The 97,360-nt window shown below is 68.6% G+C and carries 78 protein-coding genes, 2 tRNA genes and 1 other RNA gene (1 of these 81 running past the window's edge); 24 read left to right on the top strand and 57 right to left on the bottom strand.

Annotated features, from left to right (window positions below; all coding sequences use genetic code 11):
* From JI739_RS08785 to JI739_RS08765, 5 genes are all read right to left on the bottom strand, one after another.
* Positions 1-2,129 (bottom strand): N,N-dimethylformamidase beta subunit family domain-containing protein (locus tag JI739_RS08785; RefSeq protein ID WP_354003696.1); only part of this gene is annotated, 2,129 nt, incomplete at its 3' end.
* Between the two features lie 136 nt (positions 2,130-2,265).
* A complete protein-coding gene (locus JI739_RS08780; RefSeq protein ID WP_201683513.1) occupies positions 2,266-3,282 on the bottom strand; it encodes an SDR family oxidoreductase in 1,017 nt (338 codons plus the stop codon).
* Positions 3,283-3,511: 229 nt separating this feature from the next.
* On the bottom strand, positions 3,512-3,958 hold the full coding sequence (locus tag JI739_RS08775) for a tellurite resistance TerB family protein (RefSeq protein ID WP_201683512.1): 447 nt from the start codon (positions 3,956-3,958) through the stop codon (positions 3,512-3,514).
* Positions 3,959-4,018: 60 nt separating this feature from the next.
* The gene (locus JI739_RS08770; protein WP_201683511.1) at positions 4,019-6,088 is read right to left on the bottom strand and encodes a hybrid sensor histidine kinase/response regulator; all 2,070 of its coding nucleotides are present in this window, start codon (positions 6,086-6,088) and stop codon (positions 4,019-4,021) included.
* 189 nt (positions 6,089-6,277) lie between these two features.
* A complete protein-coding gene (locus JI739_RS08765) occupies positions 6,278-8,680 on the bottom strand; it encodes a DNA internalization-related competence protein ComEC/Rec2 (RefSeq protein ID WP_435531596.1) in 2,403 nt (800 codons plus the stop codon).
* 157 nt (positions 8,681-8,837) lie between these two features.
* Here JI739_RS08765 and JI739_RS08760 point away from each other — a divergent pair, with 157 nt between their 5' ends.
* From JI739_RS08760 to JI739_RS08740, 5 genes are all read left to right on the top strand, one after another.
* Positions 8,838-11,192, top strand: coding sequence for a PAS domain-containing protein (locus JI739_RS08760; protein WP_201683509.1), 2,355 nt, complete (start codon positions 8,838-8,840; stop codon positions 11,190-11,192).
* 80 nt (positions 11,193-11,272) lie between these two features.
* On the top strand, positions 11,273-12,481 hold the full coding sequence (cls, locus tag JI739_RS08755) for a cardiolipin synthase (RefSeq protein ID WP_201683739.1): 1,209 nt from the start codon (positions 11,273-11,275) through the stop codon (positions 12,479-12,481).
* A 7-nt stretch (positions 12,482-12,488) separates the two neighbouring features.
* Positions 12,489-14,315: an autotransporter assembly complex protein TamA gene (locus tag JI739_RS08750; protein WP_201683508.1), complete on the top strand. Its 1,827-nt coding sequence runs from the start codon at positions 12,489-12,491 to the stop codon at positions 14,313-14,315.
* Positions 14,312-18,868, top strand: coding sequence for a translocation/assembly module TamB domain-containing protein (locus JI739_RS08745; protein WP_201683507.1), 4,557 nt, complete (start codon positions 14,312-14,314; stop codon positions 18,866-18,868). The genes JI739_RS08750 and JI739_RS08745 overlap by 4 nt, the downstream gene beginning before the upstream one ends.
* Before the next feature lie 99 nt (positions 18,869-18,967).
* On the top strand, positions 18,968-19,561 hold the full coding sequence (locus JI739_RS08740; protein WP_201683506.1) for a thioredoxin domain-containing protein: 594 nt from the start codon (positions 18,968-18,970) through the stop codon (positions 19,559-19,561).
* Between the two features lie 80 nt (positions 19,562-19,641).
* Here JI739_RS08740 and JI739_RS08735 read toward each other — a convergent pair whose 3' ends face one another.
* Together JI739_RS08735 and JI739_RS08730 are read right to left on the bottom strand one after the other, a co-directional pair.
* Positions 19,642-20,568: a pirin family protein gene (locus JI739_RS08735; protein ID WP_201683505.1), complete on the bottom strand. Its 927-nt coding sequence runs from the start codon at positions 20,566-20,568 to the stop codon at positions 19,642-19,644.
* Between the two features lie 10 nt (positions 20,569-20,578).
* Positions 20,579-21,133 (bottom strand): flavodoxin family protein, encoded by a 555-nt coding sequence (locus JI739_RS08730; RefSeq protein ID WP_201683504.1) that lies wholly within the window; start codon positions 21,131-21,133, stop codon positions 20,579-20,581.
* A gap of 133 nt (positions 21,134-21,266) precedes the next feature.
* On the opposite strand from JI739_RS08730, the gene JI739_RS08725 reads away from it, so the two are divergent.
* Both JI739_RS08725 and gluQRS read left to right on the top strand, forming a co-directional pair.
* Entirely contained in the window at positions 21,267-22,421 is a 1,155-nt protein-coding gene (locus JI739_RS08725) for an NAD(P)/FAD-dependent oxidoreductase (RefSeq protein ID WP_354003695.1), read from the top strand.
* 5 nt (positions 22,422-22,426) lie between these two features.
* Positions 22,427-23,317: a tRNA glutamyl-Q(34) synthetase GluQRS gene (gene gluQRS, locus JI739_RS08720; RefSeq protein WP_201683502.1), complete on the top strand. Its 891-nt coding sequence runs from the start codon at positions 22,427-22,429 to the stop codon at positions 23,315-23,317.
* On the opposite strand, the gene JI739_RS08715 is transcribed toward gluQRS, so the two are convergent.
* Together JI739_RS08715 and JI739_RS08710 are read right to left on the bottom strand one after the other, a co-directional pair.
* Positions 23,271-25,349 (bottom strand): hypothetical protein, encoded by a 2,079-nt coding sequence (locus tag JI739_RS08715; protein WP_201683501.1) that lies wholly within the window; start codon positions 25,347-25,349, stop codon positions 23,271-23,273. The two genes, gluQRS and JI739_RS08715, sit on opposite strands and share 47 nt — an antisense overlap.
* Positions 25,350-25,362: 13 nt before the next feature.
* Positions 25,363-25,842, bottom strand: coding sequence for a CesT family type III secretion system chaperone (locus JI739_RS08710; protein WP_201683500.1), 480 nt, complete (start codon positions 25,840-25,842; stop codon positions 25,363-25,365).
* A 109-nt stretch (positions 25,843-25,951) separates the two neighbouring features.
* Here JI739_RS08710 and trmB point away from each other — a divergent pair, with 109 nt between their 5' ends.
* Positions 25,952-26,671: a tRNA (guanosine(46)-N7)-methyltransferase TrmB gene (gene trmB / locus JI739_RS08705; protein WP_201683499.1), complete on the top strand. Its 720-nt coding sequence runs from the start codon at positions 25,952-25,954 to the stop codon at positions 26,669-26,671.
* A 21-nt stretch (positions 26,672-26,692) separates the two neighbouring features.
* Here the strand turns inward: trmB and JI739_RS08700 are convergent, their stop codons facing one another.
* The 4 genes from JI739_RS08700 to dnaX all read right to left on the bottom strand — a co-directional run bounded on the left by JI739_RS08700 (position 26,693) and on the right by dnaX (position 30,828).
* Positions 26,693-27,742 (bottom strand): ABC transporter substrate-binding protein, encoded by a 1,050-nt coding sequence (locus JI739_RS08700; protein WP_201683498.1) that lies wholly within the window; start codon positions 27,740-27,742, stop codon positions 26,693-26,695.
* A gap of 122 nt (positions 27,743-27,864) precedes the next feature.
* Positions 27,865-28,452, bottom strand: a complete 588-nt coding sequence (gene recR, locus JI739_RS08695) for a recombination mediator RecR (RefSeq protein WP_201683497.1) — start codon at positions 28,450-28,452, stop codon at positions 27,865-27,867.
* A 16-nt stretch (positions 28,453-28,468) separates the two neighbouring features.
* Positions 28,469-28,801, bottom strand: a complete 333-nt coding sequence (locus JI739_RS08690) for a YbaB/EbfC family nucleoid-associated protein (protein WP_201683496.1) — start codon at positions 28,799-28,801, stop codon at positions 28,469-28,471.
* A gap of 170 nt (positions 28,802-28,971) precedes the next feature.
* A complete protein-coding gene (gene dnaX / locus JI739_RS08685) occupies positions 28,972-30,828 on the bottom strand; it encodes a DNA polymerase III subunit gamma/tau (RefSeq protein WP_201683495.1) in 1,857 nt (618 codons plus the stop codon).
* Positions 30,829-30,903: 75 nt separating this feature from the next.
* Between dnaX and ffs the strand changes: the two genes are divergently transcribed.
* Positions 30,904-31,000, top strand: an RNA gene (gene ffs, locus JI739_RS08680) — signal recognition particle sRNA small type.
* Between the two features lie 27 nt (positions 31,001-31,027).
* On the opposite strand, the gene JI739_RS08675 is transcribed toward ffs, so the two are convergent.
* The 5 genes from JI739_RS08675 to JI739_RS08655 all read right to left on the bottom strand — a co-directional run bounded on the left by JI739_RS08675 (position 31,028) and on the right by JI739_RS08655 (position 36,449).
* Entirely contained in the window at positions 31,028-31,495 is a 468-nt protein-coding gene (locus tag JI739_RS08675) for a cupin domain-containing protein (protein ID WP_201683494.1), read from the bottom strand.
* A 161-nt stretch (positions 31,496-31,656) separates the two neighbouring features.
* Positions 31,657-32,646 carry a Bug family tripartite tricarboxylate transporter substrate binding protein gene (locus tag JI739_RS08670; protein WP_201683493.1) on the bottom strand — a complete coding sequence of 330 codons (990 nt, stop codon included), beginning with the start codon at positions 32,644-32,646 and terminating at the stop codon, positions 31,657-31,659.
* 64 nt (positions 32,647-32,710) lie between these two features.
* Positions 32,711-33,544: an alpha/beta hydrolase gene (locus JI739_RS08665; protein WP_201683492.1), complete on the bottom strand. Its 834-nt coding sequence runs from the start codon at positions 33,542-33,544 to the stop codon at positions 32,711-32,713.
* 190 nt (positions 33,545-33,734) lie between these two features.
* Positions 33,735-35,783: an elongation factor G gene (gene fusA / locus JI739_RS08660; RefSeq protein ID WP_201683491.1), complete on the bottom strand. Its 2,049-nt coding sequence runs from the start codon at positions 35,781-35,783 to the stop codon at positions 33,735-33,737.
* A gap of 135 nt (positions 35,784-35,918) precedes the next feature.
* On the bottom strand, positions 35,919-36,449 hold the full coding sequence (locus JI739_RS08655) for a superoxide dismutase family protein (protein WP_201683490.1): 531 nt from the start codon (positions 36,447-36,449) through the stop codon (positions 35,919-35,921).
* A 255-nt stretch (positions 36,450-36,704) separates the two neighbouring features.
* On the opposite strand from JI739_RS08655, the gene JI739_RS08650 reads away from it, so the two are divergent.
* Complete coding sequence (locus tag JI739_RS08650) at positions 36,705-37,136, top strand: hypothetical protein (RefSeq protein ID WP_201683489.1); 432 nt, start codon at positions 36,705-36,707, stop codon at positions 37,134-37,136.
* On the opposite strand, the gene JI739_RS08645 is transcribed toward JI739_RS08650, so the two are convergent.
* Positions 37,133-38,347 (bottom strand): TIGR03862 family flavoprotein, encoded by a 1,215-nt coding sequence (locus JI739_RS08645; protein WP_201683488.1) that lies wholly within the window; start codon positions 38,345-38,347, stop codon positions 37,133-37,135. The genes JI739_RS08650 and JI739_RS08645 overlap by 4 nt on opposite strands.
* Before the next feature lie 151 nt (positions 38,348-38,498).
* Here JI739_RS08645 and trxA point away from each other — a divergent pair, with 151 nt between their 5' ends.
* The 5 genes from trxA to JI739_RS08620 all read left to right on the top strand — a co-directional run bounded on the left by trxA (position 38,499) and on the right by JI739_RS08620 (position 43,924).
* Positions 38,499-38,831, top strand: a complete 333-nt coding sequence (gene trxA / locus JI739_RS08640) for a thioredoxin TrxA (RefSeq protein WP_201683487.1) — start codon at positions 38,499-38,501, stop codon at positions 38,829-38,831.
* A 196-nt stretch (positions 38,832-39,027) separates the two neighbouring features.
* A complete protein-coding gene (rho, locus tag JI739_RS08635; protein WP_201683486.1) occupies positions 39,028-40,293 on the top strand; it encodes a transcription termination factor Rho in 1,266 nt (421 codons plus the stop codon).
* 260 nt (positions 40,294-40,553) lie between these two features.
* Positions 40,554-40,811, top strand: coding sequence for a type B 50S ribosomal protein L31 (locus JI739_RS08630; protein ID WP_201683485.1), 258 nt, complete (start codon positions 40,554-40,556; stop codon positions 40,809-40,811).
* 96 nt (positions 40,812-40,907) lie between these two features.
* Positions 40,908-42,575 (top strand): hypothetical protein, encoded by a 1,668-nt coding sequence (locus tag JI739_RS08625; RefSeq protein WP_236589428.1) that lies wholly within the window; start codon positions 40,908-40,910, stop codon positions 42,573-42,575.
* Positions 42,572-43,924 (top strand): MATE family efflux transporter, encoded by a 1,353-nt coding sequence (locus JI739_RS08620; RefSeq protein WP_201683483.1) that lies wholly within the window; start codon positions 42,572-42,574, stop codon positions 43,922-43,924. Before JI739_RS08625 ends, JI739_RS08620 begins: the two co-directional genes overlap by 4 nt.
* Here JI739_RS08620 and phoR read toward each other — a convergent pair.
* From phoR to JI739_RS08560, 12 genes are all read right to left on the bottom strand, one after another.
* Entirely contained in the window at positions 43,887-45,227 is a 1,341-nt protein-coding gene (phoR, locus tag JI739_RS08615; RefSeq protein WP_201683482.1) for a phosphate regulon sensor histidine kinase PhoR, read from the bottom strand. The genes JI739_RS08620 and phoR overlap by 38 nt on opposite strands.
* Positions 45,228-45,275: 48 nt before the next feature.
* Positions 45,276-45,992 carry a phosphate regulon transcriptional regulator PhoB gene (gene phoB / locus JI739_RS08610; protein WP_201683481.1) on the bottom strand — a complete coding sequence of 239 codons (717 nt, stop codon included), beginning with the start codon at positions 45,990-45,992 and terminating at the stop codon, positions 45,276-45,278.
* Between the two features lie 16 nt (positions 45,993-46,008).
* A complete protein-coding gene (gene phoU / locus JI739_RS08605) occupies positions 46,009-46,710 on the bottom strand; it encodes a phosphate signaling complex protein PhoU (RefSeq protein ID WP_201683480.1) in 702 nt (233 codons plus the stop codon).
* Between the two features lie 26 nt (positions 46,711-46,736).
* Positions 46,737-47,516, bottom strand: coding sequence for a phosphate ABC transporter ATP-binding protein PstB (pstB, locus tag JI739_RS08600; RefSeq protein ID WP_201683479.1), 780 nt, complete (start codon positions 47,514-47,516; stop codon positions 46,737-46,739).
* A gap of 166 nt (positions 47,517-47,682) precedes the next feature.
* Positions 47,683-48,558 (bottom strand): phosphate ABC transporter permease PstA, encoded by an 876-nt coding sequence (gene pstA, locus JI739_RS08595; RefSeq protein WP_201683478.1) that lies wholly within the window; start codon positions 48,556-48,558, stop codon positions 47,683-47,685.
* On the bottom strand, positions 48,555-49,547 hold the full coding sequence (gene pstC, locus JI739_RS08590) for a phosphate ABC transporter permease PstC (RefSeq protein ID WP_201683477.1): 993 nt from the start codon (positions 49,545-49,547) through the stop codon (positions 48,555-48,557). Before pstC ends, pstA begins: the two co-directional genes overlap by 4 nt.
* Positions 49,548-49,647: 100 nt before the next feature.
* Entirely contained in the window at positions 49,648-50,679 is a 1,032-nt protein-coding gene (gene pstS, locus JI739_RS08585) for a phosphate ABC transporter substrate-binding protein PstS (protein WP_201683476.1), read from the bottom strand.
* Between the two features lie 179 nt (positions 50,680-50,858).
* Positions 50,859-52,193: a phosphoglucosamine mutase gene (glmM, locus tag JI739_RS08580; RefSeq protein ID WP_201683475.1), complete on the bottom strand. Its 1,335-nt coding sequence runs from the start codon at positions 52,191-52,193 to the stop codon at positions 50,859-50,861.
* A gap of 11 nt (positions 52,194-52,204) precedes the next feature.
* On the bottom strand, positions 52,205-53,047 hold the full coding sequence (folP, locus tag JI739_RS08575; protein WP_201683474.1) for a dihydropteroate synthase: 843 nt from the start codon (positions 53,045-53,047) through the stop codon (positions 52,205-52,207).
* 36 nt (positions 53,048-53,083) lie between these two features.
* The gene (locus tag JI739_RS08570) at positions 53,084-54,004 is read right to left on the bottom strand and encodes an aldose 1-epimerase (RefSeq protein ID WP_201683473.1); all 921 of its coding nucleotides are present in this window, start codon (positions 54,002-54,004) and stop codon (positions 53,084-53,086) included.
* A 77-nt stretch (positions 54,005-54,081) separates the two neighbouring features.
* Positions 54,082-55,989 (bottom strand): ATP-dependent zinc metalloprotease FtsH, encoded by a 1,908-nt coding sequence (ftsH, locus tag JI739_RS08565; protein ID WP_201683472.1) that lies wholly within the window; start codon positions 55,987-55,989, stop codon positions 54,082-54,084.
* Positions 55,990-56,110: 121 nt separating this feature from the next.
* On the bottom strand, positions 56,111-56,773 hold the full coding sequence (locus JI739_RS08560; RefSeq protein ID WP_201683471.1) for an RlmE family RNA methyltransferase: 663 nt from the start codon (positions 56,771-56,773) through the stop codon (positions 56,111-56,113).
* Between the two features lie 35 nt (positions 56,774-56,808).
* Here JI739_RS08560 and JI739_RS08555 point away from each other — a divergent pair, with 35 nt between their 5' ends.
* Positions 56,809-57,282: a YhbY family RNA-binding protein gene (locus JI739_RS08555; RefSeq protein ID WP_201683470.1), complete on the top strand. Its 474-nt coding sequence runs from the start codon at positions 56,809-56,811 to the stop codon at positions 57,280-57,282.
* On the opposite strand, the gene JI739_RS08550 is transcribed toward JI739_RS08555, so the two are convergent.
* Together JI739_RS08550 and greA are read right to left on the bottom strand one after the other, a co-directional pair.
* A complete protein-coding gene (locus tag JI739_RS08550) occupies positions 57,283-57,681 on the bottom strand; it encodes a DUF4149 domain-containing protein (RefSeq protein WP_236589427.1) in 399 nt (132 codons plus the stop codon). It abuts the gene before it with no gap.
* A 24-nt stretch (positions 57,682-57,705) separates the two neighbouring features.
* Positions 57,706-58,182, bottom strand: a complete 477-nt coding sequence (greA, locus tag JI739_RS08545; protein ID WP_201683468.1) for a transcription elongation factor GreA — start codon at positions 58,180-58,182, stop codon at positions 57,706-57,708.
* Positions 58,183-58,688: 506 nt separating this feature from the next.
* Between greA and JI739_RS08540 the strand changes: the two genes are divergently transcribed.
* The 3 genes from JI739_RS08540 to JI739_RS08530 all read left to right on the top strand — a co-directional run bounded on the left by JI739_RS08540 (position 58,689) and on the right by JI739_RS08530 (position 65,221).
* Entirely contained in the window at positions 58,689-60,773 is a 2,085-nt protein-coding gene (locus tag JI739_RS08540; RefSeq protein WP_201683467.1) for a hypothetical protein, read from the top strand.
* A gap of 87 nt (positions 60,774-60,860) precedes the next feature.
* Positions 60,861-62,954, top strand: a complete 2,094-nt coding sequence (locus JI739_RS08535) for a hypothetical protein (protein ID WP_201683466.1) — start codon at positions 60,861-60,863, stop codon at positions 62,952-62,954.
* Positions 62,955-63,019: 65 nt separating this feature from the next.
* Positions 63,020-65,221, top strand: coding sequence for a hypothetical protein (locus tag JI739_RS08530; protein WP_201683465.1), 2,202 nt, complete (start codon positions 63,020-63,022; stop codon positions 65,219-65,221).
* Between the two features lie 229 nt (positions 65,222-65,450).
* On the opposite strand, the gene carB is transcribed toward JI739_RS08530, so the two are convergent.
* From carB to rpsB, 18 genes are all read right to left on the bottom strand, one after another.
* Positions 65,451-68,717 (bottom strand): carbamoyl-phosphate synthase large subunit, encoded by a 3,267-nt coding sequence (gene carB, locus JI739_RS08525; protein WP_201683464.1) that lies wholly within the window; start codon positions 68,715-68,717, stop codon positions 65,451-65,453.
* 97 nt (positions 68,718-68,814) lie between these two features.
* Positions 68,815-69,987 (bottom strand): glutamine-hydrolyzing carbamoyl-phosphate synthase small subunit, encoded by a 1,173-nt coding sequence (carA, locus tag JI739_RS08520; protein ID WP_201683463.1) that lies wholly within the window; start codon positions 69,985-69,987, stop codon positions 68,815-68,817.
* A gap of 168 nt (positions 69,988-70,155) precedes the next feature.
* Positions 70,156-70,935, bottom strand: a complete 780-nt coding sequence (locus tag JI739_RS08515) for a TrmH family RNA methyltransferase (RefSeq protein WP_201683462.1) — start codon at positions 70,933-70,935, stop codon at positions 70,156-70,158.
* The gene (gene rnhB, locus JI739_RS08510) at positions 70,932-71,618 is read right to left on the bottom strand and encodes a ribonuclease HII (protein WP_201683461.1); all 687 of its coding nucleotides are present in this window, start codon (positions 71,616-71,618) and stop codon (positions 70,932-70,934) included. The genes JI739_RS08515 and rnhB overlap by 4 nt, the downstream gene beginning before the upstream one ends.
* Positions 71,587-72,732: a lipid-A-disaccharide synthase gene (gene lpxB, locus JI739_RS08505; RefSeq protein ID WP_201683460.1), complete on the bottom strand. Its 1,146-nt coding sequence runs from the start codon at positions 72,730-72,732 to the stop codon at positions 71,587-71,589. Before lpxB ends, rnhB begins: the two co-directional genes overlap by 32 nt.
* On the bottom strand, positions 72,729-73,517 hold the full coding sequence (gene lpxA, locus JI739_RS08500; protein ID WP_201683459.1) for an acyl-ACP--UDP-N-acetylglucosamine O-acyltransferase: 789 nt from the start codon (positions 73,515-73,517) through the stop codon (positions 72,729-72,731). The genes lpxB and lpxA overlap by 4 nt, the downstream gene beginning before the upstream one ends.
* Entirely contained in the window at positions 73,514-73,963 is a 450-nt protein-coding gene (gene fabZ / locus JI739_RS08495) for a 3-hydroxyacyl-ACP dehydratase FabZ (RefSeq protein ID WP_201683458.1), read from the bottom strand. The genes lpxA and fabZ overlap by 4 nt, the downstream gene beginning before the upstream one ends.
* Positions 73,960-74,934: a UDP-3-O-(3-hydroxymyristoyl)glucosamine N-acyltransferase gene (gene lpxD / locus JI739_RS08490; RefSeq protein ID WP_201683457.1), complete on the bottom strand. Its 975-nt coding sequence runs from the start codon at positions 74,932-74,934 to the stop codon at positions 73,960-73,962. Before lpxD ends, fabZ begins: the two co-directional genes overlap by 4 nt.
* Position 74,935: 1 nt before the next feature.
* On the bottom strand, positions 74,936-75,445 hold the full coding sequence (locus tag JI739_RS08485; protein WP_201683456.1) for an OmpH/Skp family outer membrane protein: 510 nt from the start codon (positions 75,443-75,445) through the stop codon (positions 74,936-74,938).
* Entirely contained in the window at positions 75,445-77,739 is a 2,295-nt protein-coding gene (bamA, locus tag JI739_RS08480; protein WP_201683455.1) for an outer membrane protein assembly factor BamA, read from the bottom strand. Before bamA ends, JI739_RS08485 begins: the two co-directional genes overlap by 1 nt.
* A gap of 60 nt (positions 77,740-77,799) precedes the next feature.
* On the bottom strand, positions 77,800-79,173 hold the full coding sequence (gene rseP / locus JI739_RS08475) for an RIP metalloprotease RseP (RefSeq protein ID WP_201683454.1): 1,374 nt from the start codon (positions 79,171-79,173) through the stop codon (positions 77,800-77,802).
* Positions 79,174-79,181: 8 nt separating this feature from the next.
* Positions 79,182-80,372 (bottom strand): 1-deoxy-D-xylulose-5-phosphate reductoisomerase, encoded by a 1,191-nt coding sequence (gene ispC / locus JI739_RS08470; protein ID WP_201683453.1) that lies wholly within the window; start codon positions 80,370-80,372, stop codon positions 79,182-79,184.
* A gap of 151 nt (positions 80,373-80,523) precedes the next feature.
* On the bottom strand, positions 80,524-81,369 hold the full coding sequence (locus JI739_RS08465; RefSeq protein ID WP_201683452.1) for a phosphatidate cytidylyltransferase: 846 nt from the start codon (positions 81,367-81,369) through the stop codon (positions 80,524-80,526).
* 22 nt (positions 81,370-81,391) lie between these two features.
* A complete protein-coding gene (uppS, locus tag JI739_RS08460; protein WP_255520202.1) occupies positions 81,392-82,117 on the bottom strand; it encodes a polyprenyl diphosphate synthase in 726 nt (241 codons plus the stop codon).
* Positions 82,118-82,142: 25 nt separating this feature from the next.
* Positions 82,143-82,709 (bottom strand): ribosome recycling factor, encoded by a 567-nt coding sequence (gene frr / locus JI739_RS08455; RefSeq protein ID WP_201683450.1) that lies wholly within the window; start codon positions 82,707-82,709, stop codon positions 82,143-82,145.
* Between the two features lie 26 nt (positions 82,710-82,735).
* Positions 82,736-83,458, bottom strand: coding sequence for a UMP kinase (gene pyrH, locus JI739_RS08450; protein ID WP_201683449.1), 723 nt, complete (start codon positions 83,456-83,458; stop codon positions 82,736-82,738).
* 177 nt (positions 83,459-83,635) lie between these two features.
* Positions 83,636-84,529, bottom strand: coding sequence for a translation elongation factor Ts (tsf, locus tag JI739_RS08445; protein WP_201683448.1), 894 nt, complete (start codon positions 84,527-84,529; stop codon positions 83,636-83,638).
* 89 nt (positions 84,530-84,618) lie between these two features.
* Complete coding sequence (gene rpsB / locus JI739_RS08440) at positions 84,619-85,374, bottom strand: 30S ribosomal protein S2 (protein ID WP_201683447.1); 756 nt, start codon at positions 85,372-85,374, stop codon at positions 84,619-84,621.
* Positions 85,375-85,549: 175 nt separating this feature from the next.
* Between rpsB and JI739_RS08435 the strand changes: the two genes are divergently transcribed.
* Genes JI739_RS08435 through JI739_RS08425 form a run of 3 tightly spaced genes read left to right on the top strand, consistent with a single transcriptional unit; the run spans position 85,550 to position 89,703 of the window.
* Positions 85,550-86,911 (top strand): amidase, encoded by a 1,362-nt coding sequence (locus tag JI739_RS08435; protein WP_201683446.1) that lies wholly within the window; start codon positions 85,550-85,552, stop codon positions 86,909-86,911.
* Positions 86,908-88,167, top strand: a complete 1,260-nt coding sequence (locus JI739_RS08430) for an FAD-dependent oxidoreductase (RefSeq protein ID WP_201683445.1) — start codon at positions 86,908-86,910, stop codon at positions 88,165-88,167. The genes JI739_RS08435 and JI739_RS08430 overlap by 4 nt, the downstream gene beginning before the upstream one ends.
* Positions 88,168-88,224: 57 nt before the next feature.
* Entirely contained in the window at positions 88,225-89,703 is a 1,479-nt protein-coding gene (locus JI739_RS08425) for an NAD(P)H-hydrate dehydratase (RefSeq protein WP_201683444.1), read from the top strand.
* Here the strand turns inward: JI739_RS08425 and JI739_RS08420 are convergent.
* Complete coding sequence (locus tag JI739_RS08420) at positions 89,700-90,461, bottom strand: SDR family oxidoreductase (RefSeq protein ID WP_201683443.1); 762 nt, start codon at positions 90,459-90,461, stop codon at positions 89,700-89,702. The two genes, JI739_RS08425 and JI739_RS08420, sit on opposite strands and share 4 nt — an antisense overlap.
* Positions 90,462-90,519: 58 nt before the next feature.
* Positions 90,520-92,781 carry a ribonuclease R gene (gene rnr, locus JI739_RS08415; RefSeq protein WP_201683442.1) on the bottom strand — a complete coding sequence of 754 codons (2,262 nt, stop codon included), beginning with the start codon at positions 92,779-92,781 and terminating at the stop codon, positions 90,520-90,522.
* A gap of 18 nt (positions 92,782-92,799) precedes the next feature.
* Here rnr and JI739_RS08410 point away from each other — a divergent pair.
* A tRNA-Leu gene (locus JI739_RS08410) sits at positions 92,800-92,884 on the top strand.
* Between the two features lie 118 nt (positions 92,885-93,002).
* Here the strand turns inward: JI739_RS08410 and rimO are convergent.
* Complete coding sequence (gene rimO, locus JI739_RS08405; RefSeq protein ID WP_201683441.1) at positions 93,003-94,397, bottom strand: 30S ribosomal protein S12 methylthiotransferase RimO; 1,395 nt, start codon at positions 94,395-94,397, stop codon at positions 93,003-93,005.
* 55 nt (positions 94,398-94,452) lie between these two features.
* Positions 94,453-94,986 carry a polyhydroxyalkanoate synthesis repressor PhaR gene (gene phaR / locus JI739_RS08400; protein ID WP_201683440.1) on the bottom strand — a complete coding sequence of 178 codons (534 nt, stop codon included), beginning with the start codon at positions 94,984-94,986 and terminating at the stop codon, positions 94,453-94,455.
* Positions 94,987-95,192: 206 nt separating this feature from the next.
* Between phaR and JI739_RS08395 the strand changes: the two genes are divergently transcribed.
* Positions 95,193-95,480, top strand: coding sequence for a hypothetical protein (locus JI739_RS08395; protein WP_201683439.1), 288 nt, complete (start codon positions 95,193-95,195; stop codon positions 95,478-95,480).
* A gap of 86 nt (positions 95,481-95,566) precedes the next feature.
* Here JI739_RS08395 and JI739_RS08390 read toward each other — a convergent pair.
* Positions 95,567-95,643: transfer RNA gene (locus JI739_RS08390), tRNA-Val, on the bottom strand.
* Positions 95,644-95,690: 47 nt separating this feature from the next.
* Positions 95,691-97,360, bottom strand: partial view of a RelA/SpoT family protein gene (locus tag JI739_RS08385; RefSeq protein WP_201683438.1) — the 3' portion only. It continues 514 nt past the right edge of the window; 1,670 of the gene's 2,184 nt are visible here — the last part of the coding sequence; its start codon lies off the right edge, out of view; its stop codon occupies positions 95,691-95,693.

Here is a 97,360-nt window from a genome sequence, read left to right as displayed (position 1 = left end):
ACGATGCTGCCGGCGGGATAGGACTGGCCGTTCACCCAGTTCGGATAGCTGCAGGCTGCCGGTGCAGGCGCCGGTGCAGGTGCAGGTGCAGGTGCAGGTGCAGGCGCCGGTGCGGGTGCGGGTGCGGGTGCGGGTGCGGGTGCGGGTGCGGGTGCGGGTGCGGGTGCGGGTGCGGCCACGCAGGTGTAGGGCTCCCAGTAGTAGGTGCTGATCGTCGGGTTGTAGCCGGGGTTCGCGTACTTGGCCCTGTAGAACGCGCCTTGGTAGGTCACGATGCTGCCCGCCGCGTAGTTCTGTCCGTTGACCCAGTTCGGATAGGTACAGGTCACCGGCGCCGGAGCCGGAGCCGGAGCCGGAGCCGGAGCCGGAGCCGGAGCCGGCGCCGGCGCCGGCGCCGGCGCCGAGCCGGCGACCGTCACCGAGACGACCGCCGTGCGTGCGCTTTCGGTGCTGCCATTCACGGCACTCACCTGGTAGTAGTAGGTGCCGGCTGCCAGCCCGGTGTCGGCGAAGCTGCTCGCGCTGATGCCGCTGCGCCAGGGTAGGCTGCCGATCTCGTCGGGCGAGGTGCCCCGGTACACGTTGTAGGCGGTGGCGCCGGTCGGACCCGTCCAGGAAAGGTCCACGCGGCCGGTGCCGGCCACGGCGCGCAGGTTGGTGGGCACCAGCAGCGCCGCGCTGGCGAAGCGCGCCAGCACGTTGCGCGTGGTCTGCTTCACCACTTCGTTTTCCAGGTTGCGCCAGGCGTAGTTGTCCAGTCCCCAGTTCCACTGCATCGAGCCGGTGGCAAAGACGATGGAACCACTGGGTGTGGTGTAGGTCACCGCCTGCGAGCCGCCCCACGGATCGGGCGATTCGGTCAGGCGCCGCAAGCCGCTCGGAGAGTAGCCGTTGTTGAAGATCGCGTCGGTCTCATAGCCCAGCAGCCCAGGCAGGCGGGTGCCGGCCACCGCGCCGGTGTTGGCGAAGCTCCAGTGCGTGGGATCGTGGACCACCATGTCGCCGTTGAAGGGATCACCGTGGTACATCACGCCCACGAGCTCGTTCTCGGGACGCGCCACCGGATCGTCGACGCCGAAGATCGGGCGCAGGTCGCGAAACCGTGCGGTGATGTACCGGTCGTTGCTGCGGTCGCCGTCCAGTGCCAGCGGGTCCTGCGTCTGCGCGGCTTCCTTGTAGCCGACGATGGTGCGGTTCGCGCCACCACGCGCGTCGCCCTCCAGCCGGATCTGCCAGTAGGTCTGGTTGGCCGAGAAGAAGCCCAGGTGCACGCCCTGTGCCTGGGCCTGCTGCACGCCGGCCTTCATCTGGTAAGTCCAGTACTCGTCGTGTCCCGCGATCAACAGGGCTCGGTGCCGCGAGAGCCGCCCCGCGTTGGCGTGCACGTCGATGTTGGTGATGTAGCTGACGTCGTGGCCTTCGCGCTCCAGGAAGCGCAGGAAGTAGATCTCCCAATTGAGGAACTTGCCCGTGCCCGCGTCGGCGTAGCCCTGGCGCTTGTACGGCCGGTTGAACGACACCATGCGCGCCGGTGCCCCGCCACTGTTGTACGGGTAGAGCGACTTGCCGCCCCAGTTGTTGTAGGCCTGGTGGGTGGTGACCGCGCTCTGGAAGGTGAAAGGCGCGGTGGACGAATCGTCGCGCACCACGAACATGATGTAGCTCTGCGAGCCGCTGCTCGGCGTGAGCTTGGCCAGGTACACGCCGGTGGCCCAGTCGGTCTTGTCAGCGCTGTCGGGGATCGTGAGCCGATACGACTCGGACCAGTTGGCATCGATGAGCCCGGTGACCGGATCGGGCGCGGGCACCGGTTGGCGCGTGCCGGCGAGCGTCACCGAATGCATGCGGCGCGCGCCGGCGCCGCCGTACCAGCCCATGCGGTAGATGGTGAGCGTGTAGCTGGGCGCGGCGCTGCTGATGAAGAAGCGGATGGTCTCGCCCCGGTTGACGCTGGTGTGCGAGGCATAGCCCTCGACCGTGGGATTGTCGGCAAGCGCGGTGAGCGGCCAGCTCGAATCGCCGGGCTTGGCGTTTTCCGACTGGATGACATTCAGCTGCGCCCAGGCGCTCCCCGCCAGCAACAGGACCAGGGTCCCGATGCTGACCTGCGCCGCCCTACGAGCCGCCATGCTGAATCTCCCTGCTGCGACAGAAGCACGGCAGGGCACAGCGCCCAGGCCTCAAAAGCCGACTGTCGCCACTGAGCATCTCCTGGCTCGGCTTCGCCGGCAAGCACAGCAGCGGTTGATGTTCCAATTTTCAGACTCAAGAGGCCGCGACGGAGCCGGTCACCGGCAGGATGATCCCCGTGATGTAGCTCGCGCACACCGGCGCCGCCAGGAAGACGTACGCGGGCGACAGCTCCTCCGGCTGGGCCGGTCGCTTCATGTCGCTGCCCTTGCCGAACTGCGCCACCTTCTCGGCCGGCTGGTCGGCCGGGTTGAGGGGCGTCCACACCGGCCCCGGCGCCACGCAGTTCACGCGGATGCCCTTGTCCAGCAGGTTGCTGGCCAGCGACATGGTGAACGCATGGATGGCCCCCTTGGTCGCCGAGTAGTCCAGCAACTGGCCGCTGCCACGCAGGCCCACGACGGAGCCGGTGTTGATGATCGACGAACCCGGCTTGAGGTGCCCGATGGCGGCGCGGGCCATGTGGAAGTAGCCGAAGATGTTGGTCTTGAAGGTCTCTTCCAGCCGCTCGTCGGTGATGTCCTCCAGGCCGTCCGCGTGCTCCTGGAATGCCGCGTTGTTCACCAGGATGTCGAGCTGGCCCAGTTCCTTGACCGTGCGTTGCACCGCTTGCTTGCAGAACGCGGCGTCCTTCACGTCCCCGGCGATGAGGATGCAGCGCCGGCCTTCCTTCTCGACGCAGCGCCGGGTCTCCTGCGCGTCCTCGTGCGACGAGAGGTACACGATGGCCACGTCGGCGCCTTCGCGGGCGTACAGCACGGCCACGGAGCGGCCGATGCCGGAATCGCCCCCGGTGATCAGCGCCACCATGTCCTGCAGCTTGCCGCTGCCGCGATAGTCGGGCGCGTCGAAGCGCGGCTTCAGGTCCATGTGCGCTTCCAGGCCCGGCTTGGGCAGGTGCTGCTTGGGAAGATCCTCCGGCTGCGGCCGCGCGCCGGCCTGCATCGCCTGGTCCTTCTTCTGTTCGCCGCCCTCCTTGGCCTTCGCCTGGTCCTTGCGATCCTGCTCGCGCTGGATCTCACGCTGGTGTTCGGCGGCCTGCTGGATGTCGGCTTCGCGCGCACCCTGGCGCGCGGCGGGTTTGTCGCTCATGTGTTCGGCTCCTTGCAAAGCAAGCCGCCACTATTGCGGATGCGTCGCGCCGCCTGTGTAGCGAGACACTCCCGAGCGAGGTGGGATGGAACCTACAGCGCCGGCCCACGCATCCTGATGAGGCCGCCGCGCAGCGGCAGGCCGTTCCAGGGCCACCGCGGGACCGGCCTCGCCGGGCCGCTGGTGGCGCCCCCTCGAGGGGGAAGCGGCGCAGCCGCTTCGGAGGCGTTCAATCCCTTGCCCGCATCTTGGCAGCGATGTACTGCCCGTGCGTGACGTTCAACAGGCCCGCGATGCGCGACATCAGGTGGTTCTCGTGGTCGCCCAGGTGGTCGTCGGCATAGGCCACCCGCCACATGTACTCGACGATGCGGATCTTCTCGTCCGTCGAGAGCCGGTCGTTCAGCACCGAGGTGAACTGATGGAAGTCGGAAGCCGAGCGCGCATGCTCGTGCGCCAGGTCCAGCAGCCGGTCGAGCTCGTCGGGGGCCATGGGGTAGGTCCGGTTCATGGCATCGACCACCGCATCGCGCTCGCCCGCGCTGAAGCCGTCGTCGGCGCGCATGACCTCGACCAGCAGCACGGCCGTGGCCAGCTGAAGGGAGTGCTCGCGCTCAGGCGCGTTGCGGGCCGGAGCGAGGACGGAGTCGAACAAGTCCTTGATGGTGCGCAGCATGGCGTCATGCTAGCCCACCGAAGCCCCGGAAGACGGGTGAACCGGAGCCCTTGGCAGGCGCTACCGCGAAGCCAGCGCCATCAGCCGGGCCGGATCGACCGGCTTGGTCCAGTGCTGGTCGAAGCCGGCCTGTGCGGCGAGGTCCTTGTCCTGCTGCTGGCCCCAGCCGGTCAGCGCGATCAGCATGGGCTGGCGCACGCCTTCGAGCTTGCGGATGCGCCGGGCGGCTTCGTAGCCGCTGATGTCGGGCAGGCCGATGTCGAGCAGCACGACGTCGGGCCGGAATCTGCTGGTGGCCTCGACCGCGCCGATGCCGTCATGCACCACCTCCACTTCGTTGCCCGACATCACCAGCAGGTCCGCCACCGTGTGCGCCGCATCGATGTGGTCGTCCACCACCAGGATGCGGCGGCCCGGCCCGGCCGAGAGCTGATCGGGTGCCATGCCGCTGGCCGCCGGCGCGTCCGGCAGCTCGGCACGGTTCAGGCGGGGCAGCGACACGATGAACTCACTGCCCTTCTCCAGCCCTTCGCTGCGCGCTTCGACCCGACCTCCGTGCAGCCGCACCAGGCCTTCGACCAGCGACAACCCGATACCCAGCCCGCCCTGGCTGCGCTCGCCGGCCTGCTCCGCCTGGGTGAACAGGCCGAACACCCGGTCGAGCATCTCCGGGGCGATGCCGACGCCGTTGTCTCGCACCCGCACCACCAGCCAATCGGCTTCGGTCTCGACGGCGACCGAGATGCGCCCGCCGCGGCGGGTGTACTTGGCCGAATTGATCAGAAGGTTGGAAAAGATCTGCGACAGCCGCGCGGCATCGCCCAGCACTTCGGCCGGCTCGTCCGGAAACGTGAGCGTGAGCGTGTGGTGCGCGCCCTCGATCTGCGGGCGGCTGATCTCGACCGCCGAGTTGAGCACCCGAACCAGGCTGATCGGCTCCTTCTTCAACTCGAGCTTGCCGTTGCTGATGCGCGAGACGTCCAGCAGGTCATCGACCAGGCGCGAAAGCTGGCCCACCTGGCGCTCGATCATGCCGGTGACCTGCTCGACGCGGGCGCGGTCGTGCGGCACGCGCTTGATGATGGACAAGCCGTTCCAGATCGGCGCCAGCGGATTGCGCAGCTCGTGCGCCAGCGTGGCCATGAAGACATCCTTGGCCCGGTCCGATTCCCGCAGGGCGAGCATCAGGCGCGCGTTTTCGACGGCCACCGCGGCCCGGCGCGCCAGGTCCATCGCCAGCGCCAGGTCGTTCCGGTTGTAGCGACGGCCGGACTCCGAGGTGGCGAAGGTGAGCACGCCGAAAGGCTGCTCGCGTGCGCTGAGCGGAACGATGATGTAGGAGCACAGCTGCAGCCAGCGCAAGGCTTCACGGCGGCCGATGTCGGGAACGGACTTGTCGATGTTCTCCGGTGTGACCTCGGGCACCAGCAGCGGCCGGCCGGTGCGCAGCACATCCCACACGCCCCCGCTGCTGCGCGGGTCGGGCGGAAAGCGGCGGATGAGTTCCTGGGCCTGCTCGAGTCGCTCTTTCTGGGGATGGGCCATCGCCACCCGGTTCAGCGTCTGCCCCGGCTCCAGCAGGTCGACCGTGCACCAGTCGGCGAAGCTGGGAACCGCCAGCCGGGCGATGGTGTCCAGCGTGGCCTGCAGGTCCGAGACGTCGGCGAGTTCCTCGCTGGCGCGCGCCAGGAACTGCATGTCACGCGCCAGCTGTTGCCGCGCGACGTCTTCGCGGTGCTCCCGGCTCTGGTCGCGGACCACCTTGACGAAGCCGCTCGGCTGCTCGGCCGCCTCGGCCAGCCGCATCAATTCACCGGAGGCCCAGAAGCGTGCACCGTCCTTGCGCACGTGCCACCGCTCGTCGTTCGCACTGCCCCGGGCGCGCGCCACCTCGCGCTCCTGCTCGTCCACCCTCGCCTCGATGTCTTCCGGGGTGAACAGGCGGCTGAGCGGCTGGCCGAGCATCTCGTCCTCCGACCAGCCGAACACGCGTTCGGCCCCGGCGCTCCAGCTGGTGATGAGCCCTGTCTCGTCGCAGCTGACGATGGCGTAGTCGAGCGCGCTATCGACCATGCGCCGGTACAGATCGGCGCCGGCGGCGTCTACCGGTGAAGGGGGCTGCTGCTGCATAGACCTCGAAGGCGAGTGAAGAGAGGGTAGCGACAAATTCCAGAGCGAGGTGCGCTGCCGCCGCAATTCTCATACGGATGTCATCGGCAATCGACCACTTTCCAATCAGCTTCGAGCACCAAAGAATGCATGGGTTCGGCGCCGCTTGCGGAAAGTGGCAACGGATGCGACATCGCGCGGCGGCCTCACTCATTCGCCAGGCGCGACGTGGTGCCAGTAACGCCGCCGCTGCACGCGCTCGCAGTCCACGCGCAGCGGTTCGCGCGACCGCCAGTGCGCGGCGCCGCAATGCACCGTGGAAACGACCGTGATGCCTCGCTCCCGGTAGCGCGCCACCACGTCCGCGGCCGGGTGTCCGAAGCGGTTGGCCCAGCCCGCCTGCACCAGCGCCACCCGAGGTCGCACCAGGTCCAGGAACAGCGGGCTCGACGAGGTGCGGCTGCCGTGGTGCGGCACCAGCAGCAGGTCGGCGCGCAGCGGCGAAGCGTCGCCACTGGCCGCCCAGGTGGTGGCCAGCCGATGCTCCTGGGGGCGTTCGATGTCGCCGGCCAGCAGGGCGCTCCGGCCGCCGGCCGCGATTCGCAGCACGCAGCTCAAGGCGTTCGGCTTGGCCGATGGCGACTCGTGGTCCGCCGGCTGCGGGTGCAGGAACTCGAAGTCCACCCCATCCCAGCGCCACCGCCGGCCGGCCTCGCAGCGCCGCAAGGACCGCAGGGTCGAGAGTTCGTGGGCATCGTCGATCGAGCTCCACAGCTGCGCATCCGGGTGCGCGCCGAGCACGGCGGCCGCGCCCCCGCTGTGGTCGCTGTCGCGGTGGCTCACCACCACCACGTCCAGGCGCTCGCCCAAGGCCCGCAGCATCGGCACCAGCAGGCGCGAACCCGCCTCGGAGTCGGGGCTCCAGCGCGGGCCGGTGTCGTAGAGCAGGCTGTGGCCGGCCGTTCGCACCAGCACCGCGCTGCCCTGCCCCACATCGGCCGCCAGCAGCTCGAAGCCGCCTGGTGCAGGACGTGGCGCTTGCCAAAGCAGGACCGGCAGCAGCAGGGGCAAGCCCATCAGCCGCAGTGGCAAGGGAAGCCGCAGCACCAGCACCAGCCCGCCGGCGATCGCGGCCCATGCCAGCATGGTCGGCGGCGCGGCGATCGACCAGACGGCAAGCGGCCAGGCCGCGAGCACCTGCAACCCGGCCACGAGAAGCCCGACCGACCAACCCGCCAGGTCCCACAGCGGCGGCACCAGCACGCCGGCAAGCGCCAGCGGCGTCACGACCAGCGTCACCCAGGGAATGGCCACCAGGTTGGCCGGCAGGCTCACCAGCGACATCTGCCCGAAGAAGAGCAGCGTGACCGGCGCCAGGGCCACCGTCACGACGCACTGCTCGCGCAGCAGGTCCGTGAGCCGCCCGGCCGCGGGCCGCTGCGCCGCGAACAGCACGCCCACGGCGATGAAGCTCAGCCAGAACCCGGCCTGCAGCAGGGCCCACGGGTCCAGCGTCACCACCACCGCCCCGGCGAGCAGCCACACCAGGGGCCAGGGCCAGTGCAGGCCCGACAGGCGCAAGGCCGAGATCGCCGCCAGCATCCAGATCGTGCGCTGCGAGGGCACGCCCCAGCCGCTGAAAACCGCATAGGCGGTCGCCAGCAGCACACCAACGACCAGGCCTGCCTGTTGTGCGGCAAGCCGCAGGCACAGCCGCTCGCTGCGGCGCCAGCACCGCCCCACCCCCGCGGCGGCGAGCCAGGCGAACAAGGTGACGTGCAGCCCCGAGATGCTGACCAGGTGGGCCACGCCGGTGGCACGGAACACATCCCAGTCGGCCCGGCTGATGGCACGCTGGTCACCCACCGCCAGGGCCGCCACCACCCCCGCGTGGGCCGGGTCGGCAATGCGCGCACGGATCGCATCGCGCACCCATTGGCGCGAACGCTCGACCAGATAACGTGGGCTGGACCCGAGCTGGCGCGGGGGTGGTGCGGCCGCCGTGGCGCGCACGTGACCGACGGCGTGCAGGCCCTGCTCCCAGGACCACAGCTCGGCGTCGAACCCATGCGGGTTGAAGGCCCCGTGCGGTGCCTTCAACCGGACCACGAACTGCCAGCGGTCGCCTGCCCGCAGGCGCGGCAGGGCATCGGCCGAATCCTCGTTCCTGTCGGCGTACCAGCCGAGCAGCACGCGGGCGGGCACCGACACGGCCACACCGCCCGGCGTTCGCGCGGACTCGATATCGAAGTTGAACCCTTGCCCCCGCTCGAAGGGCTGCGGCAGGCCCGCGACCCAGCCGGTGACCCAGAGGTCACGCCCCTGCAGATCGGGCGAGAGCGCCTGCTGCGACCGCATCGAGGCCCGCCATTCGGCGGCGCCGAAGCCGATCCACACGGCCGCCGCCAGCAGCAGCAGTGGCCGCAGACGCAGGCCTCGCCACCGCCATGCCGCCCACGACAGCAGCAGGCCCGCGACCATGCAGGCCCAGCCGGTGGCAGGGGGCCCCAGCGACACCTGCTGCAGTTGCAAGGCCGCGCCGGCCACGACACCCCCCAGCACCCAGGCGAGACCCGTCCCGGCGCGGCCGGCCCCAACTGTGGCCATCGGCATTCCCCCTGATGGATTGGCAATACGAACAAACTCGTCGATCGGCATCGAATGACTACCTTTTTATACTCTGCGCTCGCAGCCCATCCTCAACAGCCATGCCCCTCCTCCTGCCGTCGCCCTCCGTGAACCAAGGCTTTCAACCGTGACGGCGACACCGTTGCGACTCATCGTCGCCGCCCACCAGGCCCGCGACCGCGAATGGATCGTCGAACTGCTGCGACTCGCGCTGGCCGACGCCCCCGAGTTCATCGCCGCCCCCACCGGCGAGTCGGCCCTCGCGCACTGGCGCCAGGATCCGCAGCGGCCGCAGGTCCTGATCGCCGCTCCGGTGGAAGACCTGGAGCCCGACGCCCTGATCCGGCACATGCTCGACCCCACCGGCATCACCGGCTGCCCCGTGGTCATGATCACGCCGGGGCACGGACGGGAAAGCGGGCCCGCCCTGCTGCGCGCGGGTGCGCAGGACTACATCGGCGAGTCCTGGCTCAGCCCCTACGTGCTGGCCCGCGCGGTGGAGAACGCGGGTGTGCGCTGGGCGGCCGAGCGCGAGTTGCGCGAGGCCCGGCACCTGCTGCAGGCCATCGTCGATGGCGCCGGCGCGCTCGTCTTCGCCAAGGACCTGCAGGGCCGCTACTTCCTGACCAACCAGGCCTGGCGCGAGCGCCTCGGCTTCGACGACGAACAGGCCGTGGGCGTGACCGACGATGCGGTGTTCGGGCCGTCGGTCGCTCCCGCGGTGCGCGAGAGCGACCGGCAGGTGCTGGCCACCGGGGAGCGGCAGGTCGCCGAGGAAACCTTCTGGCGCAACGGCCAGCGCGTGACCTACCTCGCCAGCAAGTTTCCGCTGGCCGACGCCGGCGGACGGCGCTGGGCGGTCTGCGGCGTCGCCACCGACGTCACATCGCTGAAGGAGGCGCAGGCCGCGCTGGAGGCGCGCGAGAGGGCCCTGCAGACGCTGGCCGACAACACGCCCGACATCCTGCTGCGCTTCGACGCCGCCCTGCGGCACGTCTTCGTCAGCGCCGCGGTGCAGGGCCTCACCGGCCGCGCGCCGCGCGAATTCCTCGGCCGCGGCATCCGCGAAGCCGGGTTGCCGGTGAGCCTGTGCGAACTGTGGGAAGCCGCGCTTCGCATGGCCTTTCACGAGGGGCGGCCGCAGACGGTCGAATTTCGCTTCGACTCCCCGGCCGGACCGCGCCACCTGACCGGGCGCTTCGTGCCCGAGTTCGACCCGGCCGGCCGCGTCGAGCAGGTCCTGGCGGTACTGCACGACGACACCGAACGCCAACGCGCCGCGGAAGACCTGCGCCGGCGCGCTCGCGTGATGGCACGGCTGGCCGACGCCTCCCGCCTGATCCATGCCAGCCTCTCGGCCGAGGAGATCGCCCGGGTGCTGGTGGAGCAGGCGCGCGACATCCTCGGCACCAGACAGGCGGTGGTGGACCTCGCCTGGGGCGACGAGCCCCTGCAGGTGGTCTCGTGCGATCACGAGACGCCGCCGTGGGGCGACGGCCGCAGCGCCGACGGCTGGCCCGGCGGCTCGCCGGCGCGGGGCCAGCTGACCGTTGCACTCACCAATCCACGCGGCAAGCCGGTGGGGCAGGTGCGACTGGCCGACCGGCTCGACGGCGAGTTCGACGCCGACGCCGAGGCCGTGCTGGTGCAACTGGCGGCCATCGCCTCCACCAGCCTCGAAAACGCGCGGCTGTATGCGGCACTGCGCCTGGCGGACCAGCGCAAGACCGAGTTCATCGCCATCCTGGCCCACGAGCTGCGCAACCCCCTCGCACCGATCCGCAACGGGCTGGAGATCCTGCGGCGCAAGGCCGAGCTGCGAGACTCCGCCGCGCGTGCCCGCGACATGATGGAGCGGCAGCTCGGGCACCTGGTGCGGCTGGTGGACGACCTGCTGGACGTCTCGCGCATCAGCCGCGGCAAGATCCAGCTGCAGCGCAGCCGGGTCAACCTGCAGGCCGTCATCGACAGCGCGCTCGAAGCCACCCAGGCCACGCTGGACGCGCACCGACACGAGCTGGCCCTGGAGCAACCCCACACGGCGCTGTGGACCGTCGGGGACTACACCCGCCTGGTTCAGGTGATGAGCAACCTTTTCAACAACGCCGCCAAGTACACGCCCACGGGCGGGCGCATCACGGTGCAGCTGCGCCAGAAGGGCCGGGAGGCGCGGATCCGGGTCAGTGACAACGGGGCCGGCATTCCGGGCAGCATGCTGCCGCACATCTTCGAGCTGTTCACGCAGGTGCGCGAGACCTTGCCGCAGGCGCAGGGAGGGCTGGGCATCGGCTTGTCGCTGGTGCGGCAGCTGGTGCAGCTGCACGGCGGTCGGATCGAGGCGCACAGCGACGGCCTGGGGCTGGGCAGCCGCTTCACCCTGTACCTGCCCCTCGACGACGGTGGCGCGACGGCCCCTGCCGACGAGCTCGCCGAAGCGGTCCTGCCAGGCGCGGACACGAGCAGCGCGGGCCCAGCTGTCGCAAGCGTCCTACGCTGAGCCAGCATGCCTGCTGCGATGCTTGCGCCGTGCTCATCGCCGCCTCGCTGATCGCCGCGCTCATCGTCGCCGTGGTTCTCATGAACTTCGGCATTGCCGAGCGCCGCATCGAGCAGGAGATGCCGCACCTGTATCCCGTCGACGACCCGCAGTTCTTCCGCTCCATGGGCATCCTGATGGGGCCGGCCATCGTGCAGGGCAACCGCGTCCAGGAGCTGGTCAACGGCGAGCAGATCTTCCCGGCCATGCTGCAGGCCATCCGCGAGGCGCGGCGCACGGTCCTTTTCGAGACCTTCATTTACTGGGCCGGCGACATCGGCGAGCAGATGGCGGACGCCTTGTCCGAACGCGCGCGCAACGGCGTCAAGGTGCATGTGCTGCTGGACTGGGTGGGCAGCATCCGGTGCGACGCCAAGCTGTTGGAGACCATGAGCGAAGCCGGCGTGGAGGTGCGCCGGTACCACCCGCTGCACTGGTACCACCTGATGCGCATGAACAACCGCACGCACCGCAAGCTGCTCATCGTCGATGGAAGCATCGGGTTCACGGGCGGGGTCGGCATCGCGCCGCAATGGACGGGCCACGCGCAGGACCCGGACCACTGGCGAGATACGCACTTCCGGGTGGATGGGCCGGTGGTGGCGCAGATGCAGAGCGTGATGCTGGCCAACTGGAGCAAGACCACCGGCGTGGTGCTGCACGGGGACGCCTACTTCCCGCCGCTGGAGCCGGTCGGCCACCTGCCCGCCCAGATGTTCGCCAGCTCGCCCACCGGGGGCAGCGAGAGCATGACGCTGATGTACATGCTGGCCATCACCGCAGCCGTGCGCAGCATCGATATCGGCAGCGCCTACTTCGTGCCCGATGACGTCAACTGCAAGGCGCTACGCTCGGCCGCGCAACGCGGCGTGCGGGTGCGCATCATCACGCCGGGGCGCCACACCGACGAAGCCACCGTGCGACGGGCCTCGCGCGGCATCTGGGGCGCGCTGCTCCAGGCGGGGGTGGAAATGTACGAATACCAGCCGACCATGTTTCACGTCAAGATCATGATCGTGGACCAACTGCTCACCTCGGTCGGCTCCACCAATTTCGATCCCCGCTCGCTCCACCTGAACGACGAGGCCAACCTCAACGTCTACGACACGGATTTCGCCCGCCGCATGACCGACATCTTCGAAGCCGACCTGAAAGCCAGCCGCCGCATCACCTTCGAAGAATGGCGGCACCGGCCCCTGCACGAGAAGGTCAAGGAGAAGCTGGCAGCCGTGGTCACTCCCATCCTCTAGATTGCCGATGCGCGACTGGCTCCGCCCTGCCCGCTCGTTGACGCTGGTCGCAACGCTCGCGCTGGCCGCACTCGCGCCGGCGTTGGCGCAGGAGGCGCCAGCGCCCCCGGCAGAGAACACGGGGCGCCCCGCCTTCGACATCGACGTGCGCGCGCCGGACGCCCAGCGCGAACTGCTCGAGCAGCACCTGTCGCTGGGCCGCTACCGGGAGGTGTCCGATCTCGAGGACGTCGAACTCGAGCGCCTGGTGGCGCAGGCCGAGCAGGAGGCGCGGCGGCTGCTGGCCACGCAGGGCTACTTCAACCCGGACCTGCGGATCCGCGTCGAGCGCGACCGCACCCCGCCACGGGTGGTGATCGAGGTCGGGCTGAACGAGCAGGCCCGCATCGAGCAGGTCGACATCCAGTTCGAAGGCGACGTGGCCCGCAGCACGGAACCCGAAGTGGCCGAACAGCGCGAGACCATCCGCCGCGATTGGCCGCTGCCGGTGGGCGAGCCGTTCACCCAGGAGAGCTGGTCGTCCGCCAAGGACGAGGCGCTGGACGTGCTGCTGGCGCGCCGCTATCCGCGGGCGCGGGTGAGCTACAGCCTGGCTGCGGTCGACGCGCTGGCGTCGCGCGCCAGCCTGGGCCTGCGGCTCGATTCGGGGCCGGCGTTCACCCTCGGTCCGCTGGTGGTGACCGGCGCCGACCGCTACCCGGAGCTGGTGGCGCAGCGCCTGGCGCGGCTGCCGGAGGGATCGGTCTACGACCGCGCCGAGATCGTCGAGGCACAGCTGCGCCTGACCGGCAGCGGCTATTACGACAGCGCCTTCATCGTGGTCGATCCGCAGGGGCCGCCGAGCGCCGCGCCGGTGCAGCTGACCGTGCGCGAAGCCGCGATCCACCGCTGGGTGCTGGGCGTGGGCCTGACCACCGACCTCGGTCCCCAGGCTTCCGTGGAATACCGCAACAACCGCTTTCCCAACCCGTACTGGCGCACCGAGGTGCGCACCCGCATCGAGCGCACGGCGCCCTTCGCGGAAGTCGAGCTGCTGTCCATTCCCAATCCCGACGGATGGCGCTGGAGCGGCCTTGTGCGCGGCTCGCGCACCCTGGACGAGAACGAGCAGGACACCCGGGCGCTGCGCCTGCGGGCCGGTCGCATCCGGGTGGGCAACCGCATCAGCCGCGAGGCCTACCTGGAGCTCGACCGCGCCACGGTCCGGGACAGCACGGGTGCGACCGCCTCCGAATCGGGTGCCGGCAGCGCGCTCATGGCCAACTACATCGTGAGCTGGCGCTATTTCGACAGCCTCACCCTTCCCACCCGAGGCTGGGGCGTGGCGGCCGAGCTGGGCGCCGGCTTCACGCTCACCGGCAACCGGCGGCCTTTCCAGCGCACGGTGTTGAGGGGGCAGACCTTCTTCCCGTTCACCAGCTCGCGACTGCTGCTGCGCAGCGAGGTCGGCGCCGTCTTCGCCGCCGACGACGCCGAGCTGCCGGGCACCCAGCTGTTTCGCACCGGCGGTGATACCAGCGTGCGTGGCTACGGCTTCCGCGACATCGGCGTGCGCCGCGCGAGCGGCGCCGACTCGCCGGGGCGCTACCTCCTGGTCGGCAGCGTCGAATGGCTACGCCCGATCCGGCGCAACAACCTGCCGACCAACCTGGAGCACACGCTGTTCATCGATGCCGGCGCCGTCGCCGACAGGCCCGGCGACCTCGACCCCGTGCTGGGGGTGGGCACCGGCGTCCGCTACAACAGCCCGATCGGTCCGCTGCAGGCCAGCGTCGCCTACGGCGTGGAGACCCAGCGCTTCCGGCTGCACCTGAGCGTGGGAGTGACGTTTTGACCGGAACCGTCCGACGGGCGCTGCGCTGGACCGGCTGGGTCACGACGGCCTTGGTCGCCCTGCTCCTGATCGCGCTGGCCTGGGCCTGGTGGTGGAGCGGTACGCCGGCCTCGCTCGACTGGGCGCTGCGGCGCATGCCGCCCGGCTTGCAGGTGGAGCAGGCCACCGGCAACCTGCGCGAAGGCGTGCAGGCCCGCCAGCTGCGCTGGGAACAGGACGGCCTGACCGTCACGGTGCGCGGCCTGGACGTGGGCTGGGACGTGCTGGCCCTCCTGGGTCGACGGCTGCAGATCGACCGGCTGCGCGCCGAGTCGGTCGAGGTGGTCGACGAGCGCCCGCCGCAGCCGACGTCCGGCGAGCCCCCGCAGGACCTGAGGCTGCCTTGGGGGCTGGGGCTGAGCATCGACGAGCTGGTGGTGGGCCGGCTGCGCTGGCAAGGTGCCACGCCCATCGAGGTGCGCCAGATCGCCGGCAGCTACCGCTACGCCGGCGACGAGCACCAGCTGCGCCTGCGGAACGCCGAGCATGACAACGCCCGCGTACGCGGCGTCCTGCAACTCGGGGCGCAGGGCGAGATGCCCCTGGAGGCACGGCTGCAGGGGGAGGTGCAGCCGCCGCTGCCGGGGCAGGCACCCTCTTTCCCGCTGCGTTTCGAGGCATCGGCCGAAGGTCCGCTGGCAAGCTTCGTGGCGAAAGCGCAGTTGCGCGGACCGCCACCGGCGGGCGGCGACCCGGCCCAGGGCACGCCGGCCGCCGACCTCAGCGCCCGCGTGACCCCCTGGGCCGATGCGCCGGTCGGGGAGGCGCAGGCGCAGGTGCAGAACATCGACCTGTCGCAGCTGGTGCCCGGGGCCCCGGCCACCCAATTGCAGGGCAACGTGCAACTGCGGCCCGCCGGCAGCGGCTGGACCGCGCAGGCCCGCCTGGACAATGCCCGCGCCGGTCCCTGGGACCGCCAGCTGCTGCCGCTGTCGCGGCTGTCGGCACAAGGCGAATGGCAGGCCGACGCCGGGCTGCGGGTGCCGCGCTTCGAGGCCCAGGTCGGCGACGGCACGGCCACCGGCGAGGGAAGCTGGAGCCCGACCCAGGGTTGGCGGGTCGACACCCGCTTGAAGAACCTGGATCCGGCTGCCCTCCACGGCGACCTGGCGTCCGATCCGCTCAGCGGCCAGCTGAAGGCCGCCCAGAGCGCCGACGCCCTGGATTTCGACGTGGACCTGCGTACCCGCGAGGCGCCGGGCCGCGGCGCGCCCGCCACCCTGGCCGACGCCGGCTCTCCACCGGCCCGGCCGGCGGCCGCAAGCGCCGCCGCACCGGCCGACTGGACGGGCCTGCTGCGGGCGCTGCGCCTTCGCCAGGTGATCGGCTCGGGGCGCTTCTCGAACGGCGTGCTCGAACTGGCCGACCTGGACGTGCTGACGCAGGATGCCCGCCTGCAGGGCACCCTCACGGCCAGGCTGGAAGAACGCAGCGGCCAAGGCCGCTTGTCGCTGCGCATCCCGGGGCTGAGCGCAAGCCTGGACGGCACCGTGGCCGCGCGGCGCGGAGGCGGCCAGCTGCAGGCCCAGGCCACCGACCTGGAGCAGGCGAGCCGCTGGCTGCGCGCGCTGCCGCTGGTGCCGCCTGACACCATTCCCCGGCTGACGGGCCAGTCCAGCCTGGATCTGACCTGGCGCGGCGGCTGGGAAGACCCGCAGCTGCGGGGACGGCTCGAGCTGGCCCGGGTCAGCCTGTCAACCGATGGAGAAGCCCCACCCTTGCAGGTGCCTTCCGCGCGGCTGCTGGTGGACGGGCCGCTGCGCGATGCGCGGGTGCAGCTTCAGGCACAGGTGCTGCAGGAGCCGGTGCGCGCCCGCCTGGACGCCGCCGGCCGCCTGCAGGGGAATCCACCCGGCGTGGCTCTCGAGCTGCAGCGGCTGCAGGCGGCCGTCAGCGGCATCGGTGCCGCCCCCGGGGAATGGCAGCTCGCCATGCCGCCGCAATCGGTGACGATCCGCTGGCAGCCGGAGGGTCCCGTGCAGGTCGGTGCCGGTAGCGCCACCGTGTCCGCCCCCAGCACTCCGCGCCGGACCCAGGCACGCCTCGCCTGGGGCCCCACCCGCTGGGAGCCGGGCCAGCTGAGCACCAGCGGGCAGGTGCAGGACCTGCCGCTGTCGTGGGTCCGCCTGTTCACCGGGCAGGACCCGCTCGCCCCCCGCATCGCCGGCGACCTGGTGTTCGCTGGGGAGTGGGAGCTGCGCCTGGACGGCCAGCCCCGGCTGCAGGCCTCGCTGCGTCGCACCGCAGGCGACCTGAGCCTGCAGAACCCCAGCACCCGCAGCGGCCCGGCACGCACGCAGGCGGGCATCCGCGAGCTGCAGTTGAACCTGCGAACCGACGACCGGCAGCTGCGCGCGCAGCTGCAGTTCGACAGCGAGCGCGCCGGCCAGGTCGAGGCCACCGCGTCGACCCGACTGGTGCCCGGGGGGGCCTTGGGCTGGCAGCTGCCGCCGGACCCACCCGTGACCACCACGGGCCGCGCCACCGGGCTGTCCCTGTCGCTGGTGCAGATGCTGACCGGCACCGACCTGCTGGGTCCCCGCGCCAGCGGTGACCTGCAGTTCGCCGCCCAATGGGATGCCAACCTGGCCGACCCGCTGCGGCTGCAGGCCACCATCGAACACACGGGCGGCGACCTGACGTTCCAAGGCCCGACCGCCGGCGCACCCCGGCTGGCGCTGGGCATCCGGCGGGCCCGGGTGACCCTGGAAAACGACGGCCCCCAGGTGCGCCTGGGGCTGGAATTCGACAGCAGCCGCGCGGGCCGGGTGCAGGCGCGCGCGTCGACACGGCTGGTGCGCGGCGGCCCCGTCGGCTGGGAGCTGCCGGACCGGCCGGTCATCGAGACCTCCGGCCAGGCCGAGGAGCTGTCGCTGGCGCTGGTGGACCTGTTCTCGGGCAGCGACGTGCTGGGTTCGCTGGTGACCGGCGACCTGCAGCTGCGCGCGCAATGGCAGGCCCGCCTCGCGGACACCCTGGCCCTGCAGGCGACGGTGGAGCGCAGCGGCGGCGACCTCACCGTGCTCGCCGAAACGGCGGGCGGCACCACCCAGCGCGTGCCCGCGGGCATCCGGCAGGCCCGGCTGCAGGTGTCCAGCCAGGGCAACCAGCTGCGAGGGTCGCTGCAGTTCGACAGCGAACGGGCGGGCAACCTCAGCGGCGAGGTGCGCACCACCTTGTCCGAAGGCGGCGCGCTGGGCTGGCAGCTGCCACCCCAGGCGCCGCTGGACGGGCGCGTGCAGGCGCAGTTGCCGACGCTGCGCGCCTGGTCGGTGCTGGCGCCGCCCGGCTGGCGCGTGCGCGGGTCCCTGGAGGCCGACGTGCGGCTGGCGGGTACGGTCGGCGATCCGCGCCTGGAGGGCGTCATCACCGCGCAGGACCTGGGGGTGCGGTCGGTGGTGGACGGGATCGCCTTGCAGGACGGCCGGCTGCGCGCGCTGCTGCAAGGCCAGCGCGTGGTCTTCGAGGAGCTGAGCTTTCGCGGCGCCGGCACCGATGCCGGCACGCTGCGGGCGACCGGGTCGGCCGAGCGCGGGCCGCAGGGGCTGCAGCTGGACTTGCGGGCCCGCCTGGACCGGCTGCGGGCCAGCGTCCGCAGCGACCGGCAGGTGACCGTCTCCGGCGACGCCCGGGCCCAGCTCGGTCCCGACGGCGTGGAGATCACCGGCGACCTGCGCGTGGACCGCGCCCGCATCGTCGCACCCGACGAAACGGCGCCGGAGCTCGGCGACGACGTGGTGGTGTTCAACCTGCCTCCCGGCGTCCAGCTGGTGGGGGACGCCGGCGCGGCCAACGGCAACGGGCGGCCCTTCCGGATGGCGGTCAACATCGACCTGGGCAACGACACCCGGGTCAGCGGCCGCGGCATCGACGCCGGCCTGCGCGGCCAACTGCGGGTCAGCGGCACCGACGTGTCGGACCCGCAGGTCAACGGCGAGATCCGCGTCGTCGACGGCGAGTTCGCCGCCTACGGCCAGCGGCTGGAGATCGAGCGCGGCGTGCTGCGCTTCACCGGGCCGGCCACCAACCCGGCGCTGGACGTGCTGGCGGTGCGCCCGCGCCTGGAACCCAAGGTCGGCGTCCTGGTCAGCGGCACCGCGCAGGCGCCCGACATCCGGCTGTACTCGAGCACCGCGATGACCGAAGCCGAGAAGCTGTCGATGCTGGTGCTGGGGCGGTCCTCGGCCAGCGGCGGCGCCGAGGCCGCGCTGCTGCAGCGGGCGGCCCTCGCCCTGCTGAGCCAGAAGGGGCCGGGTGGCGGTGGGGGCGGCGGCGGTCTGGCCGGCATGTTCGGCCTCGACGAGCTCTCGGTGCGGCGCGACGAGACGGCCGGCGCCGCCTTCGTGGTCGGCCGGCGCATCGCGAACAACCTGTATGCCAGCTATGAGCGCAGCCTCACCAGCGCCTTGGGCACCTTGTTCGTGTTCTACGACGTCACCGAGCGCCTGACCCTGCGTGCGCAGGCGGGCGAGCGCACCTCGGTGGACCTGATCTACCGGTTCAGCTACGACTGAGGGCCGATCCTCGACCGGGGTCGGCGCTGGGCATGCGCCACGGGGGCCGGCGCCGGGCCGTCTGGTATGTTTGCGCCCACCTGATTTCGTGAAGTCCCGATGAACACTCTCACCCGCCTCCTTTCCGCTGTCCTGGTGTGTGCCGGCCTCGCCGCCTGCAGCGACCGTCCCTCTCCCACCGCCGCTGGCGACAAGCCCGCCGCGGCGGCGGCCCAGCCGGTCTCGATCCAGGCCATCGCCGCCGAAGCCAAGGGCTTCACCGTGGGCTCCGAAATGAATGTGCGGCGGGTGTTCGTCTTCTTCGACCCGCAATGCCCCCACTGCGCGGCGCTGTGGCAGTCCGCCAAGCCGCTGCGCTCGCAGGCGCGCTTCATCTGGATTCCGGTGGGGCTGATGAACCCCAACAGCACGCTGCAGGGCGCGACCTTGCTGGCCTCGCCGAACCCGGTGGAGGCGATGGACCGCCATGAGGCCTCGCTGTCGGCCAAGCAGGGCGGCATTCCCGCGGGGGACAACATCGATGCGCAGAAGGCGGCCGTGGCCGCCAACACCGCCCTCATGAACCGCTACGGTTTCGGCAGCGTGCCCACCATCGTGGCCAACCATGCCGTGAGTGGCGAACTCGTGGTGCGCGAAGGATCCCTGCCGACCGCCGCCCTGGCGAACGCGCTGGGCCTGCAGGTGCCGCAGTGAAACAGGGGTTAGGGGGTAGGAGTCGGGGAGTTCCCCGGTGCGCTGCCTTCCCCGAGCCCCCAGCCCCTGGTCCGTAGCCCCTAGAGATACTGCGGCTCGGCGCCGCCGCCCTCCGGCGCCGGAGGCGCCACGAAGCGCTTCTCGGGCAGCGGGATGAACTCGGTTTCGCCCGGCACCGGCGCGAAGCGGCCGGCCTCCCAGTCCGCGGCTGCCTGCTGGATGCGGGCTGGGCTGCTGTGCACGAAGTTCCACCAGATGTGGCGCGGCCCGTCCAGCGGCTCGCCGCCGATGACCACGGCCCGCGTGCGGCCGCCATGGCCCTGCAGGCGAGCGGCCTGGCCCTCGGCCAGCAGCGCCATGCGACCGGCCGGCACCGGCTGGCCGTCCACCACCAGGCCGCCCTGAACCGCGTAGACCGCGCGCTCGCGCACCAGCGGCGGCAGCTCCAGCCCCTGGCCTTCCGCGAGGTCGAGATCGAGGTAGAGCGTGGTCGAGGCGGGTCGCACCGGCGAGCGATCGCCGAAGGCCTCGCCCACCAGCAGCCGCACCGGCACGCCCTGCACGCTCAGCCGAGGAATGTCGCGCGCGGGCGTGTGCGTGAACGACGGATCGCCCTCCTCCTGGGCGCGGGGCAGCGCCACCCACAGCTGCAGGCCATGGTTGACGAAGCTGCTGTCATGGAGCGAAGCGGGGCGGCGCTCGGAATGCGCGATGCCGCGACCGGCGCTCATCCAGTTGATGGCGCCGGGCTCGATCAACTGTTCGCTGCCCAGGCTGTCGCGATGCATCATCGCGCCCTCGAACAGGTAGGTGACGGTGGCCAACCCGATGTGGGGATGCGGGCGCACGTCGTGCAACTGGCCCGGCTGCTCGGTCACCGGCCCGAAGTGGTCGAAGAAGATGAACGGCCCCACCGTGCGCCGCCGCGCCGCTGGCAGGTAGCGCCGGACGATGAAGCCGCCGCCGAGGTCTTTCTCGGCGCCGGGCAAGGTTTGCAAGGGGTCCACGTGAAGCCTTTCAGCGCGCCAGGCGCGCGGTGAGTTGGGCGAGGCGCTCGCCGTACTGGCGCGCCATCTCCAGGTCGGCCGACGACATCTCGCCGGAGGAGGCGTCGATCGCCGTCGTGGCCACGGCGCCGCGCCACAGCCCGTGCCAGTTGGGATCTTCGCGCTGCGCGGTCTTGCTGTTGGAGGGCATCATGCCGTTGCCGACCCAGAGGCCGCCGTGCTGCATGGCCAGGGTGAAGAAGTAGTCGAGCGTGCCGGCCTTGTCGCCCGCCGGGCTGGAGCTGCTGGTGAAGCCGCCGAAGACCTTGTCCTTCCAGGCCTGCGCGTACCACGCCTTGGACGACGCGTCGGCGAAGCGTTTGAACTGCCAGCTGGGCCCGCCCATGTAGGTGGGCGCGCCAAAGACGATCCCATCGGCCGCGGCCAGCTCGTCCCAGCCGGCCGCGGGCAGGTTGCCGTCCGCGTCGATGGCGACCAGGCGGGCCGCCGCCCCGTCGGCCAGCGCCTGGGCCTGCCGCTGGGTGTGGCCGTAGCCCGAGTGGTAGACGACCGCGATGGACACCATGGATGCGACTTTCCTGTTCTGGCTGATCGATGGCGGCACGCGCCGGAACCCCCGAATGTAGGGCCCCGGCGCGCGGCCGGGGGGCCCCGCGATCGCCAGGCCTCACTGGCTGCCTCATCCACGCCCTGGCCTGGTGCCACAATCCCCCGCCATGCAGCGCTCCACCCGCAATCGTTCAGATTCCTCCACCGGCGAAGCCCTCGAAGCCGCAGCCGCCGTCTTGCAGACCGCCTCCGAGGAGGTGCCGCAGCCCGAGGCTTCGCGAACGCGACGGGTCGCGGTCGTCGGCGCCGGCATTGCCGGGCTGGCCTGCGCACGCACGCTGGTCCAGGCCGGCCACGAGGTGACGGTGTTCGAGCGCGAAGAACACGTCGGAGGCCGCATGGGCAGCCTCGACTCCCCCTTCGGCAGCTTCGACCACGGGGTGCAGTACTTCACCGTCCGCGACGAGCGGTTCGCCCGCGTGCTCAAGCTGCACCCGGGGCTGTGCAAGCCCTGGAGCGCACGCGCCGTGCGGGTGCTCGACCCCCATGGCCGGGTGGCCGAGGTGTCGCAGCGGCCCGAGTCGCGCTGGGTGGGCCAGCCCCGCATGGATGCCCTGCCCCGGGCCTGGGCCGAACCGCTGCAGGCCGCCGGCCGGCTGCGGCTGGGGACCCGGGTGCTGCGGATCGAGCCCGCGCGTTCGGGCGGCCGCTGGCGGCTGGCCTGCGAGGGCGCAGGCGGCGAAACGGATGGCAACGAGGTGTTCGACCAGGTGCTGCTGGCGGTGCCCGCGCCGCAGGCGGCACAGCTGCTGCGGGGCTCGGAGCTCGCGCCCGAGCTGGTGACCCAGCTCGAACAGGTTCACATCACGCCCTGCTGGACGCTGATGCTCGCCTTCCCCAACGCGCAACCGGCCGGCCGCATCGGGCCGCAGTGGAACGCCGCCTCCAGCAGCCATCACCGCATCGCCTGGCTTTCGCGTGAGTCGTCCAAGCCGGGACGCGCGCCGATCGAGCGGTGGACGGTGCAGGCCAGCTCCAACTGGTCGGCCGAGCACCTGGAAGACGATGGCCCGCGCGTGGCCGCCAAGCTCCTGCGCGGGTTCGCCGAGGTGACCGGCATCCGCGCCGAACCCAGTGACGTGCAGGTGGTCCGCTGGCGCCATGCCCAGACCCATGTGCCGCTGGGCCGCAGCCACCTGCGTGACGCCGCGCTCGGCCTGGGCGCCTGCGGCGACTGGTGCCTGGGCCATCGGGTCGAGGACGCCTTCGTCTCCGGCCTGGAGCTGGCGCTGGCCACCCTCTGACCCCCATGGCGGCGGCCTATCGCGGGCGCTTCGCGCCATCGCCCACTGGGCCGCTGCACGCCGGCTCACTGGTCGCCGCGCTCGCCAGCTGGCTGGACGCGCGGGCCCACGGCGGCCAGTGGCTGGTGCGGATCGAGGACGTGGACACGCCGCGCTGCGTACCCGGCGCCGACCAGGTCATCCTCTCGCAGCTGGCGACCTGCGGCCTCGTGCCCGACGAGCCGCCGGTCTGGCAATCGACCCGCGGAGCGCTGTACCAGCAGGCGCTGGACCGGCTGGTGGCCGCGGGACAGGCCTACCCGTGCGCCTGCTCGCGCAAGGACATCGAAGAGGCGCTGCGGGCGGCGGGCCGGCCGCGCACCCGTCACGGCGAGCTGGTCTATCCGGGCACCTGCCGCCACGGCACGGGCGGGCGGCCCGCCAGGGCCTGGCGGCTGCACACCGAAGGTACGCCGCCGGTGCACTGGAACGATCGGCGGCTGGGGCCGCAGCAGCAGGACGTGGCCACCGAGGTGGGCGACTTCGTGCTGCGGCGCGCCGACGGGCTGTGGGCGTATCAGCTGGCCGTGGTGGTGGACGATGCCCATCAGGCCATCACGCACGTGGTGCGCGGGGAGGACCTGGCGGACAACACGCCAAGGCAGATCCTGCTGCAGCGTGCGCTGGGGCTGCCGACGCCGGTCTACCTGCACACGCCGTTGGTGCTGGGGGCTGATGGAGAGAAGCTGTCCAAGCAAAACGGCGCCGCACCGCTGGACCTGTCGGACCCTGCCCAGGCGCTGCAGGACGCGGCAAAGGTCCTGGGCATTCGCCTCGAGGCGACGCAGCCCGGCTGGCTGCCCGGGGCGGTCAGTGCCTTCGAGCGGTTTCTGGACGATGCATCCGGACCGGCGTAGCCGAATCGCGCCCCGAGTCCGGGTCGGCAGGGTCCGTGCCTGAGGTGGCGAAGTCGCGCGCGGTCAACAGTTCGCCGTCTTCCATGAGCTCTTCCGACGACGGACTGGAAGGCCGCGGCTGCGCCTGAGCAGCGAGGCTGCCGCTGGGCTCGGCCGGGCCGCCCGCGGCGAACGTGATGAGCGAGGGCCCATCGGCCCCGTCGCCGTACTCCGGGATCGCAACGGGTGAGCCGTCATCGACCGCGCCTTGGCGCGCTCGCGTGGCATCAATCGCCGACAGGCCTTGGGGGGCGGACTGGATACGCAACATGCCAGGCCCATGCTTGGACTCGGACACGCGAGATGCCTGTGCTCGCCCACGTGAAGACTCCTCATCCGATGCGCTGGGGCTGCGCTGGCGCTTGTCATCACCCGAGCGCAGCGTCTGGAAGTTGGGCGCGGACTGAAAAGGTCGTCGTTCGGCGTCGTCGAAGACGCCGATGCCCTGGCCGCTCGATGCCGCCGACGAAAAATTCGATGGAAGCAAGGATGTGGGCGACGCCGCCACGGCCGCCCGCGGGCGGTCGGCTCCTTGCGGCGGACTGGCGGCAAAGAGCGCGCGCCAGTGAGGCCGCAGCAGCTCGTCGACGGCCTCATCCACCCGATCCTGCAAGCGCTGCCATCGAGCCTCGTCGGCCAGGGTGCGTTGCGTGGCCGCCCATCTCTTTTCATGGTGCTGACCGGCCTCGATCACCGCTCCCCTGAAGTCGGTGGGCGCGAGCCCTCCCGCGAGCATGTAAGGGTTGCTCGTGACGCCACGCAGGCGGCTGACCGCCCGCTCGATGTCCACGCTGAACAGTGCATTGAACAATCGGACCGCCCAGGCGTCGTAGGCGTCGACGGGAAGCCGCTGGAGGAGCTCGCCAAAGGACTTTGGCCGTTCGGGCCACGCCATTCGGGTTTCGGCCCCGCGACTCCACGCCGTCACCACCTGGCAGTAGGTCCGCGTCACCTGGTCCAGCGCTTCAATGGCGGATGACATGGCGGCGTGGGCCGCGTACTTCCGGGCAATGCCCGCGACGTCGTCCGATTGCCCGAACCCACTGCGCTCGACATCCAGCGCGTCTTCCATCTGCCTGGCGAAATGCTTGTTGAGCAGGTAAATGCCTACGGCATACGTGGACAGCGTCAGGCCAGTGCGCAACCACATGGTCGAGGGCTGGAGCAAGACCTCGCCATAGGCGGCATCGCCACGTTTCAACTTGATGTCCGGCTGTCCGTCCTCCCCGGGAATCAAGAACTCCGCCCCACCGCCAAGAGCGTACTTGGTGGTGTGGGTGGTGTAGTCCCTGACGATGTTCTGTACCGTACGACCCATTTGGAACACGAGGAGCATGGTGCCCAGCGCGAGCCCTTGCTGCGGGTCACGCAGCCAGGCGATCACTGGCGGAGCCCCCATCGAAGTGAGCGCGAGGCTTTTCACGCCCAAGGCCACTCGGTCGACCGTCTTGCTGGAAAACGGCACGCCGCGCCGGCAACAGACAGCGACGGTGTTGGTGATCAACTCGCTGGCCCGATCGACTGCAGGAAATGTCAAGCGGCTCATCAACAGCAGGCTGCCGATCGCCGCACCCGCAGCGCCGACGAAGCCCTGGCTGGCGACCCACTCGAGCCCGGTCTGCACCGCCACCCTGGCGGCGCCACCCACGCCTTGCGAGATGCCCTGCTGCACGCCACCGGCCAAGGCGACCGCTGTTCCCCAGCACAGCGACCGCCCGAGCGAGGCGAGGGACAGGCAGCGGCGAGCCCGGGGGGCTTCAGGCGGCTCGACGTCGACCGGGGCAGCCGCCTGTGCGTTCTGCAGGCCCGGTGGGCCGGCCCGCACCTGGATCGGCGCGTCGTGCGGCCCGGCCGGCTCCGCCGGCTCTGCCGGTTCTGCCCGCTCGGAGGGCTGCGTGGATTCGGAGACCGAGTCTCGCCGTGAGTTGTCCCAGTATCGGGGCCAGCTGAATTCGAACGATGAGGTTGACGACGAACGCGGCAGGCCGTTCATTGCGTCTCCCCCGTCAGGCCCGTGTGCCGACGGCGGCCATCAGCACGGATGGCGCCTGCTCGTCGCCCAAGCCACCGGCCAGCACGAACTCGCCGCTGCGCCAGCGCTGCACCGCCGCCACCATCTCGTGCGCCTGGGCCTGGACCTGCGCCGGATCGGCGTCGGTCAGCCGGAAACCGTGGTGGAAATAAACGGAGCCCGTCTCCGGGTGCATCGAAAACACCGGCGGCTGCGTGCCCATCATGAGGAAGTTGGCCCCGAGCAGCACCTCGCAGGCTTCGCGTTCCCGACCTGTCGGCAAGGGCCCGAACTCGACCAGCAAGATGGCGTGCTCGTCGTCCGTGAACGAGGCCTGGATCAGCCCGATCTCGACCCCCTCGAAGGTGAGCGTGATCGCAGGAGGCAGGGGATCCTGTGCCAGCGATCCCGGAAGTTCCACTCCCATGGCGTCGCAGACGCGCTGGCAAAAGGCTTCGAAGCGGATGGTGGTCATGGCGTGGCGAATGAATGAGCCGTTTTGCTACGCCGATGAGTCTGTACACCTCTTCAGTGGTTCCAAGCTGAAGGGCCGGGTATTCCCTGCGCGCGTGACAATCACGTCCATGTCAGAGCTACCCTCACCCGCGCCCTTTCCGGGCGTCGAGCACCCCAGGGCGGTGCGCAGCTTCGTGCGTCGCGCCGGCCGCACCACGACCGGGCAGGCCCGAGCCTTCGAAACCTTGGGGCCGCGATTCATCATCCCGTTCCAGGAGCAAGTTCTGGACCTCCCGGCCACCTTCGGCCGCGAGGCGCCCACGATCCTTGAAATCGGATTCGGCATGGGCGAAGCCACGGCCCACATCGCCGGCCTCATGGGCGAGAAGAACTTCCTGTGCTGCGAAGTGCACGAGCCCGGCATTGGTGCCCTACTCAAGCGCGTTGGCGAGCAGGGGCTGGGGAACATCCGGATCGTGCCGCATGACGCGGTGCAGGTCGTGGACCAGATGCTCGCGCCGGGTTCGCTGGCGGGCGTCCACGTGTTCTTCCCCGACCCCTGGCACAAGCTGCGGCACCACAAGCGACGATTGATCCAGCCGCCGCTGGTGCGCCGCCTGGCCGAGCGCCTGCGCCCCGGCGGCACCATCCATTGCGCCACCGACTGGGAGCACTACGCGCAACAGATGCTGGAGGTGCTGAGTGCCGAACCCCTGCTGCGCAACACGACGGAGGGCTACGCGCCCCGCCCCGATTACCGGCCGCTCACCAAGTTCGAGAACCGCGGCCTGCGGCTGGGTCACGGGGTGTGGGACCTGGTGTTCGAGCGGACGAAAGAGCCGGCTTGAAGGAGCGCCGGCGCGCGGGCTTCAGGCGTTGAACCGGTCCTTGGCGCGGCGCGCGAAGTCGTTGGTGAAGCTGCGGGCAGGGTCGATGCGGTCGGGCCGGACGGCGGGGTCGAACACCGCCAGGATGCGAACCGCCGTGCGAACGCCGTCGGGGGGAATCAGCCCGTCGGGCGAGATGGCTTCACGCACGCGGTTGAAGGCCGAGAGGTAAACCGCCCGATCGCCCTGGAAGTACGACTCGGGCACCGTGCGGATGATGTCGCTGGGGCCTGCCGTCTGCAGCCACTTGAGCGCATGCACGAGCGCATTGCTCACCGCCTGGCAGGTGGCCGGGTGCTTCTGCACGAAATCGTGCGAGGCATAGAGGCAACTGGCGGGCATGGGCCCGCCGAAGACCTCGTGCGTGCCCTTGAGCGTGCGGGTGTCGCTGATGATCCGCAGTTCGCCCCGCTGCTCGAGCTGGGTGACCAGCGGATCGCCATGGCTGATGGCGTCGATGTCCCCGGCGCGGAACGCGGCGAGGGCGTCCCTGGTGGGCAGGCTCACGAACTGCACGTCGTTGGGTTCCAGCCCCCCCTGCGCCAGGACCAACCGGGCCACCATGGTGCTGGAGGAATCGGGCGTGGCGATGCCGATGCGGCGACCGCGCAGGTCGGCCACGGTGCGGTAGATCGGCAGCGCTCGGGTGGAGACACCCATGGCGACCTGGGGCGCCCGCCCCTGCAGCACGAAGGCCTGGAAGGCCTGTCCACGCGCCTGCAGGCCGACCACGTGCTCGAAGGGGCCGCACAGGATGTCTGGCGCAGCCGCGAGCCCGTCGTGCAGGGCGCGCGGCGCGGTGCCGTGCTCGATGATCTCCGGCTCCAGGCCTTCGTTGCGGAAGTAGCCCAGTTGCATGGCGATCGTCAGCGGCAGCTCCGGAAAGGCCGACTTGCTGGCCACGCTGATCGCCACCCGAGGCTTTTCGAGCCGCACACCCTGCGCCCGCAGCGCGGGGCTGCCGACGGCGGCCGCTGCGAGCAGGGCCGCGCCGGTGAAGGCACGGCGAGTGAGGACGGGGGCGCTGGGCATGGCGCGAGGTTAGTCGCCACCCCCTCAGCCGTCATCGGGACCGACCCCCTTGGGGTTTTCACCTGTGGCGACCGTGAATCCATTCACGGCCACTGCACGACCGCAGCGCTCGGCCGATCGGGTCAACGGCGATCGACCAATGCGTGGGCGATGGTGCCCAGGTCGACGTACTCGAGTTCGCTGCCGGCGGGCACGCCGCGCGCGAGGCGCGTCACCTTCAGTCCCCGGGCCTTCAGTGCCTCGCCGATCACGTGCGCGGTCGCCTCGCCCTCGGCCGTGAAATTGGTCGCGACGATGACTTCCTGCACACGCCCGTCGGTCGCGCGCTCGAACAGGCGGGACAGGCCGATGTCCTTGGGGCCGATGCCATCGAGCGGGCTGAGCTTGCCCATGAGGACGAAGTACAGGCCGCGAAACGCACCCGTGCGCTCCAGTGCAGCCTGGTCGGCCGGCGTTTCGACCACGCAGAGCTTGCTGGCATCACGCTGCGGATTGCGGCAGGTATCGCACACCTCGTCTTCGGTGAAGGTGTGGCACTGGCTGCAGTGGCGCATGCGGCTGGCCGCCTGCTGCAGCGCCTGGGCCAGCAGCTGCGCGCCTTCGCGGTCGTGCTGCAGCAGGTGGTAGGCCATGCGCGAGGCGCTCTTCTGGCCGACGCCGGGCAGGCGACGCAGGGCGTCGATCAGGGCGGGCAGGCTGTTGCTGGACACGCGCGCAGGCCGCCCCTCAGAAGGGCAGCTTCATGCCGCCGGGCAGGCCCGGCATGCCTGCGGTGAGCTTGCCCATCTTCTCCTGCGAGGTCTCCTCGGCCTTGCGCACGGCGGCATTGAAGGCCGCGGCGACCAGGTCCTCCAGCATGTCCTTCTCGTCGGCCAGCAGGCTGGGGTCGATCTCGACGCGCTTGACGTCGTGCTTGCAAGTCATGGTCACCTTCACCAGGCCCGCGCCGGACTCGCCGGTGACCTCGATGGTGGCCAGTTCCTCCTGGGCCTTCTTCAGGTTGTCCTGCATGGCCTGCGCCTGCTTCATGAGCCCGGCGAGCTGTCCCTTGTTGAACATGAAAATTCCTCTTTAAGTCGGTTGATCGAAAAACGCTGTGTCGCACACCGAACGCCGTCCCAGGCCACCGCGCAGCGGTAGACCGTTTCAGGGCCACCGCGGAGCCGGCTTCGCCGGGCCGCCGGTTGCGCCCTCGGGGAGGCGGCCGACAGGCCGCTTCGGGAGGACCTCTAGACCGGTTTGATGCTGCCAGGAACGATTTTGGCCCCAAAGTCCCGCATCATCTGCTGCACGAAGGGGTCGGCCTGGATCAGTTCTTCGGCGGCGCGCTGGCGCTCGGCGGCGGCACGCGCATTGCGCCGTGCCGGGCTGTCCGTGACGACCCCGATTTCCACGCCCAGCGTGACCCCGAAGCCGGCCGCCTGCAAGGCCGCCTGAAGGCGCTCGCGGGTGCTCGACTGGTTCAGCGATTCGCGCTCGATGCGCAGCAGCCAGTGATCGGTGTCACGGGCGACCAACTGCGACTGCAGCGCGAGTTCGCGCACCAGGGCCGTGACGGCCTCGGCGGCGACCAACTGCTGCACGGTGGCGTACCAGAAGTCGCCGTCCTCGGTGGGGGTGTAGTCGGTGGCGCTGCGCTGGCCCAGCGCGAGTTCGCGCGCCGGCTCGGACTGCACGCGAACCGGAACCGTCAAGACCGGCGAGGCGGGGCGGCCATCCGACGGCGGCTTGCCCGTGCGCACCGTCTGCGCTTGCGACTCGACGACAGGCAGCACCTGGCCGGCGGGCGCATCCACCGCCGGCACGGCGCGGGCAAGGGGCTGTGGTGCGGGCGGCGCCTGCGCCGGCCGGGAGGATGGCGGCGCGGGCTGGCTGCCCGGCTGCGGCGCCGGCTCGGCCACCCGCTGGACGACTGGCGCCCCCGGTGCCGGCCTCAAGGGTTCATGCGAAGTTTTTTTTTCAGCCGGTGCCGGTGGCGTTGCGGCGATTCCCGGCTTGAAGGCGAGCAGCCGCAGCAACACCATGGTCAGCGCCGCGTACTCATCGGGCGCCAGCCCGAGCTCGGCACGACCGTGCAGGCACATGCCATACAGCAGCTGGGTCTCGTCGGCCGGCAGCGATTGCGCCAGCCGCCCGATCTCACGCGCTTCGGGATCGGAGTCGTCGCCGGCGGCAGGCACCGCCTGCCGCACCGCCATCCGCTGCAGCACCGCGGTCATCTCCTCCAGCGTGGAACCGGCGGACAGACCGTGCAGCCGGAGCTGCTCGCAGGTCTCGACCACGCTGCGGCCATCGCCCTGAGCCAGCGCCTCGATCAGCCGAAACACATGGCTGCGGTCCACGCTCCCGAGCATCTGGCGCACCGCGGCTTCCTCGACGCGGCCGCTGCCGAAGGCAATGGCCTGGTCGGTCAGCGACAGCGCATCGCGCATCGACCCACGGGCGGCGCGACCCAGCAGCCGCAGGGCGCCGGCATCGGCCGGCACGCCCTCGACCTCCAGCACCCGAACAAGATGCTCCTGCACCGTCTCGGGCGCCATGGGCCGCAGGTTGAACTGCAGGCAGCGTGACAGCACGGTCACCGGCACCTTCTGGGGGTCGGTGGTGGCGAGCACGAACTTGAGGTACTCGGGCGGCTCTTCGAGCGTCTTGAGCATGGCGTTGAACGCATGCCCGGTGAGCATGTGCACCTCGTCGATCATGAAGACCTTGAAGCGGCCCTGCACCGGCTTGTAAACGGCCTGCTCCAGCAGTGACTGCACTTCGTCCACCCCACGGTTGGAGGCGGCGTCGAGCTCGGTGTAATCGACGAAGCGGCCGGCATCGATGTCGGTGCAGGCCTGGCACACGCCGCAGGGCTGCGCGGTGATGCCGCCCTGCCCGTCCGGCCCCTGGCAGTTCAGCGACTTGGCCAGGATCCGCGATACGGTGGTCTTGCCCACGCCGCGGGTGCCGGTGAAAAGGTACGCATGGTGCAACCGCTGCTGCGTCAACGCATTGGAAAGCGCCTGCACCACATGCTCCTGGCCCACCATTTCGCTGAACGTCTTGGGACGGTACTTGCGGGCGAGCACGAGGTAGGACATGGGGCGCGATTCTAAGGTCGCGCCCTTGGAGCCTTTCAGTCCGAAGGCCTCACGGCCTCGCCTACAATCGCGCCTGACGGGCCTCCCCGCATGGTGAAGCGGCCAAACGGGTCAGGTGGGGAACCAAGCAGCCCTAACTGTGGAGCCAGTGCCGGGGGTAAGGCTCGTCAACTTCTTTTCTTCTCGGGCCCGCAGCGCGTCAGCCGTGCTGGTCCGGCTTCAGCGGCACCGGCTGCACCGACCAGTCGGCCGGTTCGTCGTCGGTATCCGACTCCCCTTCTTCCGCCGTGCGATGCACCTTGCCGGGCTTGTGGTGGGCCGGAGCGTAGATCGCGTACAGCTGCATGGGTTCGTCGCCGGTGTTCGTGACGTTGTGCCAGGTGCCCGCCGGCACCATGACGCACCAGCCGTCCGAGACCTCCTGGTCGAAGCTGAGCTTGTCCCTGGATGGCCCCATCTGGACGCGGCCGCGGCCACCATCCAGGCGCAAGAACTGGTCGGTGTCGGCATGCATCTCCAGCCCGACGTCGCCCCCCGGCGGGATCGACATCAAGGTGAGTTGCAGGTAACGACCACTCCACGCCACGGTGCGGTAGTTGCGGTTGTCAACCGTTTCTTGCTCGAGGTCGAAGGACTGGGGCTTGGGGCCGATATCTTCAATGGGCATGCGGATGTACCTTTCAGGAGAGAACGGATGACCCGATTAGAAACGCGCCCAGCTGGTTGAGCAGCGGTAAAAGTTGTCGCGGGCTGGTACCGAAGGCCGACCCGTCGGGCCATGAAAAAGGCCGGCCATGCAGGGCCGGCCCGGGTCGATCGTGGAGCCGCTTATTCGGCGCTGATGTTGAATTCCTTGATCAGCTTGGCGTAGCGTTGATGGTCGTCCGCATTGATGCGGCCCAGCGCAGCCGGCTCACCCCCCACCGGCACCAGCGCCAGGGCCGTCATGCGCGTCACCACGTCGGGCATCTTGATGATGTCGTTCATGGCGGTGTTGAGCGTGCGCACCACGTTCTGCGGCAGGCCCTTGGGACCCATGAGGCCCTGCCAGGCGCCGACGATCACGTCGGGGTAGCCTGCTTCGGCCAACGTGGGCACGTTGGGCATGAGCGGTGAGCGCTTGGGGTCGGCGACGCCGATGGCGGCCAGCTTGCCCGACTGGATGTGCTGCGCCACCGGGCCGAGCGTGGTGTACATGAAGGGGATGTGGCCACCGACCAGGTCGACGATGGCCGGGCCGCTGCCGCGGTAGGGCACCTGCTGGAGCTTGATGCCCGCGGCCTTGTTGAAGGTCTCGCCCAGGATGTGCATGGGCGAGCCGCTGCCCGGGCTGGCGTAGCTGCGGATCTTGCCCGACTTGGCCGCTTCCACCAGCTCCTTGACGTTCTTCACGCCGGTGGACGTGTTCACCACCAGGAACAGCGACTGGCTGCCGGCCTGGATGATGGGCGTGAAGTCGTTGAGCACGTCGTAGGCCGGGCCGCTGGGCCCGGACTTCACCACGAGGGTGGCGATGGAGATGGTGTTGGGAGTGAACAGCAGCGTGTAGCCATCGGCGGGTGCCTTGGCGACGTGGGCGTTGCCGATGGTGCCGCTCGCGCCCGGGCGGTTCTCGACGACGACGGTCTGGTTGAAGCGTTGCGAGAGCTTCTCGGCGTAGAGCCGGCCCAGGGCATCGGTGTCGCCACCCGGGGGGTACGACACGACGATGGTGATGGGCTTGCTCGGGTAGGCAGCCTGCGCGAAAGCCGGCCCGAAGGCGGCACTGGCGGTGAGGCCAGCGAGGGTGGCAAGGGCACGGCGGCGGGCGATGGGCATGACAGCTCCTGTTGTGGGAAGGGAAAACGCTCTGGAAATCAGGGCAATGGATCGATCACCGCACTCACCGGTATTCGCCGATGCAGCGGGCCAGCCGCGTGTACCAGGGGTGTTGCGGGTCGCGCAGGGACAGGTGGGTTTCGAAGTGGTCCCGCCCCGGCATCACGTGCAGCTCGCTGCCGCCCGGCTGCAGCGCAAGCAGCTCGTGCAGCCGGGTGTTGGAACGACGGACCCGCTCGCTGTCGTGCTCGCCCACCCACAGCGAGAACGGCACCCGGTTGCCGGCCGCCCAGCAGATGGGACTGAGCACGGCATCGAGTTCAGGGCGCTCCAGCACGCGGGTGTAAACCCGCTCCTCCAGGCTCCCGGCTGGTGGGGCCGGGTGCTGCAAATCCATGATGCCGCTGATCGGCAGGCAAGCCCGGATGCGCCCCTGCGGCGTCTCGCCGCGCCGGGAATCGGGCCCGCGCAGCGTGGCGAGCGCCGCCAGGTGGCCGCCGGCGGAATGCCCGCTGAGGAACATCGCCTGCGCGTCACCGCCGTAGGCGTGGACATGGGACGCCAGGTGGGCCAGCAGGTCCATGCTGTCCGTGAAGGCGGCGGGAAGGCGCGCCTGGTCGACCAGCCGGTACGAAGGCGAAATCATCACGCAACCCATTCGCGTGAGGATGGGCGCCATGAAATGGTTGTACTGGCGGTAGCCGTTGGTCCAGCCTCCCCCATGCCAGACCACGACCACCGGCGCATCGCGGACCTGCGCGGGAGCGATGACGTCGTAGCGCTGAAGTCGGTGGGGCCCGTAGCTCACGTCCCGTTGCACGTGCAACCCGTCCAGGGGGACCTGGCGAGACCAGTCCATGACGGTGCATGCATAGCGCTCCGCCGCGGGGAATGGCATGGGCCCCTGGTGGTCGGGGTCGGCTTCGGCATAGGACAGCAATCGGGCCTCGCATTCGTTCCGTTTCGAGGAACGATAGGTGGAGTGAAACCCAGCGAGTGTATGAACGCCCGTGCGCGTCCATACCCGGATTTGCCCGAAGGCAAGCCGGCTTCGACCGCACGCCCGGCGGGTCAGCCGGGGCCGGCGGTCAGTCCTCGTCGCGCACCTGGTGCTGCGACACCAGCTGCTGCTGCACGTGGGGCGGCACCGGGTCGTAGTGAGACAGCGCCAGCGTATAGCGACCCTGCCCCGCCGTCATGGCGTTCAGCCGTGACTGATAGCCGATCAGCTCGGACAAGGCAGCCTGCCCGCGCACCACCACCTGGCCCGCAGCCACGTGGCTGGTGCCGCTGACCTGGCCGCGGCGGGCGGACAGGTCGCCGGTGATGTCGCCCATGGCGGTCTCTGGTGCGGTGATCTCCACGTCGACCACGGGTTCGAGCACCACCGGCCGTGCCTCGCGCACCGCCGCCATGAAGGCCTTGCGGGCCGCGGTGACGAAGGCGATCTCCTTGCTGTCGACGCTGTGGTGCTTGCCGTCGTACACCACGACACGCACGTCATCCACCGGGTAGCCCGCGATCACGCCAGTGTCCATGGCCTGGCGTACGCCCTTTTCGACCGCAGGCATGAACTGGGTGGGGATCACGCCACCCTTCACCTGGTCGACGAACTCGAAACCGGCCCCGCGCGCCAGCGGTTCGACGCGCAGGAACACCTCGCCGAACTGGCCCGCACCGCCGGTCTGCTTCTTGTGGCGGTGGTGGCCCTCGGCCGCGGCGGTGACGGTCTCCCGGTAGGCCACGCGCGGCGGCTTGGTGTCGACCTCCAGCTTGTAGACCTCGCGCAGCCGCTCCAGCAGCATGCGCAGGTGCAGCTCACCAAGTCCGTAGACGATGGTCTCGTGGGTGGACGCATCGCGCTCGACCTTCAGGCACGGGTCCTCATCGATCAGCTTGCCCAGGATGTCCCACATGCGCTGCTCGTCGCCTCGTCGCTTGGGCGAGATGGCCAGCCCGTGCACCGGCACGGGAAAGGCCAGTGGCTTGAGGTGGATGTGGTTGTCCTCGGCGGCATCGTGCAGCACCGCGTCGTGGTGCAACTCCTCGACCTTGGCCACCGCGCAGATGTCGCCTGGCCCGGCGCTCGCCACCTCCACGTGGTCCTTGCCCTGGAGCATGAAAAGGTGGCCGACCTTGAAGGGCTTGCGGCCGTCGCCGACGTAGAGCTCGCTGTCCTTGCCGATCGTGCCCTGGTGGATGCGAAAGATGCCCATCTTGCCCACGTACGGATCCACGGTCACCTTGAACACGTGCGCCAGCACATGGCGCGATGGATCGGGCTTGGCCTCGATCGGACGGGCGGCCTCGCCTTCGCCTTCGAGGAACTGCGGCGGGTTGCCCTCGGTGGGATTCGGCAGCAGCTTGTCGATCACATCGAGCAGCTGCGGGATGCCCGCTCCCGTGCGCGCCGAGACGAAGCACACGGGAATCAGGTGTCCTTCGCGCAGCGCCTGCTCCAGTGGCGCGTGCAGCTCGCTGGCGTCGACGTCGCCGTCGTTCAGGTAGCGCTCGACGAACTCCGGGTCGACCTCGACCACCTGCTCGACCAACGCCCGGTGCGCGTCCTCGACCGAAGAGAAGTCGGCGCCGCCCTCGCGGCTGAAGAAGCAGTCGACCACCCGCTTGCCGCCGTCGGCGGGCAGGTTGACCGGCAGGCACTCGCGGCCGAATGCCGACTGGATGTCTGCCAGCAGCGAAGGCAGGTCGGCGCCGGCATCGATCTTGTTGACGATCACCAGCCGATCGAGCCGCCGGCTGGCGGCGTACTCCATCATGCGCACCGCCATGGGCTCGATGCCGGTCGTGGCGCTGATGACGACGGCCGCGGTCTCCACCGCCTCCAGGGCCGGCAAGGCCTGCCCGAGCAGGTCGGGCGCGCCGGGTGTGTCGATCAGGTGGATGCGGGTGTCGCCGTGGGTGAGATGCAGGACCGAGGTATTGAGCGAGTGCTGCATGCGCCGCTCGAGCGGGTCGGAGTCACTGACCGTGGTGCCCTTCTCGATGCTGCCCACGGCGCCGATCGCGCCGGTGGCGTGGAGCAGGCCCTCCACGAGGCTGGTCTTCCCGGCAGCGGCGGGTCCGACCAGGGCCAGGGTGCGGACCGCGGCAGTGCCGGGCTTGGATAGGCTTGGCATGGCTTGTCTCCTCGTGCCCCGCGGCACACCGCGGTTGCGAAAGGCTGCGCGGGCCCCCAGCGTAGGGGAACACCGCGCCAGGCACAAGCCAGCCACGGCCGGCGCAAGATGCTCTTCAGTGCGGGTGGAATCGGGTCAGCTGCGGCTGATCACGGCGCAGGCCACCCGTGCGCCCGAGTCGCCGGAAGGCTGGCTGCGATAGTCGTCGGGGTTGCGGTGCACGACGAGCGCCCGCCCCACCACGCTGGCGGGGCCCGCCGTCACCGTCAGCCCCGGCAACAGCGTGTCGATGCGCGCCACGCCCTGGGCGTCGGCGCGCAGGTTGGGCAGGTCGCCGGCGTGTCGGGCAGGGGTGGTGGGTCCGCCGTGTGGTGCCCCGCCCGGGTTGAAGTGCCCGCCGGCGCTCATGGCGTCGGGGGCGGAACAATCACCTCGCTCATGCACATGGAAGCCATGCTCGCTGTCGGGGGCCAGGCCGCGCACTTCGCCCGACAGGCGCAAGCCCCCCGCCGTCTGCGTGAAGCGGGTCACGCCGCTCACCTGGTTGCCGGCGGTGGGTCGCAAGGTGGCCAGTGCCGTGGCCTGGGACGGGCCGAGTTCGACGCTGGAACAGGCGCCCAGGACGAGCGCGGCGAGGGCCGCCGCCAAGAGGGTCGAGAGGTTCATGGACACTCCTTTTCGTTGTTGATGTCGATGGAGCCGACGCCCAGCGGCGGCCCGTCGCGATGGTAGGCGCAGAGCCGCCTTGCGGATCGAAGGTCGACTACAAGCGCCCGCGCCTGGCTCCCACCTGCACCCACGGGCCGCCGGCCTACGCTGAGTTCCAGCAGGGAGGTTGACAACATGGAAACGGTGCAGCATCAAGCCGGCCAATGTTCTCGAAGGGAGGCCGCACGCTTTCGGAATGCAGCCCTTGGCATCGTGCTGCTCGTGGGACCGATGGCCGGCGCGATGGCGGATGCCGAGCCGCAACGCTTTCCGAGCATCGAGTTGCTGCTGGCGAACGAGCCCGCACCGGCGCGGGCGGGATCCGTGGACTGGGCGGAGCGTGCACGCGCGTCGGGTGCCGCTGGCGCTCAAGGATTGAAGCTGGGTTTGCAGTGGCGTGGCGAACCTGTGGCCGGGCAGCCGGTGCAGGCCCAGCTCTGGCGTCGCTTGCGGCACGCGGGCGATGCGGACCGCGGGGTGGCCGACGAGCCTGGCGTTTACGGCGCCCGCGTCGAAATGCAGATGCCGCCCGAGCGCAGCTTGTCCCTGCGTGACCTGCTGGGCGTCCAACTGGACAACGGCGCGAAGTTATCGCTGGCGAGGCGCAACGGCCGCGTCAGCATCTACTACAAGGTGCAGTTCTAGGCACGGCCCAGGTGGCGCAGCACGCCGGTTCCCGCGAGGCGCCCGGTGGCGATGCTGGCGGTGAGCAGGTAGCCGCCAGTGGGCGCCTCCCAGTCCAGCATCTCGCCCGCGCAAAACACACCCGGGAGGGCCTGCAGCATCAAGTGCTCGTCAAGGGACTCGAAGCACACGCCACCGGCGCTGCTGATGGCCTCCTCGATCGGCCGTGGCGCCGCCAGGCGCAGGGCCAGCGACTTGATGGATCCGGCCAGGCGCATCGGGTCGTGCAGAGCCTCCCGGGACAGCCGCTCGTGCAGGATGCCGAGCTTGATGCCTTCGAGCCCGAGGCGGCTCTTGAGGTGGCTGGAGAGCGAGCGCGAGCCGCGTGGGTGCGACACCTCGGACAGCACCTGCTCGAAGCTGCGGGCGGGCAGCAGATCGAGTCGCAGCGTGGCGTGGCCCTCGCTGGCGATGCGATCGCGCAGCGCGGCGGAGAACGCGTAGACCAGGCTGCCCTCGATGCCGGATTCCGTCGCCACGAATTCGCCGAGCCGCCGAGTCCCTTCGACCTCCACCGCCACCGACTTGAACGGCTGTCCTGCGAAGCGCGATGCGAAATGCCCGCTCCAGCCGCCCGGCACATCGAAGCCGCAGTTGGCCGGCACCAGCGGCCGCAGGGCGATTCCTCGCGCCTGCAGCACGGACTGCCAGGCACCATCCGATCCCAGCCGGGGCCAGCTCGCGCCGCCCAGGGCCAGCACGACCGCATCGGCGCGAACCGTTCGTTCACCGTCCGGCGCGGCGAGCCGGACCGATCGCCCATCCTCGCCAAGGTCCAGCCAGCGTTGCCGCATGTGGAACACCACGCCACCCGCGCGCAAGCGGTGGAGCCAGGCGCGCAGCAGCGGCGCCGCCTTGAAGTCGCGCGGGAACACGCGGCCCGAGCTGCCCACGAAGGTCGGCACGCCCAGCCCATCGGACCAGTCCCGCAACGCATCCGGACCGAAGCTCCGCACGGCGCGATCGAGCAGCGGATTGCGCGGCCGGTATCGCGAGAGGAAGGTCTCGAGGGGCTCGGAATGGGTGAGGTTCAAGCCACCTCGACCCGCGAGCAGGAACTTGCGTCCAGCCGACGGCATGGCATCGAAGACCTCGACGGCGACGCCGTTCGAGCACAGCACTTCGGCGGCCGCCAGGCCTGCGGGCCCGGCGCCGATCACAACAACTTTCATCAGGGATTCGGGCTGGCGCAGCTGCCGCCGGCGTCGGTGCGCGGCGACCGGTGCGTGGGTTCCAGCCCCGGCGCAGGCGGGAACCTGTTTCTGTCACAATGCCTCGCACTGTACCTTGCGGCCCCCGGCCGAAGCCCCCAGGAATCTCAATATGGCCAGCCAACTCATCAAGAACGTTTCCGACAGCTCTTTCGAAGCCGAAGTCTTGAAGTCCGACAAACCGGTGCTGGTGGACTATTGGGCCGAGTGGTGCGGCCCCTGCAAGATGATCGCGCCCATTCTCGACGAGGTGTCCAGCACCTACCAGGATCGCCTGGTCGTCGCCAAGATGAACGTCGACGAGAACCGCGAGGTTCCGGGCAAGTTCGGCATCCGCGGCATTCCCACGCTGATGATCTTCAAGAACGGCCAGCTCGCGGCCACCAAGGTCGGCGCCATGAGCAAAGCCCAGCTCACCGCCTTCATCGATCAGCAACTGGCCTGAACCAGCGAAACAGAGGGGGGCGAATGCCAGTCGCCCCAGCTTTCCTCCCTATAATCCCCGTCAATTCACCGGTCGCCCACTTGGGCATCCGGGTCGAGCTCCCGGTCTGCGAGGCACTCCTCTCGCCTCTCGCGCAGACCCTCCCCTAGATCTTCAAGAAGAACCTCGCAAGGGGTGCCATCCCGAGTCCCACGCCATGCATTTGAACGAACTCAAGGCACTGCACGTCTCCGAAGTCCTCAAGCAAGCAGAAGAGCTTGAGATCGAGAACACCGGGCGCATGCGCAAGCAAGAGCTCATGTTCGCCATCATCAAGAAGCGCGCGCGTGCCGGTGAGCAGGTGTTCGCCGATGGCGTGCTCGAGATCCTGCCCGATGGCTTCGGCTTCCTGCGCAGCCCCGACACGAGCTACACCGCCAGCACCGACGACATCTACATCTCGCCCAGCCAGGTTCGCCGCTTCAACCTGCACACCGGCGACATGATCGAAGGCGAGGTGCGCACGCCCAAGGACGGCGAGCGCTACTTCGCACTCACCAAGCTCGACAAGGTCAACGGCCGTCCTCCCGAGGACAACAAGCACAAGATCATGTTCGAGAACCTCACGCCGCTGTTCCCGCGTGAGCAGATGCGCCTGGAGCGGGAGAACCTCAAGGGCGAGGAGAACATCACCGGCCGCGTCATCGACATCATCGCGCCCATCGGCAAGGGCCAGCGCGCCCTGATCGTGGCGCCGCCCAAGAGCGGCAAGACGGTGATGATGCAGCACATGGCCCACGCCATTTCCGCCAACTACCCCGACAGCTACATGATGGTGCTGCTGGTGGACGAGCGGCCCGAGGAAGTGACCGACATGCAGCGTTCGGTGAAGGCCGAGGTGATCGCCTCCACCTTCGACGAGCCGGCCGCTCGCCACGTGCACGTGGCCGAGATGGTGATCGAGCGCGCCAAGCGCCTAGTCGAACTCAAGAAGGACGTGGTGATCCTCCTGGACTCGATCACCCGCCTGGCCCGCGCCTACAACAACGTGGTGCCGTCCTCGGGCAAGGTGCTGACCGGCGGCGTCGACGCCAACGCCCTGCAGCGGCCCAAGCGATTCCTGGGCGCGGCGCGCAACGTGGAAGAAGGCGGCTCGCTGACCATCATCGCCACCGCGCTGATCGATACGGGCAGCCGCATGGACGAGGTCATCTTCGAGGAGTTCAAGGGCACGGGCAACTGTGAACTGCACCTCGACCGCCGCCTGTACGAGAAACGGGTGTTCCCTTCCATCCAGCTCAATCGCTCGGGCACCCGCCGCGAAGAATTGCTGCTGGCCCCCGAGATCCTGCAGAAGACCCGCATCCTGCGACAGTTCATGTACAACATGGACGAGATCGAGGCCATGGAGATGGTGCTCAAGTCGATGAAGGCCACCAAGACCAACGTCGAGTTCTTCGACATGATGCGCCGCGGCGGCTGAGGTTCGGGAGGCCCGCATAGCCTGCTGTGCGGGGCGATCTTGCACCTGCGCTTCTCGCCGTACCGACGTACGGCTGCGATGCTCGGCGCAACCTCGCGCCGCTCGCTGCGGCTCTGCGGTACCTCCCGTGCGGCTCTTGGCGCTCGACTTGGCCCCCTTCCTGGGACACTGGCGCTCCCAACTTATAATCTCGCGTTTTTCCCCGCGGAAAGTAGCCTGGATTGGCCAGGCCGGCTCCCGCACCTGACAAGGTCGTATCCATGAAAGAAGGCATCCACCCCAACTACCGCGAAGTGCTCTTCGTGGACCTCTCCAACGGTTTCAAGTTCGTGACGCGCTCGTGCGCGAACACGCGCGAGACCGACACCTTCGAAGGCAAGCAATATCCGCTTTACAAGCTGGACACGTCCAGCGAGTCGCACCCCTTCTACACCGGCACCCAGAAGTCGGTGGACACCATGGGCGGTCGCGTCGAGAAGTTCCGCAATCGTTTCGGCAAGACCGCTGCCAAGCCGTAAGCGCCTGCCACCGAAGGTCCGACGGGCCTTCCGCACACACAAGGCAGTCCGGGCGACCGGGCTGCCTTTTTTTCTGCTCCCATAATCGCGCGCGTGATGCATCCCACCCCCGCCATCGTGGCGCAGACCGCCGTGCGGCCCTTGCCGCGCTGGGCCCTGCTGCTGCTATGCGCGGCCTATGTGCTGGCCGGCTTCCTCGGGCGCGAACCGTGGAAGGCGCAGGACATGACGGCCTTCGGCTACATGTTCCAGCTCGCCATCGGCAACAGTTCGTGGCTGGCGCCGACGCTGCTCGGGCGCCCGCCCGAATTCGACGCGCTGCTGCCCTATTGGCTTGGCGCCTGGGCGATCAGGGCGACCCCCTCCGGATGGGATGCCGACCTTTCGGTGCGCATCGTGTTCATGGGCGTGCTGGCCCTCACGCTGGCGGCAACCTGGTGGGCCATCTACCACCTGGCGCGGCGGCAGAAGGCGCAGCCCGTGGCCTTCGCGTTCGGCGGCGAGGCCAGTCCCATCGACTATGCCCGCACCATGGCCGACGCCGGGCTGCTCGCCCTGGTCGCCTGCTTGGGCCTGGGCCAGCTGTCGCACGAGACCACGCCCGCCCTCACGCAGCTGGGCTGCCTGGCGCTGGCCTTCTACGGCTTTGCCGCGCCGCCGCAGCGGCTGCTGATTCCCGGCCTCGCCCTGGCCCTCGGGTTGAGCGGACTCGCCTTGAGCGGGGCGCCGACGACGGCGGTTCTCATCGCATTGGGCGGCGCCGTCCTCCTGCTGCTCGATGACGGGGGGGACGCCCGCCCCGACCGGCAGGCCCCGACCCGCTGGGTCGCCGCAGCCGCTACGGTGTTCGCCCTGGCGCTGGGCTGGATGGCCAGCGAACTCGACCTGTGGCGCTGGCGCGTGGACATCGATCGCGACTGGCGCAGCCTGGCGAGGCTGTTGGTCTGGTTCACCTGGCCGGCATGGCCGCTGGCAGCCTGGACGCTGTGGCGCTGGCGGCGCCAGCTCGAAAGTCGACATGTGGCCCTGCCGCTGTGGATCACCGCGATCGGCGTCGGCTCGGCCCTGCTCAGCTCGCCGAGCGACCGCGCCTTGCTGCTGGCGCTGCCGGCCCTGGCCGCGCTCGCCGCCTTTGCACTGCCGACCCTCAGCCGCAACGTCTCGGCCGTGATCGACTGGTTCACCCTGCTCTTCTTCACCGGTTGCGTGCTGGTGATCTGGGTCGTCTGGATCTCGCTGCAGACCGGCGTGCCGGCCAAGCCCGCCTCCAATGTCTACAAGCTGGCACCGGGCTATGAGCCCAGCTTCTCGTTGCTGGCGTTCGTCCTGGCGCTGGCCGGCACCCTGGCGTGGGCGGCGCTCGTGCGATGGCGCGTGGGCCGGCACCGTTCTGCGCTGTGGAAGTCCCTGGTGCTGCCTGCCGGGGGCGCGGCCCTGTGCTGGCTGCTGGTGATGACGCTGTGGCTGCCGGTGCTCGACTACGCGCGCAGCTACGTGCCCACCGTGCGCGGCGTGCTGCGGGCGATGGACGCGCCCGGCTGCGTGGAAGTCGCCGGGCTCGCCCGCGGACAGATCGCGGCGCTCCAGTACCACGCCGGCCTCGACCTGCGCGAGGCCGGGGAGTCCGATTCGTGCCCTTGGCGCCTGCTCGCCGCCGCGGTGACCGACCTGGGAACGCAGGGCTGGCAGACCGTGGCGGTGGTGCGACGTCCGGCCGACGCGGCCGATACCCTGCGCGTCCAGCGCCGGCAGCCCTCCCGATGACCGTGCGGCCCTCGGAGGTCGGCACCATCGCCCGGCACGCCGGCACCGTGCTGGCGGGACAGGTGGCCGTGATGGCCTTCGGCCTGACCGACACGCTGGTCGCCGGCCGGTACTCGAGCGAAGCGCTGGCGGGGCTGTCGGTCGGGTCGGCCGTGTACATCAGCGTCTTCGTGGGCTTGATGGGCGTGCTCACCGCGCAGCTGCCGATCTGGTCGCACCTGCGCGGCCGGGCCGATAACCTGGAGCTGGGCCGATCGGTGCGCCAGTCCGTCTACGTGGCTGGCGTGGCGACGGTGCTCGGCATGGGCGCGCTGCTCAACCCGGGGCCGCTGCTGGACGCGACCGAGATCCCCGTGCACCTGCAGGGCGACGTCCGCGAGTACCTGGCCATCCTGGCGTTCGCCCTGCCGGCCGCACTGCTGTTCCGTCTGTTCAGCACGCTCAACCAGAGCCTGGGCAAGCCGCTGCTGGTGACCTGGGTGCAGATCGGCTCCCTGGCCGTGAAGGTGCCGCTGTCGATCTGGTTCGTATTTGGAGGCCTGGGCCTGCCGCCGCTGGGCCTGGCCGGAGCCGCCTGGGCGACGCTGGTGGTCAACACGCTCATGGTGGCGCTCGCGATGGTGATGCTGCGCTACTCCACGATCTACCGGCCCTACCAGATCTGGCACCCGCTCGAGCGCCCCGACTGGCCCACGCTGCGAGGCTTCGCCCGGCTGGGCATCCCGACCGGGCTGGCAATCATGGTCGAGGTCACCTCGTTCACGCTGATGGCGTTGTTCATCGCGCGCCTGGGCACGGTGGCCGCGGCCAGCCACCAGGTGGCCGCCAGCCTCACCGGGCTGCTGTACATGATGCCCCTGTCGCTGGGCATCGCCGCCAGCGCGCGGGTGAGCTACTGGAGGGGAGCCGGCGATGCCCGCAAGGCCAGGCAGGCCTTGCGGCTGGGCCTGCAGCTGGCCGGCGGCCTCGCGTTGGCCAGTGCGCTCACGGTCATCGTGCTGCAGCAGCCGCTGGCCCGGCTCTTCGCCGGTCCCAATCCGCCCGTGGTGGCGCTGGCTGGCACCCTGCTGCCCTGGGTCGCGGCCTACCACGTGGCCGACGCCATGCAAGCGGTTTGCGTGTTCCTGCTGCGCAGCTTCGGCATCGCGGCCGCGGCCTTGCTGGTGTACTGCGTACTGCTCTGGGGCGTGGGCCTGGGCGGCGGTTACCTGCTGGCGTACGTGGGCGTCGCCGGACTGGAGCCGCTGCGCACACCGGTGGCGTTCTGGGGAAGCGGCGCGGTGGCCCTGGTGCTGACGGCCACCGCCTTCCTCACGCTGCTGTGGCGGGCTGCGCGACAGACCCGCTGAGCTGGCGCACGCGCTGCGCCGGCAGCACGAACGCGAACCGCGAGCCCGCGCCGGGCGTGCTGGCGATGCGCATCTCGCCACCATGCCGCTGCACCACGTGCTTGACGATGGCCAGCCCCAGGCCGGTGCCGCCGGTCTCGCGCGAGCGGCTGCGGTCCACCCGGTAGAAGCGTTCGGTCAGCCGCGGCAGGTGCTCGGGCGCGATGCCGGCGCCGGTGTCCTGCACGCTGAACTCCAGGTCGCCCGAGTCATCGAGCTGCCAGCGCACCTCGATGGCCTGCCCGTCGGGGGTGTAGCGGATCGCATTGCTCACCAGGTTGGACATCGCGCTGAGCAACTCCGAACTCGAGCCCGCCACGTCGGCGCGGGGCGGCGCCTCGAATACCAGGCGATGCTGCTTGTGCAGCAGGTCCGACAGCGCGCGCGCATCGGACTCGCAGCGGGTCGTGAGCGTGTTCAATGGGGTCCACTCGCCGGTGCCCGGGGTGGGACTGCCCTCCAGGCGCGACAGCGTGAGCAGATCGTTCACCAGCGACTGCATGCGCTGCGCCTGCTGCGCCATCAAGCCCAGGTAGCGGGCGCGGTCGTCCTCGGCCAGTGGCAGGTTCTGCAAGGTCTCGACGAAGCCGGCGAGCACCGTGAGCGGCGTGCGGATTTCGTGCGACACGTTGGCGACGAAGTCGCGCCGCATGGTCTCGGCCTGCTCCAGGGTGGTGACATCGCGCGACAGCAGCAGCAGCCTGCCCTCGCCATAAGGGTGCAGCCGCAGCGACACACGCACAGGCCGGCTCGGCAGGCTGCCTCGGCCGGTGATGACCACGTCATGCGCGAAGTCGCCGCTGGCCCAGTAGGCGGTGAAAGCCGGGTCGCGCAGCAGGTTGCCGATCAGCTGCATCAGATCACGCTGGGCATCGATGCCCAGGTGAGCGGCGGCCGTCTGGTTGCACCATTCGATGTGCCCCACCCGATCGAGCAGGATCACGCCGTTCGGCGAGGCCTGGATGGCCGACAGGAACTCCTGCAGTCGCAGCTGCGCCTGCTGCGTCTCCTGTTCGCGGGTGCGCAACGCACGCCGCACCCGGTCGGTGACCTCGCCCCAGACGCCGCTCATGCGCGGGACGTCGCGCGAGTCGGGCCGGCGCAGCCACCTCAGCACGCGAAAGGCGCGCAGCAGGTCGAGCACGAACCAGGTCGCCCCAGCCAGCGCGGCGCCGAGCGCCGCGCCCCAATGCCCCGCCAACCAGACGCCGGCGATCCCCCCGACCGCCAGCAGCAGCACGAAGGAGCTGATGCGCCAGGTCATGAATCGCAGCCGGCATGGGCCGGCGACCGGGGTCTCACCCTGCGCACCTCAGGCGGCCCGGGCCGATGTCGGCGTCGGCGACGGCGCGGCCAGCCGATAGCCCGCGCCGCGAACGGTCTCGACCAGCGTGCCGGCTTCTCCCAGCGCCTCGCGCAGCCGCTTGATGTGCACATCGACCGTGCGCTCCTCGATGAAGACATGGTCACCCCAGATGCGGTCCAGCAGCTGGGGCCGGCTGTGCACGCGTTCGGGATGGGTCATGAGGTAGTTCAGCAGCCGGAATTCGGTGGGCCCGAGCTTGAGCGCCTGGCCACGCCAGGTGACCCGATGGGTGGCGGCATCGAGCACCAGGTCGCCGATGCTCACCGCCTGGCTCGACTGCTCCGGGGCGCGTCGGCGCAGCACGGCGCGGATGCGAGCCAGCAGCTCCTGGGTCGAGAACGGTTTGGTGATGTAGTCATCGGCACCCGCATCGAGCCCCGCCACCTTGTCCGGCTCGTCGCCCCGCGCCGTCACCATCAGGATCGGCACGCCACGGGTGCGGGCGTCGGTGCGCCACTTGCGGGCCAGCGACAGGCCGGTCTGGCCGGGCAGCATCCAGTCGAGCAGGATCACGTCGGGCAGCACGGCATCGAGTTCGCGCTGAGCGGCGTCGCCGTCTTCGCTCCACACAGGCGTGAAGCCATGGTGCCGCAAGTTGACCGTGATCAGCTCGGCGATGTGCGGTTCGTCCTCGACCACGAGGACCCGGGGCTGGTGTTTCATGCGGACGAAAGCTGCGTCAACGAACCGCCGACTCGATCTCCTCCATGGAGATGTGCCGCACGTCGGCGCCCTTGACCACGTAGATGATCAGCTCGGCGATGTTCTTGGAGTGGTCGCCGATGCGTTCGATCGCCTTGGCCAGGAACAGCAGGTCCAGGCTGGAGGAGATGGTGCGCGGGTCTTCCATCATGTAGGTGATGAGCTTGCGCACGAAGCCGTCGAACTCCTCGTCGATGAGGTTGTCCTCCTTGAGGATGGACACCGCCGCCTGCGTATCGAGCCGCGCGAAGGCATCGAGCGCCTTGCGCAGCAGGCCCGCGGCCAGGTCCGAGGCCGTGCGCAGGTCGCTGGTGGGCAGCGCGCGCGCCGAACCGCTCTGGATGATGGACTTGATCATGCGCGCCACCTTGGTCGCCTCGTCTCCCACGCGCTCCAGGTTGGCGGTGGTCTTGGAGATCGCCAGGAGCAGGCGCAGGTCGCGCGCGGTGGGCTGGCGCCGTCCGATGATGGACGCCAGTTCGCGATCGATCTCCACCTCCATCGCATTCACCTTGCCCTCCAGACCCATGACCTGGTCGGCGGCTTCGGCGCTGAAGTTGGACAGGGCGTAGATCGCCTGGTGGATCTGCGATTCGACGAGGCCGCCCATTTCCATCACGCGGGAGGACACGCCATTGAGTTCGGTGTCGAACTGGGCGGAGAGGTGTTTGTCGGGCATGGTGTCTCCCAGGGTGGGTGGGGTATTCAGCCGAAGCGGCCGGTGATGTAGTCCTCGGTCTCCTTGCGCTTGGGCTTGAAGAAGATCTGTTCGGTCTCGCCCACCTCCACGAGGTCGCCCAGGTACATGTAGGCGGTGTAGTCGCTGCAGCGCGCCGCCTGCTGCATGTTGTGCGTGACGATGACCACGGTGTAATCGTTCTTCAATTCGGCAATCAGTTCTTCGATTTTCGCCGTGGAGATGGGATCGAGTGCCGAGCAGGGTTCATCGAGCAGCAGCACCTCGGGCCGGATCGCGATGCCGCGCGCGATGCACAGCCGCTGCTGCTGCCCGCCCGACAAGCCCGCGCCGCTCTGGTCGAGCTTGTCCTTGACCTCGTTCCACAGCGCCGCCTTGCGCAGCGCCCACTCGACACGCTCGTCCATGTCGCTGCTGCCCAGGCTCTCGAACAGGCGCACGCCGAAGGCGATGTTGTCGTAGATGGACATCGGGAATGGCGTGGGCTTCTGGAACACCATGCCGACCTTGGCGCGGATCAGCGCCACGTCCTGTCGCGAGGTGAGCAGGTTCTCGCCATCGAGCACGATCTCTCCTTCGGCGCGCTGCTCGGGGTACAGCTCGAACATGCGGTTGAAGGTGCGCAGCAGCGTGGACTTGCCGCAACCCGAAGGCCCGATGAAGGCGGTGACCTTCTTCTCGGGAATGTCGAGGTTGATGTCCTTGAGGGCGTGGAAGCCGCCGTAGTAGAAGTTCAGGTTGCGCACCGAGAGCTTGGGGGGCGCGGCCTGGGTCTGGGTTGCAGTCATATCAGTTCTCCACCATGCGACGCATCACCGGCCATGCATGGAAGCAGTCCACCCAAGCGCGAGGCGGGCGTCCCCACCAGCCGCCGCGCAGCGGCAGGCCGTCCGGCTTTGCCGGGCCGCTGGTGGCGGCCCGCGAGGGGAGGTGCCGAAGGCGCTTCGGGGTGTTTCAAAGTCTTGTCCGCGTCAGCACGCGGGCGAGGATGTTCAGGCCGAGCACGGCCAGCGTGATAAGGGCGACACCGGCCCACGCCAGCTGCTGCCAGTTCTCGTAGGGGCTCATTGCGAACTTGAAGATCGTCACCGGCAGGCTGGCCATGGGCTCGGACAAGCTGGCGGTGAAGAACTGGTTGTTCAAGGCCGTGAACAGCAGCGGCGCGGTCTCGCCCGCGATGCGCGCCACCGCCAGCAGCACGCCGGTCACGACGCCCGCGCGCGCCGCACGCAACGTGATGCGGGTCACGACCTTCCACTTGGGCGCGCCCAGCGCATAGGCCGCCTCGCGCAGCGCCGAGGGCACCAGCGCCAGCATGTTGTCGGTGGTGCGGATCACCACCGGCACCACGATCAGGGCCAGTGCCGCGATGCCGGCCCAGGCCGAGAACTGCTGGTAGCGAGCCACCACCACGGCGTAGATGAAGAGGCCGATGACGATGGAGGGCGCCGAAAGCAGGATGTCGTTGACGAAGCGGGTGACCCGCCCCATCCAGCCGTTGGCGCCGTACTCGACCAGGTACACGCCGGCCATGATGCCGATGGGCGTGGCCACCAGCGTCGCGCCCAGCACCATGTAAACCGATCCGAGGATGGCATTGGCGAGGCCGCCGGGCTCGTTGGGCGCGGGCGTCATCTCGGTGAGCGTGGCCCAGGTGATTCCCGCCAGGCCGAGCCGGGCCGTCTCGAACAGGATCCACAGCAGCCAGAACAGCCCGAAGGCCATCGCCCCCAGGGACAGCGCCAGCGCGATGTAGTTGACGCGCTTGCGGCGATTGAACTTGCGCTCGCGCGCCTTGTGCGCTGCGTCGGGAGAGAGCACGGCGCTCACGTCTTGCGTCCTTCGTTGCGACTGAGTCGCGCCAGCAGCAGCTTGGACAGCGCCAGCACGACGAACGTGATGAAGAACAGGACCAGGCCCAGGTAGATGAGCGAGGCCTGGTGCAGCCCGGTGGTGGCCTCGGCAAATTCGTTGGCCAGCGCCGAGGTGATGCTGTTGGCCGGCGCGAACAGGCTGAAGGTGTCGAGCTGGTTGAAGTTGCCGATGATGAAGGTCACGGCCATGGTCTCGCCGAGGGCGCGACCCAATCCCAGCATGATGCCGCCGATGACGCCGCTCTTGGTGTACGGCAGCACCACCTTGAACATGACCTCCCAGGTGGTGGAACCCAGCGCATAGGCCGATTCCTTGAGCATGGGCGGGGTCACCTCGAACACGTCGCGCATCACGGCGGCGATGAACGGGATGATCATGATCGCCAGGATGATTCCGGCCGCCAGCACGCCGATGCCCACCGGCGGGCCCGAGAACAGGGCGCCCAGGTAGGGCACTTCGCCGAACGCCGACTGCAAAGGCTGCTGCACGTACTGCGCGAGGATGGGCCCGAACACCAGCAGGCCCCACATGCCGTAGACGATGGACGGCACCGCCGCCAGCAGCTCGATGGCCGTGCCCAGCGGCCGCTTGAGCCAGCGGGGTGACAGCTCGGTGAGGAAAAGGGCGATGCCGAAGCTCACCGGCACCGCGATGATGAGTGCGATGGCCGAGGTGGCGAGCGTGCCGTAGATCATCACCAGGCCGCCGAACTCTTCGGCGACCGGGTCCCAGGTGCTGTTGGTGAAAAAGCCCAGGCCGTACTTCTCGATGGCCGGCCAGGCGCCGATCACCAGGGACAGCAGGATGCCGAGCAGGGAAGCCAGCGTGATGAAGGCGGCCGCCGCCGCCGTCCAGCCGAACAGACGGTCGGCGACGGCGCCCTTGCGAGCCGGCCGGCGAGTCGGAGGGGTGCGCTCGCGATCCGCAGGGACGGTCGCGCTCATTTCGAAAGTGGCCTCATGGGCCGGAAGTCTAGTGGACACGAGCGCTCTTCTTAGGAGGAGAAGGCCAGCAAGGGTGCCGCGGTGGGCACCCCCTCATCGATCAGAACTGCGCGACAGCCTTGCCCGAGCCATCCTTGATCTCGGCGGCCCAGAGCTTGCGCACCTGTTGCTTCACGTTGTCGGGCATGGGCACGTAATCCAGTTCTTCGGCGGTCTTGTCGCCGTTCTTGTAGGCCCAGTCGAAGAACTTCAGGGTGGCCGCGGCCTGCTCCGGCTTGTCCTGCTGCTTGTGCATGAGGATGAAGGTGGCGCCGGTGATGGGCCAGGACTGCGCGCCCGGCTGGTTGGTCAGGATCTGATAGTAGCTCTTGCTCCAGTCGGCACCTGCCGCGGCTGCCTTGAATGCGGCGTCGTCCGGCGAGACGAACTGGCCGGCCGCGTTCTGCATCAGGGCGTAGTTCATCTTGTTCTGCTTCACGTAGGCGTACTCGACATAGCCGATCGAATTGGGCAGGCGGCCCACGAAAGCGGCCACGCCTTCGTTGCCCTTGCCGCCGGCACCGGTGGGCCAGTTGACGGCCGTGCCCTCACCCACCTTGGCCTTCCATTCCGGATTCACCTTGGAGAGGTAGTTGGTGAAGATGAAGGTGGTGCCCGACCCATCGGCACGGCGCACCGGCGCGATGGCGGCGTCGGGCAGCTTGAGGCTGGGGTTCAGCGCCTGCACGGCCGGGTCGTTCCAGCGCTTGATCTTGCCCAGGAAGATGTCGCCGAGCACCTGGCCGTTCAGGCGCAGCTGCCCTGGCTGAACACCCTGGATGTTGACCACCGGGACGACTCCGCCGATGACGGTGGGAAACTGAACCTGGTTCTTCTTCTGCAGCTCTTCGTCCTGCAGCGGCATGTCGGACGCCCCGAAGGCGACCGTCTTGGCGTCGATCTGGCGGATACCGGCGCCCGAGCCCACCGACTGGTAGTTGATGCGGGTGCCGGTGGCCTTGTTGTACTCCGCAGCCCACTTGGCGTACAGCGGTGCCGGGAAGCTGGCGCCGGCGCCAGTGACGTCCTGGGCAGCGGCGGCGAAGGAAACGGTGGCCAGGCCCAGCAAGGCCGATTTGCAAATCAGGTTCATGGTTGCTCCAACTGAGGAAAGACGGTGATTGGCGTTCGACGCAGCCGGACTGTAGGCATGCTGCGTGACAGGCTCGTGACAAGCCTTTTCATGCCTCTTCCTTGCAGCCGCCGATCCCGGCGCGACCCCGTCTCGAAGGCACGACCACGCGCCGCCTGCCGGCGACCTGGCAAGCCGGATCAGCCCTGCTGCACCGCCTGGGCCAGGCGCTGCGCACCCTGCTGGGCCAGCGCCTCGTCGGCCGACTCGACCATGACCCGAAGCACCGGCTCGGTGCCGCTGGCACGGATCAGGATGCGGCCGGTGCCGCCCAGTGCGGCCTCGACGTCGCGCTGGGCATCGGCCAGCCGTGCGCTCGATTTCCAGTCCTGGCCGGGGGCCAGCCGCACGTTGACCAGGGTCTGCGGGAACAGGCGCACGGGGTCGATCAATTGGCCCAGGCGCTTGCCGCTGCGGGCGCAGGCCTTGAGGACCTGGAGCGCGCTGACCAGGCCGTCGCCGGTGGTGTGCTTGTCCAGCGCCAGCAGGTGCCCGGAGCCTTCCCCGCCCAGCAGCCACCGACGGCTTTCGAGTTCCTCGAGCACGTAGCGGTCGCCCACCTTGGCTCGCACGAACTCCAGCCCCTGCCGCTTGAGCGCCAGTTCCACCGCCATGTTGGTCATCAGCGTGCCCACCACGCCCGGCACATTCTCGCCGCGGGCCAGCCGGTCCTGGACCATCACGTAGAGCAGTTCGTCGCCGTTGTAGAGGCGGCCGCTGGCGTCCACCATCTGAAGGCGGTCGGCGTCGCCGTCCAGGGCGACCCCCAGGTCGGCCTGGTGCTGGAGCACCGCCTCGACCAGCGACTTCGGGTGCGTGGCGCCGACGTCGCGGTTGATGTTGAGCCCGTCGGGGGCGCAGCCGATGCAGTGGACCTCGGCCCCGAGCTCGTGGAAGACCAGGGGCGCGATGTGATACGCCGCGCCGTGCGCGGCATCGACCACGATCTTCAGGCCGCGCAAGGTGAGGCTGGGGTCGAACGTGCTCTTGCAGAACTCGATGTAGCGGCCGGCGGCATCGTCCAGTCGCCTGGCCTTGCCGAGGCTCGCTGCATCGGCCCACACGGGCGGCTCGGTGAGGGCGGCCTCGACGGCCGTCTCCCATTCGTCGGGCAACTTGGTGCCTTGCGCGCTGAAGAACTTGATGCCGTTGTCTTCGAAGGGGTTGTGGCTGGCGCTGATCACCACGCCCAGGCTGGCGCGTTGAGCTCGGGTGAGATAGGCCACGCCCGGCGTGGGCAACGGCCCGAGCAGCACCACGTCCACACCAGCGGAGTTGAAGCCCGATTCGAGCGCGCTTTCCAGCATGTATCCGGAGATGCGGGTGTCCTTGCCGATCAGCACCGTGGGCCGGCCCTCGGTGCGCCGGAGGACGCGGCCCACGGCGTGCGCCAGCCGCAGGACGAAGTCTGGCGTGATGGGCGGCTGACCCACCGTGCCACGGATGCCGTCGGTTCCAAAGTATTCACGAGTCATGGCGCGTATTCTCATGGCTGCCGGCCCACCTGTGCCTCGACGGCCGAACGCACCTTGAGGGCGGCGACGGTCTCGCGGACATCGTGCACACGGACGACGCGGGCACCCCGCTCGACGGCCAGCAGCGCGGCGGCCACGCTGGGCACCATCCGCTGCTGCACCGGCAGCCCCGTCACCGAGCCGAGCGAGGACTTGCGTGACCAGCCCACCAGCAGGGGATGGCCATGCCCCAGCAGCTCCGCCTGCCGCGCCAGCAAGGCGAAGTTCTGCTCGGGGGTCTTGCCGAAGCCGATGCCCGGGTCCCAGGCGATGCGCTCGGCGGCCACGCCACGCGCCTGCAAGGCCCGGCTGATGTCCACCAGCAGCGCCAGGACGGCAGGCACCGGATCGCCGGCGAGCGGGGCCAGTTGCATGGTCTGCGGCTCGCCGTGCATGTGCATGAGGCACACGCCGCAGTGGCCATGCCCCGCCACCGCATCGAGCGCGCCGGGCTGGCGCAAGGCCCACACGTCGTTGACGATGTCGGCCCCCAGGTCCAGGACCTCTCGCATGAGCTGCGGCTTGTAGGTGTCCACCGAGACGGGGACGCCCAGTCGCAGGGCCTCTTGCAGCACGGGCAGCAGCCGACGCCGCTCTTCCTCCAGCGGCACGGGCGGCGTGCCCGGCCGGGTGGACTCGGCCCCCAGGTCGAGGATGTCCGCACCCTCCGCCACGAGCCGCTCACAGTGTGCGATCCCCTGCGCGGGGTCCGCATGGTGGCCTCCGTCGGAAAACGAGTCCGGCGTGAGGTTGACGACGCCCATCACCTGGGGACGGGTCAGGTCGATGCGAAATCGCGTGGTCTGCCAGAACATGGCCGGCATTGTGGCGCGGCGCCGTGCTCCGGCGCTTCAGGCCAGAGACGGAATGAGATCGAAATGGGCGGCCAGCCGTTCGCCCGGCAGCACGCGCGCACCGCCCAGCGGCGCACGGCCGAAGCGCGGCATGAGGTTCAGCCAATCGGTGCACTGGGTTACAGGCTCGGCGCAGAAATGATCGGCGTCCCGGGGGGAGTAGACGACGAAATATCCCAGCGCGGGCTCGGCGCGCATCAGCAGGCTGCGCTGCGGCCCATTCTCGTCGGCCGGCCAGTCGACGCGGGCCGCGTGGTCCCAGCCGACAAAGTTGTTGTCGAGATCGAGTTCGCCCAGGACCACCCCCGATCGCAGCCTATCCACCACCTCCCCGGTTTCCAGCCTCACGGGCAGCACGTCCTCGTCCGCCACCCACATCGCCGTGGTGGCACTGGTCAGGCGCGTGCCGGGCGTGTGTGGGAAGTACGGGTGGTGCCCCAGCCCGGCCGGCATGGGCACCTCGTCCTGGTTGGTGATGCTGATCGTGACGCGCAACGCCCGTTCGTCCAACTCGATGCGCTGCTGGGCGAGGAAGCTCCAAGGCCATGCCGGGCTGGCCGCGACTTGCAGGCTCAGGTCCACCGCATGGCGGTTGGCCGAATCGACGGCCCAGGGCCGCTGCCATCCGATGCCATGCAGCGGATGCGGCGAGTTGCCGGCTGGATGATTCGGCGGGAAGCGAATCTGCCGCCCCTCGAACTGCGCCCGGCCGTCGCGGATGCGGTTGCAGAACGGCACCAGCGGAAAACTCGCCATGCCCAGGGGATTGCGCAGCCCGATCGACTGCTGGTCGGCCGGCCGCAGCCAGTGCGTGCGGCGGTGATGGCCGGCCTCGGTCCAGAACGCCGCCAACGAGCCGCCCACCGCGGGAGAGATTTCGGCCCGCAGTTCACCGGCCACCAGTCGAACGACATCCATGGGCCGAGAGTTTGATGAAAAACGGCCCCGGCATGTGTGACATGCCGGGGCCGTTGTGCAGGCAGATGTGTCGTCGCTCAGGCCGCGTGTGGCGCCGGATCGGCCACCGGCGCGCCGCCCGAATCACCACCGCCACCGGTGGAGCGCGGGGTGAAGTCGCGCGGAGGCCGCGGCGGCTTGCCGGCCATGATGTCGTCGATCTGCTCGGCGTCGATGGTTTCCCACTCGAGCAGCGCCTTGGCCATGGCGTGCATCTTGTCCTTGTGCTCCTCGATCAGCCCACGCGCCAGGGCGTACTGCTCGTCGATGATGCGGCGCACTTCGCCATCGACCTTCTGCATGGTCTGCTCGCTCATGTTGGTGGTCTTGGTGACCGAGCGCCCCAGGAACACCTCGCCCTCGTTCTCGGCGTAGACCATGGGGCCCAGCGCATCGGTCATGCCGTACTTCATGACCATGTCCCGTGCCAGGTTGGTCGCCCGCTCGAAGTCGTTGCTGGCGCCGGTGGTCATCTGGTTCATGAACACCTCTTCGGCGATGCGGCCACCGAACAGCATGGCGATCTGGTTCAGCATGTAGTGCTTGTCGTAGCTGTAGCGGTCCTGTGCCGGCAGGCTCATGGTGACCCCGAGGGCGCGGCCGCGGGGAATGATGGTGACCTTGTGCACCGGGTCGCACTTGGGCAGCAGCCGCCCGATCAGTGCATGACCGGCCTCGTGGTAGGCCGTGTTGCGGCGCTCCTCCTCGGGCATGACCATGCTCTTGCGCTCGGGGCCCATGAGGATCTTGTCCTTGGCCTTCTCGAAATCCTGCATCTCGACGACGCGGGCATTGCGGCGCGCGGCCATGAGGGCGGCCTCGTTGCACAGGTTGGCCAGGTCGGCGCCGGACATGCCGGGGGTACCCCGGGCGATGATGCTGGCATTGACGTCCGAGCCGATGGGGATCTTGCGCATGTGCACGTTGAGGATCTGCTCACGGCCACGGATGTCCGGCAGCTGCACATACACCTGCCGGTCGAAACGGCCCGGGCGCAGCAGCGCCGCGTCGAGGATGTCGGGGCGGTTGGTGGCCGCCACCACGATCACGCCGAGGTTGGTCTCGAAGCCGTCCATCTCGACCAGCATCTGGTTCAAGGTCTGCTCGCGCTCATCGTTGCCGCCGCCCAGCCCCGCTCCGCGCTGACGGCCGACCGCATCGATCTCGTCGATGAAGATGATGCAGGGCGCGTTCTTCTTGGCGTTCTCGAACATGTCGCGCACGCGGGCCGCGCCCACGCCGACAAACATCTCGACGAAGTCGGAACCGGAGATGCTGAAGAACGGCACCTTGGCCTCGCCGGCGATGCCCTTGGCCAGCAGCGTCTTGCCGGTTCCGGGCGGGCCGACCAGCAGCAGGCCACGGGGAATGCGGCCGCCCAGCTTCTGAAACTTCTGCGGGTCCTTGAGGAAGTCGACGACCTCCTTCACCTCTTCCTTGGCTTCGTCGCAGCCGGCGACGTCGGCGAAGGTGATCTGGTTGTTGTTCTCGTCGAGCATGCGGGCCTTGCTCTTGCCGAAGCTGAAGGCGCCGCCCTTGCCACCGCCCTGCATCTGCCGCATGAAATAGATCCACACGCCGATCAGCAACAGCATGGGGCCCCAGCTGACCAGCAGCGTCATGAGCACCGAGCCTTCCTCGCGCGGCTTGACATCGAACTTGACGTTATTGGCGATGAGGTCCCCGACCAGCCCGCGGTCGAGGTAGGTGGCGGTGGTGCGGATGCGCCGGTCGTCGGTGGTGACGGCGACGATCTCGGTGCCGCCCGCGCCTTCCTGGATCACGGCGTTCTTGATCCGGCGATTCTTGACTTCTTCCAGGAAGTCCGAATAGCCTACGACGCTGGCTCCAGCCGCACCGCGCGTGTCGAACTGCTTGAAGACAGTGAACAGCACGAGGGCGATCACCAGCCACACGGCTACTTTAGAAAACCACTGATTGTTCAACTCGGTCTCCGGGAAGAGTACTTGGCGTACTTGCGCCTCATTCTAGGGGTTTCAAGTCAGGCCCCGCTGCGGCCGGGCAGCTAAGACCGTGATAGCCGCGTCCCGGCTGTGTCCAGCTGTTTCAGGCATCGACCTTCAACCCGATCCCCACGAGGAACGTTTCAGACGAACGGTCCCGCGAGGCCTTGGGCTTGAGAGGCTTGACGACCTTGAAAGTTTCCTTGAAGAGCTTGACCAGCTGGCTGTAGCCACTGCCATGGAAGACCTTCACCACCAGCGCTCCCTGCTGTGTCAGGTGGGTCCTGGCGAAGTCGGCCGCCAGTTCGACCAGATGCTCGATGCGGGCTGCGTCGGCGGACTCGACGCCCGAGAGGTTGGGCGCCATGTCCGAGACGACCAGATCGGCCTTTCGTCCGGCCAGCACCTGCTCCAGCGACGCCAGCACCTCGGGCTCTCGGAAGTCGCCCTGGATGAACTGCACGCCCTCGACCGGCTCCATGGGCAGGATGTCCACCGCCACCAGCACGCCGTCGAGTTGCCCCACGGCTGCGCCATCGGGAGCCAACCGGCGCCGCAGGTACTGGCTCCAGGCGCCGGGGCTGGCGCCCAGGTCGACCACCAGTTGCCCCGGCCGCACCAGCCCCAGCGACTCGTCGATTTCCTTGAGCTTGTAGGCCGCACGAGCGCGGTAGCCCTCCTGCTGCGCGAGCTTCACGTAGGGGTCGTTGACATGGTCGTTCAACCACGCCTTGTTGACCTTTTTGCTTTTGGTCTTGACCTTCATTTTGGCCAGTTACTCCAGGAAGATAATAGGCGGCTATGCCCGCCATCGAACTCACCATTGCCGAGCGAAAGGCGCATCGCGCCGAAGCCCACCACCTCAACCCCGTGGTCATGATCGGCAACGAAGGCCTCACGCCGGCGGTCATCAAGGAAACCGACGCCGCCCTCAACGCGCACGGGCTGATCAAGATCCGTGTGCTCGGCGACGACCGGGCCCAGCGCGACGCCATCTACCAGCAGTTGGCCGACCAACTGAACGCCGCACCCATCCAGCACATCGGCAAGTTGCTCGTCCTGTGGCGCCCCCAGCCTTCGAAAGAGCGCCCTGGAGACGAAGACCGCAAGCCCGGCCCGCGCGAATTCAAGGTGCTCAAGTACAGCAAGCGCGGTGGCCAGCGGCCCGAGGTGAAAACCGTGCGGGTTCTCGGCAACCAGCGGCTGACCCCCGGCGGACAGGTGAAGCGCTCCAAGCCCAAGCAGAAATCGGTCAAGAAGGGCCGCCTGGGCTGATCATGCCGCCGGGCGCGCCCCGCCCAGCTTCCACAGCACCACCGCCGCGCAGACCCACTGAAGCGCCATCATCGCGCTGCCCAGGGCATGCCACAGGCGCAGGTTCTCACGAGCCACGATTCGCGGCGACACACCGAACTCGGTCAGCAGGGCCAGCAGCATTCCAAGCAGAACGAAGGCCAAAGCACCGCCGGCCCAGCGCATCGCCGACGTAGGCTCTTCGCGCGCGCACAGCAGCAGCAACAAACCGCACGCCAGCGCCAGCCACGCCTGCGCCGTGAACAGGCGAGCGGCCATGCCGCCCGCGATGGTCGCACTCGGCAGGTACGCGAAAAGCAGCGGCACCGAAATGAAGGCGATACCGGTCAGCCCGCCCCACCAGAGGGCGGCCGAAAACAAAGAGATGCGGTGGCCCCAGGGCACTCAGATGTAGCGGACGCCGATGATTTCGTAGTGCCGCAGGCCGCCGGGTGCCTGCACCTCGGCCGTGTCACCCTCTTCCTTGCCGATCAGCGCGCGGGCGATCGGGCTCGAGACATTGATCAGCCCCTGCTTCAGGTCGGCTTCGTCCTCACCCACGATCTGATAGGTGACCTGCTCACCCGACTCCTCGTCCTGAAGGTCTACTGTGGTTCCGAACACCACCTTGCCACCCGCATCCAGCGAAGCTGGGTCGATCACCTGAGCTGCGGACAACTTTCCTTCGACCTCTTGAATGCGGCCCTCGATGAAGCCCTGGCGATCCTTGGCCGCATCGTATTCAGCGTTCTCTGAAAGATCGCCCTGGGCGCGCGCCTCGGCGATGGCATTGATGACCGCGGGGCGGTCAACGGTCTTCAGGCGGTGCAGCTCGGCCTTGAGCTTCTCTGCGCCTCGCTTGGTAATGGGGATGGTGACCATGAGTCTAGATGGCGGCAAAAAGCAAACCGCCGACCGGTGCTGGTCGGCGGGGATGAATCGGATTATGCCGAAACGATTCGACGAGCTCCGCTCGGAACGCGGCGGACTGCGCCAGCAGCTCGTCAGAGTGGGCGCGGGTCGCTACAGATAATTCCGTTCGCTCGCACAGCCGACCTCAGGGCCGCACGGCCAAAGCGGGCTCGCTGTGATCCCTCAATCGGTTGTTCACCCGGAAGAGTCTGGAGACTGGAGTTACGACGCTTCACTCTCAGAGGAATTCCCCCGGATGAACCGCCACAAGAATGCCAGAACAACCTTTGAAGGCCGCTAGTTGCTGATCGAACGCATTGCGCTGTTTGGGCTGATGCCTGCACGGCCCGCCAGTGGCGCGATCGCTTCGAGGTGGGCTCGCCCGCAAGCCTGCGCACGGAACTCTCCCCGAGGCCCAGCCCGGCCAGCCGCGCCAGCGCCATCGGTTGAACGGGTGGGGCTGTCCCGCTAACGCCATGATCCACCCGGCAAACCTCCACCGCCCCCCGACGTCGACCAGCGTCGAAGATCGAAAGAGCGACAGCAGGGAAGATCGGGGCACCAGCGCCGATGGGGGTCGCGTACCGGTGGCACCGTTCGGCCGCCAAGTGCAGGTGGTGGGCGCGCTCGGAACTTACCAACGCATCGCCAGCTGCCGCCGGGTCTTCGGGCTTTCCGTCCTCGGCGGCCTCGGATGCGCTGCGGGACTCAGTGCCTGGGCAGCAACCACCCTGGTGCCGGACGAGGGCGGACTCACCGCTTTGAGCGCATCGATGATGGGACTGGTCGGACTCGCAGGCGGTGCAGCCATTCCTCACCTGGGGGCGCGGATCCATGATGCGATCCAGTACCGGGCTGAGCGAACCGAACTCAGACAAGCGGGTAGAGACCCGACCTTCCAGCTCGAGCGCCTCGAACAACTCGCGTTGCGGGAAGCACCCCTCACGATGGGCGGTCTGGAGAACTGTGTCCGAAACATCTTCCGGCTTCAGGCGGAAGCGGGCGCATCCCTCCAAGCACATCAGGTGGCCCTCGCCCTGGCCCGACTGGCTGGCATTGCCATGCTTCCCGCTGCCCAGGGGTGCTGCGGGGGCGGGCCCCTGGAACAGCTGGACCTGCTGCTGGGCAAGATCCGCGATCTGCATCGCTTGCAGCGAATCGACATTGGCCAGTTGAAGGAAGCGCTCCTCACTGCGGCGAACGCGCTGCCGCGCTATGAGGCGAACCTTGCGCGAGCGCGTGCGATTGCCGAGCGGCTGATCCTTTCCTACCCCATGGGCAGCGGGACGGCGCAAGATCTGCGTGATCGAGCGGACTTCCTGACCATCCTTCGAGACCAACCGTTCTTCCAGCCATTCGGCCCCGAGCTTGAAGCGGCTGCCAACCGGGCTTGGGGCGGCCCCCTCCCCGCCAGCATCCGGCGCCTGCAGAAATCGGCGGCAGACGCATGCATGGCCTCCAAAGTGGCCGTGCTGCGCCGGGACGGCATGTCATTGATCGCCGCATTCAATCAAAGCTTCACGCGCGAGACCAAAGGTCATTACGCGCAGCAGTGTGACGCACTGCTGCTGGAACTGGCCCGGCACGGGGCCGGCGAAGTGCGGCCCAACGAACTGGAAAGGCTGCGCGAACGGCTACTCACCCGGCCGGTTGATGCGAAGTCGATCACACCCGGCCAGTCACGCGCATTGGCCGTGCTGCAGTGCCTGTCCGGCGGGCTGCCGCGACTCTCCATGTCGGCTGCCGACGCCACGGAAGCCGCGCAAGACGATGCCTGGGACGACGCCGGTTGCGACGTCCTCGCCGCCCTCAGCTCGTTTGCGCTGAAGCTTCCAAAGAATGCGTCCTTGCGGACCCTGGCAACCCGCGCGGCGAACATCGAGCGCCTCATCAGCGCCCTTGACCGGACTGCGCCCAGCCGGCTGCCGATGGAAGTCCACCACGCGATGCGCACGATCTTCAGCCGCCGCATGCCCCTTCGGGAGCGCGTTCACTACTACCACAGCGTGCTGCAGCACCTGGAGAAGCGGGATGGACTGCCAGCCGGTGCGTTCCTCGAAGGTGTGGCCGCCGCCGACCGGATCGAACGGCTGCTGTCCCGCATCAAGGCGGACGTGGGCAGGACGGATGCAGAGCGGCACGCCCTTTCAGAACAAATCATCGACATGCCGCGGATGTGCCAACTCGCGGCTACGCCGGAACTGCTAGACGCGGCCTATCGTCTCCTGGAGAGGCTCTGGTCGCAGGCCGGAGCAAGCGGCGGCGATCTCGATGCGCAGCGCCGCATCGCCGACGACTACAAGGTGCAGGCATGGAAGAGAGCCGACCTGCGCATCATCCCCAATCGATTGATGCGCTCTCCGTTCGATGACCAGCGTCACCTGCACCGGCCCTGGCCGCTTCCGGCGCAGCATCCAGCGGCTGTCCGAGGCCCACGCGCAGAAGCCGCGAGTGTGGACATCGAAGTGGGGGACTTCGAGCGGTCGTACGCCCCCACCGCGGTGTCGGACTGGACCGCATCACGCGCCGACGCTCGAGCTCCGAGCCGGGCGCCAGACTGACACTGCGCCGCTCCCCGCGAAACCGGGCAACCGCGGCCCACCACGAACGCGTTCACCCTTCACCCCCGATCTACCAAGGCACACGCCATGCTCGCTCGACTTCACATACCTTTCCAACAGCGGACTGGCCACGGGCCGAGCACCGACCGAGGCGACAGCAAGGCTGCCACGGCCGACCCGGCCGACGTGGCGAAAGCCAGCGCGTCCAGCTATCAAGCCACGCAGGGTGGCAGGCGCGAGGCTGATGCCAAGTCCGCGCCAGCCACGCTGGCCTCGCGCCGGGTCAGAGTCAGCGGGCCCCTCTCTTCGGACCACGGCATTCGCAGCAGGAGATGCGTCGAGGGCGTATCCCGCCTTCTGGCACTGGGCGCCGGCGCCGGTGTGGCCTATGGCGTGATGAGCGTCTGCGAGCCTGATGACACCGCCAGCACCGCCATTGCAGGCTTTGTCGGGGGAGTGATCGGCATCGCGGCCACCCCGTTTGCCCACGTCGCCGCGAAGGCACTTTCGACTTTCGGATTCGCGGGCTGTGCAGTCGCACGAGAATCGCTAGCCCACTGTCACCACCCCACCCCGCCCCCGAGCGAGCAGATCGACCGCCTGATACGGCTCGCGCAAGGCCACGCCCCACTGACCCGGAAAGGCATGGAAGCGTACCTGGACGACCTGCATCGGATCGGCCACGAAGGACAGGAGGTCCCGCTCCAGCGTGATGTCGTCCTGGCCATGGCCAGGATGGTCAGCGCGGTTGTGGTTCCGGGCAGTTCCGACGATCAGCGCAAAGAACAGCTCACGCAGGTGGTGCGTGCGATCGACAGGCTCTACCCATACGGGCTCACCGGCCCCGCCGTGATGAACGAGGCTCTGCTCGCCATGGCGACCCACATGCCTGCTGACACGCGACACCCCGAGAGAGCCCAGGCATTGGCCGAGTTCCTGCTCGGGGCCGTACGCACGCAATACCACTACGACGAGGGCACCCAGGAATGCCGCGAGCGCTCGGACTTTCTCGCCGCCCTCTGCGGACAACCGCACTTCCAGCCCGTTGCCGCGAAGCTCTGGGAACTCGGCGAAAAGACCTGGCCCGGAAGAACCATTCAGGCCCAGGCATCGAAGCTGCAGAACGCCGCCGCCACTGTCCCCCAGATCCAGCTCCGCAGCCGCAGCTACGGCGACACACTCCTGACCACCATCAAAGTTGGCGACAGGTCCAGCGCATACGGTTTCGACGCCGATCTCTGCGATCAGCTGTTCGTGGCCCTGGCGCTCAATCCGCCCGGACAGATGCGGCAGGAGCAACTGGCGACGCTGCAAGACGCGGTGCGAACTTCGAAAGCCGATTCCGCGCAGCAGCGCGCCTTGCGCCAGCTGGCGGCCCTCGAAAGCAGGAGGCCCGACTCCAAGTCATCAGAACCTCTATCCGTGAGCTGGAAGCCAGACGAGGCGATCTGGGACGACGCTCCAGTCGGCGTCCGATCCGCCCTGCAGACCCTGGCCGACCAGAACCCTGCGAACGCAGGTCTGCGCACCCTGAGTGACCGCACGGCAAGCATGCCGGCCATCCTGCGCCAACTGGATGCCACCGCGCCGGGTGACCTGGCGATCGAGGTTCGTCGGGCCATCCGCGTGGTCAACCCGCCCGACACCCCGCCGCGGCGCCAGATCGCGAACCTGGTCGAGATCATGGGACACCTCGAAAGGCGATCCGACCTGCCGCGCGGCGCGTTCCTCGAAGGCCTTGCCGACCCGGACGCCCTCATCAAGCTCATCGGCCAGGTGAAGCCGGATGAACTGACTTCGCACAGGGACCGTCAGCAGCTATCCGAGCAGCTCGCCGAGCTGCCACGCGCCGCCCAGTTGACGGCCACCCCGGAGTTGCTGGACGCCACCAGCCAGCTGCTAGCGTCCATCTGGCGAGGGGATGCGGCCGGGGGGCATGCCCGCGTGCAGCGCTCGCATGCGCAGGAATACATCGACGAGGCCAGGGAGAGCATCGATCGACGCATGTTCCCGCGTCGTGACCCTTGGGCTGCTTCCGGAGACCCGGGCCGCCTGAACCTGCCATGGCTGCAGAGCTCGCCAGCGCGGCCGGTGTCGGGACAGCCTGCAGATCACGTCGGCGTTCCCATTCACGCCAGTGACTTCGAGAGACGGGCTCCCGCCGGGTCGGCGATCGGCTGAAGACCTGAGCGCACCTCCGATCGTTCCGTCTCCATCTCCCATCCAGCTCATTCAAGGCATCCACCATGCTCGCTTTCAGCCCGTTTTGCTGGGGCCGCGGTCCCACCCCGACCGCCGCCATCCAGCCTGCCCCACGCGACGATGGAAAGAGCGCGCCCCCGCCCTCGGCGAGCGGAGCAACCCCGGTTCGCGAACGCCAGGTTCAGGTGTTCGGCCCGATCCATCCCGATCATCGCGTCCACGGCTATGCCCGCATCAACGCCCTGACCACCCTCGCGATCGTTGGAGGGGGCGCCGGAGCCGCCGCCGCCGTGGATGACGTCGCAGGCCGCCAACTTTCGTCGGACGGCCTGCGTGGCGCGCTCAATGGCACGGCTGGAGTCACGGGCATGGCGGTCGGCATGGCGACGTGGTTCCTTCTCAAGCAGGGCTACCAACTTCACCGGCGGGCGCGGGAGTGGTGGGACCAACGGCAACACGCGGACGCAGGCGCAGGCCACCAGCTGGCTCGCCTGGCACGACTCGCACAGGAAGATGCGCCGCTGACGTTCAAAGGCTTGGACGCCTACCTGCGAGACATGCTCCAAATCGGCGAACAATCGCCGGCACCTTCGACCAGGCAGCAGGTGCCCGCCGTGATGGCCAGACTGGCAGCCGCCATTGCGGTGCCCGGCATCTCTACACAGGAGCGAAGCGAGCAACTGCACCGCCTCGTCGGCACCATCGCATTCCGCGATCATGGCTTGTCGATCGACCAGCTGAATGGAGCGCTGCTGGCGGTGGCGCAGCACATTCCCGCAGAGGAGCTCGAGCCGGCCCAAGCGCTGGCACTGGTCCGGCTGCTCATGGAAGCCGCATTTTGCAGCCCCGCGAAGCCCACGCCGCGCGATCGACTCCGTTTGTTTGCGGCGCTCCTCGAGCTACCCTGCTTGCAGCCTCACGCGTGGGGCATTTGGGCGGACCGGCGTGGCGGTCAGAAGTGGATCGAGAACGCCCAGGCACAGGTTCGGGCGGAAGCTGCTTTCGTCCCCGAGCTCGAGATGGACCGTTCCGTGGGAGGCAGAGGGTCCTGCAGCGTGAAGCTCAACACACTTGCAAACCCGTATTTCGGACAAGACATCAGCCCCGCCTCGGCCGACCAGCTGTTCATGCGCCTGGCCGAAATTTCGCCTCAGCAACTCACGCCGGAGCTGTGCGTCGGCCTGCGGGAGCGACTGGCCTCTTCCGACCGAGCGGCCACAGACCCGACCGCAGCCGAGCAGCGAACCCTGTTCCTGCTGGACCACCTCGCCGGCATGAGGGACTCCAAGATCTCCAGGGCGGCGGCACGACCCGCGGAGGCGGTGGCGTCACTCTCGATGCCGCATACCGCCGAGACAGGCGCGGTGGCGAAAGCGGCCGCGTCGGCGCTCAGTCAAGACGGGCTGTCGAGCTGGTCAACGCTTGGCGACGCACGGCCAGCCGGCCCGGCCAGCGATGAAGCCATCTGGAACGACGCTCCGTGCGGCGTCGCTTCCGCCTTGAACCGGCTTGCTTCCAAGTACCCGGATGACGCGACGCTCACTTCATTGCAGGCGCGAACGGCCCGATCGGAACGGGTCCTCGCCAGGTTGGCCACGACAGATGTCAAGGACCTGCCGGCCGAGGTTCAGCGGGCGATCAGCGTCTTGAACCATCCCCGCACACCGCCGCGTCAGCGGCTCCAGCACCTCATCGACATCCTTCACCGCCTCGACCGGCGCACAGACTTGCCGCCGGGCGCCTTCCTGGAAGGGTTGGTGCCGCTTGCCGACGTCCGCAAACTCATCAAGGGCTTGGCTGCAATCGACCACCGCGACACGCGGGGCCGCGAGGAGTTGGCTACGCAGATCGCCGAACTGCCCCGCCTGGCGCAGCTGGCGGCCACCCCGCAGCTGCTGCAGATGACCCACACGTTGTTGAAGGTGATGTGGAAGCCCCGCGGCAGACAAGCCGCTGCGCCCGGTGAGCACCTCCGGTACCAGAAGCTGGCATCAGAACGGATCAACTTGCGCATTGGCCCTCACACAGTGGACAAGCCGGGGCTGTTGAACCTGCCTTGGCTGGCGACTCCACCGGCAGGCCTGCCCGAGCTGCCAGAGGAAAGGGCTGATGAACGAGCGGCTGTCCAGCGCTTTGAGAACAGCGACGTCCAAGTCTTCGTGAGGGACTTCGAGACACGCCAGCCCCAGGGCTCACTGAGCGAGGCGAGCGCCAGCCACCGTCCCGAGGCCCGCGGGACCTCATAGACAAACAGCATGTTCTCTCGCAAGGCGTGCAAGCGTACCTCGAGGGCATGAGGTGTCCTTGGCGATGGCGAAGCTGGCCGGCGCGATCCTGGTGCCCGGCAGGTTCCCGGGGCCAGCGTCGACAGCAACTGCCCCGGGGTCCCGGATGCGATCTGCCGCCAACGCCAAGCGGGGGCGATCTCCGCCACGCATCATCCGCGGCCGGCCCTCGTCGCTGTCGGCGTTCGCGTCAAGCCGCCAGCTGCGCGTGCATCTCCTGAACCGAGATCACGCCCAGGTCGTCCATCGCCTTCATGCCCTGCACGGCGGCTTCGGCCCCCGCGATGGTGGTGAAGGTGGTGACGCGGGCCAGCAGGGCCGAGGTGCGGATGGCACGTGAGTCGGCGATGGCGTTGCGGCGCTCCTCCACGGAGTTGACCACCATGATGATCTCGTTGTTCTTGATCATGTCGACCACGTGCGGTCGGCCCTCGGTCACCTTGTTCACCGTCTGGCACGGCACGCCCGCGGCCGTGATGGCCGCGGCCGTGCCCTTGGTAGCCACCAGCTCGAAGCCGATCTCCACCAGCTGGCGCGCCACTTCCACCGCGCGTGGCTTGTCGCTGTTCTTCACCGTGAGGAAGACCTTCCCGGCCGGCTTGCCGTCGGCACCCTCGGGGCGCGGCAGGCGGGTGCCGGCACCCAGCTGGCTCTTGACGAAGGCCTCGCCGAAGGTCTTGCCCACGCCCATCACTTCGCCGGTCGACTTCATCTCGGGCCCGAGGATGGTGTCCACGCCCGGGAACTTGACGAACGGGAACACCGCTTCCTTGACGCTGAAGTAAGGCGGCGTGACTTCGGCCCGGATGCCCTGCGCGTCCAGCGACTGGCCCACCATGCAGCGGGCCGCGACCTTGGCGAGCGGGATGCCGGTGGCCTTGCTCACGAAGGGCACGGTGCGCGACGCGCGCGGGTTGACCTCCAGCACGAAGATGACGTCCTTGCCGTCGACCTCCTGGATGGCGAACTGCACGTTCATCAGGCCCACCACGTTGAGTGCGCGCGCCATGGCGGCGGTCTGGCGCTTGAGTTCGGCCACGGTCTCGGCCGACAGCGAGTACGGCGGCAGTGAACACGCCGAGTCGCCCGAGTGGACGCCGGCCTGCTCGATGTGTTCCATGACGCCGCCGATGAAGGTACGCTGCCCGTCCGAGAGGCAATCGACGTCGCACTCGATGGCGTCGTTGAGGAAGCGGTCCAGCAGCACCGGCGAGTCGTTGGAGACCTTGACGGCCTCGCGCATGTAGCGCTCCAGGTCACGCTGCTCGTGCACGATTTCCATGGCCCGGCCGCCCAGCACGTAGCTGGGTCGCACCACCAGCGGATAGCCGAGCGCGGCCGCCTTCTCCAGGGCCTCGGGCTCGGTGCGGGCGGTGGCGTTGGGCGGCTGGCGCAGGCCGAGTTCGTGCAGCAGCTTCTGGAAGCGCTCGCGGTCTTCGGCGGCGTCGATCATGTCGGGGCTGGTGCCGATGATGGGCACGCCCTCGGCCTCGAGGCCCAGCGCCAGCTTCAGGGGCGTCTGGCCGCCGTACTGCACGATCACACCGGCAGGCTTTTCCTTGTCGACGATCTCCAGCACGTCTTCCAGCGTGAGCGGCTCGAAGTACAGGCGATCGGAGGTGTCGTAGTCGGTCGAGACGGTCTCGGGGTTGCAGTTGACCATGATGGTCTCGTAGCCGTCCTCGCGCAGGGCAAGGGCCGCGTGGACGCAGCAGTAGTCGAACTCGATGCCCTGCCCGATGCGGTTGGGGCCGCCACCCAGCACCATGATCTTCTTGCGGTCGGTGGGCTCGGCCTCGCACTCGTCCTCGTAGGTCGAGTACATGTAGGCGGTGTTGGTGGCGAACTCGGCCGCGCAGGTGTCCACGCGCTTGTAGACCGGACGCACGCCCAGCTTCTTGCGCTGTTCGCGCACGGCCTTGTCGGTCGTCTTGAGCAGCTTGGCCAAGCGGCGGTCGGAGAAGCCCTTGCGCTTGAGCGTGCGCAGGCTCTTGTAGTCGAGGGAGGCGAGCGCGGCCTCGCCCTTGGCGGCGGCGATCCGATCGAGTTCGAGTTCGATCTGGATGATCTCCTCGATCTGCACCAGGAACCACTTGTCGATCTTGGTGAGGTCGTGCACCTCGTCGACGCTCCAGCCGGCGGCAAAGGCATCGCCCACGTACCAGATGCGCTCGGGGCCCGGCTCGCCGAGCTCCTTTTCGAGCACCTCGCGGTCCTGGGTCTTCTCGTTCATGCCGTCGACGCCCACTTCGAGGCCGCGCAGCGCCTTCTGGAAGCTCTCCTGAAAGGTGCGGCCCATGGCCATGACCTCGCCCACGGACTTCATCTGCGTGGTGAGGCGGCTGTCGGCCTGCGGAAACTTCTCGAAGGCGAAGCGCGGGATCTTGGTGACCACGTAGTCGATGCTCGGCTCGAAGCTGGCCGGCGTGGCTCCGCCCGTGATCTCGTTGCGTAGCTCGTCCAGCGTGTAGCCCACGGCCAGCTTGGCGGCGATCTTGGCGATGGGGAAACCCGTGGCCTTCGAGGCGAGCGCAGACGAGCGCGACACGCGCGGGTTCATCTCGATGACGATCATCCGCCCGTCGTGCGGGTTGATCGAGAACTGCACGTTGGAGCCCCCGGTGTCGACACCGATCTCGCGCAGCACCGCCAGCGAGGCGTTGCGCATGATCTGGTATTCCTTGTCAGTGAGGGTCTGGGCCGGCGCGACGGTGATGGAGTCGCCGGTGTGCACACCCATCGGGTCGAGGTTCTCGATGGAGCAGACGATGATGCAGTTGTCCGCCTTGTCGCGCACCACTTCCATCTCGTACTCTTTCCAGCCCAGGAGCGACTCCTCGATCAGCAGTTCGCTGGTGGGCGAGGCCTCCAGGCCGCGCTTGCAGATGGTCTCGAATTCCTCGGGGTTGTAGGCGATGCCGCCACCGGTGCCGCCCAGCGTGAAGCTGGGACGGATCACGGCCGGGAAGCCCACCGTCTTCTGCACCGCCCAGGCTTCGTCGAGGGTGTGCGCGATGCCCGAGCGCGCCGAACCCAGGCCGATGCGCGTCATGGCTTCCTTGAACTTCTGGCGGTCCTCGGCCTTGTCGATGGCCTCGGGCGTGGCGCCGATCAGTTCGACCTTGTACTTGTGCAGCACGCCGTGGCGCCACAAATCGAGCGCACAGTTCAGCGCGGTCTGCCCGCCCATGGTCGGCAGGATGGCGTCGGGGCGCTCCCTGGCAATGATCTTCTCGACCGTCTGCCAGGTGATGGGCTCGATGTAGGTGACGTCGGCCGTGGCCGGGTCGGTCATGATCGTCGCGGGATTGCTGTTGATCAGGATGACCTTGTAGCCCTCTTCACGCAGGGCCTTGCAGGCCTGAACGCCCGAGTAGTCGAACTCGCAGGCCTGGCCGATGATGATCGGGCCGGCCCCGATGATGAGGATGCTCTTGATGTCTTGGCGCTTGGGCATTGGGGAAAGTCCAGGGGCTGGGGACTGGGGACTGGGGTCTGGGGGCGAGGGAAGGAGAGCTTCATCCCAGGCGTCGTGCATGGGGCGAAGCGTCGGCCTAATCCCTGGCCTTCTGGTCCATCAAACTGGTGAAGCGGTCGAACAGGTAGCCGATGTCGTGCGGGCCGGGCGAGGCTTCGGGGTGGCCCTGGAAGCAGAAGGCGGGCTTGTCGGTGCGGGCCAGGCCCTGCAGGGTGCCGTCGAACAGGCTCACGTGCGTGGGACGCAGGTTGGCCGGGAGGGTCTTCTCATCGACCGCGAAGCCGTGGTTCTGGCTGGTAATGGAGACGCGGCCGTTGTCCAGGTCCTTCACCGGGTGGTTGGCGCCGTGGTGGCCGAACTTCATCTTGAAGGTTCTGGCGCCCGATGCCAGCGCCATCAGCTGGTGGCCCAGGCAGATGCCGAAGGTGGGGTAGCCGTCCTCGATCAGCTCGCGCGTGGCATCGACCGCGTAGTCGCACGGTTCGGGGTCGCCGGGGCCGTTGGACAGGAAGACGCCATCAGGGTTGAGCTTTTTGACTTCGGAGGCCGGCGTTTGCGCCGGCACCACGGTGACCTTGCAGCCGCGCTCGGCGAGCATGCGAAGGATGTTCTTCTTGACGCCGTAGTCGAAGGCCACCACGTGGTAACGCGGGTTCTCCAGCTTGCCGTACCCGGTGCCGAGCTGCCACTCGGTTTCGGTCCAGTCGTAGGGCTTGGCGACCGACACCACCCGGGCGAGGTCCTGGCCACTCATGGAGGGCGCCTTGCGCGCCTCGGCCACCGCACGCTCGATGACGCCGGGCGTGACTTCCTGGCCGCTGTCGAGGGCGACGATGCAGCCGTTCTGCGCGCCGTGGGTGCGCAGGATGCGCGTGAGCTTGCGGGTGTCGATGTCGCAGATGCCCACGGTGCCTTCGCGCCGCAGGTACTCGGACAGCGTGAGACTCTCGCGGAAGTTGGAGGCCACCAGCGGCAGGTCACGGATGATGAGGCCGGCGGCGTGGACCTTGCTGGCTTCGACGTCCTCTTCGTTGACCCCGTAGTTGCCGATGTGCGGATACGTGAGGGTCACGATCTGCCGCGCGTAGCTGGGGTCGGTGAGGATTTCCTGGTAACCGGTGAGGGAGGTGTTGAACACGACCTCTCCGGTGGTGGAGCCGGGGGCCCCGATCGAATTGCCAATAAAGACCGTGCCGTCTGCGAGCGCCAGGATGGCGGGAGGCTGCTGAGCCTGTTGAGACAAAAGCACTGGGATCTCCGAATGAGTGACGGGTACGCCCAAACGCTTGTCGAGAGCGGGCCCTCGAGACTGCTTTTGTTCAGGGAATTGGCTGCGATGCGCGCTAGGCGTACGGGTTTGCGGGAAAGCCCTTGATTATAGCCTTCGGACCCGGTTGACCCGCCCCCGCGCGGGTCTTCAGGAGCCGTGCGCCGCAGCGCTCGCGTGCAGGCAGATGGCCGCCGCCGTGGCCACGTTCAGCGACTCTTCGCCACCAGGCTGGATGATGCGCACCCGGGCCCGCGCCAGCGCGGCCAACTCCTCGCCGACGCCCTGCCCTTCATGGCCGAAGACCCAGGCGCAGGGCCATGGCAGCCGGCTGCGGTGCAGGTACTCGCCGTGGTGCGAACTCGTCGCCAGGATGGGCACCTGCAGCGCCTTCACCTGCTCCCGCGTGGCCGATTCGACCAGGCGCAGGCCGAAGTGCGCGCCCATGCCGGCGCGCAGCACCTTGGGTGACCAGATGGCCGACGTGCCCTTGAGCGCCAGCACCTGGCCGAAGCCGAACGCCGCGGCGCAGCGCAGGATGGCGCCCACGTTGCCTGCGTCCTGCAAGCGGTCCAGGACCACGGTGGCCATCCGAGGGTCGACCGGTGGCGATGACGGCAGCGGCAGGACGAATCCCATGCCGGCGGCCGACTCGAGGCCGCTCAGGTGGACGAAGAGCTCGTCGGCCACCACGAGGATGCGCGGGGCGCAGCCGGTCCATTCATGACCGGCCCGGGCCCAGACCGCGGCCGAGAAGACCGCCACCTCGGGTCGATGGCCACGGGCCAGCAGTGCGCGGCACAGGTGGTCACCCTCGATCCAGACCTGGCCGAGCTTGCGGTAGGCGGTGCTGTCCTGGGCGAGGCGCCTGAGGGTCTTGAGCCAGGCGTTGTCGCGCGAGCTGATGTGCGAGACCGGGGCGTCGGTCATGCGGCCAGCAGCCCGGGGGCGTCCGGCCCACCCTGGAAGGTGGCGGCCACCGGGCTGAAGTGCCGGCGGTGGTGTCGGCACGCGCCATGCACCCGCAGCGCCTCCAGATGTTCGGGGGTGCTGTAGCCCTTGTGCGCGGCGAAGCCGTACTGCGGGAATTCCTCGTGCAGGTCCAGGCACAGCCGGTCGCGATGGACCTTGGCCAGGATGGACGCAGCCGAAATGGACTTGACGATGGCGTCGCCCCCGACGATCGCCTCGGCGAGCACGTCGATCTTTGGCAGCCGGTTGCCATCCACCAGCACCTTGGCCGGCTTCAGGCGCAGGCCTTCGATGGCGCGCTTCATGGCCAGCATGGTCGCGTGGAAGATGTTGATCTGCTCGATCTCCTCGACGCTGGCCATGGCGACCGAGCAGCACAGTGCCTTGGCCATGATCTGGTCGTATAGACGCTCGCGCTTGAGCGGTGTGAGCACCTTGGAGTCGGCCAGGCCGCGGATGCGCCTGCCGTCGTCCAGGATCACCGCCGCCGCCACCACCGGGCCGGCCAGCGGCCCGCGGCCGGCTTCGTCGACGCCGCACACCAGGCCGATGGGGTCCCAGTCCAGGCGGGCCTGCGAAGGACGGCGGGTGCGCGTACGGCCAAACGGTTCAGGCCGGGGAGAGGACTTGCTGGATGGCATCGGTGGCGAGTTGGGCCGTGTCACGCCGCAACTCGTGGTGCAGCGCGCTGAATTTCTCCTGGACGGCCGCGATTCTGTCAGGCGATTCGAACCATTCCAAGAGCGCCGACGCCAGTCGCCCGGGATTCGCCTGGCCCTGCAGCAATTCCGGCACGGCCATGTCGCGCAACAGGATGTTGGGCAGTCCGACCCAGGGCTGCAGCGCCTGCCGGCGCATGATGTGCCAGCTGATGGCATGCATGCGGTAGGCGATGACCATGGGCCGCTTGAACAGCGCCGCCTCCAGCGTGGCGGTGCCACTGGCGATGAGGGTCACGTCGCAGGCGGCCAGGGCTTCATGCGAGCGGCCCTCGACGATGTGCAGCCCGGCATCGATACCGGCGCGGCGCGCGGCCTGCCCGATGGCCGGGCGCAGCGCGGGCACGGCCGGCACCACCACATGCAGCCCGGGGCGGGCCTGCTGCACGCGCCGCGCCGCCGCGAAGAACACGTCGGCCAGGTACTGCACTTCCGAGGCCCGGCTGCCCGGCAGCACGGCCAGCACCTCGGCCTGGCCGGGCAGGCCGAGCGCCCGACGCGCGGCCGCCTGGTCGGGCACCTGCGGGATGACGCTGGCCAGGGGGTGCCCGACGTAGGTGGATGCGATGCCTTCGCGCGCGAGCAGATCGGGCTCGAAGGGAAAGATGCACAACATGTGGTCCACGCTGCGGCGGATCTTCTGCAGGCGGCTGGCACGCCAGGCCCACACCGAGGGACAGACGAAATGCACCGTGCGGATCCCCGAAGCCTTCAACCCGGCTTCGAGGTCGAGGTTGAAGTCGGGGGCATCCACGCCGATGAATAGGTCCGGCCGGTCGGTGAGCAAACGCTCCCTGAGCTGCCGGCGGATGCCCACGATTTCGCGGTAGTGCCGCAACACCTCGACGTAGCCCCGCACCGCGAGCTTCTCGCACGGCCACCAGGCCTCGAAGCCATGCTGCGCCATCCGGGGGCCGCCGATGCCCTTGGCCGACAAGGCCGGCCAGCGTTGCCGCAGCCCGCCGAGCAGGAGACCGGCGAGCAGGTCGCCGGAGACTTCGCCCGCGACCATGGCCAGCCGCGGCGCGGCGTTCATCGCACGATGCCGCGCTGCGGCGACACGCCGGAGAGGAAGTCGAGCATGAGCTGCACGTCGGGCGCCGCCTCGGGCGTGTCAGAAGCCAGCTCACCGATGCGGGCACGCGCCTGGTCGAGCGTGAGGTTGTCCCGGTACAGCGCCTTGTGCATGGCCTTCACGGCGGCGATGCGCGCCGGCGAGAACCCGCGGCGCCGCAGCCCTTCGTAGTTCATCGACCGCGCCTGCGCCGGCTGGCCCTGGCTCATGACGAAGGGCGGCTGGTCGGCGAACAGCAGCGAGCACATGGCCGTCATGGCGTGCGCGCCGATGCGGATGAACTGGTGCGCGACGGTGAAGCCGCCGAGGATGGCCCAGTCGCCCACCTCCACATGGCCGGCCAGCTGGGAGTTGTTGGCGAAGATGGTGTGGTTGCCGACGAGGCAGTCATGGGCCAGGTGCACGTAGGCCATGATCCAGTTGTCGTCGCCGATGCGCGTGATGCCACCGCCGCCCGGCGAACCGATATTGAAGGTGCAGAACTCGCGGATGGTGTTGCGGTCGCCTATCACCAGCTCGCAGGGCTCGCCCGCGTACTTCTTGTCCTGCGGCACGGCGCCCAGGGAGGAGAACTGGAAGATGCGGTTGCCGCACCCGATCGTCGTGTGACCTTCGATGACGCAGTGCGGGCCGACCGTGGTGCCGGCGCCGATGGTCACGTGAGGCCCGATGACGCTGTAGGCGCCGATCGACACCGTCGGGTCGATGCGCGCGCCGTCCTCGACGATCGCGGTGGCGTGGATCATGCGCCCGCGCTGATGCGCCGGATGGTGCACATGAGCTCGGCCTCGCAAGCCAGCTCCTCGTCCACCCTGGTGACGCCCTTGAACTTGAAGATGCCAGCCTTGGCGCGCTCGAGCGTGACGTCCATCACCAGTTGGTCACCGGGCTCGACCGGGCGCTTGAAGCGCGCGCCATCGATGCCGGCGAAGTAGTACATGGTCTGGTCGTCGGGCGTGAGGCCTTCGGTCTCGAAGGACAGCAGCGCAGCGGCCTGGGCCATCGCCTCGAGGATGAGCACGCCCGGCATCACCGGCCGGTGCGGAAAATGCCCGGTGAAGAAAGGCTCGTTGATGGTGACGTTCTTCAAGGCGCGGATGCTGCGCCCTTTTTCCAGCGACACGACGCGGTCCACCAGCAAGATGGGGTAGCGATGCGGCAACTGCTTCAGGATCTGGTGGATGTCCATCATGGTCTGTTCTTCTCGAGGGCCTTGAGCCGGTCGCGCAAGGCATGCAGCTGCTTCAGGGTCGCGGCGTTCTTTTCCCACGCCGCATGATCGTCCAGCGGAAACACGCCGGTGTAGTGGCCGGGCTTGGTGATCGAACGGGTGACCACCGTGGCCGCGGAGATATGCACATGGTCGGCGATGGAGATGTGGCCGACCAGGCCGGCGCGGCCTCCGATGGTGCAGTGCGCGCCAATGGTGGTGCTGCCGGCCACGCCCGCGCAACCCGCCAGGGCCGTGTGGCGGCCGATGCGCACGTTGTGGCCGATCTGGATCAGGTTGTCGAGCTTGACGCCGTCCTCGATCACCGTGTCGGCCAGGGCGCCACGGTCGATGCAGGTGTTGGCGCCGATCTCGACGTCGTTGCCGATGCGCACCGCGCCGAGCTGCTCGATCTTCTCCCAGGCGCCCTCGTGCGGTGCCAGGCCGAATCCGTCGGCCCCGATCACCACGCCAGGATGCAGGATGCAGCGCTCGCCGATCACGCAGCGCTCGGAGACGGTGACCCGGGATTTCAACTCGGTGCCGGCGCCGATGCGCGCGCCGCGCTCCACGACGCACAACGGCCCGATGGCCGCCGTCGGATCAACGACCGCGTCGGGGTGGACCACCGCGCTGGGATGGACGCCGGGCACCATGCCCAGGCCCAGCACCTTGCGCTTCCACAGCTGGGTGACTCGAGCGAAATAGAGGTAGGGGTCGGCCACGGCAATGGCCGGGCCGCGCGCGCAGGCCTCGTCCAGCAGGGCCGGGGCCACGATCACGCAGGCGGCCTGCGAGTCGCGCAACTGCGCGCGGTAGCGTGGATTGCTGAGGAAGCTCAGGTCCGCGGACGTTGCGGACTCCAGGGGCGCCAGCCCCCGCACGACGGCCGCAGGGTCGCCGTGCAGTTCGCCGCCCAGCTCGGCGATGAGATCGCCCAGAGCGAGCGCCACCTCACTTGCTCGCGTTGAGCGCCTTGATCACCTTCTCGGTGATGTCGTGCTTGGGGTTGATGTAGACGGCCTCTTGAAGGATGAGGTCGTATTTTTCCTGCTCGGCCACCTGGCGCACCACGCGGTTCGCGCGGTCGAGCACCTGCTGAAGCTCTTCGCTCTTGCGCGCGTTCAGGTCTTCTTGAAATTCGCGGCGCTTGCGCTGGAAGTCACGGTCTTGTTCGATCAACTGGCGCTGCCGCGCCGTGCGCTGGCTCTCGGACAAGGTGGGCGCCTCGCGCTCAAACTTCTCGGAAGCGGCCTTCAGCGTGTTGCCGAGTTCGTTGAGCTCCTTCTCGCGACGGGAGAACTCCTGCTCGAGCTTGGTCTGTGCAGCCTTGGCGCTGTTGGCCTCGCGGAAGATCCGATCCGTGTTGACGAAGCCGACGCGGAATTCCTGCGCGACGGCCGGAGCGGCGAGCACCGCAAGACCGAGCAGGCAGGCAAGCCACTGGCGAGTCAGATATGACATTAGAACGAAGTCCCGATCTGGAATTGAATTCGCTGGATTCTATCGCCTGGCTCCTTGCGCACGGGCTGGGCGAAGACCAGCCGCAGCGGCCCGAGCGGCGAGATCCAGGCCACCCCCACGCCCACCGATGTGCGCAGGTCGGACAGCGACGGCGTCTGGTCCTGTCCGAAGACGTTGCCCACGTCGCCGAAGGCGAACATGCGCAGCGTCCGATCGTTGCCGGCACCGGGAAACGGCGCGGACACTTCGGCGTTCAGCACGATCTTCTTGGCACCACCCAGGGTGGCTCCCGTGATGTCGCGGGGGCCCAGCGTGCCCTGGGTGAAGCCGCGCACGGATCCCAGGCCACCGGCATAGAAGTTCTTGAACACGGGGAAGTCGCGGCCGCCAAGCCCATCTCCCCAGCCGATCTCGCCGTTCAGGCCCAGCGTGTACTGCCGTGTGAACGGCACGAACTGCGTGATCTGGTAGTTGGCGCGCCAGTACCGCGCGTCGGCGAACGGCCCCAGTTCGCCGCTGAGTCGCTGCAGGCGTCCACGGGTGGGCACGAGGGCGCTGTCGCGGTCGTCGCGGCTCCAGGCCAGGGTGAGCGGGATGGCCGTGCTGCGGAAGCCGAAGCGCTCGGCGTAGGCCAGGTAGGCCGCGGGGATGTTGGTGCCCGGCTGGATCTCGGTGCTCTCGACGCCGATGCCGAAGAAGACGGTGTCCTCTTCGCTGAAAGGCACGCCCAGACGCACGGCGCCGCCCATGGTGGCCAGGGAATAGTTGCCGCCCTGCTCCTCGTACGGCCGTGACTTGCGGTAGTAGGCCTCCAGGCGTCGCGAGATGCCGTCGATCGTGAAGTACGGATCGACCGTGGTCAGGGACAAGGTGCGGTTGTACTTGCTGGTGTTGACATCCAGGCTCAGGTAATTGCCTGACCCGAAGGCGTTCTCCTGCCGCACCGCGAACCCCAGCGCCAGCTTCTCGGCGCTGGAGAAGCCGGCCGACAGCTGCAGGCTGCCGGTGGGCTTCTCGGTCACCTCGACGACCAGGTCGACCTGGTCGGGCGCGCCGGGCACTTCTGCCGTCTCGATGTTCACGTCGCGGAAGAAGCCGAGCCGGTCGACGCGATCGCGTGATCGGCGGATGCGCTCGATGTCGTACCAGCTCGATTCGAGCTGTCGAAATTCGCGGCGGATCACCTCGTCGCGCGTGCGCACGTTGCCGGCGATGTTGATGCGGCGCACATAGACGCGGCGCTGGGGCTCCGCGGCCAGCACCAGCTGCACGCGGTTGGTGCTGCGGTCGATGTCGGGTCGGGCCTCGACCTGCGCGAAGGCATAGCCGAAGTTGCCGAAGTAGTCGCTGATGGCCTTGGTGGTGGCCGCCACCTGGTCGGCGTTGTAGGGCTCGCCCGGCTGGATGGTGATCAGCGACTTGAATTCGTCCTCGCGGCCGAGGAAGTTGCCTTCGAGGCGCACGCCGCTGACCACGAAGCGCTCGCCTTCGGTGACGTTGACGGTGATGCTGATCTCGCGCCGATCCGGCGTGAGCGCCACCTGGGTGCTGTCGATGCGGAACTCGAGGAAGCCGCGCTGCAGGTAGTACGAACGCAGCGCCTCCAGCGAAGCGTTGAGCTTGGCGCGCGAATAGCGGTCGGACTTGGTGTACCAGCTGAGGATGCCGCCGGTATCCAGCTCCATCAAACCAAGCAGGGTCGAGTCGGGGAACGTCTGGTTGCCGACCACCCGGATTTCGCGTATGCGGGCGGGCTCGCCCTCGGTGACCGAGAAGGTGAGGTTCACCCGGTTGCGCTCGAGCGGCGTGACCGTGGTGACCACCTCGGCGCCGTAGAGGCCGCGGCTGATGTACTGGCGCTTCAGCTCCTGCTCGGCTCGATCGGCCAACGCCTGGTCGAAGGCGCGGCCCTCTGCCAGGCCGATATCGCGCAGCGCCTTGGTCAGGACGTCCTTGGGAAATTCACGGGTGCCGACGAAATCGACCTGGGCCACGGTGGGGCGCTCCTCGACCACCACCACCAGGACGTCGCCGGAGACTTCCAGCCGCACGTCCTTGAACAGGCCCAGCCCGAAGAGCGCGCGGATGGCGGCAGTGCCCTTGTCATCGGTGTACTGGTCGCCGACGCGGAACGGCAGCGAGGCGAAGACCGTGCCCGGCTCGACCCGCTGCAGGCCTTCCACGCGGATGTCGCGGACGGTGAACGGATCGATTGCCCAGACCTGCGCGGCCAGCGTCAGCGCCATCACGCCCGCCCAGGTACGCGCGCGAAAGCGCTTGAAATATTTCTTCATGGATTCAGTGGGAGGCCGTGCCAGCGCCGTCACTGCCGCGGCCGGAATGCCGGCTGGTTGTTATCCGAAAAGGCGCGTCACGTCGTTGAACAGCGCGATCGACATCATAACCAGCAGCACAGCCACGCCCCCTCGCTGAAACCGCTCCATCCAGATGTCCGACACACTCCTGCCCGTCACGGCCTCCCAAAGGTAGTACATCAGGTGACCTCCGTCGAGGACGGGCAGCGGCAGCAGGTTGAGCACGCCCAGGCTCACGCTGATCAAGGCCAGGAACACCAGGTACTGCGTGAGCCCCAGGCTGGCCGACTTGCCCGCGTAGTCGGCGATGGTCAGGGGGCCACTGAGGTTGTTGAGGGAGGCTTGGCCGATCACCATGCGCCCGATCATCTTGACGGTGAGCACGGACACCTCCCAGGTGCGCGAGACACCATGCCACAGCCCTTCGAGCGGGCCGCGCTGCACGGTCACCATGTCGGGCGCGGCGCCCACGTAGGCCCCGATGCGCGCCACCGGCCCTTCCCGATCGTTGGCCAGGTCGGGCCGCACCGCCAGGGTCAGCTCGCGCCCATCGCGCAGCACGCGCCACTCCGACTCGATCGGCTCCGCCCCCTTCAATTGGCCGCGGATCCACTGGCGCAACTGCTGGCCGTCGGAGATGCGCTGCGAGCCCGCCGACAACACCTCGTCGCCCTCGCGCAGCCCGGCGCGCTCGGCGGCCCCGCCCGGGACCAGTTCGCCGAGCACGGGGCGCGTCCACGGGCCAACGATGCCGATGCGGCGGAACAGCGCGGCATCGGCGTCACGAACTTGCATCTCGCCCAGCGGCAGGACCAATTCTCGTTGCGATGAGCGCCCCTCCTCGCGCACCTGCAGGCGCACATCGCGCTGCTCCAGGGCTCCCTGGGTCAGCAGCCAGCGCAGCTGCTCGAACGAGGCCATCGGCTCGACCGAGGCATCGGCGAATCCGGCGGATTCGACCACCTCGCCGCCGCGCAGCCCGGCACGGTCCGCGACCGACCCGGCCACCGGGCTGGCCAGCACGGCACGCGGCTCCTGCACGCCCCACCAGCTCACGAGCGCGTACAACAGCACGGCCATCAACAGGTTGGCCAGCGGACCGGCGGCGACGATGGCCGCCCGCGAGCGCAGGGGCTGGGTGTTGAACGCGAGGTGCCGCTCCTCGGGCGCGACCGAGCCCTCGCGCTCGTCCAACATCCGCACGAAGCCGCCCAAAGGCAGCGCGCCGATGACGAATTCGGTGTCCTGCCCGGGGCGCTGGCGGCGCGGTTTCCAGCGGGCCAGCGGCTTGCCGAAGCCGACCGAGAACCGCAGCACCTTCACACCGCAGGCCACCGCCACGCGGTAGTGCCCGTACTCGTGCACGGTGATGAGCAGCCCCAGGGCGACGATGAAGGCGAGCAAGGTGAGCATGGCGGCGTTCAGCTGAAGGATCGGACGATGCGGTCGGCCTGCCGGCGCGCCTGCCCGTCCAACTCGAGCAAACCCGCGAGGTCCTGCGGCTTGGAGCCGGCAACCGCATCCAAAGTTGCCAGATTCACGGCATGGATCTGATCGAAACGAATCTGCCGATCCAGGAACGCCGCGACCGCGACCTCATTGGCGGCGTTCAGCACAGCCGTGGTGCCGGGCACCGCCCGCAGGCTCTCCCAGGCCAGCGCAAGGCCGGGGAAGCGCTCCCGGTGGCCGTTGCGGTCGAGCGATTCGAAGCTCATGTCGGCCAGGGTCGAAAAATCGAGCGCCTGCGCACCCGATTCGATGCGCTCCGGCCACGACAGGCCGTAGGCAATGGGCACCCGCATGTCGGGGGTGCCCAGCTGCGCCACGACGGAGGTGTCGCGGTACTGCACCATCGAATGAATGATGCTCTGGGGGTGGATCACCACGTCGAGCCGATCGGGCCCGAGCCCGAACAGGTAGCGCGCCTCGATGACCTCCAGCGCCTTGTTCATCATCGTGGCCGAGTCGACCGAGATCTTGCGGCCCATGACCCAGTTGGGATGGGCGCACGCCTGTTCGGGCGTGACCTCGCGCAAGCGCGCCGGCTCCCAGGTGCGAAATGGCCCGCCCGAGGCGGTGAGGATGATCTTTTCGACGCGCTCGTCCCAGCTGGCGCGATCTTCCGGCAGCGACTGGAAGATGGCCGAATGTTCGCTGTCGATCGGCAGCAGCGTGGCCCCGCCCGTCCGGACGGCAGACAGGAACAGCTCTCCGCCGACGACCAGCGCCTCCTTGTTGGCCAGCAGCAGGCGCTTGCCGGCCCGTGCCGCGGCCAGGCAGGGGGCCAGTCCGGCCGCCCCCACGATGGCCGCCATGACGGTGTCGGCCTCCTCGTGTGCGGCCATGCGCTCGAGAGCATCAGGGCCCTGCATCACCCGAGTGGGCAGGCCTTCGGCCTGCAGCCGCTGCGCCAGCTGCGCGGCGGCGTCGGGGTCGGCCATGACCGCGAGCCGTGGCCTGAAGCGCTGGCACTGCTCCAACAGCAGATCGACCTGACGCCCGGCGCTGAGCGCGAACACCTCGAAGCGGTCAGGGTGCCGACCGATCACGTCGAGCGTGCTGGTGCCGATCGACCCCGTCGACCCTAATACCGTGACCCGTTGCTTCTTCATCGCCAGCTCAGTTCTCCACGATGCCGGGGCGCGGCACTCCACAGGCCGCGCGCAGCGTTCGGCCGTTCCAGTGCCAACGCGGAACCGGCTTTGCCGGGCCGCTGTTGGCGCCCCCTGGGGGGGAGGCGCCGAAGGCGCTTCGGGGGAGACCTCATATCGACACCAGCATCATGGCCAGCGGCAACGCAGGCAACAACGCATCGACCCGGTCGAGCACGCCGCCGTGTCCTGGCAACAGCTGGCTCGAATCCTTGGCGCCGGCGCTGCGCTTGACCAATGATTCGAGCAAGTCGCCGGCCACGCTCATGGACACCAGGAACAGCGTGCCCACCACCAGCAAGACCCAGGACCTGTGCGCCAGGCTGGCGTAGAGGCTGGGCACCGCCGAGCCCGCGGACAGGTCGGCCCAGCTCCAGGCGACCGCCAGCAGCAGCACGGCCACCATGCCACCCCAGACACCCTCCCAACTCTTGCCGGGGCTGATGGTGGGAGCCAGGCGTACGGATGCGATCTTCAGGCCGAAGGCGCGACCAGCGAAATAGGCCGCGACATCGGCCACCCAGACGAGCACCAGGATGGACAACAGGAAATTGATGCCGATGGCCCGGGCCTGCGCGGCGGCCAGCCAGGCCAGCACGAGCACGGACATGCCGCCAGCCAGCCGCAGCGGACGCGGCAGCAGGGGCCAGCCGGGCACCCCACGCCTAAGCAACAGGCCCGCCCCCAGCACCCACAGCGCACCGACCGCCAGCCAGAGCAAGGGAAGGCGCTGGTAAGGCAACCCGAGCCACCAGGCGAGCGCGCAGAGCAACACGCAGGCGCCCCCCGCCGTGATCGATGCGCCGGGGCCGAATCCGTTGAGCCGCGCGAACTCCCAGGTGCCGGCCGCGACCAGGACCAGGACCACCGCGATGAAAGGCTGTGGCGAAGGCCAGAAGAGGGCCGGCAGCAGGATGGCCAGCAAGACCAGGGCCGTGATGATGCGCTGCTTGAGCATGGACGCTGCGGCGGGCGTCCGGTCAGGCGGCCCGGCGCGCCGGGTCCCGGGAGGCAAGCTGCCCCGAGGTCAGGCCGAAACGGCGCTCCCGGCGGTTGAAGTCGTCGATGGCTGCGTTGAGTTCGATCTTGTCGAACTCTGGCCACAGCTTGTCGCTGAAATAGAACTCCGCGTACGCGGACTGCCATAGCAGGAAGTTGCTGATACGCCGCTCGCCGCCCGTGCGGATGACGAGGTCGGGGTCGGGCACGTGCGACAGCGACATCGCCGCAGCAAGCGTCTGTTCAGTGATGGGGCGTCCGGCCGCGGCCAGCCGGCTGGCAGCCTGCACGATGTCCCAGCGTCCGCCGTAGTTGAAGCAGATGTTGAGGACCAGGCGGTCGTTGCAGGCAGTGGCGGCCTCGGCGGCGTCCAGGCCCTTGCGGACCTTGGGCGGCAGCGCTGCGCGGTCGCCCACGAAATGGATACGAACCCCTTCCGCCTTGAGCTGCGGGACCTCGCGCGACAGCGCCAGCGCGAGCAGTTCCATGAGGCCCGACACCTCGTCGGCGGGCCGGCTCCAGTTCTCCGAGGAAAACGCGAACACGGTGAGGACCTTGACGCCGACGTCGCCGCAGTGGCGCACGCAGCCGCGCAGCGCGTCGACACCGACCTTGTGCCCGGCCACCCGGGGCAGGAAGCGCCGGGTCGCCCAGCGGCCGTTGCCATCCATGACGATGGCGATGTGATGGGGAATCGTCTTGCTCAAGGTGCCGCCGTGCCTGGCTGCCGCTTCAGACCGCCAGGATCTCTTGCTCTTTGGTGGCCACCATGGCGTCGATCTCGGCGATGTGCCGATCGGTCACCTTCTGGATGTCACCTTCCGAACGCTTCTGGTCGTCTTCGGATGCGAGCTTGTCCTTGACCAGCTTCTTGACGTGTTCGTTGGCGTCACGCCGCAGGTTGCGGATGGCGATCTTGGCGCTCTCGCCCTCGTGCCGCACCAGCTTGGTCATCTCCTTGCGGCGCTCCTCGCTCATGGGCGGCATGGGCACGCGGATCAGGTCACCCATGGAGGCGGGATTGAGGCCGAGATCGCTCTCACGAATCGCTTTTTCGATCTTGGGGCCCATTCCCTTTTCCCACGGCTGCACGCTGATGGTGCGGGCATCCAGCAGCGCCACGTTGGCGACCTGGCTGAGCGGCACGCTGGAGCCGTAGTAATCGACGTGCACCGTGTCCAGCAGCGCGGGGTTGGCGCGGCCCGTGCGGATCTTGGTGAGGTTTTGCTTGAAGGCGGCGATGGACTGGTCCATCTTCGTCTCGGTCGTCTTCTTGATTTCAGCGATGGTGGTAGCCATGTCGAGCGTCCTCTGTTCGAGCCGGTTCAGGCGTAGACAAGCGTGCCTTCGTCGGCACCCTGCACCACGCGCTTGAGCGCGCCGTGCTTGAAAATCGAAAACACCTTGATCGGCAGCTTCTGGTCGCGGCACAGGGCAAAGGCAGTGGCGTCCATGATGCCCAGGTTCTGTGCAATGGCATCGTCGAAGCTGATCTTGGCGTAACGGGTGGCCGAGGGGTCCTTGTTGGGATCGGCGCTGTAGACACCGTCGACCTTCGTCGCCTTCAGGACCAGTTCGGCACCGATCTCGGCGCCGCGCAGCGCGGCGGCGGTGTCCGTGGTGAAGAAAGGGTTGCCGGTGCCGGCCGCGAAGATCACCACCTTGCCCTCTTCCAGGTACTGGAGGGCCTTGGGCCGCACATAGGGCTCGACCACCTGCTCGATGGCGATGGCGGACATCACCCGGGCGATCAGGCCCTGCTTGTTCATCGCGTCGGCCAGCGCCAACGAGTTCATGACCGTGGCCAACATGCCCATGTAATCGGCGGTGGCGCGGTCCATGCCGACGGCGCCGCCCGCCACGCCACGAAAGATGTTGCCCCCGCCGATCACCACGGCCACCTGCACCCCCATGCGGACCACCTCGGACACCTCCTCGACCATGCGGACGATGGTGGAGCGGTTGATCCCGAACGCATCGTCACCCATGAGCGCTTCGCCAGAGAGTTTCAGCAGGATGCGCTTGTGGGCTGGCGGGGCTTCAGGCATGAACGGGTCCTATGAATGGGAGGGGTGGGTGCGTGGAATCTCGATGTGACCGCCCGCCGCGGTTGCGCGAACGCCGCATTCTGCATCGGCGGCGCCCCGTCCGGGCGAGCTGGGCCGCCGGACGCAACCCTTTCGGGTGGATCGAACGCGGGTTGCGCAGCGCTGCCGTGGGGTCGATCAGGAAGACGACTTGGCGGCGGCAACCTGGGCGGCGACCTCGGCAGCAAAATCGTCGACTTTCTTCTCAATGCCTTCGCCAACCACGTAGAGGGTGAAGCCCTTCAGCGTGGTGTCGGTGGCCTTGAGCATCTGCTCGACCGTCTGTTTGTCGTTCTTCACGAACGGCTGGTTGAACAGCGACACCTCCTTGAGGTACTTCTGCACCGAGCCTTCGATCATCTTGGCGGCGATGTCGGCCGGCTTGCCCGACTCCTGCGCCTTGGCGGTGGCCACCGAGCGCTCCTTGTCGATCAGCTCGGCAGGCACATCGGCACTGGTCAGGGCCACGGGCTTCATGGCGGCCACGTGCATGGCGACGTCCTTGGCGGCAACCTCATCGCCCGTGTACTCGACCACCACGCCGATGCGGGTGCCGTGCAGGTACGACGCCAGGCGGGCATCGCCGGCGAAGCGCTTGAACCGGCGGAAGCTCATGTTCTCGCCGATCTTCCCGATCAGGCCCTTGCGGACGTCCTCGAGCGTGGGGCCGAAGCCATCCTGCTCGTACGGCAGCTGACCCAGGGCAGCGACGTCGTCGGGGTTGTGTTGGGCAACCAGCTCGGCGGCCGCACGGGCCATGGCCAGGAAGCTTTCGTTCTTGGTGACGAAATCGGTTTCGCAGTTGGTCTCGAGCAGCGCTCCGGTGCTGCCGTCGATGAAGGCGGTGACCACGCCTTCGGCGGTGATGCGCGCCGCGGCCTTGCCCGCCTTGTTGCCGAGCTTGACCCGCAGGATCTCCTCGGCCTTGTCCATGTTGCCGTCTGCCTCGGTCAGGGCCTTCTTGCACTCCATCATGGGAGCATCGGTCTTGGCGCGCAGTTCGGCGACCATGCTTGCGGTGATTGCTGCCATTTCGTCCTCGTAGGGTTCAGTTCATCGAAATTGAAAAAAGGGGCTCGCGAGCCCCTTCGTCTGCCGTGTCGTGCGGCCCGCGGCGGGGATCAGGCGCCGGAGCCTTCCTCGACCTCGACGAACTCGTCGTCGCTGCCTTCGGAGACGGCCTTCACCACATCGTTGACGGCGCTGGAGCGGCCTTCAAGAACGGCGTCGGCGATGCCGCGTGCATACAGCGTGACGGCCTTGGCCGAGTCGTCGTTGCCGGGGATGACGTAGTCGATGCCCTCGGGCGAGTGGTTGGAGTCGACCACGCCGACCAGCGGGATGCCCAGCTTCTTGGCTTCGGCCACGGCGATCTTGTGGAAGCCCACGTCGATGACGAAGATGGCATCGGGCAGGCTGTTCATGTCCTGGATGCCGCCGATGTCCTTCTCGAGCTTTTCGATTTCGCGCTGGAACATCAGCTGCTCTTTCTTGGACATGGCTTCAAGCCCGGTTTCCTGCTGCGCCTTCATGTCCTTCAGGCGCTTGATGGAGGTCTTGACCGTCTTGAAGTTGGTGAGCATGCCGCCCAGCCAGCGCTGGTCGACGAAGGGCACGCCGGCGCGGCGCGCTTCGGCGGCCACGATGTCGCGGGCCTGGCGCTTGGTGCCCACCATGAGGATGGTGCCGCGGTTGGCGCTGAGCTGCTTCACGAACTTCATCGCATCCTGGAACATCGGGAGCGACTTTTCCAGGTTGATGATGTGGATCTTGTTGCGATGGCCGAAGATGAAAGGAGCCATCTTGGGGTTCCAGAAGCGGGTCTGGTGTCCGAAGTGGACGCCGGCTTCCAGCATCTCGCGCATTGAAACGTTCATGTCTGTTGTCCAAAAGGTTGGGTCTAAAATCCGCCCCGAAATCAGGCCCTGAAACAGGGCGCCGACACCTTGGTGGGAGGGATTCGCGGGTTGAATACCTTGCCGCTGCGCAGCTGGCGCGCGCGGTGCGGCAAAGCCCAAAGAGTCTATCACACGCCCCCACGCCAAGCCCCTCATGACCGCCGACCTGACCCGCACGCTCGAGGCCATCCGCAGCGGCCGCACGCACGCCGCCGAGGAGCTCGAGAAAGCCCTCGCGATTGCCGCGTCGCCGCGCTGCCGACCCGCGTTCCTGAAGCTCTTCGATGGCCAGGCGCGCGCGGAAGCGGCCACCGGAACATCGCGGACCGGGCCGCTGGCCGGGCTGCCGATCTCGGTGAAGGATCTGTTCGATCTCAACGGCCAGCCCACCACGGCGGGCTCGCGCGTGCTGCATGACGCTCCTGCGGCGACGCGCGATGCGCTCGCGGTCCAGCGGTTGCGGGCGGCCGGAGCGACGGTGATCGGCCGCACCCACATGACCGAGTTCGCCTTCTCGGGCGTGGGCACGAATCCGCATTTCCCCGTGCCAGCCAACCCGGCAGACCCCTCGGTGGACCGCATCCCGGGTGGCTCATCTTCAGGCGCCGCCGTGTCGGTGGCCTCGGGCGCCGCCTTCATCGGGCTGGGGTCCGACACCGGCGGGTCGATCCGCATTCCGGCGGCCCTGTGCGGCATCGTCGGGTTCAAGAACACGGCCCGGCTCACCCCCACCGAGGGCGCGCTACCGCTGTCGACCACGCTCGACACGGCCTGTGCCATGACGCGATCGGTGGCCGACGCGGTGTTGGCCCACGAAATCCTCTCGGGCACCCGCGTCGCTCGCCAGCCGCGCCCGATCTCAAGCCTGAGGCTGGCCGTGCCCACCAACCAATTGCTCGACGGCATGGACGCGCAGGTCACCGGCGCCTTCGAGCGCACCTTGCGCTTGCTGCGCGCCGCCGGCGCCCGCATCGAGGAGATCACGGTGCCGCCGCTGGACCGCGTGGCCGGCCTGCAGGCCGGCGGCGGATTCACTGCGGCGGAAAGCTATGCCTGGCACCGTCACCTGCTCGAACGACGTGGCAACGACTACGACCCGCGGGTTCGGCTGCGGATCGAGCGCGGCGCGGCCATGAAGGCCTGGGAATACCTCGATCTGATGCACGCTCGCCAAGCCTGGATCGCCGAGATGGAAGCAGCCGCCCACGGCTTCGACGCCCTGCTCTCGCCCACGGTGCCTATCGTGGCTCCGACGATCGCCAGCCTGGCGCCGGCCGATGGAATCGATGCCGCGATCGACGCCGCGCGCGACGAGACTTTCTTTCGCACCAACGCGCTGCTGCTGCGAAACCCAAGTGTCGTCAACCAACTCGACGGCTGCGCGATTTCCATCCCCTGCCATGCGCCCGGGGAGCTGCCAGCAGGCCTGATGGTCTGGCACGGCGCGCTGCGCGACGAAGCCGTGCTGAACATCGCCGGCGCGATCGAAGTGGTTTTGCGGACGGGCGCTGAATGAGGATCGCCATCGTGGGCGCCGGCGTCGTCGGCGTGACCACGGCTTATGAGCTCGGCGTCGACGGCCACGAGGTCACCGTGTTCGAGCGGCACAGCGCCGCCGCCGAGGAGAGCAGCTTCGCCCACTGCGGCCTGATCGCGCCCGGGCACACGGCGCCCTGGTCGGTGCCCCGCCTGCTGCCGCTGTTGTTGCGGCAGTGGCTGGACCTGCACGCTGGGCTGCGCCTGCGCAGCTTGCCCGGCTGGCGCGAACTGTCCTGGCTCGCGGCGGCGCGACGCGGCACGGCGCCCGAATCGTGGCGCCGCAACCGGGCGCGAATGCAGCGGCTGGCCACTTACAGCCGTTGGCGGTTGCACGAACTCACCGAACGGCTGCAGTTGCAGTACGACTGCAGCCCGGGCCTGCTGGTGCTGCTGCGCGACGAGCGGTCGCGCCGACGCATCGCGGCCACCCTGCCCCTGCTGCAGGAAAGCGAGGTGCGGTACGAGGAACTCACCCCGCAGGGCGCTCGTGCGATCGAGCCGGGGCTCGACCCCGCCCAGCGCCTGGCCGGGGCGCTCCACCTGCCCGACGAGGGCGTGGCCAACGGCCGCCAGTTCGTGCAGCTGCTGCGACGCAAGGCGGAGGCACAGGGTGTGCGTTTCGAGTTCGGCCGGTCGGTGCTCCCGCTCGATCCAGGCGCGCCTTCCACGCTTCGGCTCGGCGCCGGCGCGTCGGCTCCTTTCGATGCGATCGTGGTGTGCGCGGGAGCGGCCAGTGCGGCCCTGCTGCAACCCCTGGGACTGCGCATGCCGCTGGCGGCGGTCTACGGCTACTCGGTCACGGCCGCGATCGGCGAGGCCGCCAGCGCCCCCCGCAGCGGCGTCTTCGACGAGCGGCACGGCGTCGCCATCACCCGGCTGGGCGAACGGGTGCGCGTGTGCGGCGGCGCCGAGCTGGGCGGAAGTCACGAGCGCCGCGATCCAGCCGCACTTCGCACGCTCTACAAGGTGCTGGGGGAGTGGTTTCCGGGTGCGGCAAGGCTGTCCGGCAATTGCGTCACCGTGCAGGAGTGGAGAGGCGCCCGACCCACGCTGCCGGATGGCCCACCGGTGATCGGTGCGAGCGGCATTCCCGGCGTGTGGCTCAACCTCGGCCACGGCGGCTACGGCTGGGCGATGGCCTGCGGCAGTGCCCGCGCCACGGCCGACCTGATCGCCGGCCGGCAGCCCGAACTCGACCTCGAAGGCCTCGGCGTCACCCGCCTGCTGGGCTGAAGCCCCGCCTTCCTGCGGCGCCCTGCGGCGACCCGGCCGGGCGGCACAATGCCGCCCATGGAACGCGTGACGCCCGAACGGGAGTGGCCCTTGCACGATGTCGCCAGCCTGCGGCGGATCGAGGCCGAAGCGGCCGCCTCGCTGTCCCCGCACACGCTGATGCAGCGTGCCGGCCTGGCGAGTGCCCGCCTCGCACTGGCGCTGGCGCCGCACGCACGCAACGCCTGGATCGCCTGCGGACCGGGCAACAACGGCGGCGATGGCTTCGAAGCCGCGTTCCACCTGAAAACCTGGGGCCTGGAGCCGGTGGTCACCTGGTTGGGCACGGCCGACCGCCTGCCGACGGATGCCCGCGCCTCGCTGCAGCGCGCGCAGTCCGTGGGCGTGGCAATCCAGCCGGACCCACCTGCCCGCTACGGCATCGCGATCGACGCCCTGTTCGGCATCGGCAGCCGCAAGCCGTTGGAGGGCACTGCGGCTCGATGGCGCGAGCGGCTGTCCACCGGCGGGGTTCCGGTGCTGGCGATCGACGTGCCTTCGGGCCTGGATGCCGACACCGGGCGCGGCCTGGCGGTGCGGGCGACACACACGCTCACGCTGCTCGCGCTCAAGCCTGGCCTGTTCACCGCAGGCGGCCGCGACGCCGCGGGGGAGGTGTGGTTCGATGACCTGGGCGTGGCCGGCGGCATCGTGCCGCCGGTGGCACGGCTTGCTGCCGAACCGGCTGTCGAGCAGCGGGCGCACGCAAGCCACAAGGGCAGCTGGGGCGACGTCGCCGTCATCGGCGGCGCACCCGGCATGCGCGGTGCGGCCCTGCTGGCGGCGACCGCGGCGCTGCATGGCGGCGCCGGCCGTGTGTACGTGGGCCTGCTCGACGGCGACGCCGGGACCCTCCACGGCCAGCAGCCCGACCTGATGTTCCGCGACCCGGACCGGCTCGACCTGGACGACATGCACGTGGCCTGCGGCTGCGGCGGCGGTGACGCGGTGCGGGCGCGGCTGCCACGCGTGCTGGAGGCGGCCGCCTCGCTGGTGCTCGACGCCGACGCGTTGAACGCCATCGCCGCCGACCCGGCCTTGCAGGAGAAGCTGCGCGACCGCGGCGAAGGTCGACCCACAGTGCTCACGCCCCATCCGCTGGAAGCGGCGCGATTGCTGCAGGTCGGCGTGGACGATGTCCAGCGAGACCGCCTGCAAGCCGCGCGGCTGCTGGGCGAACGTCTGGGCTGTTGCGTGGTGCTCAAGGGCTCGGGCACGGTCGTCGCTGCACCAGGTGCGCTTCCCCACGTCAACCCGACGGGGAACGCCCGGCTTGCCGTCGCCGGCACCGGTGACGTGCTCGCGGGCATGATCGCCGCCAGGCTGGCGGCCGGCAGGCCGCCGTTGGCGGCCGCGTGCGAGGCGGTGTTCGCGCACGGCCGCCTGGCAGACCGGTGGCCGGCCGGATCGCACCTCACAGCGGCGGAGCTGGCGCGCGCCGTGCACCTGCCCGGGGAGGTCTCCCTGCCGCCCTCAGGGTGGACTGGAGCGCGCTAGCCCCGGCCGACGAAGGGCATGCGAGTGGCCATCACGGTGTGGAACAGCACATTGGCCTCCAGCGGAAGGCTGGCCATGTAGCGCACCGACTCACCGACGATGGCCACGTCCATCAGCGGCTCGACCCCGATCTCGCCATTGGCCTGCGGCACCCCCTGGGTCAGGCGCATGGCCAGTTCGGTGCCGGCATTGCCCACGTCGATCTGGCCCACCGCGATGTTGTACTTGCGCCCGTCCAGCGACGCGGCCTTGGTCAGGCCGGAGACCGCGTGTTTGGTGGCCGTGTACGCAATGGAGTTGGGCCGCGGCGCATGCGCCGAAATCGACCCGTTGTTGATGATGCGGCCCCCTTGCGGCGCCTGCGCCTTCATGACGCGGAACGCTTGCTGGATCCCATAGAACATGCCGTTGAGGTTGGTGTCGACCACGCACTTCCAGTCGGCCAGCGACAGGTCTTCCAGCGGCACGCCCGGCGCCCCGACGCCGGCGTTGTTGAACAACAGGTCCACGCGCCCCCACGCCTGCACCGTGGTGGCGAACAGCGCCTCGACCGATGCCGGATCGGTGACGTCCGTCCGGACGGCGATCGCCCGCTCGTGGGCGCCGCTGGCGCTCAGCGTGGCCTCCAGCACCTCGAGGCGGCGGCCGGCCAGCGCGACATGCCAGCCATCCGCCAACAAGGCCAGCGCGGCCGCCTTGCCGATGCCGGTACCGCCGCCGGTGACGACGGCGATGCGCCGCGTGCTCTGCTCGATCATTGCTGCCCTCCTGGTTTGGCGACTGGCGTGCTGCGCACCCCGCAAGCTCGCACGCTGCTCATCGCCTCGACTTGCCGCCGCGTGATTTGCCGGCCGCCTTCTTGACCGCGGCCTTCAGTGCCTGAATGGGAGAGGCGCTGCCCTCGCCCTGCCCTGCGACCGATTTGCGCGACGGCCGCTTGCCGCTCTTGCCGGCCGACCTGTCGCCCGCCGCGCCCTTGTCGCGCATTGCCCGCAGCGCCAACTCGTCGGCGTCCTGCACCAGGCGAAAGTCGATCTTGCGTCCATCCAGGTCGACCCGGCTGACCTGGACCCGCACGCGCGTGCCGATGGCATAGCGGATGCCGGTGCGCTCGCCGCGCAGCTCCTGGCGCACTTCGTCGAACTTGAAGTACTCACCACCCAGTTCGGTGATGTGCACCAGCCCCTCGACGTACATCGCGTCCAGCGTGACGAAGAGGCCGAAGCTGGTGGCCGCGGTGACCACGCCGGAGTATTCCTCGCCGAGGTGCTCTCGCATGTACTTGCACTTGAGCCAGGCTTCCACGTCGCGGCTGGCCTCGTCGGCCCGGCGCTCGTTGGCGCTGCAATGCAGCCCGGCGGCCTCCCAGGCCAGCAACTCGCGGGTGGGCGGAGCGCTGGGCTTGCGCGGCCGCGTGCCGGGGGCGCTCACCCGGCTGGCCAGGCGGCGCGCGAGCTTCTCGTGGGCCTCGCCGGGGGTCGGCAAGGCTGGCAGTTCGTAGCGGCGCTTACCGAGAATGGCCTTGATCGTCCGGTGGACCAGCAGGTCGGGATAACGGCGGATCGGGCTGGTGAAGTGGGTGTAGGCCTCGTAGGCCAGGCCGAAGTGGCCGCTGTTGTGGGGCGAATAGATCGCCTGCTGCATGCTCCGCAGCAGCATGGTGTGGATCTGCTGCGCATCCGGCCGCTCCTTGGTGGCCTCGGCAATCCGCTGGAACTCCGAGGGATGCGGCTCTTCGGAGATCGACAGGCCCACCCCCAAGGCCTTGAGATAGTTGCGAAGAATGTCCTTCTTCTCGGGCGTCGGGCCTTCATGCACGCGGTACAGGCCTGGGTGCTTGGACTGCAGGATGAAGTCTGCGCTGCAGACGTTGGCCGCGAGCATGGCTTCTTCGATCAGCCGGTGGGCATCGTTTCGCACGCGCGGCACGATGCGCTCGATGCGGCCGTTCTCGTCGCAGATGATCTGCGTCTCGACGGTCTCGAAGTCCACGGCCCCGCGCGCCTGCCTCGATTTGAGCAAGGCCCGGTAGACATCGTGCAGGTTGATCAGGTCCCCGACCAACTCCTTGCGCCGCTGCGCCTCGGGGCCGCGCGTATTGCTCAGGATGGCCGCCACTTCGGTATAGGTGAACCGGGCATGGCTGTGCATGACGGCCGGGTAGAACTGGTAGGCCTGGATTTCTCCGGTGGCCGTGACCAGCATGTCGCACACCATGCAAAGGCGATCGACCTCGGGGTTCAGAGAGCACAGGCCGTTGGACAGCTTCTCGGGCAGCATGGGGATGACACGGCGCGGGAAGTACACGCTGGTGGCGCGCTCGTAGGCGTCCACGTCGATGGCGCTGCCGGTCTCCACGTAGTGGCTCACGTCGGCGATCGCCACCAGCAGCCGCCAACCCTTGCCTCGCCCGACCTTGGCCGGTTCGCAGTACACCGCGTCGTCGAAGTCACGCGCGTCTTCCCCGTCGATGGTGACCAGGGGGACGTCGGTGAGGTCGATGCGTTGCTTGCGATCCTGCGGCCGCACCTTGTCGGGCAGGCTCCGGGCCAGGGCGATGCAGGCGTCGGAGAACTCGTGCGGCACGCCGTACTTGCGAACGGCGATCTCGATCTCCATCCCGGGATCGTCGATTTCACCGAGGACCTCCTTGACCCGGCCGACCGGCTGTCCATAAAGGCTAGGCGGCTCGGTGAGTTCGACCACCACCACCTGCCCCACCTTGGCGAGGCCCGTGAGTCCCTTGGGAATCAGTACATCCTGGCCGTAGCGCTTGTCCTCGGGCGCCACCAGCCAGACGCCGCTCTCGTGCAGCAGCCGTCCGATGATGGGTGCATTGGGGCGCTCGATGATTTCGAGCACGCGCCCTTCCGGTCGGCCCCGCCGATCTTGCCGAACGATCCGCACCTTGACACGGTCCTTGTGCAGGACCGCACGCATCTCATTCGGAGGCAGGTAGATGTCCGCTTCGCCGTCGTCGCGGAGCACGAAGCCATGGCCATCGCGATGCCCCTGGATCACGCCCTCGATTTCTTCTAGGAGGTTCTTGTCTTGCGAGCTTGTGTTCTTGATATACAATCTTGTTTTTCCTGAAATGCCCAGGTGGCGGAATTGGTAGACGCACTAGTTTCAGGTACTAGCGAGTAACATCGTGGAGGTTCGAGTCCTCTCCTGGGCACCAATCATAAAGACAAAGCCGGCTTCGCCGGCTTTGTTGTTTTCGGGCTCTGCAATTGCTTGATGAGGGCGACTCGCCGACCTGCCGGCGAGTCGCGAAGAACAAGGAACGCAGCAGCTAATCAAATCGGCACGGCCACCAGGTCATGGCCTTCCGTGGCGACGATACGGGCCTGCGTGAACTCCCCCACTTTCAACTGCTTGCTGATCTTCCCGGGCGGCAGAAGCCGCACCACCCCATCGATTCCGGGCGCATCCGCATAGGAGCGACCGACGCCCCCCTTGCGGCCGAGCGCGGGGGCCGAATCGACCAGCACCTGCATCGTCGCGCCGATGCGCTCACGCAGCTTCGCAGCCGAGACTTCCTCGGCCACGGCCATGAAGCGCGCCCTGCGCTCCTCGCGAATTTCCTTGGGCAGCATGCCCGGCAATTCGTTCGCCGCCGCACCCTGGATGTCGCTGTAGGCAAAGCAGCCAGCACGGTCGATCCGAGCCTCTCGCATGAAGGCCAGCAGGTGCTCGAACTCGGCTTCGGTCTCGCCCGGAAAACCGGCGATGAAAGTGCTTCGGATCACCAGTTCCGGGCAGGCTTCGCGCCAACGCTCGATACGCTCGAGGTTGCGCTCGCCGCTAGCGGGCCGCTTCATCCGACGCAGCACGTCGGGGTGGCTGTGCTGGAAGGGGACGTCCAGGTACGGGAGCACGCGACCCTCTGCCATCAAGGGGATGACCTCGTCAACCGAGGGATACGGGTACACGTAATGCAGGCGCACCCACGCCCCGTGCGGTTCAGCCAGTTCGCCCAGCGCGGCGGCAAGCTCCAGCAGGCGCGTGCGGACCGGCCGGCCGTCGAAGAAGCCGGTGCGGTACTTCATGTCCACGCCATAGGCCGAGGTGTCCTGGCTGATCACCAGCAGTTCCTTGACGCCCCCCTCGAAAAGGGCCCGCGCCTCCTTCAGCACGTCACCGATCGGCCGGCTGGCCAGGTCCCCCCGCATCGACGGGATGATGCAGAACGTGCAGCGGTGATTGCAGCCTTCACTGATCTTCAGATACGCGTAGTGCCGGGGCGTGAGCTTGAGCCCGGCCTCGCCGAATCCGCCGGGAACCAGGTCCAGGAACGGATCGTGTGGCTTGGGCAGGTGCGTGTGCACCGCGTCCATGACCTCCTGCGTGGCGTGCGGCCCGGTGACTGCCAGCACCGATGGATGCATCTGGCGCACCAGGTTGTCTCCGCCCTCCCCGGCGCGCGCGCCCAGGCAGCCGGTCACGATGACCTTGCCGTTCTCGGCCAGCGCCTCGCCGATGGTGTCCAGGCTCTCCTTGACGGCGTCATCGATGAAGCCGCAGGTGTTGACGATCACCAGGTCGGCTCCATCGAAAGTCTTGGCCGTCTGGTAACCCTCTGCCGAGAGTTGGGTCAAGATGAGTTCGGAATCGGTCAGGGCCTTGGGGCAGCCCAGGCTGACGAAGCCAACTTTGGGCGTTTTGGTTTGCGGGGCAGCGGTTTCGCTCATGGGGCCGCATTGTCCCAGCTTGCGGAAGGACCCACTGCGCGCTGCGGATCGCGGGCTAGCGCTTGATGAATGCCCCGAACATCTGCTCGGTCTGCTTTTGCATCTGCTCCTGCATCTGTTCGACCATGGTCTTGGACTGCTCCAGGTAATTGCCCATGAGTCCTTGCATCAGCGGGTTCTGCATGTGCGTGAGCTGGGCCCACATTTCCGGCGTGAAGCTGGCGGACTGCTCCGCGAGTTTGGCCTGCAGATCGGTGAAGGCCTGCACGTTGCGTTCGAGGTAGGTTCCCATGAACCCCTGCATGGCGTGGCCGTAGAAGCGGATGATGTTGGCCAGGGCCGCCTCGCTGAACATGGGTGCCCCACCCGCTTCTTCTTCCAGGATGATCTGCAGCAGGATGCTGCGCGTGATGTCATCGTTCGTCTTGGCATCGCGCACCACGAAGGATTCGTGTTCCAGAACGAGTTGCTTGACCTCGGCGAGCGTGATGTAGGTCGACGTGTTGGTGTCGTACAGCCGTCGATTGGGGTATTTCTTGATGATGCGTTGGGCCGGTTTGGCGCTGGCTCGGGCTTTCTTGCCTTGCACTTCACACTCCTGGCACCCGGCCACTCGGCACGGTTTTGTTGATCTGTTGCGCCAGCCATTGTAGGAATGGCGACGTCGACGCCTGCGGGAGGTTTTCCCTACACCTTCAGGACCTGGCGTGGAGACCCCACAGCCGGTAAAAACGCCAGTTGCCGCAGCTGTTGCAACAGCTAACATCCGGCCCAGTCATCACTCGGGAGCCCCCCATGCGTTCAGCCCTTGCCTGGATCATCGCTGCCCTGGTCACCTGGCTCGCCTTCCAGTACCTGGAAAGCCTGGAGCTGAAGATGCTGGCGCTGGTGACGCCGTTCGTCCTTTACCTGTCGGTGCTCCGCGCCCGCATTCATCGGCTGCAAGATCGGCTGGCGCAGCGCGACAACGAGCTGAATCAGCTCAAGGCGCAACTCGGCTTCACCCCCTCGACGTTCGCCGATCTATTGAAGGACGAATCTGCACCAGTCAATCCACGAGTAGTCGCCACTCACGAGGCCTGAGACAGTTCGGCCGCCCTGCAAGCCAAATTGAAAACGACGGCACAAAGGAAAAGGGACTTCGCATTTCTGCGAAGTCCCTTTAATTTTGGTAGGCGCGATTGGACTCGAACCAACGACCCCCACCATGTCAAGGTGGTGCTCTAACCAGCTGAGCTACGCGCCTGTGTTCGTTCGAGAAACGAAATTGTAGCAGGCTGGATGGGCGGCTCTTCAGCGCCTGCGGGCCGATCGGACGCCTTGGACCTCCGACACCTGGGCCAGTACCCGGGACATGCGCTGGGAGTCGGCAACTTCCACGGTGAAGGTCATCCAGGCGGTGCCTTTCACGGTCTGGGTTTGGACGCCCGTCACGTTCATCTTCTCCTTGGCGAACACCTCGGAGATATCCCGCAGCAGTCCTTGGCGGTCGGCGGCCTCGACGGCCACGTCGATCGGGTAGACCGCGCCGCCTTCGCCCCCGCCCCACTCCACATCGATCACCCGCGCCGGCTCGCGGGCGGCGAGTTCGCGAAAGCTGCTGCAGTCGCGGCGATGCACGCTCACACCCTTGCCGCGCGTCACGAAGCCCGCGATGCGGTCCGGGGGGGCCGGCTTGCAGCAACGGGCCAGCTGGGTCATCAGGGAATCGATGCCGACCACCAGCACGCCACCCTTGGCAGGACCGGCGGACGATCGCGGCTTCTTGAGAAGCACCTCGTCGGCGGATTCAGGGGCCGTGGTCGGCTTGAGCAGCGTCTCGATGTTGCGCAGCGAAAACTCGTCCTTGCCAACCACGAAGAACAGGTCCTCGGCCGACCTGAAGCCCAGCTGGCTCGCCAGGTCTTCGAGCTTGATCGCGGTGCGGCCTTCTCGCTGGAGCAGCTTCTCCACCGCCTCACGCCCTCGGGCCACGGCCTCGTGCCGATGTTGTTCGTTGAACCAGGCGCGTACCTTGGCCCGCGCCCTCTGGCCCGCCAGGAAGCCCAGGTCGGGGTTGAGCCAGTCACGCGAAGGCCCGCCTTCCTTGGCGGCGATGATCTCCACCGTCTGGCCGTTCTTGAGCCGCGTGTTCAGCGGCACCATGGCGCCATCGACCCGCGCGCCGCGGCAGCGATGGCCCAGGCTGGTGTGCACGGTGTAGGCGAAATCGACGGGCGTGGCGCCCCGCGTCAGCTCGACCACTGCCGCCTGCGGGGTGAGCACGTAGATGCGGTCCTCGAACAGGCCGGTGCCGGCGCCCGCCAGGTCACGCTCCCACGCGAGCAGCTGCCGCAGCACCGCGATCTTCGCGTCGTATTCGCCACTGGCCGAGACCCCTGCATAGCCTTTGCTGCCGGCTTCCTTGTAAGCCCAGTGCGCCGCGACACCGTGCTCGGCATGCTCGTGCATCGCATGCGTGCGGACCTGGATCTCGATGGGCCGCCCGGCTGCATCCCGGACCACGGTGTGCAGCGACTGGTAGCCATTGGGCTTGGGCCTGGCGATGTAATCGTCGAATTCGCCGGGGATGGGCTCGAAGCGCTCGTGCACCCATGCGAGCGCGGCATAGCACTCGCGCTCGTCGCCGACGATGACACGCAGCGCCCGCACGTCGAAGACGTTCTCGAACTCGAGCGACTTGCCTCGCATCTTCTTGACGATGCTGTAGATGTGCTTGGGCCTGCCGTGCACCTCGGCGCGGATGCCCTGTGCGAGCAGTTCGGCCTCGAGCTGCTGGCGCAGCTGCTCCACGTACTGCTCGCGCTCGGCGCGCTTTTCGTCGAGCAGCCGCGCCACCTGCTTGTAGGTGCCGGGCTCCAGGAAGCGAAAGGCCAGATCCTCCATCTCCCACTTGATCTGCCAGATGCCGAGCCGGTTGGCCAGCGGCGCGAAGACCTCCAGCGCCTCACGTGCCACACCTG

The organism is Ramlibacter aurantiacus (assembly GCF_016722895.1).
Classification (GTDB): domain Bacteria; phylum Pseudomonadota; class Gammaproteobacteria; order Burkholderiales; family Burkholderiaceae_C; genus Ramlibacter; species Ramlibacter aurantiacus.
This window is presented reverse-complemented; position numbering and strand designations above follow the sequence as displayed.

Coding starts and splice junctions, on each gene's coding strand:
- greA (WP_201683468.1), bottom strand. CDS start 58,182: ATGGTCACCATCCCCATTACCAAGCGAGGCGCAGAGAAGCTCAAGGCC.
- JI739_RS08435 (WP_201683446.1), top strand. CDS start 85,550: ATGACCGCCGACCTGACCCGCACGCTCGAGGCCATCCGCAGCGGCCGC.
- pstB (WP_201683479.1), bottom strand. CDS start 47,516: ATGACTGCAACCCAGACCCAGGCCGCGCCCCCCAAGCTCTCGGTGCGC.
- glmM (WP_201683475.1), bottom strand. CDS start 52,193: ATGACTCGTGAATACTTTGGAACCGACGGCATCCGTGGCACGGTGGGT.
- JI739_RS08655 (WP_201683490.1), bottom strand. CDS start 36,449: ATGAACCTCTCGACCCTCTTGGCGGCGGCCCTCGCCGCGCTCGTCCTG.
- JI739_RS08730 (WP_201683504.1), bottom strand. CDS start 21,133: ATGGTGTCCATCGCGGTCGTCTACCACTCGGGCTACGGCCACACCCAG.
- folP (WP_201683474.1), bottom strand. CDS start 53,047: ATGTTCTGGCAGACCACGCGATTTCGCATCGACCTGACCCGTCCCCAG.
- JI739_RS08780 (WP_201683513.1), bottom strand. CDS start 3,282: ATGAGCGACAAACCCGCCGCGCGCCAGGGTGCGCGCGAAGCCGACATC.
- bamA (WP_201683455.1), bottom strand. CDS start 77,739: ATGAAGAAATATTTCAAGCGCTTTCGCGCGCGTACCTGGGCGGGCGTG.
- JI739_RS08700 (WP_201683498.1), bottom strand. CDS start 27,742: ATGCCCAGCGCCCCCGTCCTCACTCGCCGTGCCTTCACCGGCGCGGCC.
- JI739_RS08750 (WP_201683508.1), top strand. CDS start 12,489: ATGCGCGACTGGCTCCGCCCTGCCCGCTCGTTGACGCTGGTCGCAACG.
- rseP (WP_201683454.1), bottom strand. CDS start 79,173: ATGCTCACCTTGCTCGCCTTCATCGTCGCCCTGGGGCTGCTCATCACC.
- JI739_RS08715 (WP_201683501.1), bottom strand. CDS start 25,349: ATGAACGGCCTGCCGCGTTCGTCGTCAACCTCATCGTTCGAATTCAGC.
- rimO (WP_201683441.1), bottom strand. CDS start 94,397: ATGAGCGAAACCGCTGCCCCGCAAACCAAAACGCCCAAAGTTGGCTTC.
- dnaX (WP_201683495.1), bottom strand. CDS start 30,828: ATGTCCTACCTCGTGCTCGCCCGCAAGTACCGTCCCAAGACGTTCAGC.
- rnhB (WP_201683461.1), bottom strand. CDS start 71,618: ATGCCATCCAGCAAGTCCTCTCCCCGGCCTGAACCGTTTGGCCGTACG.
- trmB (WP_201683499.1), top strand. CDS start 25,952: ATGTCAGAGCTACCCTCACCCGCGCCCTTTCCGGGCGTCGAGCACCCC.
- rpsB (WP_201683447.1), bottom strand. CDS start 85,374: ATGAACGTTTCAATGCGCGAGATGCTGGAAGCCGGCGTCCACTTCGGA.
- JI739_RS08395 (WP_201683439.1), top strand. CDS start 95,193: ATGCGTTCAGCCCTTGCCTGGATCATCGCTGCCCTGGTCACCTGGCTC.
- pstC (WP_201683477.1), bottom strand. CDS start 49,547: ATGAGCGCGACCGTCCCTGCGGATCGCGAGCGCACCCCTCCGACTCGC.
- frr (WP_201683450.1), bottom strand. CDS start 82,709: ATGGCTACCACCATCGCTGAAATCAAGAAGACGACCGAGACGAAGATG.
- JI739_RS08775 (WP_201683512.1), bottom strand. CDS start 3,958: ATGCTGCGCACCATCAAGGACTTGTTCGACTCCGTCCTCGCTCCGGCC.
- JI739_RS08515 (WP_201683462.1), bottom strand. CDS start 70,935: ATGACCGACGCCCCGGTCTCGCACATCAGCTCGCGCGACAACGCCTGG.
- JI739_RS08690 (WP_201683496.1), bottom strand. CDS start 28,801: ATGTTCAACAAGGGACAGCTCGCCGGGCTCATGAAGCAGGCGCAGGCC.
- JI739_RS08770 (WP_201683511.1), bottom strand. CDS start 6,088: ATGCAGCAGCAGCCCCCTTCACCGGTAGACGCCGCCGGCGCCGATCTG.
- JI739_RS08675 (WP_201683494.1), bottom strand. CDS start 31,495: ATGCCCATTGAAGATATCGGCCCCAAGCCCCAGTCCTTCGACCTCGAG.
- lpxA (WP_201683459.1), bottom strand. CDS start 73,517: ATGATCCACGCCACCGCGATCGTCGAGGACGGCGCGCGCATCGACCCG.
- phoB (WP_201683481.1), bottom strand. CDS start 45,992: ATGAAACACCAGCCCCGGGTCCTCGTGGTCGAGGACGAACCGCACATC.
- JI739_RS08535 (WP_201683466.1), top strand. CDS start 60,861: ATGCTCGCTCGACTTCACATACCTTTCCAACAGCGGACTGGCCACGGG.
- JI739_RS08645 (WP_201683488.1), bottom strand. CDS start 38,347: ATGAAAGTTGTTGTGATCGGCGCCGGGCCCGCAGGCCTGGCGGCCGCC.
- cls (WP_201683739.1), top strand. CDS start 11,273: ATGAACTTCGGCATTGCCGAGCGCCGCATCGAGCAGGAGATGCCGCAC.
- gluQRS (WP_201683502.1), top strand. CDS start 22,427: ATGGCGGCGGCCTATCGCGGGCGCTTCGCGCCATCGCCCACTGGGCCG.
- JI739_RS08540 (WP_201683467.1), top strand. CDS start 58,689: ATGATCCACCCGGCAAACCTCCACCGCCCCCCGACGTCGACCAGCGTC.
- tsf (WP_201683448.1), bottom strand. CDS start 84,529: ATGGCAGCAATCACCGCAAGCATGGTCGCCGAACTGCGCGCCAAGACC.
- JI739_RS08765 (WP_435531596.1), bottom strand. CDS start 8,680: ATGCCGATGGCCACAGTTGGGGCCGGCCGCGCCGGGACGGGTCTCGCC.
- JI739_RS08570 (WP_201683473.1), bottom strand. CDS start 54,004: ATGGATGTCGTTCGACTGGTGGCCGGTGAACTGCGGGCCGAAATCTCT.
- JI739_RS08485 (WP_201683456.1), bottom strand. CDS start 75,445: ATGTCATATCTGACTCGCCAGTGGCTTGCCTGCCTGCTCGGTCTTGCG.
- pyrH (WP_201683449.1), bottom strand. CDS start 83,458: ATGCCTGAAGCCCCGCCAGCCCACAAGCGCATCCTGCTGAAACTCTCT.
- JI739_RS08530 (WP_201683465.1), top strand. CDS start 63,020: ATGCTCGCTTTCAGCCCGTTTTGCTGGGGCCGCGGTCCCACCCCGACC.
- JI739_RS08420 (WP_201683443.1), bottom strand. CDS start 90,461: ATGATCGAGCAGAGCACGCGGCGCATCGCCGTCGTCACCGGCGGCGGT.
- JI739_RS08630 (WP_201683485.1), top strand. CDS start 40,554: ATGAAAGAAGGCATCCACCCCAACTACCGCGAAGTGCTCTTCGTGGAC.
- trxA (WP_201683487.1), top strand. CDS start 38,499: ATGGCCAGCCAACTCATCAAGAACGTTTCCGACAGCTCTTTCGAAGCC.
- JI739_RS08625 (WP_236589428.1), top strand. CDS start 40,908: ATGCATCCCACCCCCGCCATCGTGGCGCAGACCGCCGTGCGGCCCTTG.
- pstS (WP_201683476.1), bottom strand. CDS start 50,679: ATGAACCTGATTTGCAAATCGGCCTTGCTGGGCCTGGCCACCGTTTCC.
- JI739_RS08465 (WP_201683452.1), bottom strand. CDS start 81,369: ATGCTCAAGCAGCGCATCATCACGGCCCTGGTCTTGCTGGCCATCCTG.
- fusA (WP_201683491.1), bottom strand. CDS start 35,783: ATGCCAAGCCTATCCAAGCCCGGCACTGCCGCGGTCCGCACCCTGGCC.
- rho (WP_201683486.1), top strand. CDS start 39,028: ATGCATTTGAACGAACTCAAGGCACTGCACGTCTCCGAAGTCCTCAAG.
- ispC (WP_201683453.1), bottom strand. CDS start 80,372: ATGAAGAAGCAACGGGTCACGGTATTAGGGTCGACGGGGTCGATCGGC.
- JI739_RS08555 (WP_201683470.1), top strand. CDS start 56,809: ATGCCCGCCATCGAACTCACCATTGCCGAGCGAAAGGCGCATCGCGCC.
- JI739_RS08620 (WP_201683483.1), top strand. CDS start 42,572: ATGACCGTGCGGCCCTCGGAGGTCGGCACCATCGCCCGGCACGCCGGC.
- phoR (WP_201683482.1), bottom strand. CDS start 45,227: ATGACCTGGCGCATCAGCTCCTTCGTGCTGCTGCTGGCGGTCGGGGGG.
- fabZ (WP_201683458.1), bottom strand. CDS start 73,963: ATGATGGACATCCACCAGATCCTGAAGCAGTTGCCGCATCGCTACCCC.
- lpxB (WP_201683460.1), bottom strand. CDS start 72,732: ATGAACGCCGCGCCGCGGCTGGCCATGGTCGCGGGCGAAGTCTCCGGC.
- JI739_RS08740 (WP_201683506.1), top strand. CDS start 18,968: ATGAACACTCTCACCCGCCTCCTTTCCGCTGTCCTGGTGTGTGCCGGC.
- JI739_RS08670 (WP_201683493.1), bottom strand. CDS start 32,646: ATGCCCATCGCCCGCCGCCGTGCCCTTGCCACCCTCGCTGGCCTCACC.
- JI739_RS08430 (WP_201683445.1), top strand. CDS start 86,908: ATGAGGATCGCCATCGTGGGCGCCGGCGTCGTCGGCGTGACCACGGCT.
- JI739_RS08710 (WP_201683500.1), bottom strand. CDS start 25,842: ATGACCACCATCCGCTTCGAAGCCTTTTGCCAGCGCGTCTGCGACGCC.
- JI739_RS08560 (WP_201683471.1), bottom strand. CDS start 56,773: ATGAAGGTCAAGACCAAAAGCAAAAAGGTCAACAAGGCGTGGTTGAAC.
- phoU (WP_201683480.1), bottom strand. CDS start 46,710: ATGCCCGACAAACACCTCTCCGCCCAGTTCGACACCGAACTCAATGGC.
- JI739_RS08425 (WP_201683444.1), top strand. CDS start 88,225: ATGGAACGCGTGACGCCCGAACGGGAGTGGCCCTTGCACGATGTCGCC.
- JI739_RS08665 (WP_201683492.1), bottom strand. CDS start 33,544: ATGCCATTCCCCGCGGCGGAGCGCTATGCATGCACCGTCATGGACTGG.
- carB (WP_201683464.1), bottom strand. CDS start 68,717: ATGCCCAAGCGCCAAGACATCAAGAGCATCCTCATCATCGGGGCCGGC.